This window comes from Sphingobacterium sp. JB170, from assembly GCF_900163865.1.
Lineage (GTDB): Bacteria > Bacteroidota > Bacteroidia > Sphingobacteriales > Sphingobacteriaceae > Sphingobacterium.
In genome coordinates, this window is record NZ_FUKU01000014.1 from 1 (window position 1) to 115,343 (window position 115,343).

Here is a 115,343-nt window from a genome sequence, read left to right on the forward strand (position 1 = left end):
TGCCGTAACAGGTGGGAGAGTAGGTCGGTGCCTAATTTTATAGAATGCCCCTTCAGTAATTGAAGGGGCTTTTTTTATGCCCTCTTTTTTGGTATGTTTTCGTCCTCTTTATAATAAGATTTTTACATGTTGGGTTCACTTAATTGAAGTATCTTGGCACATCTAAAAACCTTTATTTCTGAAAAGATGAAATCATGAGCAGAAAAGTTGCAGTGTTATTAATTAGTATTTTAATTATTGTCGGTGCTTTGATTGCCTACCGTATAATTGAAAACCAAAAAAATGCGGAAGCACAGGATGCTGGGCGAGGAAAAAGCGCTGACGCTAAAGTTTACGGAATAGTCGCCCACGGAGAGCCATTTTCGGATTATCTTTCATTAACGGGTTCAATTGAACCAAATGAGATTATAACCTTACGATCAGAAATTTCTGGAATAGTGGAAGAACTAAACTTCCAAGAGGGGACTACGGTTAATGGCGGACAAATTTTGGTTCGTATTAATGATGCTGAATTACGTGCTCAGCTTGCTCAAGCAAATACGCGTAATGATCTGGCTGCCGAGAATGAACGTCGTGCCAAACTTTTACTGGAAAAACAAGCTATAAGTCAAGAAGAGTACGATATTGCCAGTGCGGATTATAGGACAGCGCAGTCACAGATCAATGTGATCGAAGCGCAGTTAAGTAAGACCCAAGTACGCGCACCATTTTCTGGCAAGGTCGGATTACGGGATATTTCTAAGGGTAGTTATATAACTCCAACGACCGATATTGCCCAGTTAGTGAATATGAATAAAGTTAAGCTTCAGTTTTCTATACCAGAAAAGTATGCGAGCCGTGTACGCAATGGGATTAACGTGAAGTTTACTGTCCAAGAACAGGCGGATGAATTCGTCGCCACGGTATATGCTACAGAACCTGCAATTGACGCCAATACGCGTACCCTTCGGGTAAGGGCTATTGCCGATAATCACAATTATATACTAATCCCTGGCACGTTTGCAAATGTTGTATTTCCGCTCGAGACTATTGAACAGGGATTATTAGTGCCAACGGAAGCGTTAGTCCCAATACAGAATGGCAAAAAACTTTTCGTATTAAAGAATGGACTTGCCCGCGAAATACTCGTAGAGACTGGCGGACGAACCGAAGCAGATGTGTTAATTACCAAAGGTATTTCCGAGGGTGATACAATATTAACTTCCGGAGTGATGGCATTGCGGGAGGGAAGTACCGTTGATGTGACACTATGTTCAAATTAAATTGACATGAGTAGTTTATCAACGATAAGTATAAAACGTCCTGTTCTCGCGATAGTGATGAACCTAATGTTAATTTTGTTTGGAATAATTGGGTATACTTTTTTAGGAGTGCGCGAATATCCATCTATTGACCCTGCACAGATATCAGTGCGTACAAATTATTCTGGCGCCAATGCAGATATTATTGAATCCCAAATTACCGAACCCCTTGAAAAGTCTATCAATGCTATTGACGGTATTCGGAATATTTCTTCATCGAGTAATCAAGGTAGCAGTAATATAACGATTGAATTCAATTTGGGTAAAAACTTAGAGGAAGCGGCCAACGATGTGCGGGATAAAGTTTCCGAAGCTCAGCGGCGTTTACCACAGGATATTGATTCTGCTCCAGTCGTATCCAAAGCGGATGCCGATTCTGAACCGATTATATCGATGACGGTTCAAAGTACGACTAAGAATGTTCTTGAGCTTTCTGATTACGCGGAAAATGTAATTTCTCAACGTTTGCAAACGATACCGGGCGTAAGTTCCGTGCGAATATGGGGGCAGCGTAAATATGCGATGCGTCTATGGATTGATCCCATTCGATTGGCTTCGTATGGTTTGACGGTTTTAGATGTGCGCGACGCGCTGAATAGTCAAAATGTTGAGTTACCCTCGGGGAAACTTACCGGAGAAAACACGGAACTCTCTGTTAAAACAGTAGGGAACTTAGCGAATGTAGAGGAGTTTAATAACATAATTATTAAAGTTGACAATAACCGAATAATCCGACTAAGTGATGTTGGAAATGCTGCTTTGGAAGCCGAAAATTTCGAGACCAAAATGTCTGATTCTGGCTTTCCTATGGTTGCTCTAGCAGTTATTCCACAGCCGGGAACTAATTACTTAGAGATTGCGGATAGATTTTATGTAGAATACGACAAGCTTCAAAATGACTTGCCGGAGGGTTTCGAAATAAATATTGCTCTGGATAATACGCAGTTTGTAAAAAGAGCGGTATTCGAGGTCGCGGAAACGTTGTTAATATCTATCGTTTTGGTAGTGTTTATTATTTACGTATTTTTCAGAAATTGGGGGATTGCATTTCGTCCACTACTTGATATTCCAGTATCGCTAATTGCGACCTTTTTTGTTATGTATCTTTGCGGGTTCTCAATAAACGTTTTGACTTTGTTAGCAATTGTACTTGCAACGGGTCTAGTCGTTGATGATGGGATCGTTGTTACAGAGAATATATTCAAAAAAGTTGAGGAAGGAATGTCGCCAATTGAAGCAGCCATTAAGGGATCTAATGAGATTTTCTTTGCGGTAATATCCATCTCAATCACGTTAGCGGCAGTTTTCTTGCCAGTTATTTTTTTAGAAGGATTTGTGGGGCGGCTATTTCGAGAGTTCGGGGTGGTTATCGGGGCGGCCGTTTTGATATCTGCTTTTGTTTCCTTGTCACTGACCCCCATGCTGAACGCCTATTTGATGAAAGGTGGAGAGCAAAAAAAATCGAAGTTCTATAATCGAACCGAACGGTATTTTGTTTCAATGAACAGTGAATATGAAAATTCTTTACGCTCGTTCCTTAGACATCGGTGGCTTAGTATAGTCGTTATTGTTGGTTGTTTTGCTTTGATTTATGGATTCTATTCCGTACTTCCAAAAGAGACTGCGCCCTATGATGATCGTAGTTACGTAAGTTTACGGGTATCCGCTCCAGAGGGTGTTTCATATGATTATATGGACAGATTCATGACCGAACTGACTATGCTAATTAACGATTCGGTTCCGGAGAAAAAAGTTAGCTTAGTGATTACGTCCCCGGGATATGGATCAGCGTCTGCCAATAGTGGGTTTGTTAGACTTGGTCTCGTAGATCCCGAAGAAAGAGAGCGAACGCAAGGAGAAATTGCGGATCATCTCTCTTTGCTTACCAAACAATATTCGGATGCTAGAGTATCTGTCTCTCAACAACCGACGATTGCGGTGAATCGGCGAGGGGGGCTCCCAATACAATATATCATTCAAGCTCCGAATTTCGAGAGTCTAGAGGAAAAAATTCCGCTGTTCATGAATGAACTTGCGGCCGATAATACATTTTCTCTGGTTGATGTCAACCTGAAGTTTAATAAACCGGAAATTTATATAACAATTGATCGAGAGAAAGCTCAATCGATGGGTGTGTCGGTCTTAGATATAGCCGAAACTTTACAAATGTCATTATCGGGTCAACGCTTTGGCTATTTCATGATGAATGGAAAGCAGTATCAGGTAATGGGGCAGTTTGATAAAAAGGATCGAGCCACGCCGATGGATCTAGCAGCTATTTTTGTTAAAAGTGATAATGGACAGCTCGTTCAACTGGATAATATTGTAGAAATGGAAGAACGCAGTAGCCCTCCTCAACTGTACCACAATAATAGATATATGTCGGCGACGGTTTCTGCGGGGCTTGCACCGGGGTATAGCATGGACCAGGGATTAAAAGCAATGGATGCAATAAAAGAAAAGGTTTTAGATGAAAGTTTTACCACCGATCTTGGTGGTGAAGCGCGTGATTTTGTTGAGAGTGGATCCAATACAATGTTTGCTTTCGGATTAGCAGTGTTATTGATATTTCTGATACTCGCTGCCCAGTTTGAGAGTTTTATGGATCCGGTTATCATCCTTTTGACCGTCCCGATGGCGGTTGGTGGTGCACTCTTTTCGTTGTGGTTGTTCGGGGAAACATGGAATATTTTTAGTCAGATTGGAACGATTATGCTTATTGGATTAGTTACAAAGAATGGGATCCTCATCGTAGAATTTGCTAATCAGCTACGCGACCAAGGCTATAAGAAGTATGATGCTGTTCTCGTTGCGTCGGAAGCGCGCTTACGTCCAATCTTAATGACGTCCTTAGCCATAGCACTTGGTGCGCTGCCGATTGCTCTTTCCTTGGGAGCGGCATCCACAAGCCGTATCGGTATGGGAGTGGTGATCGTTGGCGGTACAATGTTCTCTTTAATATTAACCTTGTACGTTATTCCAGCATTTTATTTAATGCTTTCTCGTGATCGTATTAAGAGAGCGGAATTTGAAAAGTTGGAAAAATGGGAAAACTAATTTTATGAATAAATTACTATTGGCCTGTTGTGTGATGGCTTTTGCAATTTCTCCTTTATACGCGCAACAGGTCTTAAAAATTGGAACTGCTGTCGAAATTGCGTTAGAAAATAATTATGATATTCGGTTGTCTAAAAATGGGCTGGAGATGGCTAAGGAGAATAAGACATACGGAAATGCGGGTATATTGCCATCGGTGAGTGCTAGTTTGACGCAAAGTAACAGTCTTCAAAATTCAACACAGGTGCAGAATACAGGGGTTGAGCGTTCTTTAGATAATGCGCGGAACAATAGTTTAAATTACGGTGTAAGTTTGGGGTGGACAATTTTCGATGGTATGGGGATGTTTGCACGTTACGATAAACTAAAAGAGCTCGAAAAGCAAGGTCGTATCCAAGTGAAGCGACAGGTGTTGACGACAGTAGGGGATGTAATTACCCTTTATTATACAATCGTCGAACAGAACAATCTTCTTGCAGCGCTCGACTCAAGTATACAGATTTCAAAAGAACGACTTCGGACCGCGGAAAATCGATTTTCCATTGGAAAGGCGGCCAAATTGGAAGTTTTGAACGTCCAGGTTAACCTAAATGAAGATATTTCTATGCGTTTACGACAAGAGGAAACAGTAAAAAACTTAAAGACTAGCCTGAATAGTATCCTTGTTCGCGATCTTGATATCGATTTTTTCGTCGACAGTAAAGTGGATATCGATGAAACATTAGTTTTTAGTGAACTATATGAGAAGGCCAATAAGTTCAATCCGGATCTCCAGTTAATTGTTTTGAATCGGAAACTAGCAGAATTGGACCTTACGGTAACTAAAGCATCCCGATACCCGACTGTAAGACTCAATAGTGGATACAACTTTTCGAATTCGGAGTCAAGTTTGGGATTTGTTACTTCGTCTTCTTCTCGTGGTTTAAATTATGGTGTCACTGCAAGTATGAACATCTTCGATGGGTTTAACCAGCGTCGCAATGAAAAGATTGCTCAATTGGAAATCGACAATGCTACTATTCAGGTCGAACAGCAGCAGCATTTCGTGCAAACGAGTCTTAAAACTGCGTTTCAGACATATCTTACCAATTTGGAGTTGTTGAAATTAGAAGAGACAAATGAGGGGATAGCCCGTCAGAATTTGGAAATTACGTTGGCTAAATTTAATATCGGTTCCATTAGCGCTGTTGAATTTAGGGATGCGCAAGAGAATTTTATCGATGCAATTTCACGATATAATGCTGCCCAATTGCAAGCAAAACTATCTGAAGTCCAGCTTAAAGAACTAATTGGTGAAATTGATTTTTAGAAATTATGAGAGTTAAAACGGTGTATATCAATCGTATGGTTATAGTGTTTTCAAATATTGCGTTTTAGTTTAGCTCAAAAAATGCTGATTACTGAAAGTTCTGAATAACTGTGTTCGCAGGAAGTATATAAGGCGATGACAATGGCGATTTCCGACAAAATAAACTATTAATTCCTTCATTGATAACTTGTATCTTTTTTGTTAACATTAAATTGAACAAACGTTTGCTTTAGTCTTTTGTTTTTTTTTAGGTGTGAATACTATTATACTTGTATAAGCAAAAGCAAATGTTACGCTTGCGTATAACCATTTATAGTCGTTTTTTAATTGTTGTAAATTGGTTTTTCGAATAGACTGTTTAGTTTGTTTTAAAATAGGTGATTTTAGAGGGGATGCTTATTGTTGTCCCCTTTAATGTAAACATTAAATTTATCTAATACATGGACTCAAATAGAAGAGATTTTTTAAAAAAAGCTACAATTCTTTCAAGTGCAGCAATTACGTTACCGACAATTAATAATGCTGCTCTGGCTTCCTCGCCATCATTCAATATGGGGGGGTATGCTGCGCCCAAGATCGACAAGGTTAGGGTTGCTGTAATTGGATTAGGAATGCGCGGTCCTGGCGCCGTAGATCGCCTGTCGTATATTGAAGGAGCTGAAATCGTCGCATTATGTGATAAACATGGTGAACGCGTAACCAAGGCACAAAAGATTCTTACGAATAAAGGATTGAAAGAAGCAAAATCATATTCTGGCGAAGACGGCTGGCAACAAATGTTGAAAGAGCTTGAGTTAGATCTTGTCTATATCTGTACGCCGTGGGCTTATCATGCTCCGATGGCTATTGCCGCAATGAATTCGGGTTCGCATGCGGTAACAGAAGTTCCTATTGGATTGACCATTCAAGAGTGTTGGGACGTAATAAAAACTTCTGAGAAGACTAAGAAGCACTGTATGATGCTTGAAAATTGCTGTTATGATTTCTTTGAAATGCTTACACTGAACATGACACGGCAAGGGTTGTTCGGCGAGTTGGTGCACGCCGAAGGAGCATATATTCACGATTTATTGGATTTGAATTTCAATAAAAAAGGGTACGATAACATGTGGAGGCTTCGTGAAAATATTAAGATGAATGGAAATCTCTACCCAACACATGGTATTGGGCCAGTTGCCCAATGTTTGAATATCAACTATGGGGATAGAATGACTCACCTAGTAGCGATGCAGACGAATGATTTCATGATGGGTGATACTGCGCGTGAATTAGCTGCAAACGATGCCTTTTACCAAGAGTTTGTGGGCAAGAAATATCGTGGTAATATGGATACAACGTTGATCAAAACAGAAAAAGGGAAAACGATAATGCTGCAGCACGACGTTACCTCACCACGACCATATTCCCGGTTACATGCTTTAAGTGGTACGAAAGGTTTTGCACAAAAATACCCGAAGGAGAGTATTGCTTTCGGCCACTCATTTATCGAGCCTGAGGAATTAAAAAGTTTATACGAGAAATATACACCTGAATTAGTAAAATTTATTGGTGAACAAGCTAAAGATGTCGGTGGTCATGGCGGTATGGATTTTATGATGGATTGGCGTTTAATCGATTGCCTGCGTAATGGATTACCATTAGATCAATCGGTTTACGATGGTGCTGCATGGAGTTCAATAGTACCTTTAAGTTGCGAATCTGTAGCAAAGAATAGTAAAACTGTGAACATTCCGGATTTTACAAAAGGAGCATGGAAAACAAATAAGCCGCATGATTTAACATTGAACGGAGGCGGTAACACTAAGATACGGGCTAAGGTGGTGAAAGGTCAAACTGAACAGTTAAATGTTGGGTAATCAATTTAAAATCATAAACATTAAAAAAGTCCATTAAATTAATGGACTTTTTTAATAGATAATATTTTTCAACTATATTAGTGGAATGATATCTTCAACCTTTAGGACTGTATTATTCGGATGTGTGGTTCTCGCGGCCTGTCATTCGAACCAAGATCAATCACAAGAAGTTACTTTGGATGGTGATTCGGTCGCTGTATGCCATACCGGAGCCATTCCATCTCGATTTGCAAGTATTTCGGATACTAGTTCCCACAGTAGAGGGGACGATAAGGTGACGATGGTACGAATTGAAGGAGGTAAATTTCAGATGGGATCGGCTAGTTTTCCTGATGCGCAACCAATTCATGAAGTCGAGGTGTCATCGTTTTTCATGGACGAACACGAAGTTACTAATGCCCAGTTCGCGAAATTTGTTGAAGAAACGGGGTATCGTACCATTGCCGAACGCCCATTAGACCCTAAAGATTTCCCAGGCGTTGATCCCAACATGTTGATTCCCGGCTCAGCGGTCTTTACCGCACCACAAAAGGTGGATAACCTGAATAACCACTTACAATGGTGGAGCTACATTCCCGGCGCAAATTGGAAGAATCCCGAGGGACCTGATAGTGATATTGCAGGAAAGGAAGTATTTCCGGTTACGCAATTAGCGTATCAAGATGCCGAAGCTTACGCCAAGTGGGCCGGTAAAAGACTTCCTACCGAAGCTGAATGGGAGTATGCTGCCAAAGCAGGCAAACATGTGGATGAAACGTATTATTGGGGCGAGGAGAAAAAAGAAGATGGGAAATGGTTAGCAAATATATATCAAGGAAGCTTTCCGACAGAAAATACAAAAGAAGATGGTTTTGAGAGGACAGCGCCGGTAAAATCTTTTCCGGCTAATGCTTGGGGATTGTATGATATGGAGGGAAACGTGTGGGAATGGTGCGCTGATTTCTATCGACCAGATTATTATGCTTCGAGCTCAAGCGTGAATCCCAAAGGGCCTGCAGACTCGTATGATCCACAAGAACCTGGGGCGATAAAACGCGTCCAAAGAGGGGGCTCATTTTTGTGTAATGATATCTATTGTGAAAGATATAAAGCCGGTAGTCGAGGAAAGGGGGAGCAAAATAGTCCCACTAATAATGTCGGCTTTCGTTGCGTGAAAGATATTTGATTAGCGTATAACGTAACTATAACAAAATAGGGTTCACATCGCGTCTGATGGAACCCTATTTTGTATAGTGTTATAGCCTACTATTGTGCATTCAAAAACATTGATTTCCTGGAAACAAGTTCGCGGAAGTATGGATCTTGAAGATCAGCAATAAATCGAATGGCCTCTCCCGTAGATTTCATTTCCGGGCCTAACTGTTTATCGACCTCAGGGAATTTAGAAAACGAGAAGACTGGTTCTTTGATCGCCCAACCAGTTAATTTACGTTCAATGTTGAAATCTTTTAATTTGTTCACTCCCAACATTATCTTTGTGGCAATGTTAATATATGGAACATCGTATGCTTTAGCAATGAATGGGACCGTACGGGAAGCGCGAGGATTTGCTTCGATTACGTACACACTATCATCTTTAATAGCAAATTGAATATTTAACAGGCCGCTTACTCCAAGTGCTTTTGCTAACTTAATGGAGTATTCTTCCATCTTATTTTGCACATTCTGCGATAAGCTAAATGGGGGTAATACGGCCGAGGAATCTCCAGAGTGGATACCGGCTGGCTCGATATGTTCCATCATACCAATTATATGGACATCCTCCCCATCAGAAATTGAGTCTGATTCTGCCTCTTCGGCACGATCCAAGAAGTGGTCAATAAGGATGTGGTTTCCAGGAAGGCTTCTAAGTAGCGTTACGACAGCTTTTTCAAGATCTTCGTCGTTGATTACAATACTCATACCCTGTCCACCAAGCACGTAAGACGGACGGACTAGTACAGGGTATCCTACTTCATTTGCAACTTTTATTGCCTCTTCCGCCGAAGTAGCAACACCATACTTAGGATAAGGAATGTCAAGTTCTTTTAGTAAGTCAGAGAATCGGCCGCGATCCTCAGCTAAGTCCATGTTTTCGAATGAAGTTCCAATAATTTTAATACCTAGTTCTTCAAGCTTATCAGCCATTTTCAGTGCCGTTTGTCCGCCAAGTTGTACGATAACACCTACTGGTTTTTCTAATTCAACGATTTCACGAACGTGTTCCCAAAATACGGGTTCAAAATATAATTTATCAGCCATGTTGAAATCAGTGGAAACAGTTTCAGGGTTACAGTTAACCATAATTGCTTCGTATCCAGCTTCTTTTGCGGCAATCAATCCGTGCACACAAGAATAATCAAATTCAATACCTTGACCAATACGGTTAGGACCAGAACCCAATACAATGACTTTCTTTTTGTCCGAGACTACTGATTCATTCTCCTCTTCAAAGGTAGAGTAGTAATATGGTGTTTGCGCCGGGAATTCTGCAGCACAGGTATCCACCATTTTATATACTCGGTTTATACCTAATTGTTTACGACGGTCGTATACTTGATCTTCGGTAACATTCCCTAATAACCACGATATTTGAGCATCCGAGTAACCTTTTTGTTTTAGCGTTACGAAGAAATCGCGAGGAATATTGTTTAATTGGTACCTGCGTAGTTCAGTTTCCATTTGTACCAGCTCTTGTATTTGAACTAGATACCATTTGTCAATTTTGGTTGCTTTTCTAATAGACTCAAGTGGAACGCCTAATTCAAAGGCATCTTTTATATGGAATACGCGATCTCCGCTAGGGTGCTCGAGACTTTCCATGATTTCTTCTAGATTACGGAGTTGTCTTCCATCCGCACCCAATCCCCAACGATTAGTTTCCAGCGATTGACAGGCTTTTTGTAACGCTTCAATGAAGGTACGTCCGATTGACATTACTTCACCAACCGCCTTCATTTGTAAGCCTAATTCTTTATTAGCACCTTTAAACTTGTCGAAGTTGAAGCGTGGTATTTTTACAATAACATAGTCTAGTGTAGGCTCGAAATATGCTGACGTTGTTTTTGTAATTTGGTTTTGCAATTCATCAAGATTATAACCGATCGCCAGTTTGGCAGCTATTTTAGCAATGGGATATCCTGTTGCTTTCGATGCTAAAGCTGATGAACGAGAGACGCGTGGGTTAATTTCGATTGCTATAATATCTTCGTTTTCTGGATTTATCGAGAATTGAACATTACATCCCCCTGCAAAGTTCCCGATCGAGCGCATCATTCGGATTGCTTGATTACGCATTTCTTGGTAACATTTGTCACTAAGAGTCATGCCAGGCGCAACTGTAATAGAGTCCCCGGTATGAATGCCCATTGGATCGAAGTTTTCGATTGTGCAAATGATAATAACGTTGTCATTGGTATCGCGTAAGAGTTCCAGTTCAAACTCTTTCCATCCTAATACCGCTTTCTCAACGAGTACTTCATGGGTTGGGGAAGCGTGTAGACCTCTATTTAATGCAGCATCGAATTCTTCTTTTTTGTGCACAAATCCGCCACCAGTTCCAGCGAGGGTGTACGATGGACGAATAACTAAAGGAAAGCCGATCTCTTGTGCAGCTTCTTTTCCTTCAAGAAATGAGTTGGCTATTTTTGAAGGTGCAACTCCGACGCCGATATCGATCATTAGTTGACGGAATGCTTCACGGTTTTCGGTCGTTTCGATTGCCGCAACATCAACACCAATAACTTCAACGTCGTATTTTTCCCACAAACCAAGGTTTGATGCTTCGATACATAAATTTAGTGCAGTTTGTCCCCCCATAGTTGGCAGAACGGCGTCGATCTTTTGATCTTTCAGTATCTGCTCGATACTTTCACACGTGAGCGGTAGTAAATACACATGATCTGCAATAACCTTATCGGTCATAATCGTTGCAGGGTTTGAATTGATAATGGATACTTCAATTCCTTCGTCTTTTAACGAGAGAGCAGCTTGAGATCCTGCATAATCAAATTCACAGGCTTGACCGATAACAATGGGGCCCGAACCAATGATTAAAACGGAGTTGATGGAGGTGTTTCTAGGCATTATTCTTATTCAAAAAAGTTAATTTTCAATATCTTATGCTGACTATAGCGTCGAAAGTTTGCCTTAAAATGGAGGGAATTCCGACTGCTTTGTCGGAGTGCAAAGTTACATTAATTTTATTAATATCTATTGTTTTAGTGGTAACTTTTAATTTTTATTTTCCATATTAAAAAAACAAAAAATTTACATAGTCATCAGTTTTGTTATAGATCCTTCTTTTAATGGATCACTATTTCATCCGTAAACAAATAACCTCCTTTTGGGTTTGTGGCAATTACCTTGACATAGCGTGCCATTTGTGGTTTGGCTAGATTCACTTGAAAAGTTTTAAATTGCAACTTCGGGTTATTGTAATCGTCCTCGTTTTTAACAACATCGATCTCACGGTAGTTCTTGCCATTATCCGAGATGTAAACATGAAATTTATCTGGAAAGAAAATTCCGGGGCCCGGTAATTGCATAAATCGCATGCCTACTGATTTGATTTCTTCTCTACGCTCGAAGTCGATATAAGCGTCGAAACTCCCCGTGAAACCTTGCCATTGAAGGTCCTTGAATGATAGGCCACCATATTCACCATTGGTAAGTGTCAGCTCATTTTGTGCTGCATAAACTTCCCAAGGTGTGTTGTAGTATACTTTTTTGTTGATCGCTTTATGAATATCGAGCTGTATGGTTTCGATGGGGCTGACCCGAATAGAATCTATAAATGATGCAGCCTTAATTGTGCTTGTTGAACTTAGCAAAAACGGATTGGTGTAAGGTGTTTCGTGCGCGGAGGGTTTTGTGCCGTCCGTGGTATAATAAATTAAGGGGGCGTTTTGTTCCGAGCTAAGTGAAACGGTGTTGGTCTTGGCTTCTTTGTCAAAAATCACTGTTGAGTGTACATCATAAGAAGGCCTATGGTAGTTCACTTCTAGTTTTTGTAGAATTTTGTAGTGTTCTTGAAGTCTTTGGTGAAAGTCCTTCCAGTTGCGATCTTCTTGCTTGGTCCAATTTATTTCGGATAAGGCTAATGCACGAGGAAATACCATGTATTCGACTTGTTGATAGACTGGGGTATATTCGCTCCATAAATTGGCCTGTGCGCCAATGATGTGTACTGCTTTATCCTCGGGTATTTCACTGGGAATGGGGTTATAAGAATAAACTTTGTCCAATGGCAGGAAACCACCAATACCTTCTGGTTGGGTACGTGGGTCGCTTTGATAGCTGTCGAAATAGAGGTATTCTGCAGGCGTCATTATTACATCGTGTTCCATATTCGCCGCATCAATGGCTTCTTTCTCGCTTCGCCAGTTCATGACGGTTGCACCTTCGGGGAGTCCGCCCTCCAATATTTCGTCCCATCCTATTAGTTTCCGTCCGTTGTCTTGCAAGAAGCTACTAATATCTTTGATGAGATAACTTTGTAGCTCTCCTTCTGTTTTTAGATCTTTCTCTTGCTTTAACGCTTGGCACTTAGGGCATTTCTCCCAGTGTTGTTTATTTGCTTCATCTCCACCAATATGTATATAGGACGACGGGAAGATGTCCATAACCTCCGTAAGTACATTTTTTAAAAAAGTAAAGGTTTCCGGATTACCGATACAGAACTCGCCTTGAGTGTATGGTTTTCCTGTACAAGACAGTTCTGGATACACAGCGAGAACTTCCTCGGCATGTCCAGGCATCTCGATCTCGGGTATAATGGTGATTCCTTTTGCTGCTGCATAACTCACAAGCTCACGTGCTTGTTTCTGGGTGTAATATCCTCCACTTGCATTTGGTGATCCCTGATCCACATACATCCTGCCATTAGCCCACCATTCCTTCCAATTTGTATGTGTGCGCCAGGCAGCTTTTGAAGTGAGTTCTGGATATTGTTTTATTTCTAGTCGCCAACCCGCAGCATCGGTAAGATGCCAATGGAAATAATTGAATTTATAAAGCGCCATGATGTCGATATATTTCTTTATGAAGCTTATTGGCATGTAATGCCTAGATACATCAAGGTGAAGGCCGCGGTAGGTAAATCGAGGACTGTCGTCAATGGTGAGCTGCGGAAGTATGCTCGGGTCTTTTTCCAGTAAACCGATTTGGATCAGCGTATATATTCCGGCGATCATCGCTTGTGTTTCGCCGGCCTTTATCAAAATACCTGATTCGTCAATTTGCAATCTGTAAGCGCCCTCGGGTATATTATCTTGCTGAATTGCGGGTAAAATTCGGATACCGTTTTGATGTTTTTTTCCTACCTTCTTTATGACCTTGAGTGGAAGTTGGGCTATTTCAGAGAAGTCTGCGAGCAAAGGGATAAGATCCTCGTATTCCGTTGTAGTGAATATCGACATGGAGGAAGATATTTGCGTCGTGCCTTCTCCGTAAACGACTTTATTCGGCTTTGGTATAAGATTTAAAGCATGCTGTTGAGCCGAGATGGTTGGAGAAAGGATTACTGCGAGTAGTATAAGAAGTGAATAACGCATAGCAGACATCAAATTAGTTGAATTACAAAGATCTTAATTTTTTTAAATAACCGGGTACATATTCTAACCCAGATGTCTGAAAAATATGATATTGTTACTACAATCGTATATTGGTGTTATTAATGGAATAATGTTTAACTTTGTTCTATGATTGAACTACCTGTTATTCCTGTCACCCAGACAGAGCGTAAGCCCGATTGGTTACGTGTGAAACTACCAGTAGGTAAAGAGTATCGTCATGTACGAAAATTGGTTGACGAACATAAGTTACATACGATTTGTGAAAGTGGTAATTGCCCGAATATGGGAGAGTGTTGGGGTGCAGGTACAGCGACTTTTATGATTTTGGGAAACATTTGTACGCGTTCATGCTCGTTTTGTGCTGTGGCGACGGGACGTCCTTTAAGCGTTGACTTGGAGGAACCTTCTCGCGTTGCTAATTCAGTTAAATTAATGCAAGTTAAACACTGCGTTATTACCTCGGTTGACCGTGACGACTTGAAAGATGGGGGGTCGATTATTTGGGCAGAGACCATTAATGCCATTCGCCGCGAAAGTCCAGAAACAACACTCGAAACGTTGCTTCCAGATTTTAAAGGAAATTGGGAGAATTTAGAACGTGTAATTGCGGTACGCCCAGAGGTTGTTTCACACAACCTTGAAACCGTTAGGCGTCTTACCAGAGAAGTACGTATACAAGCGAAATATGACCGTTCATTAGAATGCTTGCGCCGAATTTCGGAAGCAGGGCTGCGTACCAAATCGGGAATCATGTTAGGTTTGGGTGAGACCGAAGAGGACGTTGTTGAAGCGATGCAAGATCTTTACGATGTAGGAGTTCATATCTTGACTCTTGGACAGTATTTGCAACCAACCAAAGCGCATCATCCAGTAGTGGGGTGGGTTACACCTGAACAGTTTGAAAAATATAAACTAATAGGACTTGAAATGGGCTTTAAATATGTAGAATCAGGACCACTCGTTCGTTCGTCCTACCATGCCGAGAAGCATTTGTTTGATATGCAATAAAGTATTTTAATAATTTCAAGAAAACGTCTCTTCCATTTTTGGAAGAGACGTTGTTTTTAAAACGAATGCGATTGGAATTTAACGCTGAAAAACCGTCTCACCTGCGATAACTGTTTGTAATGTCTTTATCGTTCTCAGTCGTTCAGCCGGAGCAGTCATAATATCTTCTTCAAGGATGATAAAGTCGGCGTCTTTACCGGGTTCGATGCTACCACGTTTCGTCTCCTGAAAACAAGAAAATGCTGCCCAACTGGTCATGCCGCGTAACGCCTGTTCTCTGGATATCGCATTTTCCATCTGAAAACCATCTTTCGGGAAACCTGTTTTGTCAACGCGCGCGACAGCTGCGTGAAAACCATAAAGGGGGTTAAAATGCTCTACCGGAAAGTCACTTCCTAAAGCCAGCTTGCCATATTGTTCTAGTAATTCTTTATAAGCATAAGCGCCTTTCATGCGTTCGGGACCAAGTCGCTCCTCGGCCCAGTACATGTCGGAAGTCGCATGTGTTGGCTGTACAGATGGAATGATATGGAACTGCGCGAATTTCGTAAAATCATTTGGGGATATAATTTGAGCATGTTCGATCCGCCAACGACGCTTTTTACCATTTTTTAGGTGTTTTCCGTAGGTGTCCAGAATCAATCTGTTTGCTGAATCGCCAATCGCATGTGTGTTTACTTGGTAATTAGACGCTGCTAATTTTTTTATGACAGCGTCGAATTCTTCCGGTGAGTGTAACAAGAACCCACGGGTCGACGCATCGTAGTAATGATCCAAAAGGCATGCCCCGCGCGAACCTAAGGCTCCATCGGCCATCAGTTTGATAGAACGTATTGAAAGCCGATCGGTTTCGTAAAAACCGTCGTTTATAGCGCGATCAATATTCGATGGGTTCCCAGCAACCATAGCATAGTCCCGAATCTTTAGCGAATCTTGTTGATAAAACTTTATGAGTTGATCGAGCTCCTCGAAAGATAAACCAGCATCTACGATACTTGTTAACCCGACAGACAGCAGGGAGTCCTGCGCTTTTCGAAGACTGAGCAGCCGCTCGCGTTCTGCGGGAACTGGGATATAGCGTGAGACGAAGGATATAGCGTTGTCAATGAGGATGCCTGTCAGTCCACCGAGGCTATCTTTTTCAATAACGCCACCATCTACGGTTTGGCTACTGTCTAATTTTGACAACTCGATGGCTTTAGAGTTTACCAGCGCGGCGTGATAGTCAACCCGTGAGAGGAAGACAGCTGTATTTGGGAAATATTTATCGAGGCTATCCTTTGTGGGAAATAAGTTATCTTCCCATAAATTTTGATCCCATCCGCCTCCTACAATCCATAGTTTATCGGGGTTTGCTTGCTGAAATTGTCTGATTCGTGTAATTACTTCATCGAAGGAAGCTGACCCATTGAGATCCACTTGAGCAAGTAAGTCGGCGAACATAAAAAAGTGAGCATGAGCGTCATAAAAACCCGGGTATATCGGTTTTTGCTGTGCATTGATACTCGTTTTTGCGATGTATTTACTTGTTATGCTTTCGGTGCTGCCAATATCGATGAAAATGCCATTTTTCACCGCAAATGCTTCAGCTTGTCGGAAAGCCGAATCCACGGTATACACGTTGGCGTTGTAAACGATCAGGTCGACTTCTTTGTTTGTTGTGCAGCCAATGATTAGTAATGGTATTATAAGGAGCAATAGATTTTTAATTCTTTTCATCCAAAAAAATTTAATAGAGCTCTAAAATACGAAATAACTGTGAGCCGTGTAACAACGCGAGGTTTATAAATAGAAAATCCTTGCCATTTTGCGCGGCAAGGATTTCCTTTGTTCAAATTCTTTCAATAAACTGTTGGAAGATTATTGTTTGAATTAACAATGTTCATCAAATGCGGCGATCAAGTTGTCCGCAATCATTTGTGCTGGGCGGCCTTCGATCATGTGTCTTTCGATCATATGAACCAGTTTTCCATCTTTGAAAAGGGCCATTGCAGGAGACGATGGGGGATAAGGTAACATATAATTACGTGCCTTATCTACGGCATCTTTGTCCATTCCCGCAAAGACGGTTACCAATTTACTTGGTTTTTTACCGTTTTCTACTGCAAATTTTGCCGCAGGCCGTGCATTTGCTGCTGCACAGCCACATACAGAATTTACAACTACAAAAACAGTTCCCTCAGCAGGTATTGCCGCATCAACCTCGCCGGCATTTTTTAATTCTTGAAATCCCGCGTCAACTAGTTCTTGACGCATTGGAGCTACTAAATATTCTGGATACATCTCGTTATTTTTTTTAATTCAATTTTAATTAAAAGCTGGCTCAAAAGACAACTAATACAAAGATAACAGTTTGTTTCCCTTTAATCAATATTAGATCCTCAGGATTATGTCAGAATTTGTGATTTAGGTATTGAACTGTCTTTGAAATCAGGAGGATAACGGTTATTTTTGTTTATATAAACGATAGAATTATGACTATTACAGAATCAGCTTATATCCCCTATAAGGTGAAAGATATAGGTCTCGCCCAATGGGGGCGAAAAGAAATAGAGTTGGCCGAAGCTGAAATGCCTGGATTGATGAGTTTGCGTGAGGAATATGGAAACCAGAAGCCACTCCACGGTGCGCGTATTGCCGGATGCCTGCATATGACGATTCAAACTGCGGTATTAATCGAGACTTTGGTAGCCCTAGGTGCAGAGGTTTCATGGTCCTCGTGTAATATCTTTTCTACGCAAGATCATGCAGCTGCAGCGATAGCCGCGGCAGGGATTCCGGTATACGCGTGGAAAGGAATGACCGAAGAAGAGTTCAATTGGTGTATTGAACAAACCTTATTCTTTGGACAAGTTCGTCAACCACTGAACATGATACTCGATGATGGAGGCGATTTAACTAATATGGTTTTTGATCAATTTCCAGCATTAATTGAAGGCATTCGCGGGCTTTCGGAAGAAACGACTACGGGCGTACATCGTTTGTATGAACGGATGAATAACGGCTCACTATATATACCTGCAATTAACGTGAATGACTCTGTTACTAAATCCAAATTTGATAATAAATATGGGTGCCGTGAATCGTTAGTTGACGCTATCCGGCGGGCTACTGATTTGATGCTTGCGGGCAAGGTTGGCGTTGTGGCGGGGTATGGCGACGTGGGGAAAGGTTCTGCAGAATCATTACGCTCCGCAGGCGTTCGTGTAATTGTTACCGAAATTGATCCTATTTGTGCTCTTCAAGCGGCAATGGAGGGATTTGAAGTCAAGAAAATGACGGATGCGGTAAAAGAGGCAAATATTGTAGTGACCACAACAGGAAATAAAGATATTGTACGTCCCGAGCATTTCAAGTTAATGAAAGATAAAACGGTGGTCTGTAACATCGGTCACTTTGATAATGAAATCGACGTTTCCTGGCTAAATACGAATTATGGAGCCAACAAGATGGAAATTAAACCACAGGTCGATAAGTATACCGTTGAAGGGAAAGACATAATTTTGCTTGCCGAGGGACGCTTAGTAAACTTAGGCTGCGCAACGGGGCACCCTTCTTTTGTAATGTCTAACTCGTTCACGAATCAAACTCTTGCACAGATTGAGTTGTGGACTAATACAGACTTATACGAAAAGAAAGTCTATACGCTGCCAAAAAGTTTGGACGAGAAAGTTGCTCGATTACACTTAGAACATATCGGTGTTGAACTCGATACGTTAACCAATGAACAAGCGGCTTATATTGGTGTTACAATTCAAGGCCCGTATAAACCGGATGCATATCGCTATTAGTCATTATCAGCATATTTTCGGAGTAAGTGAACCGGTCGTGGCCATTAACGTATTAGAAAATCGTTCGTGGTTTTTAATGCATTTGTAAAACGCTCTCCCCCTTGGCCAGAAATGATTGTATAGTTAGCCTCTAGTGCATGGAGCTCCCGGATCCATATTTGCTTGAAGTGCTCCCGTTCATTGGGGAAATCGCGCAATGGATCATCAATCCAGGGTAAATCGATATCCATCAATAGATACAGATCATAAGGGCGATCACTTATTTCATCGGTGACTTCTTTGGGGGTTGTACCGAACAGGTGGTCACTCCAAATTTTTACCGTCAGTATCGTAGTATCACAAAAAACGAGGTTATTCCTGCTGCTATGTAGTATGGCTTCCTCCAATGCGATCTGCCCGTAGAACATATTTACTTCGTCCTGCAAGGTGTAGTTTTTGTTTAAATTTTTGCAATAGTATCGGGCATATTCGGGAACGCATAAGCTTTCCATATGTGCTGCTAACTGCCGTGCAATAGTTGATTTTCCCGTAGATTCAGGGCCGACAATTGCAATTTTAACGGTATCTGTGCTTGGCAAAACGTATTTTTTTTGACCGGCATTCGATTACACCAGTCGGTGAATATTACAATAATAAGAAATGTGTAAACAAGATTCTGTATGAACCCAGAAAAAACAATGCAAAATCGGAAGAATATGGGGGATCGTGGAAAAATCGAGCGACGATCGTTGAAAAATGAAGAGTGAATACTTTTATTGTACTATTTTATTTGCGCAGTTGGTGCTCGCAAATGACTCTGGTTTTGCCTTGAAGCGAAAGCCCATTCCCAGGATATACCCCATGGCTTCTTTCAAAGCGACGTTGGACTCAAAGTTTGGATTGGTGTTGATGTCCGCATGCACTTCCAAATCTACATGGTATTGTTCGAGTAGTGGACATAAGTTAAAAGCGATATCAATCGATTTTTGGACTTCAGTTAGCATACGCTCTTTGATAGTCATCGTTTGACTGTTTCGATCGCGGTGAATAAACATGAAACCTCCCTTATGTTCGCGAAGGAAAACGATTACGGTAGCAAATTCTATAACCCCGCGTTTGACTTGTGAGTCTGTTCCAATGTAAACTTTCAGTTCATTGCCTAAGCGTGTTTCTTTTTTGATGATTTCTTCAACAGCCGTGTTGATTGGGGTTCGGATAACCTCTCCATTGTAATGTTGCCAAATCATAATATATATGTTTTATTACTAAAGTTATCGATAAAAATTTCATACTGTGTTAATTGTCTATTATGTTGATGTTAATATTTACGTAGATTATCCTTCTTTTTTACCGTATGCTAAGTCCCCTGCGTCGCCAAGTCCGGGAACGATATATGCTTTCGAAGTAAGCTCGTTGTCCACCGCCGCGATCCAAATATGTGCATCCGGTAAAAAGGCTTGAACATGCTGGAGACCTTCTTCCGAGGCAATCACCGCTGCAATGTGTAACTCTTTAATGTTATAGTCGGCCAGTAAGTCTTGACAACATAATACCAGACTGCGTCCGGTGGCGAGCATCGGATCGGCAACGATAACTATCTTTTCATCGAGATTCGGACTGTTGGAATATTTTTTTTGGATCTCCATTTCGCCACTTTTCTTGGTGTGTCGGTATGCGGCCATAAATGCATTTGGCGCTTTGTCAAATACGCGTAGCATGCCTTGATGGAACGGTAACCCGGCCCGGATAATGGTGGCTAATACGGGTTGCTCCTCTAAAACATTGTGATTTGCCGTTCCTAAAGGGGTCTCGACAGTAACTGGTTTATAACTTAATGTCTTGCTAATTTCATAGGCGATGATCTCGCCAAGCCGCTCTAGATTGTACCTAAAACGCATACTGTCTTTTTGAATTTCGACGTCCCGTAGTTCCACCATATAATGGTTTGCAATACTGTTTTCTTTTGTTAATATCGTTACCATAACAGTGTGGTTGAAGTGTTTTACGAATATACAAATTTTATGCTGTAACGCTATCGCCGTCCTGCGGGTTCTACGTTTTCTCGCTGTATGTTATTCTTCTTTACTGTAGCCCATAATCTGTTAAAGTTTCGATGGCTTGCAAAAATGAAGTACTTCCCAGTGAAGCCTCAAAGTTTATTTTTTTTAGTATTTTTGATTTTGTCTAATCCCAATAAATATGAAGTTTGAATTGACATCGGATTATAAGCCTACCGGAGACCAACCCCATGCGATAAAAGAGTTAGTGGACGGTGTGAACCAGGGGGAACGCTATCAGACGCTCCTGGGGGTCACGGGATCGGGAAAGACTTTTACTGTCGCTAATCTCATTCAGCAGACACAACGTCCTGCGTTGATTTTAAGCCACAACAAGACATTGGCAGCGCAGTTGTATGGCGAGTTTAAACAATTCTTCCCCGAGAATGCGGTGAATTATTTCGTTTCTTATTATGATTACTACCAGCCTGAAGCATTTATTGCCTCATCGAACACGTACATCGAGAAAGATTTAGCGATCAATGAAGAAATTGAGAAGCTGCGTTTGGCAACGACTTCATCATTGATGTCTGGCCGGCGAGATATTGTGGTGGTGTCTTCGGTTTCCTGTATTTATGGTATGGGTAATCCTGAGGATTTTTCACGGTCGATTTTCCGATTCGCGGTCGGTATGACCGTGAGTAGAAATGCATTTTTACACCGCTTGGTTGAAATTCTTTATGCGCGAACCACTACCGATTTCAAACGTGGAACGTTTCGTGTAAAAGGCGACGTGGTTGATATATTTCCGGCGTATTTAGACTATGCATTTCGAATATCTTTTTTCGGCGATGAGATTGATGAAATTAGTGAGATTGACCCCATTTCGGGAAAAACGATTAATAAAATCGAGGATATAGCTTTGTTCCCGGCAAATTTATTTGTTACACCGAAAGAAAAATTTACCAGCTCGATATGGGCCATTCAGGATGAATTGGTACAGCGTACGACGCAGCTCGAAGAGGAAGGGCGTATGTTAGAAGCCAAACGTCTTGAGGAGCGCGTAAATTATGACTTGGAAATGATGCGTGAATTGGGGTATTGTTCAGGAATTGAAAATTACTCGCGATTTTTTGATGGACGTACGGCCGGCATGCGACCTTTCTGCTTATTGGATTACTTTCCAGAAGATTACTTACTCATTATCGACGAAAGCCACGTAACACTCCCGCAACTTCGGGCGATGTATGGGGGCGACCGTTCGCGCAAAGTGTCCTTAGTAGAACACGGATTTAGGCTTCCCGCGGCGCTTGATAATCGGCCGCTTAATTTCTCGGAATTCGAATCATTAACCAATCAAACGGTCTATGTCTCTGCTACTCCGGGAGATTATGAATTACAACAAACCGAAGGAGTTGTCGTGGAGCAGGTTATCCGTCCGACGGGCCTTCTCGATCCTATTATAGAAGTGCACCCGGCAGTAAACCAGGTCGATGATTTCTTGGAAGAAGTTGATAAGACGATTAAAGAAGGGGGGCGGATCTTAGCGACGACACTTACCAAGCGTATGGCTGAAGAGCTCACTAAATATATGAACCGTTTAAATGTCAAAGTTCGGTACATCCATTCGGAAATAAAAACGCTCGAACGAGTAGAAATCTTGCGTGGGTTACGGTTAGGTGAATTCGATGTTTTGGTTGGCGTCAACTTGTTACGTGAGGGTTTAGATTTACCTGAAGTAACGCTGGTGGCGATTTTGGATGCTGACAAAGAAGGTTTCTTGCGTTCGTACCGGTCTTTGATACAGACGATTGGACGCGCGGCGCGTAACGATCGCGGAAGGGTTGTGATGTATGCGGATAAAATGACCGACAGTATGCGCGTAACCATCGATGAAACAAATAGACGGCGCGAAAAGCAATTAGCCTATAATTTAGAGCATGGCATTACTCCGCGGACTGTAGGGAAAACTCGAGAGGAAATCATCGAGCAGACTTCCGTTGCCGATTTTAAATCAGTTGAAGGGAAAGCCTACATTGAACCTGATGCAGCATCGTTAATTGCAGCTGATCCGGTAATGAACCACCTCGGTAATAAAGATCTTACAAAAGCCATTGAAAATGTCCGTAAACAGATGGATAAAGCGGCTAAGGACATGGATTTCCTCGCCGCAGCGAAGTTACGCGACGAAATGTTTGCAATGGAGCAACTATATCAAGAAAAGTTTGGCGTAAAGTAATCCGTTATTTTTTTTCCTCGTAAAGTGTTTGTTTGTCATGGACAACTGACCAGCAATGATCTTGGTGTTTTAGTTGATAGTCGTGCGAGGCGAATAAATTTGGTGACTTATTCTCCAACACGACACTTTCAGTTTCTTCTTTAAGGAATAATTCAGCTTTATGTTGTATGGAGTCAATAAGTACAAATGCTGCGGTTTCGTAATTGGCACTCGTATCGGTGATGTTTAAGGTGATCGTTCCTTCCCACGGTCGTATACATTCTTCTTTTAACTTCGACCAGGTGTAGCCAGCAGATACTAAGCAACCGTTTTTATCTTTTTCGTTTCCAACGACTATAGAGGAGGGGGAGTCGCTTTGGCTTTCACTATTCTTTTTCGCACCCTGACAGGCATTTAGAAGATAAACAAACAGGATCAAGGATAAATATCTCATAAATTAGTTTTTAGCTTGTGTAGGGCATAAATCGTACCAACGTCAAGCAGATTGGACGAGCTGCTATTTGTTTTTTAGTGGTTATTAGTCGGTTTTTAATAAAAAGCTTATTACATTTACAAAAGCCGTGTTAATGAGCATGTTTTTTATCAAATTATTAATGGAATGAAAAAACCAGTATTGGTTATTAAATTTGGATCGGCATCCATTACAACCAAAGGGGGAGAGATTGATGAGCGGATTGTGCTTGAAATAGCAAGACAAACCGCGCAATTACAAAGCACGTACAATATCGTACTTGTTTCCTCGGGTGCAGTTGCTGCGGGTAAGCGTTTTTTGGTTAATTATGCAGGTACTTTGTCCGAGCGTAAAGCGGCGGCAGCGATTGGTAACCCCTTACTCGTCCGTAAATATAGTACCTATTTTAAGCCCTTTGGAATTGCCTTGGCACAGAGTTTATGTGAACGACAACATTTTGCCAACCGGGCACAGTTCTTGCAGCTTAAAGATACGTACATGGAGTTATGGAAAAACAACGTTATTCCAATTGCAAATGAAAATGACGTGGTTAGCAATACAGAACTGAAATTCTCTGATAATGATGAGTTAGCCACGATGATAGGAGTCGGTTTTGATGCGGAACAAATTCTTTTTAGTACTTCAGTGCCTGGGGTGCTTGATACCAAAGGTAATGTCGTACCTGAGATCAAGGTGATCGATAAAGAGGCGCTCTCTTTAGCACGTAAGGATAAATCCTCTTTAGGCTTAGGCGGGATGACCTCCAAACTTAATTTCGCGCGACTTGCCAATCAGATGGGCGTTCGAGCGGTTATCTTTAGTATGCAAACTCCGGAAGCAATAATAAAAGCCGTAAATGGGGCGACCGGGACCGTCTGCCATGCACTGGCCAAGAAGGTATCGTCTCGCAATAAGTGGCTCGCCAGTGGAAGTATAATAAAAGCACAAGTGAAAATTGACGAGGGTGCGGTGCAAGCGATAAAGAACAGAAAAAGTTTACTAGCTGTAGGTGTAATTCATATAAATCAGTCTTTTGATACGGGGGAAGTATTTCAGATAGCGGACCGGAATGGGGCCGTTATTGCCGTGGCGAAGGCCAAGATCGACGTGTTAGATATGAATTCTATTCAAAAGAAAAAAAATGTGGCAATTGCACATGCAGACAATATTGTATTAATGTAATGAGAGATAATATTAAAGAAGAATTGGTAGCGGCGCGCGTTGCCAGCCGGCAGCTTCGGCAGCTAACGAATGATGTACGTAAAGACGTGTTATCGGAGATTTCGAGAGCCATCCGTTCAAAGATAGGAACTATTATAACCGAGAATAAACGAGATTTGGAGCGCATGGATCCTTCAGACCCGCGCTACGACCGATTATCGCTTGACGAGTCGCGTATAAATGGCTTGTCAACAAGTATTCTGGAAATAGCAAGTCTTCCTGATCCTGCGAGCGTGCTCCTTTCGTCAAAAAAGCTGGAAAATGGACTGTCCATCGAAAAGAAGACTGTCCCTTTAGGGGTAGTGGGCGTAATCTACGAATCTAGACCTAATGTTACAGTGGACGTTGCGGCGCTTTGTATCCGTTCGGCGAATGTATGCCTGCTCCGCGGTGGTTCAGACGCTTGGTTCACGAATAGTATTTTGGTTTCTATTATACGCGAGGTTCTGTTTAAATTTGATTTAGATGTTAATATTGTGCAGTTGCTACCAACTGACCGCGCGTTTGTGACCGAATTGTTATTGGCCGTTAAATATGTCGATATTATAATACCCCGTGGCTCGCAAGGGCTCATTGATTTTGTTCGCGAGAACGCAAAAGTGCCCGTTATTGAGACGGGGGCTGGCGTTTGTCACACTTATGTGGAGAGTAGTGCCGATATTCTACAAGCTGCGCGCATCGTTGCGAATGCAAAAATTTCCAGACCCTCTGTCTGCAATGCGCTTGATACGGTCGTGGTCGATGCGTCAGTGAGGGACGAATTTTTACGGGCCCTGTCTCCAAATTTTCAAAGGGCAGGTGTTGAAGTTTATGCCGATAAGCGGTCGTACGATACGCTTGGCGAGCTGGCTTATCCGCATTTGAAACAGGCTACAGAGAGCGATTTTGGCCGTGAGTTTTTATCGCTAGGTTGTTCCATCAAGGTAGTTGATTCTTTTGAGGAGGCACTGCAACATATTGAAGAACATTCCTCGAAACACTCCGAATGTATTGTGTCTGATGATCCCGAAAAAGTTTCGATATTTATGGAATCAGTGGATGCAGCAGCAGTGTATCATAATGCATCGACTCGGTTTACCGACGGAGCAGAATTTGGTCTGGGCGCTGAAATAGGAATTTCCACACAAAAATTACATGCCCGCGGGCCATTTGCTTTAGAAAAGCTAGTGACCGAAAAATGGTATGTTAACGGTACTGGACAAATCCGTTAAAAATGGGAATACGATACGAAAAAGATAGCATTGTGGATTGGGCTAATGAACTGGGTAAGTTTTTACGTTTAATTGTGGATAAATATAATGCTTTCGATGAGCCCGTTGCTGCTGATATTTTGGAAGACGGCTATTTGAATTTTTTTCAAAAAGAGCGCGATTGGATACACGGAGTTTCCGAGCAAGAATTATTCGCCTACGTAAATAAAGACCTTCAGGAGGGACAAATACGACCTTTAGGACTGCTTATACTGGATGATGCTAAGTTTTCGAATGTAAGTAGTGAACTCAAAAAGTCACTGTTTCGGAAAGCAAAGTTATTACTTAATCACGCTTCTGAGCGATTAGAGCAATTTTCTTTCGAAGATTATGAAAGAATGACCGAAATTGAAAATGAGCTGTTAAAATAAAGGAATTGCTCGCGATTTTAAAATGGCGCGGGCAATTACGAGTCGTTGAATCTCGATGGTGTCTTCATAAAGTTTTTTTGAAAACGGTGGCTAACATTTTGAAAAACAAATTAATCTACTAAATTTGTAGAGTATTAAGATTAAATAACCACATAAATAATAACGATATGAGTTTAAAATTAGGAGATACCGCGCCGAATTTTCAGGCCGAAACGTCAATAGGGCCGATCGATTTTTACGAGTTCATCGATGGTGGATGGGCAGTTTTGTATTCGCACCCCTCTGACTACACACCGGTGTGTACTACGGAGTTGGGACGTACTGCTCAACTTAAATCGGAATTTGAGAAGCGCAACACAAAAGTTTTAGCGTTAAGTGTGGATTCTGTCGAAGATCATTTGGGCTGGATTAAAGATATTAATGAGACACAAAACACGAATGTGGAATTCCCGATCATTGCAGATAAAGATCGCAAGGTGTCGGAACTGTATGATATGATTCATCCCAATGCTTCGGCGACAGCAACCGTACGCTCGGTGTTCGTAATCGGACCGGATAAAAAAGTCAAGTTGACCCTTACATATCCTGCCTCTACGGGAAGAAACTTTAATGAAATACTTCGTGTCATCGACTCCTTGCAGCTTACGGCAGACTATTCTGTTGCTACTCCTGCAGACTGGAATGATGGAGATGATGTCATCGTTGTGCCAGCGATTAAAACAGAAGATATCGCTGCTAAGTTTCCTAAGGGGTTCAACGAAGTAAAACCGTACTTGCGCGTTACACCACAACCGAACAAATAGGTGACTTTAAAACGTGTGTTATAAATGTTAAAGGCCTTCTAGATTCTAGGGGCCTTTTTTAGTTGTGCACTCGGCATGGGGGCATGTACTCTAAGGCGGTAAGTACCGAACGCGCCTTGATGGTATGGAAGCGTTAACCTAAGGCAAGAGTGTTCTTCGTGAGGTGGAGTGTGAAGGAAACCTGGCGTAAACCTCCGCCGGACGAACAGGAACCGGAAGCGGATCAGGCAGTTACTGATGGGTTGGACAACGCATTTTAAAAGAATGCAGAATTTGTCAATCTAAAAGACGCTGTAAATACTACTTAACTCGTTCATATTTAATGAACCGCCAATATACCGAACGGTACGTATGGTGGTGTGAGTGGGCAGATGGTCAAAAAATGGCTATCTTCTTCCCCGGTTTGTATATCTTAACGCTGCGGGAATTTAATAAACTTTTACTAAATAGATGAAGTCTTGGATTTTTTTGACCTGATCGGTACGCGATAAACTGTTGAGTAAATTTCGATTACCTAGAATGACGTTGCCTCGCAGTGAATCGGCGGGGATATCATTCAGGGTCTCCATCAGTGCTTTGGTTTTAATAGCAAACGCAGCGCCGTCAATTCCTTTTTGTTTACCGCTTATTATACCAATTACATTTCCATCTTTGTCCAGCACCGGACCGCCACTGTTCCCTGGGTTAACCGGAATTGAAATTTGATAGGCGATCGTATCGCCTGCATAACCTGTAGCGGAACTCAAGTAACCTTGACCATATACGGCTTCATCTCTCGGAAACCCTATCGTATAAATATCTTCACCTAAATCAGAATCTTTTTTCTTGAAAGTATAGGGGAGTGCCTTTGAGGATTTGAAAGTAGAATCGTTGATATGCAGGATTGCGATATCCTTATCTTCATTGGTGTATATGATATCCGCCTTAAAGGACTCACCTTTGTGGTTCTGTAGGTGCACCGAGTCAGCACCGGTAATAACGTGATAATTCGTTACTACATAACCGTCTCGGGTAATGGAAAATCCTGTAGCACCGTAATGCATCGGTTCATTACCATCTTTACTATTATTCATATTTTTGATTGCGGCACTTTGCGCATTAACGTTGCGTTTTACAGAATTCATGTCCCTGCGTAATGCGCTGTAATCTGAGGTAGCTTTGCGTAGGTTTGAATAGTATCCTGTTAGCCAAAGAGTCGAAAATACCGATACAATCGCAATGGCTGCAGCTACTGCGACGTTTAATTTAAGTTTGTCCCAAAGTGTAATGACGAGTGATTGTTTATTAGGAGAAACTTGCTTTTGGTAGACCTGTGCAGTTTCCTTTAATGTGTTTTTAAAATTAATACGATCGCTCGTTCGTTTCAGCTTCTCTAAAAAAGAGCGGTGTTCGGCGAATAGGTCTGCATGTACAGAATTTGTCTTACAATAATCCTCAAAACGAATACGGTCCTGTATGGCGAGCTCGCCACGGAGGTAAGCATCGGCCCATTCTAAAAATTCTTGTTGACTTAAAACCTTCATTGCTTTCTATTGTCTGGTAATTTATTTCTTAAAAAATATCTTCTTTAAGCGTTGGAGGCACTTGTATTTTTGAGTTTTGGCATTATCTGTATTCGTATAGCCAAATTTTTCACAAATGTCAGTCATGGATTTATTGCTAATATAGAAGTCATATAAGATGGTTTTACAAGGCTCTCCCAATCCATCTAAAGCGACCTCCATGTTTGCAAAATTAGCCTCCATCGCTTCGTGCTCTTCCGCGGCTTCATCTGCTGCAAGCGCATCTTCATGTTGTTCGTCGATACGTTCGACCTTATACTTGGATGTGCCACGAGTAAGTTGTTTTAACCATAATCGGTATGAAATTGCGTATAAGAAAGTTTGTAGTTTACTGCTAAGTTCGAAGTTTGTGTTCGTCACTTTGTCGTAGAGTACCATTACTGTTTCTTGAAAAATGTCTTGTGCCTCCTCTCGGCTGCCCTGATTATTCAGAATCATTTTTTCGATTGGAGGGTAGTATAATCGATAGATATGGTCAATCGACGTATTGTTACCGTTCCTGATATCTTGGATGATCGCACTATCAATATCATTATTATCCTTACTCACTTATTAATACCTTTTTAATCAAATAGTAACCTTGGTGTGTTCGTGTTTTTTACTTTTTTGTTATTTAAACGAAACTTGTCGACCTAATTCAAAAGTACTAATTAAATATTGATCTGTGTATAATGACATTTGCAAAATCAATGTTAAAAATGTTGCGCGGTCCTGCGCTTTATAATGTTTTTTTGATCCATTAAGGGATTTGTTGCCGATATAGTGAGGTATCATTTATAATTTTCTAAATTAGCGGGTATGAAAATTAAGGTAGGATTTGGATTTGACGTTCATCAGATGAAAGCGGGACATCCCTTCATTGTAGGCGGAGTAAACATGGAGCATCATGCAGGGGCCTTCGGGCATTCCGATGCAGATGTGTTAGTTCATGCTATTTGTGATGCGATTCTAGGAGCGGCAAACTTGGAAGACATTGGTTATCATTTCCCGAATACCGACATGCGTTGGAAAGGAGTAAGTAGTCTTTTTTTGTTGGAGGAGTGCGTGCGTTTGATCACAGAAAAGGGATTTGTATTAGGGAATATAGACGGGATGTTGTGTCTGGAGGCACCGAAAATAAAGCCATATATCCCTTTAATGAAAGAGAAAATTGCCCAGGCAACGGGTTTGGAGATTGAAGATATCTCGATTAAAGCGACCACGAATGAAACAATGGGGTTTATTGGTCGAGAAGAAGGTGTTGTGGCATATGCAGTATGCCTTATCGAGCGAGTAAAATAGTATGACGTGAAGAAATAGGGGATATGGCAGACTCCGGAACCGTTAAGGTGGACGAAATTAGGTGCGCGATCTTAGTTTTGCTGTAACGTCAGGTTGTTCAATCTTCATGGGAAATTATTTCTTGGTTTTTCTACGAGCTACCGGGACAAAGTTGTTTTTGTTCAGCTCGATGGGTTTGTTATTAGCGCCAGCGAAAACAGCGCTTGTTACAGCCCATTTTGAATCTGGTTTTGCAGGGGACGTTGTTCCGGCGACCACCGATCCAGGTGGATTTTTGACGGCACTGAAGGAAACTTTTTAAGAAATTTCAAAACTTACGCAGCGAGAATATTACCTTTGTTTGCTAATATAGGGCTGTAACACTAAAGAATTACACGACTTTAGTTGTCAACAATAATATTGGCACGTAAACTGTTGGAGTAGCATTGAAATTTACCGACAGTGATATTGTATTTTAATTAATATGAAGAGAGAATCGAAGCAAAAAAAGTTGACGGATGAAAACATCACACGTTACACGAGAAACTTTTGGAAAATACTTTTTGGAATTTTTGTCATCGCTGCGTTGTTTATTTTTGCAGTACGTATTGGTGTTTTCGGTAAATTACCGTCGTTCGAAGAGTTAGAAAACCCAAAAAGTAACCTAGCCTCCGAAGTATTGTCGGATGATTTAAAAGTTTTAGGTACGTACTATAAGCACAACCGTTCAAATGTTAAATACTCAGAACTCTCACCAAACCTTGTCGAAGCGCTAATTTCGACGGAAGATAAGCGGTTTTACAGCCATTCCGGAATCGATTATTCCCGGACAATCACGACTGTGTTTCACACGTTGATGGGAAATAAGCAGGGAGGGAGTACCATTACCCAGCAGCTTGCCTTAAATCTATTTTCGGAAAAGCGGGAGCGCAATACGTTAAAACGTATTATGCAGAAATTTCAGGAATGGATCACTGCCGTCCGTTTAGAGAGGAGTTATACGAAAGAGGAGATTATCACGATGTACTTTAATACGGTGGATTTCGGTGCCTATAATACATTTGGTATTAAGTCTGCCGCACGAACCTATTTCAACACAACGCCTGATCAACTACAACCTGAAGAGGCCGCGATATTAGTTGGAATGTTGAAAGGTACATATTTATACTCACCTGTGAAATTCCCTGAACGGGCACTAGCACGACGAAACCAAGTGCTCAATAATATGGGACGTCAAAATTTTTTAACCGACGATGAACTGGAGAAGGCGAAAAGCACACCGATCACTTTGAAATTAAATATTTCCAGTTATGGCGAAGGGCTAGCACCTTATTTTCGCGCGGTATTAAAAGGAGTTATTAGATCTGAGTTCAAGCGTTTATCGATAACCAAGGCGGATGGTACACCATACGATCTGGATCGCGACGGGTTGAGAGTATATACACCAATTAACTTTGCGATGCAGGAGCATGCGGAGTCCGCCCAAAAGGAATGGATGGAAAAGTTACAGCGTGATTTTGATAAACAATATAAAAATATCGACCCATTCAAAGGTAAAAATGCCAACTTATTGGTGACTGGTATGCGCAGATCAGATCGCTATCGAACGTTAAAAGATGATGGTTTATCTGAAGAGCAAATTAAACTAGAATTTCAGAAAAAGGTACCGATGTCTGTGTTCACCTATAAAGGTAGTGTTGATACAATTATGTCCCCTATGGACTCGATACGCTATAATAAGTTATTTCTTCAAAATGCGGTCATGTCGATGGAGCCTAAAACAGGGCATATTAAGGCATGGGTCGGGGGCGTCGATTTTGAGCACTTTAAATTTGACCATGTCAAGCAAGCGGAACGTCAGGTAGGGTCAACGGCAAAACCGTTTACTTACGCTGTTGCGATTGACAACGGCTATTCTCCCTGTTTTACGGTACCTAATCACTCGCGAACATACGGGAATTGGACACCACGAGGTACGGCACGTGGTGGGGATCCGATCACGATTAAAAATGCGTTAAAATATTCACAAAACTTTGCCTCGGCGTATATCATCAATGAGGTACAGGCAGGTAATGTTGCGGCCTTGACAAAGAAAATGGGGATTACCTCCAACGTGCCGAGTTATCCATCTATTGCGCTGGGCGCCTATGAGGCTTCGGTATTCGATATGGTAGGTGCTTATTCTGCGTTTGTGAATCATGGTACATGGATAGAGCCAACCATGATTTTACGCATTGAAGATAAGAATGGCGCTCCAATCTATGAAAAGACACCTAAGGTTGTTAAGGCTATTAATAGTGAATCTGCCTATATTATGGTGGATATGTTGAAAGGCGTTGTCGACGGCGGTACGGGGTCGCGTTTGCGAAGGGCCGAATATGGGGGACTCACCAACCCGATGGGAGGAAAAACCGGTACGACCAATGATAACTCGGATGCTTGGTTTATCGGGATTACGCCGGAGCTCGTGACGGGTGTTTGGACAGGCGCTGAGGACCGTGGGATACGCTTCCATAGCATGGCACTCGGGCAAGGAGCGCAGGCTGCGCTTCCTATTTTTGGATTGTATATGAATCGTGTTTTTAACGATAAAAGTTTGCATTATAGCCAGGAGGATTTTCCACTGCCACCGGGCGGACTTACGCGGGAAATTGATTGTAGTAAGTATGTGAAGTTTTACGGCACACCGACTGAAGAAGCTGAACTGAATGATGATCGATTAGGCTTTTAAAGCGTTTAATTCTTGATATAAATTGCTGAGCAGGAAATTTTTACGAAATTTGATGCTCAGCTTTTTTTTATTTTATGAGCGAACAGACATTTAATTACAAAGAAGAATTGAAAAAGATTCCTCATCGGCCTGGCGTATACCAGTATTTCGATCAGGATGATGTACTTATATACGTAGGAAAAGCGAAGGATCTACGTAATAGAGTAGGATCATATTTTGTAAATAACCATAACCTAAACAGCAAAACCAGAGTGCTTGTTCGAAAGATCAATCGTATTGCATTTACAATTGTTGATACCGAAATTGATGCCTGGCTGCTAGAAAATAATCTTATTAAGAAACACAAGCCGCGCTACAACGTACTCTTAAAAGATGACAAGACTTACCCCTGGATTGTTATTAAGAACGAACATTTTCCACGTGTTTTCTGGACGCGTCAACATATCAAAGATGGGTCTCGCTATTATGGTCCGTATGCCTCGGTTGGTATGATGCATATCGTGCTGGACATGATCCGTGAGCTTTTCCCCTTGCGAACCTGTAATTTGAATCTCGCGCCGCAAAATATCCAAAAAGGAAAGTATAAAGTTTGTTTGGAATATCAAATTGGTAACTGCAAGGGACCTTGCGAAGGATATCAGTCGGAAGAAAATTACGCGCAGAACCTCTCGGATATTAAGGATATTTTAAATGGAAAAATTGGCGTGGTGACCGCGCGGCTAAAACAACAAATGAATGAGGCAACCTCAGTGCTTAATTTTGAGGCGGCACACAAATATAAATCGAAACTTGAGAAGCTAAGCAGCTACCAAAGTAAATCGACTGTGGTTAGCGCTTCGATCAATAATGTGGATGTGTTTAATATTGCTTCGGATGAAAGTTACGCGTTTGTTAATTACCTAAAAGTAGCACACGGAGTTATTATACAGACCCAAACACTCGAAATGAAGCGCAGGCTTGATGAGACCGAAGCCGAACTGCTCGCCCTGGCAATTCCGGAAATAAGGGGTCGCTTTCGAAGTACCGCGAGTGAGATAATCGTACCATTTGATATCGACGTTCAAGGGGGGGATACGCTGAAGTTTGTCACTCCGAAAGCTGGCGAGAAGAAAAATTTGCTCGAGTTGTCGTATAAAAATGTGGCTTATTTTAAAAAAGAAAGGATGCTACAATACGAAAAGTTGAATCCAGACGTGAAAACCGAACGGATACTTACGCAAATGAAGAAAGATTTGCGGCTAAATGTTTTGCCGCAGCATATTGAATGTTTTGATAACTCCAATATTCAGGGGAATTACCCCGTATCGGCAATTGTCGTATTTAAAGACGCGAAGCCTTCAAAGAAAGATTACCGGCATTTCAATGTGAAGACGGTCGTTGGTCCAGACGATTTTGCGACCATGGAAGAAGCTGTTTTTAGGCGTTACAGGCGCACGCTGGATGAAGGACAGGGCTTGCCTCAACTTATCATCATTGATGGGGGAAAGGGCCAGCTAGGCGCAGCGTTAAAGAGTTTACGCTTATTAGGGATTGAAAAGCAAGTAACCGTTATCGGGATTGCGAAGCGCCTTGAAGAGTTGTACTACCCAGGTGATCAATATCCGCTTTATCTTGACAAACGGTCCGAGACATTAAAGATCATTCAACATTTACGGGACGAAGCGCACAGGTTTGGCATAACGTTTCACCGTAACCAACGAAGTAGAAAAACTTTTGTTTCTGATTTAGAGAATGTTCCGGGCGTTGGTAAAGTGTCGGTGGATAAATTATTAAGAACCTTTAAGTCAACAAAAAAAGTCAAAGAAGCTTCCGACGAAGCTTTGCTAAAAGTGCTTAACCTGAAACAGGTTAATGCACTTCGAGAATATTTTTCTGATTAAATGTCGTAACCGAATTGTTTTAGGTAGTTTTTCTTGGACCGCCAATCGGGAATCACTTTTACGAAAAGTTCCAGGAAGACTTTTCCGCCAATAAATTCTTCGATATCCTGACGCGCATAGGTTCCGACCTTTTTGATCATACTACCGGCCTTGCCGATGATGATATTCTTTTGCGAATCGCGCTCGACGATGATTTCTCCAGCGATACGGGTAATCGTAGGTTCTTCTTTGTAAGAGGTGATAATCACTTCTGTGCTATAAGGAATCTCTTTGTCGTAAAGTTTAAATATTTTTTCACGGACCATTTCGGCAACGAAGAAACGCATGTTTTTATCGGTCAATTCATCTTTTTCGTAATACGGCGCATGTACCGGTAATTTTTCTTTAATATATTCTAAGATTCCACCTACTCCATATCCTAGGAGCGCAGAGATTGCAAATACGGCGTCGGGATTGAGGTGTTGTTTCCAAAAGTCGATCTTTTCCATTACTTCTTGCTCGCTTGAGCGATCTACTTTATTGATGAGGACAGCTACGGGTGAACTGGTCTTCCGTAGTTTTTCGATCACATCATTCTCGTCATATTTTTCATGTATGTCGGTCACAAATAGTATAACATCGGCGTCGATTAGCGAACCTTGAACAAAATTCATCATCGATTCTTGTAAAGAGTAGTTGGGTTTTATGACTCCCGGTGTATCGGAAAATACGATTTGATGATCTTCGTCGTTAACAATGCCAATTATTCGGTGGCGAGTAGTCTGTGCTTTGGGTGTAATAATAGACATCTTTTCACCTACTAATGAGTTCATTAGTGTGGACTTACCCGCGTTGGGCTTCCCAATGATGCTTACGAATCCTGCTTTGTGCGACATTTTATCTTGCTTTTTATTTGGAATACAAAGAAACAAATAATATCTTTGTGCTCCAATTAAACGGAATGATATATTGCGCTGAGGGTATAAAGGCGCAATTTTTATATAAAATATATTGCGGGATGGAGCAGTTGGTAGCTCGTCGGGCTCATAACCCGAAGGTCATCAGTTCGAGTCTGGTTCCCGCTACTAAAAGAGCTAAGCGCGAGGCTTAGCTCAAGGAAATTAACAATATATTGCGGGATGGAGCAGTTGGTAGCTCGTCGGGCTCATAACCCGAAGGTCATCAGTTCGAGTCTGGTTCCCGCTACTAAGAGAGCTAAGCGTTAGGCTTAGCTCAAAGACATTAATAACACATTGCGGGATGGAGCAGTTGGTAGCTCGTCGGGCTCATAACCCGAAGGTCACTGGTTCGAGTCCAGTTCCCGCTACTAGCAAAGACAAGGTCTCACAGAAATGTGAGATCTTTCTTTATTTCACAGAGCATAGAATAAGTACCGAATCATAGCATTTTCAATTTGACATTTCTCTTGATTTCAAAAGATATCATTTTATAGTAAGAAATAGTATTGTTGAACTATCTTAATGTTTAAACGCATTTTTCATTAATTCCATTTCTCCGAATACTTAAATCCGTCGCTAGTTATTCCCATTGGGCTCCATTATGCTGAGTTGTATTGATAACAGCATTGGCCTCTTTTTCTTTTAACCGAAAATAAGGAGCGACTTCCCTTACCAAGTCTAAATCCAAAGCATTTTCATTTTCTGAAATATTAAGTTTTAAACCGGTGCCATGATCATTTCTGCACGTTGTGCAGCCTCATGACTCCCAGCGAAGAGGCTGTGCCCCAATTTGGTTACAAACAACCTTGATTTGGAAACATTAACTTTTTAAAGGAAGACGAATTTTGCATTGTTAAACTTAAAAGAAATAAAACAATGCGAAAAGTAAAATTCAAAAACAGAAATTGGGACACGGCAGCAAATCTTCATTTGCCCGACAATTTTGATGAAACACAAAATTATCCAGCTATTGTTTGCGTTCATCCGGGAGGTAGTGTAAAAGAACAAACTGCAGGTTTGTATGCAAGGGAGCTTGCAAAAAAGGGGGTTATTGCTTTGGCTTATGACGCTTCTTTTCAAGGCGAAAGCGGTGGAGAGCCTAGATATTTGGAAGACCCAACTACCCGTGTAGAAGATATACGTTATGCCGTAGATTATCTTATCACATTAAATTTTGTAGATGAAAATCGTATTGGTTTGTTGGGCATTTGTGCAGGAGGCGGTTACGCTGCAAATGCAGCATTGAAAGAGAGGCGAATAAGAGCCGTGGCAATGGTTTCAGGAGTGAACATAGGTAGAGCATTCAGAGAAGCAAATTTTTTAGAAATATTAGAAGCTGTTTCTTCGCAATTAACTGCGGAAGTCAATGGAGCAGAATTGACTGTAACAAATTGGACACCCAATTCTTCCGAAGAAGCAAAGAAAGCAGGCATAAATGATTTGGATATGTTAGAAGCTATTAATTATTACAGAACGCCAAGAGGCGAATTTCCTACTTCAAACAATAAATTGCTTTTTGCCAGTATGCCGAACTTAATAATGTTTGATGCTTTTCATCTTGCTGATCTTTTGCTGACACAGCCTTTATTGATTATTGTTGGCGACAAAGTTGGTGCTTTTGGTTCATACAGAGATGGTTTTGATTTATACAAAAAAGCTGCTTCTAAAAACAAAAAAATCCATATTGTAAGTGGTGCGAGTCATTATGATTTATACGATAAACCAGAAGCAACAGCAGGAGCATTGGATAAATTAGTCCCTTTTTTTCGGAAAAATCTTTTACAGGAATAATGACAATTTTTCTAAAAATAATAGGAACAGTTTTGCCTATCGCAGGTTTTGTTCTATCATACAAGCCCAACAAAATTTCCAACGTCCCTTTACCCGGAAACCCAAATCAGATGATTGAAGTGCGGGTTAAATGGGAATTCAAATTGGGTTGGGGATTTTGTTAATTTTTTACAATCAACTGATTTATTGAAAATTAACGGTGTGCGCATTGTTGTTTTTTCTAACTTTGGGGATTATCACAGCCCGATTATTCGGGTTTGTTTTAGACGGCTTTTTTTCAAAACAATTACTTTGGCTTACCATAGAAATTGTAACTTTAATCATCTTCGGAATTTTATATAGCTATGCAGATAATTAACTCATTATCCGAATTTCATCGTTTACTATCCATTCCATCGCCTTTGCATCCGTTGGTCAGTGTGGTTTTGGTTTCAGAAATACACGCTGTAAATTCTGATTTGTGGCGATATTTTTCTACCGATTTTTATACTATCTCTCTAAAAAACAATATCCAATCCAAAGTAAAATATGGACAACAATATTATGATTTTGACAAGGGAACAATGACTTTTACTGCACCTAATCAAGTCCAATCAGTTGAAGTAGATAAAACCAATGCTTTTAACGAAACTATTGGGACAGGATATGTATGGATTTTTCATTCTGATTTTTTGAAAAAGCATTCACTGCAAAGCACAATCAAGAATTACGGTTTCTTTTTATATTCCCTAAATGAAGCGTTGCACCTTTCACAACAGGAAGAGCAAAATGTGGTTGATATATTTCAAAAGATAGAAATGGAATATCAGCATATTGACAAGCACACACAAGATATTATTCTGTCGCAAATTGATTTGCTGTTGACTTATTGCAATCGTTTTTACGAACGTCAATTCATTACCCGAAAAGCCATAAACAATGATTTGCTTTCCAAGCTGGAGCAGCTTCTAAAAGGTTATTTTGATAACGCAGAAACACTTACAAGCGGATTGCCAACAGTTGAATATTTAGCCAATAAACTCAATTTTTCTGCAAATTATTTAAGCGATATGTTGCGTTTGTTGACAGGGCAAAACGCCCAACAACACATTCACGAAAAACTCATTGAAAAAGCAAAAGAAAAACTTTTAACGACAAATTTGTCCGTAAGTGAGATTGCCTATGAATTAGGTTTTGAGCGATCACAATCATTCCACCGACTTTTCAAAAAGAAAACCGAAATGTCGCCGTTGAAGTATAGACAATCGTTTAATTAAATTTTCCGTATCATCTTTTTATTTTTTCGGCAGACACAGCAGACAATTGAAAGCCTCATGCCGCCAACAAAGTTGTATATAAGCAATAGCGGATATAGTGGAAAATTCAAAGTTTCTACCATTTAGCTAGCTTTGTGATTAATTGACAGATAGCGCTTGAATACCGATGCTCATATACTTTAACATCAACAACAAGACAAATGACACAAAACAGGGAAACATACAACAATTTCAGAATAGCTGTTTCGACAGAGTATGAAAACTTATTCTCTCATTTCTATTTTGCCGAAAATCAAACCAACGAAAGGATAACAAACACGTTATTACCTTCTTACCAAACCATTTTAATTTTCAATTTTGGAACAAAAGCATTACTTTATTCCGAACAAAATATACAAATGGAAATTGACAAATGCCTCGTCTTAGGAACAATTAGGAAAGCGTTTGAATATTCGTTGCCACCGCAATCAAAAATTTTGGTTGCCAATTTTAAAGACGATGCATTTTATCGGTTCTTTGGCAATATTTCACTTACAAAACATTCACCAATAAATCCTGATAAGCTCTTGAGAGAAAATTGCTTTACGTCATTGTGGTATGAACTCCATAGGATGGATAATGTTGAGGAACAGGTGAATTACATTCTTGAGTTTTGCAAACCCTATTTACAACAACGGGACAAAATAACGGAACAATTAATAAAGTTTAAAGACCAGTCGCTTAATCCTATCAAAGCAATTGCTAGCCACAATAACCAAACAGAACGAACTATTCAACTCAAACAAAAAATACATTTCGGATATTCTGTAAAAGAAATTAACCGCTACAAAAGATTTTTAAGAGCCGTTGAATATATTGAATCCATTGATTCAAAGGTCTCAAAAGAGGATTGGTTTACTATCATCAATGATTGTGGTTACTACGACCAAAGCCAACTTATAAACGACTTTAAACATTACCTTAATCTGAGCCCCACAAAATATCTGAAATACCAACAAGATATTTGTAATCCCTTAAATTGATTTTCGTTTTCTTACAATTTTAGAGAAAAAATGCACTCTATTTTTGCTGTATCAAATTTAAAAAGTAGAAAATGAAACATTTAGTGATTTACGCTCATCCAAATGAACAAAGTTTGAATGGGCATCTGAAACAAGTAGTTACAGAACACCTTGACCAAAATAAACACGAAGTAATAGTTAGGGATTTATACCAACTGAATTTTAATCCTGTTCTTTCATTAGAAGAAATGGAAGGACAGCGAGTAGGGCGGGTTTCTGAAGATGTAAAAACTGAGCAGGATAAAATTATATGGGCAGATTGTATTACGTTCATACATCCAATTTGGTGGACAGGTTTGCCTGCGATACTAAAAGGCTATATTGATCGGGTTTTCAGTTACGGCTTCGCTTACCGATATGATCAGGGTATTCAAAAAGGCTTGCTTACCGATAAACAAACCGTCATCATTAATACACACGGGAAATCACATGCCGAGTATCAACATCTGGGAATGGACACGGCTCTTTCGTTAACATCAGATAAAGGCATTTATACATATTGCGGTTTAAAAGTTAAACAACATTTTTTCTTCGACAAAGCAGACAGAGCAAATTCCGAAGTTATTGAAGAATGGACTCATCAAATAAAATCTCTATTTCTAGAATGATTTATTTCTTCAAAACTTCGGTTAGTACCAATTGGATATACCGGAGCATGTTGACCCCTCTAATCCGGCGATAAATAAAAGTTAGAATGGCGTTTATAGCGATTAATCGCCTGCCATTCCGGCGGATACTGACCCCCTAAAGTGATACAAATCGCTCCATTCCGGAGCATGTTGACCCCCTCTCTGCTATGTTTTTTGTTTATTAGCGATCATTTATTAAAACGATCCTGATGGCCGGAAAAACAAGACCCATGAATCAAATAAAACAATTAATTAGGTTGCATCAGGACGGCTACGGCATCAAAACCATCGCCCGTAACCTTGGCATCAGTAAAAATACCGTCAAGGCCTATCTCAAAAAGATCAAGGACGGAGGTTTGGATACAAAGGTCCTTTTAGCCCAGGAGGACCCTGTTGTGGAGACTTCCTTCCATGCAGGCAATCCTGCCTATAAAAGCGATAACTTTGAATACCTGAGGAATAAGTTACCTTACTATGAAAAGGAACTCAAGCGAATCGGTGTGAATAAAAAGCTCTTATGGGAAGAGTATACCGTAGATCAACCGCAAGGTTATGGTTATTCTCAGTTTTGCTTTCACCTTAAACAACAGTTAGTTGCCCGAAAAGGAAGTATGGTGCTGGAACATGAGCCAGGAGATAAGCTGTTCATCGATTTCTCTGGAAAAAAAATGCATTACATAGACCGTACAACAGGGGAATTGATTGCCTGTGAGATTTTTGTAGCCTGTCTTGCCTTTTCAGATTACGTTTTTGCAATGGCTGTCCGGTCGCAACAGACTGCTGATTTCCTTTATGCACTGGATTGCTGCCTCCAATCTTTTGGCGGTGTACCAAAAGCTCTCGTACCTGATAACCTAAAATCGGCCGTCATTAAAGCCGACCGTTATGAACCTACTATAAACGTCTGTATGGATGATTTCGCCAACCATTACGGAGCAACTAATTTTCCTGCGAGGGCATTGAGGCCTTGCGACAAAAGTCTGGTAGAGAACCAAGTAAAGTTAATATATACACGTGTATTCGCCCGGCTACGCGACAATCAGTTCTTTGATATCCACTCCTTAAACCAAGCGATCAAGGAATGCATTCTCAAACATAACCAAACCCGTATGCAACAGAAGCCCTATAGCCGTGAAGAACGTTTCCTGAGTGCAGAGAAGCATTTACTTCACGAATTGCCAAAGGAAAGGTTTGAGATAAAGTATTATGGAGAACTAAAGGTGGCGACCAATGGTCATGTTTACCTCAGTCGAGATAAGCATTATTACAGCGTTCCCTATATTCATATTGGATCCAAAGCCAAGATTATATACACCCGTAACATGCTGTATATCTACGTTAAGGGGAAGCAAGTTGCCGTGCACATCCGTAGTTACCAGCCAAGCGGCTATAGCACGGAGGCAGACCATTTGAGCTCCCAGCATCTGGCGTACAAGCAGCGTAGTCCCGAGTATTATATCGGGCAAGCCCAAAAACACTCCCCTGAGTTCCATAAGCTAGTTCAAGTGATCTTTGAACAGAACCGTTACCCAGAACAGCTCTATAAAAGCTGTGAAGGTTTGATGAGGTTACAGCGTACTTTTCCGCAAGAGGAGTTTATCAAGGCCTGCCGGTTTGCATTGGAACATCGCGTATACACGTATACTTTTCTGCAGAACGTACTGAAAAATGGAACGGCGGACATTAATGAAAAAGAAACAGAAAAGCCGCTTCCCGAACATGGGAACATCAGGGGGCGAGATTACTATGCAAGCGGACAAACCGTTCTATTTGATCATTAGGCCATTTTATTCATAAACACAAAAACATGAACAACATCGAAACAACAATGCGAACACTGCGTCTCCATGGTATGGAACGCAACTGGAAGGCGATGACCGAAACCCGTCGCAGCCATGAACTTACTCTCTCAGAAGGCCTGGAGTTATTGCTCCAAGCTGAAACCGATGATCGGGATGAAAGGCGCTACGAGCGTTTGAAGCAAAATGCGGGCTTCCGCTATCCGGCCTCTATCGAAGAACTCAATATGGAGGCATCACGCGGTATTGACCGCGGTCTGATCACAAACCTTGCCACTGGAGAGTACCTGAAAAAAGGAGATCCAGTATTGATCTGTGGCGCTACTGGCTGTGGAAAAAGTTTCCTCGCATCCGCATTGGGACACCAAGCCTGCGCACAAGGCTATAAAGTTGCTTACTATAATATGCAAAAGCTGTTGCTGAAAACCAAGATGACCCGATTGGAAGGCACGCTGCATAAATTGCTGGACCGTTTATCGAAAACAGATCTCTTAATACTCGATGACTTTGGGCTGGTCAGCCTAGAACAACAACAACGGCTTGATCTGATGGAGATAATTGAAGATAGACATGGCCGTTCATCTACCATAATTGCCAGTCAATTGCCGGTAGGTAGTTGGTATGATGTGATTGGAGAAAATACCGTGGCGGATGCTTTATTAGACCGCCTTGTCCATCGCTCATACAGAATTGAGTTAAAAGGTGAAAGTCTAAGAAAAAAGAGGTAAAATTGTCACGTCATCAGTCTGATGAACAAAAGACCCTAGAGAGGGGTCAGTATGCCCGTACAGGGGTCAACATCACCGGAATATCCACCAATGAACTGGTGCAACATTTGTTGATTTTAATCCCTGTTATTTGATGTTAAATCTTATTATGCAGAGTGTAGGTAGTTTATTTTTAGTATGTTTTGTTTGCTTGGTGTCGTGTGATAAAATACTCCAAACCGCAGGGTAATCAGTTCGAGTCTGGTTCCCGCTACAAAGAGAAGCTTCGAGGCAACTTGAAGCTTTTTCCGTATATATGGTTTTTACCCTAAATGTCACTAACGGCCGAAACCAAACGGTTCGGATAACGGATGTTTTTGGTTTTTGAGCCAAAATGAAACCATGTCCATTCCTACTGCAGAAAAAGTTATTCCATTTCCACCGAACCCCAGTACAAAGTAACTATTCTTGAACCCGGAGTGCTCACCGATGTAGGGTAGCCCGTCTTTTGTTTCTCCAAATGTTCCTGCCCAAGTCATGTCCGGGTAGAAATCAAGATCTGGGAAATGTTTAAAAAACTGACTTTTAAGTTTTCGTTGTTTTCTAGCGATGAGTGCATCGCGTTCATTAGGGTCACGAAACGGCTCGTCTTCTCCTCCAATTAGAAATCGGCCATCATCTGTCGTTCGCAAGTAGAGATATGGGGTCGCTGTATTCCAGATCAGTAGCTCGTCGTACGGTTTGTATGCGGTGGGATTTATTTCAGAAACCGAGGCATAAGTGCTAATCAAATTTACGAACTCCTCCTTAATCATTGCCGTGCTTTCATAACCCACACAATATATTATTTTCTTAGTCCTTATCTTCGCGCCCGTTCCCAGTGTGACTTCGCTGTAGTCTTTTCTGTCTAGAACGGTTAGCAATTCGGTGTTATTGTACACCCGGAGTCCTTTTTTGGAATTGAAATGATGGAGTTCATGTGTAAACATGTAAGCGTCCATGCTTGCTCCCTGGGTCGAAAGAATGCCTCCGTATGCTTTATGTATATCGAAGCGCTGTCGAATTTCTTCTTCCTGCATCCAGTCTACGGCGAACCCCGCCTCTTTACGGGCGTGATATTCTTTTTTTAGATATTTTACATCCTTTTTGTATGCTGCAAAATATAAAGATTTCTTTCTTTTGAAACCTGCCTTGGATTTAACTTCCTTAGCAATCGCATGTACTGTATCGATCGATTTGCTGCATGCGAGGTAACACGCCTGGGCAGCTTGCTTTCCGATGCGCGCGGATAATTCGACAAGTGGTACATCGATTTCATATTGCAATAGGGAGGTGGTGGCACTCGTGCTGCCAAAGCCTATTTTGCGTTTGTCGATAAGGAGGGTGTCGTAACCGTCTTTGATGCACTGGTGTGCGATGAGACTTCCGGTTATGCCGCCCCCAACAATAAGAACCTCACAACTGGCATCTTCTTGCAAAGAGTTGTAACTATTTATCAGCCCATTTTTAATGAGCCAAAACGGAAGGCTGGACTTCAATTTCATGCTACTAAGTTTACATTTTCAATTTAGGAAAAACTTATCGTAAGTCCAGCATTCGAAGGTGCCTAGTTCCTTTAAAACTCCTTGCGCGTAAACGTGAATCCATTTTGCGATTCACGGTGCATAATCAACTAATTTATCGTAACTTTGTGGGCTTGAATAAAAAGGAAGTTGCCGTGAGGTAACGTGCATTAATACCGAAAAGAGTTATGGCAAATATAGTTGCAATTGTTGGTCGCCCGAATGTTGGGAAATCAACCTTATTTAATCGTCTTACCGAAAGTAGAAAAGCTATCGTAGACGATTTTAGTGGCGTTACCCGCGATCGTCATTACGAGACCGCCGAATGGATAGGGAAGAAGTTTACTGTTATCGATACAGGGGGGTTCGTACATGGTTCCGACGATATTTTCGAAGAGGCCATCCGTGATCAGGTACATATTGCTATTGACGAAGCTTCGGTAATTATCTTTATGGTGGATGTAACCACAGGGATCACAGACCTCGATGATGAAATTGCAAATTTATTACGTAGAAGTCCGAAGCCCATTTATGTGGTCGCAAATAAAGTAGATCACGCGAAGCTGCATCATGATTCTGCAGAGTTTTATGCGCTGGGACTAGGTGAAATCTATAATGTATCCTCGGCCACTGGTTCAGGTACAGGTGAATTGTTGGACGCTGTGGTATCTAATTTTCCTGAACAGGAAGAAGAGGAGGAGGAAGCGCTTGCAAAGATTACGATTGTCGGACGTCCGAATGTTGGTAAATCGTCGCTTACCAATGCACTGCTGGGCATAGATAGAAATATTGTTACCGATGTCGCCGGAACAACACGTGATTCCATTCGTATCCATTACAATCAATTCGGTCACGAGTTCTTGATGATTGATACGGCAGGGATGCGTAAAAAAGGCAAGGTAAACGAAGATATCGAGTTTTATTCTGTGATGCGTACCATCAAGGCGCTAGAAGATGCCGATGTTGTAATTCTTATGCTCGACGCGAATGATGGTATCGAGGCACAGGATATTAATATTTTTCATTTAGCGGAAAAGAATAAAAAAGGTATTGTTGTCGTTGTAAATAAATGGGACACCGTCGAAAAGGATCATAAAACAGCGAAAGAGTTTGAACAGCGCATCAGGGAAAAAATAGCACCTTTTAATGATGTGCCAATAATCTTTACGTCGGTAATCGAAAAACAACGTATCTTTAAAGTTGTTGAAACGGCTCTGGAGGTATATGCGAATAAAGTGAAACGAATTTCGACTTCAAAATTGAATGACGTGATGCTATCGATTATCGAAAATTACCCACCGCCAGCAACCAAAGGGAAGTATATTAAGGTGAAATATGTGACCCAGCTACCGGGACGAACACCGATGTTTGCATTTTTCTGTAACCTGCCGCAGTACATTAAAGATCCTTACAAACGTTTTATTGAGAACAAAATTCGCGAAAACTTTGATTTCAAAGGCGTGCCAATTCAAATATATTTTAGACAGAAATAAGTTTCGTATCTTTTAATTTTTATGGAAAACAATCTTGTTCTTTATAATACTTTAACTCGAAAAAAAGAAAAATTTAAACCGCTTAACGAACCGTTCGTCGGTATGTATGTATGCGGACCTACAGTGTACAGTGATGTCCATTTAGGTAATTGTCGAACTTTTGTGTCTTTCGATATGATCTTCCGATACTTACAGCACCTCGGCTATAGAGTGCGTTATGTACGAAATATTACTGATGCGGGGCATTTGGAAGGAGATCGAGACGAGGGAGAAGATAAGTTCTCTAAAAAAGCAAAGTTAGAACAGCTCGAGCCCATGGAGATTGTTCAAAAGTACACATTGGGGTTCCACGACGTTTTACGCCTATTCAATACGTTGCCACCAAGCATTGAGCCGACAGCTACCGGACATATTTCCGAGCAGATCGAGATGGTTCAGCAGATTATCGAAAACGGCTATGCGTACGAAAGAAACGGTACCGTATACTTTGACGTTGATAAATATACAAACGCGTATGATTATACGATATTGACTAATCGGAAGCTTGATGACCTGTTGAACAATACCCGAGAATTGGGGGGACAGGATGAGAAGCAAGGTCGATTGGATTTTGCTTTGTGGATTAAAGCTAAGCCAGAACATATCATGCGCTGGCCATCTCCTTGGAGTATAGGATTCCCAGGTTGGCATATCGAATGTTCTGCCATGAGTAATAAATACCTAGGAGCACAGTTTGATATCCACGGAGGTGGCATGGATTTGGCCGCTACGCACCATACTAATGAAATTGCACAGTCCGAGGCATGCAATCACGTACAACCGGCACAGTACTGGATGCACACCAATATGCTAACGGTCAATGGAGCCCGGATGTCGAAATCTGCTGGGAACGGCTTTTTGCCTCATGAGTTATTTACCGGTGAGCACAAGTTACTCACTCAGGGTTTTTCACCAATGGCTGTTCGCTTTTTTATGATGCAGGCGCATTATCGGAGTACGCTTGACTTTTCGAATGAAGCATTGATTGCCGCGGACAAAGGCTATAAACGACTGATGACGGCTATTGAATTACTAGAAAAGGTTAGGCCCAACAGCGAAAAAGCAAGCAGCGAATTCGAAATAAATAAATTCAAAACACGTTGCTACGCAGCAATGGATGACGACTTTAACACCCCCGTATTAATAGCAGAGCTTTTCGAAGCTGTTCGATATATAAACGCGGCGTATGACGGCAAGGCTACCATTGATGCAGATACGATTTCTGCATTGAAGGATTCTATGCATATTTTTGTTTCGGATATTTTGGGATTAGATGCGTCCGCAGAGACCACTTCAACAGATAATGTTGACGATCTGATGCAAATTATTATCAAAATCAGAAATGAAGCAAAGAAAAATAAAGATTTTACTACATCGGATCGTATTCGTGAAAGCCTTAATGCAATCGGTATTAAATTAAAAGATAGCAAGGATGACACACTTTGGAATAAGATTTGAGCGTAAGACGCAAATTGAATTAAATGAAGTTTAACAAAAACAAATTGCCGCTTTTCTTGTTTTGCACAATGCTGTTTTTACAGGCATCTGCGCAATTACCCGATAAAGTTGGAAGTCTTATTACCGCGGATCGTAATGCCGCTAATCTCTCTAAAAACACGAACCCACATGAGGCGCTTATGTCTATTGTGGATAAAAGTTCGACGCTATACGTCCCTTCACCTGTCAATGCATTAGATTATTTGAATAACCGGCCAAACATTCCTGATGTGATGAGCTGGTCGCCAAATTTTGCCCTCGTGTCAAAAAGTTTGGAATGGGGGGTCACTTCTGGTCGCATGGAGTTTCAAAAGATAGGTGTAATAAAAAGATACGGTCAATACTTAACGATCTGGAATCGGGATAAGAAAGGCAATTGGAAAATTCACCTACGGGCAGAAGTGGAAAATTTTGGTAAAGGTCCCAAATCCGATTTCATATTTTATGAGCCCGATGATTCTTGGTATCTAAAGCACCGCTCGAAAGTACGTTTACAGCAGCGAGAAGAAGTTGTTACTCAAAGTGACGAACTATTTTCAACGATACTAAAAGCAAACAATGAGACCGCGTTCAATGAATTTCTGTCCGATGATGTGCGGTATTATTATCCTTGGGAAGAGGAAATTGAAGGAAAGAAGAATGTTCTGGCTTTTCTGAAGAAAAAGCGTATCGAAATAACGACAGACCCCACTGGGGTCGGCCGCGCTTATAGCGGGGAATATGCATATACGTCAGGTACCGCTACTGTTCGATCTAAGGAGAAGGTTGTGAAATTTAATTATATCCGCGTTTGGCAGCTTAAAGACGATTATCAGTGGCGCGTAATGATAGAAATGATGTTCGAGCGCTAGCGGTAAAACTGCTTGTACGATTTTAAAGATAAAAAGTGCCTTTGTATATGAGAATTACAAAGGCACTTTTTTTTGCAGGCAATATTCACTTACTCCCTTTAATAATTTTATTGCTCGTGGGGTATAGTTATCTGAGCGCTCAAAGGTTTATATCTTCTGACGTTTAGGAGCGATATGTTATCCGTTTATTTGGGTTGTCCGCGCTCTGAGAGTAGGGCATGCTAGCATCACGCTACGGCATGAGCTAGCGCGCTAATTCGGTTTCAGGGTGATGAAGGGATATAGCACATAAAAAAACTCCTCTTTGGCTGCCAAAGAGGAGTTTTTTTATGTGCTGCTTGTAGCAGCTTAAAACTAGTTTGTCGCAAGTGAGTCATCGCCCTCTTTCGAGAGCCAAATTTTGAGCTCATCACATTGATAGAAGTCTTCATTGATATCGATGAATGTGTTTTCTTTTCGCTCCTGAAACCATTCACTTAGCTCGCGATTGATCTTATCTTGTGTAGCGGCCTCTTGGATTTTGGCAAAATCCTGTTCCATATTCGCTTTGTGCGGTGCGATACGAGATTTGAGATACATGAATTTATATTGCTCGTTTCCCGTGCGATCCTTCGAGATAAAAGACTTTGAATATTCACCAACTTTTAAAGGGTCTATAGCAGTAAATGATTCACGATCGAGCTGATCCATCGGGATCAAACTTGAACCGTCTTGAGGGTTACGAACCATACCTCCCGAGTACTTTGTTTCTTCACTTTCAGAGTACAGCGAAGCAGCAGCGTGAAAGCTTAATTTTCCGGACGTTACCTTCTCGTAGATACTGTCAATTTTAAGTTTAGCACGGTCTAGACTAGCGCTTGTGGGTTTAGCTTGTATTAATATATGACGAACATTAACCTCTTCACCACGACGCTGTAGCACTTGCATAAAGTGGAATCCGTATTTTGTTTCGAATACCGGTGAAATGTCGCCTTCTTTTAATTTGAACGCCATTGCCGAGAACTCTTTAACATAATTACTACGAGTTGCGAACCCAAGTTCTCCACCGGCAACCGCTGAGCCACGATCTTCGGAGTACAAGCGCGCTACGGTTCCAAAATCGGATCCGTCCAACACCTGTTTTCTGTATCCTTCTGCTTTTATTCTATATTGTTCTTTTTCTTCTTTGGTAAGAACGGGGTTGACGACTACCTCACCGATCTCCACCTCGGTATTAAAGTAAGGTAAGCTATCTTGGTTGAGGGATTCGAAATAGCCTTTCACTTCTTGAGGTGTCACATTGATCGCGGACTGGATGGTCATCTGCATGCGATGTGCTTTCAGCTGTTCAGCGATGTTCGGCCGCATTTCCTCTTTATATTGGAGTAAAGAACGGTTTAAAAATTCTTCCAGACGATCCTTCCCTCCTGCTTGACGAACCATGGATTGCATCCTGCGGTTCAAATCATCGTCGACTTCGGATTCAGAGACTTCAATTGAGTCAATTATGGCCTGCTGAGAAAGTAGTTTCTGGGTAACGAGCTGCTGCAACATGTAACATTTTACATTTTCATCAGCTGGTTGCCCCTGTACTAAATATTCTGCATATTGTTTTTCAACATCAGACTGGAGAATAACACTTGAACCTACTGTTGCTACAACGCGATCAACTAATTTTCCTTGACCGTTTACTGTTTGAAAGCAGCAAATCGTAGCGATCATTGCACCAACTATATATATATATTTTCTCATCATTTATCTTCTTCTTTTCTCCTCGCAAAATTACTAGAAATAATGGAATTTTCTTTCGCTAATTTTGTAATCCTTCAATGGAGCCAAATGTACTAAATCTTTGCGCGCTAAAATATTAAAAACATATTTATATGACGTTACTTTAACGATATTTAACGTGTTTTTGCCTCAAATGATCATTGTCGGACCTTTGGAATTTTTGTTGGTATTATAATTGGTTAATTATTTCTTACATTGGAGTTTATTAGATGGGAAATACGTAAAACATCAACAAAAAGCAATATGAAATCAATTTTAACTTTGTTAATCGGATGCTTATATTTTAGTGCCATGGCACAAGAGATTCCGATGTTTGTGGGTACTTATACCAACAAAGGAAGTCAGGGTATATATTTTTACCGGTTCGACCTCCGCTCGGGCGAGGCCACCCTTTATTCCAATACCGCTAGTGAGGACCCTTCCTTCCTTGCGCGTTCAGCAGATGGGAAGACGCTGTATGCAGTCAATGAAAAAGGCGACAGCACGGCAGGTATTTCGGCATACCGTTTTAACGATGATGCACTTTCATTTTTGAATGCATTGCCCGCTGGAGGAAGTTATCCATGCCATGTTGCGGTTGCCAAACGTTATCCCATAGCGGTAGTTTCGAATTATGGTGGCGGTTCGCTCGCTGTTTTTAGTGTTGAGGAAAATGGGGCCCTTGGCGAAAGGGTTCAATTGATTCAACAGAACGGATCGGGGCCTGATAGTACACGACAAGAATCTTCACATGTGCATTCTGCATTTTTTACGCCCGATGAGAAATTTGTATATGTACAAAATTTAGGTACCGATAAGGTGACGATTTATCGAGTAGAAAAAACTGATAACTCGTTTTCCCTTGTGGAAGACGACGTAATTAGCACACCAGCAGGTGGTGGTCCGCGTCACGTCACATTTGACAACAAGACAAAGAATCTGTATGTTCTTCTAGAGATGGGGGGGATGATTGCGCATTATAAGAAGGACAAGAAAACATGGACGCTTGTGGATACTGTATCGATTAATGAGGAAGATTTTGAGGGGGAAAATGGTTCCGCTGAAATTAAGCTTTCACCCGATGGTAATTTTCTATACGCCAGTAATCGTGGAGATGCAAACAGCATCGCTCAATTTTCAGTAGACAAAGAGGGTGCGCTGCATCAACAGTATGTGTATTCGACTGGAGGCCAGGGACCGCGTAATTTTAATATTACGCCCGACGGACGCTACATCCTTGTCGCTAATCAAAATTCAGACAACATTGTCGTGTTTCAACGAGATATTGAAACAGGCGTATTGACCGATATTGAAAAGAATATCGAAATAGCCTCGCCCGCATGTATCGTCTTTAAATAGTAGCATTAAAAATATTAGAATAGTCAAAAAGCGAGACCGTTTTTCGACTATTTCGTTTCTTCCTCGGTGGTAGCAATATTCGAGTCGTTATCGGATGCGGTGGGAGGTATTTTATCAGGGTTACTCTCAAGTTTGTGCGTATCTTCATTATACATCCCGTTTAGTTCATCGACTATAGTACCTTTCCATAAAGGCGTATCCGTAAAATAAGCAGCACGTCCAATCATATGGGCGGCAACAGGCGCGGTGATGACAAGAAAAAAGAGGATGGCAATCGCTTTGGTCGTTACCGAAACATCGGGAAACATTATCGCTGCACATATTAATAGTAATCCAACCCCGAGGGTGGAGGCTTTCACTGTTACCGATAGGCGTAGGTAAAAGTCCGGCATCCGAAGAATTCCAATGGATGCAAATAAAATGGATAGCGCACCAACAGTGCTTAAAATAGCTAAAATTACCTCAATCATCTTTTTGTTTTTCTATGTAATATGCGAAAGCGACGGTGCCCAAAAAAGCGATCAGTGCCAGAATGATGGCTACATCTAACAGTACCTTTTGGTTTGTCCGAATGCTATAGACGGTAATAATCCCCGTGCCAATAGTAATAATGAGATCAAGCGCAATCACCCGATCAACAACTGCGGGTCCTCGATACAAACGGATAAATACCAACATTACCGAAATGGCAAGGATCGGAAGTATAACGTAGTCAAAATATGCTTCTAGGGTAATCATCGTAATATGGATAACATTCTTCTCTCTAATCCAGTTTTCGTTTCTTTAACAAATGTCTCTGGATCGGTGAGATACATAACGTGAATATAAATTGTTTTTTTGTCCTCACTAACGTCTAATATTAGTGTGCCAGGGGTGAGCGAGAGCATTGTTGTAAGCAAGTTAATCTCGAAATCCGTTTTTGCGCTAAGGGGGTATTTGACGATCCCCGGTTTAAAAAAGTAACGTGGTGTTACCACGTCGAAGGCTACCTGTATGTTCGCCTTCAATAGTTCATATAAAAAGTAAAAAAGGAAGCTTATAACTTTGGGGACGCGGTAGAAATAACGTTGATCAGTCTCCGTTCGGCTCATGATCCACAAGACAAAGAATCCCAATAGAAAGCCAAATAGAAAGTTTGTATAATACATCGAACCTGTCAGGGCTACCCAAATTCCGGAAAGCAAGAGGTTCATTAAAAAATACTTTACCATGCGTTATTTTATTTTGTTCCTAATACGGCCTGAACGTAGGCCGATGTGTCTATTAGTTGTGTGGAAATTCGGTCTGCAACATGTACAATCGTTTCTGCATTGAGTCCAATATATAATGTTGTCAGCGCTAATATCCCAATAGGTAATACCATTAATATTTTTCTGTATAACGGCATTGGTTCGAATCGATCATCAATATCTTGCTCATTGTCCGGTTGCTTCCAAAATACTTCGGACCACATTTTTGCAATAACATACAGTGTGACAAAGCTACCAACGATTAATCCAAATACGTAAAAATATTGCTCCTGTGTGAATGCTTCTTGGAAAAGATAGATTTTAGGCCAAAATCCCGACAGAGGTGGGATCCCGACGAGCGAAAATAAAACGATCGCTATGAGTAGGGTTATTTTTGGATAATCGCGATAAAGTCCACCCAGCTTTTTCATATCCATCGAGCCACGTAACTGACGAATCAGGCCTGCAATTAGAAATAAATTCGTTTTTACGATGATATCATGGATGAGGTAGAAAATAGTGCCCATGAGTGCTACCTTAGTGAACATCCCTATACCACCTATCATAAAACCGATGTGACAAACAATTAAGTAGGAAAACAAACGTCGAATATTTGTTTTGATCAGTGCGCCCATGGCCCCTGTAATGATGGTGAATACGGCGATTGTTAGAAGCAGATTACGGGTGAAGTCATCCGGAATAAAGATTAAGCTAAACACACGTAACATCGCATAAATACCTACTTTGGTAAGCAGTCCCCCGAAAGTTGCAGCTACAGCAGACGGCGGGGTATGGTAGGACGATGGTAGCCAGTAATACAATGGAAATACGGCCGACTTAATACCAAATCCGACAATGAAGAAACAAGATGTGATACCGATTAAGGATTTGTTTTGTACTTCTTGTATCTTCAGTGATAAGTCAGCCATATTCAGCGATCCAGTTAAGCCATATAAAATCCCGATTCCTGTTAAAAAGAAAGTCGACGCTAATATATTCATCGCCATATATTTTACGGCCCCTTCGACCTGTGCCTTTCGGCCGCCAAGTGTCATCAGTACAAAAGAAGAGATGATGATGACCTCGAAGAACACATAAAGGTTGAAAATGTCGCCAGTCAAAAAAGCGCCATTTAAGCCCATAATCAGGAAATGAAATATGGGGAAATACCCGTAGAGCATCCGTTGACGGCTTAAGCCAACGGAAGAGAAGAGTGATACAGACAATGCAGCAATCGAGGTTAACAACACCAGCGTTACACTGAGTGTGTCCGCGACAAAAACAATTCCGAAAGGAGCATCCCAATTTGCGGCATTCATAGTCAAGATGCCACCTTCATAAACACGGCTGAATAAGCGGATTGCGACAAGAAGGCCGATGATGCTCCCTCCAATACTTAAGTAGCGTTGGGTAATCGTTTTACGCCAAAAGATCAATTGAATGATAGCGACGAATAACTGGATAAATATGGGCGCCAAAATATGGTTATCTATCATATATCTTCTTCTTCAGGGGTATTTAGATTGTCTAAGTCATCAGAATCTACTAAAGCGTACACACGCTTCAAGAGCACAATTGCGAAAGATGTAAGGCCGAAGCTTATAACAATTGCCGTTAAGATGAGTGCTTGAGGTATAGGATCGGCATATATTTCTTGAAATACTTTATAAGTCTCGTCGATTACGGGGGGGTGCCCCTTGGTTATCTTTCCAACAACAAATATTAAAATATTCGTTCCATGCCCCAGTAGCATAATGCCGAGCAGAAGCTTAACCATACTTCTTCGAAGTATAAGGTAGACGCCCGCCGAATACAACAATCCTAATACTAAAACTAATAATAATTCCATTATTCTTCGAGTGCTATGGTGAACAGGATGGTTAATACAACACCGATTACGACTAAATAGACACCAAGGTCAAAAAATATTGCCGTACCTATCATTCCGATGACTGGAATTGGCTCTTCAAGCCACAGTCCAGTCATCGCAGGTAAGCCGAACGCTAATGGAAAAATGACGCTACAGGCAGCGGTGCCCAAACCGATAGGTATTAATGAAAGCGGTTTATACCGGAGAATCTTCATAGTTGCTTTCGTTCCATTGGCAAAGCTGTGTAAAACGAACGCTATTGACGCGACTAATCCCCCGACGAATCCTCCCCCGGGGTAATAATGTCCGCGAAGAAGCAGAAAAACAGAAAACAACAGCAATATTGGAAGTAGATATCGTGTTGCTGTTTGTAAAATTGCACTTTTCATTGAATGTTTTTTATTATTTGTTTCTCCCCCAAAAAAGGAATGCTCTAATTGTGGTGTTGCCGTTAAAAATTAGCTGTTATTCTTTTTCAGAGGATTTTAACCGTAATCTTATCAAGCTATATACACCTAGGGCCGATATGGCTAAGACCACTGTTTCGAACATAGTATCTATTCCGCGAAAATCTACGAGTATGACGTTAACTACATTCTTTCCTTTCGCCAATAGGTAAGCATTTTCGCCATAAAAATCAGCTATCTCCGTGGTATTTGGCTCATACAGTATTCGCAAAGCGATCAGGGCGAGGATTGCTCCGAAGCCTAGGGCCAATATCGCATCTCTTACAAGTACCCAGCGGGTTGTTAAATTAATAAACGGTGGTAATTTATACAAAACAAGTACGAAGAGGACCGTTGTAAGGGTATCGATCGTAAACTGAGTCATCGCCAAATCAGGGGCGCTATAAAATACAAATAACAAACAAATAGCATAACCAATTACGCTCGTCGAAACTACGGATGTTAGTCTTGATTTAGTTGTGACGATGATATATAAAGCACCTAAAAGAATAGCGACGATCCCTACCTCATACCAGGAAAGTGGTGTCAAATCCTCAAAATTGATGTAAATCGGGCCACTTATCCATAGTTTGTAACCCAATAGAAGTTCTGCCGCTAAGATGATTTTAAAATGATAGGAGCGCAGATAGCCGTTGTGAAATATATCGGTATACCATTTTGCAAATACGGCAAACTGTTTTCCAATTCCCGTAATTACATATTGCGCCGAAATTTTATTCGCACTTTCTATTTTAGCTAATTTTATTGAGCTCGGTTTATTGAATAGATAAACGAGCGTCCCTACAGCAAGTGTGGATAAACTTAGGATGAGAACCGTGTTAAACCCATGCCAAATTTTTAGGTGTAGATTAGTCTCTACTCCGGCAATTGCGTTGGCAACTTGGTGGGAAAAATAGTCTCCTGTTATGGATGGAAAAATACCAAAAACAATCGACAAGATCGCTAAAATTAGGGGCGGGATCCACATCGAAAAAGGAGGAAGTTGTATTTTGCTATACTCCTCGGGCAGCGGGCCTACAAACGGTTTTATTCCCACTATAAAACCGGCGGCAACTAGGCCTATATTGGTGGCGACAGCAATGGCCGTGAGCCATATTTGCCAATTTTGTTGATAATGCAGCGTTGCTTCGTATATCAGATCTTTACCTATAAAACCGAAAGTGCTCGGTAATCCAGCGCTGGACAGCGCTGCGAGTAAAGCGGCAATAAATACTGGTTTGAGTACTTTGCCGAGGCCACTCAATTTGGTGATGTCGCGGGTGTGCGTTTCATGGTCGATAACCCCGGTAACCATAAATAAAGTTGCTTTATAAAGGGCATGTACGAGAATAAACACACTAGCGGCAATGATCGCTTCTTTCGTTCCCATTCCGAGTAAAAAAGTGAGCATACCCAGGGCAGCAATTGTTGAATACGCTAAAATTGCTTTCAGGTCTGTTCGGAATAGTGCGTGAATAGCTGCCATGAGCATGGTGAAGCCACCGACAATCATTAGTGTGGTGTTCCAGTATTCGGTATTTCCTAACGCCGGTGTGAACCGGGCAAGCAAGTAGATACCCGCTTTTACCATCGTTGCCGAGTGAAGATAGGCTGAGACAGGTGTCGGTGCTTTCATCGCGCCAGGTAACCAAAAATGGAAAGGAAATTGCGCCGATTTAGTGAACGCGCCAATAAACATCAACCCGATAACCACCGGGTACATTTGATGATTGATTAGAATCTCTCGTTGGGTTACCAAATCGCTGATAATATAGGTGCCCGTGATGTTTCCCATGAGTATTAAACCTGCCAGTAAGAAGAACCCCCCGAGACCGGTGATGCTAAGGGCGGTAATCGCGCTGTTACGCGAATCTTTATTGTCGTTGTTGAAACCGATGAGGAAAAAGGAGCTAATGCTCGTTAATTCCCAAAAGACAAACAGGCTCAAAATATTATTCGATAGGACCACGCCGAGCATTGCGCTCATAAATAGCAGGAGGTAAGCGAAAAAGCGATCAAAATAGGGGTGGCCTCTGAGATAGGTGCGTGCGTAAAAGAATATTCCAGTACCGATTCCCGTGATGAGTAAGGCAAATAAGAGGGAGAGACCGTCGAGTTTGAAATCTAGGTTCACTCCTAAAGAAGGTACCCAACTAACATGTTGTAGCACATTAGTTCCGAGCGTGATTGCAGGTATCTGCAGCAGGTAATATAAAAATAATATAACAGGGATTAAGGGGAGTAAAATACTCCATTTCGTCTTAATAATATTGCCAAATGGTATAAGAAGGCACGATATTATTAATCCTGTTAAAACAGTAAATAGCATACAGTTTTAATAATGTAATTAATCTTGGAAATAGCATAAAAATACGAATTAATTTACAGATTTGCTTAGATGTATTCGTTTTTTTATCGGCGAGATAGCAGATTATATCTGCGTATTCGACCAGTGGGCACTTTGAGGGGGGAAGTGTAAGTAAATTAACAGAACGATGATCGTAATATACTTTTGTGCCAAGAAAAAGAGCAGCATAACCGTATAGCTAAAATAGTTCAGTTACGCTGCTCCAGGATCTTACATTGGGAACTTATTCGGATGTGAATTCCTCTGCACCTTTAATTATAGCATCGACTACTGTCGGATCCTGCAAAGTAGAGATGTCGCCGAGATTATCAATTTCGCCTCCTGCAATCTTGCGCAGAATACGACGCATTATTTTACCAGAGCGAGTCTTAGGTAAATCGGGGACGAACTGAATAATATCGGGTTTAGCGATGGCGCCTATCAGGCGAGTAATTGTTTGCAAAATATCCTGACGCGTGCCGGCCTCATCGACATGATGATTTGCAATTACGAAAGCATATATTCCTTGTCCTTTTACGGGGTGCGGGTAACCGACAATTGCTGATTCAACAACATCGGAATGCATATTAATCGCATTTTCCACCTCTGCCGTTCCGATACGGTGTCCCGAGACGTTTAATACGTCATCTACGCGTCCGGTAATTTTGTAAAAACCGTCGGGATTTCTGTAGCAACCGTCGCCTGTAAAATATTTATTTTCATAAGTGGCGAAATAGGTTTGTCGGCAACGTTCGTGGTCACCCCACGTTGTACGTAACATGCCAGGCCAAGGGAATTTAATACAGAGGTTTCCAGTAACATCATTCCCTTCGAGTTCATTTCCGTTTTCATCCATCAAACATGGTTGAACCCCAGGAAGTGGTAACATCGCATAGCCAGGTATAGTTGGTGAAATTCCTGCCATGGGAGCGATCAAAATTCCACCATTCTCTGTTTGCCACCAAGTATCGGTTATCGGCGCTTTATTTTTACCAACCTTTTCATTGTACCAATTCCAGGCTTCCTCGTTAATCGGTTCGCCGACGGATCCTAGTTTGGTGATACTACTTAAATCCTTACCATCGAGATATTTGTCGCCAAAAGCCATTAAAGAACGTATTGCCGTAGGCGCTGTATAAAGTGTGTTTACTTTAAATTTATCGACAATATCCCACAGGCGTCCAGCATCCGGATAGGTCGGCGTACCTTCAAACATGAGCGAAGTCGCTCCTTGTGATAGTGGTCCGTAGACAATATAGCTGTGTCCTGTGATCCATCCGATATCGGCAGTACAGAAGTATACTTCTCCGGGTTGGTATTGGAACACATTGGAGAAGGTATAGCCCGTATAGACCATGTAGCCCCCCGTGGTGTGTACGACACCTTTTGGCTTTCCGGTCGAACCGGAAGTATATAAAATAAACAAGGGGTCTTCGGAATCCATCTCTTCGGCCGGACAGGGCGGGTTGCCTTGAGTCTCCACTTTCTTGATTTCATCTTCGAGCCATACGTCACGTCCTTTAATCATCGATATTGGTGTGCGCGTGCGCGTTAAGACGATAACGCGCTCAACAGATTTACACTGCATGAGTGCATCGTCAACGATTGATTTCAACTCCAATACTTTTCCAGCACGGTATCCACCGTCGGATGTGACAACAAGCTTGCATTCTGCGTCAGTAATGCGGTCGGCAATCGACTGAGCGGAAAATCCCCCAAACACGACCGAGTGAATTGCTCCGATCCGCGCGCATCCAAGTACCGCAATTACGAGCTCAGGAACCATCGGTAGATAGATGCAAACGCGGTCGCCTTTTACTACACCGTTGTTTTTAAGGACGTTCGCAAAGGTTTCTACTTTGTCGAGCAATTGTTTGTATGTTAATATACGATGTGCTTCGTTTGGATCATTCGGTTCCCAAATAATAGCGGGCTTATCTCCTTGATTGTAAATATGACGATCAAGGCAATTTTCAGTAATATTCAATTTACCACCCTCGAACCATTTTATTTTTGGTTCGGTGAAGTTCCAATCTAACACGTTCGTCCATTTCCTTTTCCAGAAGAAATTTTCAGCAATTTCTCCCCAAAATTCAGACGGCTTTTCGACGCTGTATTTGTAAGCATCTTGATATTCTTCGAAACTTTTAATTTGTAGGTTCATTTGTGCGTAGCAATATTTAATGTTTTTATTTATTTAATACAGTCACGCTTTTATTATATTTTGACCGTATTGAATAGTGATTAGCTAATTTAGTTTTTTTTGCCATGATTATCAATTTAAAAGCGCAAATTCGATAACATTAATGCCTTGTTGAATAACTATCATTAACTTTATTTTGTGAACATATTTAAGCATACTTATTATTTTTTGGTTCATACAAATATGTTGATCGCTGCGGCGGCAATGGCTCAATGTGCGCTCACATATTTTTTTTTCGAAACACGTTTTGATTGGTCAATTATTGCAATTGAGGGAGCTGCAACATTATTATTGTATAACTTCAGCTTGTGGCTTTCTAAACCCAAAGACCCTTTTAAATCGAGTTATTTACGCACCCGCTGGGTCTTTAAGCACGAATGGATATTATGGGTGAACAGTGGTGTGGCTTTTGTTGTGCTTATACTCGCGATCCAACAAATTCATCTTTTAAGTTTGTTATTTTTAGGCGCAATAGGGCTAGTGAGCGTTGCCTATTCATTCCCTGTATTTCCGTACCAAGGTAAACGGGTCGGTTTACGTCAGTTGCCAGGAGCCAAGATCTTTCATATAGCGCTCGTTTGGGTTTTAAGCTCCGTGTGCCTACCGGCCTTCGAACTTTATCTGAACGGGTGGCAGCCCGAAGTGATAAAATTTACCAATCTTTTTTGCCTAAAGTTTATTTTTATCATCATCTGCACTTTACCGTTCGATATACGTGATATTAAACAAGATTCTTATTATCATCTGAAAACGATCCCGAACATGATTGGCGCTATCAAAGCGATCCGCCTCTGTTACACCCTTCTATTTGTGCACAGCGCAGCTATACTTTTGGCCCCTTTTCCCTGGGTGCTAAAAATTGGCGTTTTGACAACAAATATCGGTGTGGCGCTATTGCTGAGAACGGTAGTATTTCGAAATGCAGACCGCTATCACTATGCCTATTTGTTTGACTTTGCGTTGGTGGTGCAGTTTCTTACGGTCGCTGTATCTATATTTTTGTTTTCGTAAGCGCGATAATTTTTTCGGCTAGAATATCCGATAATTTATAATAGCTTTCAAAGGTCCAACCCGCAATATGTGGGCTCAGCAGGACGTTGTCCCGTTCAATGAGGTCTTGGTACCAAACTTCGTCGGCGAGCATCGGAAACTTTTCCACGGGCAACACATCAAATGCGGCGCCAAGAATTTTCCCTTGATCGATTGCTTTTAGGACGGCAGGAACCTCAACAATTCCCCCGCGAGCGCCCATCAAGAAAAAAAATGGTTTGCGGAAATGGAGTAGATATTCATCGTTAATGAGACCTTTGGTCTCTCGCGTCAAAGGGATGTGAAAACTAAGAATATCGGCTTGGCGCACGACCTCTTCCATGGAAACTTCTTGAACGAAGGTGTCGCTAAACCCTGTTTTGTATTTATCATATGCGATGACCTTAACGTCGAATCCTGATAATTTCTTTGCCATCGCTTTGCCGTTGTGGCCGTACCCGATCAGGGCAACCGTTCGACCTTTTAATTCAAATCCTCGATTGCCTTCCCTGTCCCATATTCCGCGTGCAATCTGTGCGTTTGCACGATTGTGGTTGTTCATCAAGTTGAGCAGCATGCCAATCATATGTTCGCCTACTGCGTCACAGTTTCCTTCATTTGCGGAAATCAAGACGATACTTTTTGATTGCGCATAATTTTCGTCGATGTTGTCCATTCCGGCGCCAGTCCGCGCAATAAACTGGAGATTGGAGCCCTGGTCGATAAAGGAGCTGTCCACCTGGAATTTTGATCGAATAATGAGTCCGGTATATTGATCGATAACTTGGTTGGCATCGTCCTGTGTAAATTCGGGGTGATAGTCGAAAGATATCTTACTTGCCGTAAGTTTTTGCAATAATATTTCGTGAAGATCGTCGACGATGAGTATGTGTGTTTTCACAGGCGATTATTTTTTTGATAAAAAGTTTTCGGTTAATAACCGTTGAAGTTGTTGTTGTTTCATGCGCTCGGGCATGATACGCATGAGGGAATTTCGCAATTGAATTGAAGCCTTATTTTCCCATTGTGCAATCCATCCGATTCGACGGGACGTGTTGATGATGTAGCTCGTCCTTTCGAGCCGGCGCTCTGAAACGTTCCGGAAAACTTCTGAAATATCACTGGACTCTTGCAGTTCATCGTATAGTACCGCAACATCTTCAACGGCTTGGCATGCACCTTGTCCCATATTTGGGGTTGTAGCATGTCCGGCGTCGCCGATCAGTAATATTTTACCATAAGCAAGGCTTTTCAGCGGTTTGATGTCCATGATTTCACTGCAAATGAGCTGTTCGTTGGATGTGCTGCTTAGCACCGAGCCGATCGGCTGGTGGTAGTTGGCGAAGCGTTTACGTAGATCATCGATGGTGAATTTACGTAAAATAGGGTCGTTTACTTTTCCATTGATACATGCATACCAATAAATTTTTTGATCAACCAACGGCGTCATTCCAAAGCGCCCGTTGCTACCCCATGTCTCGTATGACGACGTTAGATCGATATGTTGGTTGTCGATCACCGCGCGCCAACACATGTACCCTGCGTAACGCGGTTTTGCTTTAGGAAGTAGCTGCTGCCGTAACGTTGAACGAATGCCATCGGCAACAATTAGCCCATGGGCGTGGACGCTGGATCCATCCGAGAAATTAATAGTGACCCGGCCCTGATTTTGGGTGAAACTGATAGCTTGTTTGCCTAGTCGAACGTGTCCCTCCGGAAGCTGTGCCAGCAGAAAGCTATGTAGCTCTCCCCGGTGTAAGGCAAAGTTCTTTTGTTTGTAATAGGTGCCTATTTGTTCGGTTTTTGGACTGATAAGGATTTTGCCGTTCGCGTCAAGGATATTGTAGGAAGGTAGGAAATGACCGATTTTCTCTACACCCTGACGGAGTCCTAAAATGTCCAATGCATGCATGGCGTTGGCCGCTAATCCAAATCCGGCGCCAATGCCGCGTAGTGCAGCAGCCTGTTCATATACGGTGGCCGAGAGGCCTGCTTTTTGAAGCGCTATAGCTGCGGTTAATCCGGCGACTCCGCCGCCAATTATTGCGATGTTAGTAGTCTCCATGCGCAGTGTTATTAAAGCGCAGGTTCGACCTCGCGCGTTAGTTCCATGAAGTTTTCAACCGAGAGCCGCTCGGCGCGTAACTCATATAACGGATTATCGCTCATGCGTTCTTTTGGAAGGACCGCCGATAGCGCGTTACGCAATGTTTTGCGCCGCTGGTTAAACCCCGCTTTTACCACGCGCCAAAAAAGCTTTTCGTTACAGTCCAGTGATTCGCGCGTATTCCTTGTCATCTTTATGACTCCAGAGAGCACCTTCGGTGGCGGATTGAAAGCGCCCGCCTTTACAGTAAATAGATATTGAACATCGTAGTACGTTTGTAGAAAGACGCTAAGTATGCCATATTCTTTATTGCCTGGTTTTGCAACGCAACGTTCAGCGACTTCCTTTTGAAACATGCCGGTCATCTGTACTACACGGTCACGCTCATCCAGTATTTTGAAAAGAATTTGTGAGGATATATTGTAAGGGAAGTTGCCTATTACGGCGATTCGAGGCCCGAAGAGCGTCGCAAAATCGAGTGTTAAAAAGTCTCCATGTATTAGGCGGTTTTCCAGTTGTGGATATTTGTCCGCAAGGAAGTTGATTGATTCCTCATCGACATCGATTAGCCATGTTTGGTAGGCTGTGTTTTGAAGAAGAAAGTCCGATAGTACGCCCATCCCAGGACCGACTTCCAAAACGGTGTCGAAACCCACGGAGGGAGTCAGCGCATTCACAATCTTTTCTGCAGCATTTTTATCATTTAGAAAATGTTGTCCGAGGTGTTTTTTTGCGCGTACGGTGCTCATGTGATCTGTTTTTGCAAAGATAACATTTTAAAATAAGTGGCCGTTATCGGTGGGGGATCGCGATTTCTTATTTCAGCACGGCTGTGTAGCTTGTTTTTAACTAAGGGACAGATATTTAATCCATAAAATCAGCGACGAAAATATAATTTAATTCTCTGGTAATCTTACGTTATTGGATTCGATTTTGTGCTTTTTAAGCTTTATGAGCTTAAATATACGATTATGAAAAATTTAGCTAAGTTTTTAAACATCGTGGCTATAGTAGCTGCAGTTTCTTTAATGTCGGTAGGATCAGTGCATGCCCAAGATTCGAAACCCAAAAAGATGCCGATCAAAAATACGCCAGTGGTACCACCGAGTAACAAAATGCCTGGAATTCCAGATTCAGGAGCTTTCAGCAAGAAAGGCAAAAAAGACGAGCCTAAAAAAATGGTTGACAAACCAACGGGCGAAAAGCATAATGGCTTCGACGTTTTTATCGATGCGCAGAATAAAAAGTTTTATCTGGATGCAAAAGGCGAGAAGAAGTTTCTTACAGAAAAAGAAAAATAGAATAATAGCATTGCATTGTTGAAAGCCCAATTATTAACCTAAATTTTTGTAATTTTGATTCAAAGCTTTCGAACAATGAGTGAAAAATTAAAAATCGGAATTACCGTTGGAGATATCAACGGGGTAGGGTTAGAAGTGGTTATTAAATCGCTAATGGATAATCGTGTCTTAGAATTCTTTACTCCTATCGTATACGGTAATACTAAAGTCGCTTCATTTCATCGTAAGGCTATTGGGGTGCAAGATTTTAGTTTTCAAGTTATTAATACCGCCGAGCAAGCAAATGTCAAACGGGCGAATATGATTAACTGTTGGCAAGAGGACGTAAAGATTACCTTGGGTGAGCAGAACGAGACGGGAGGGAAGTATGCTTTTCTTTCCTTAGAACGCGCTACAGAGGATCTTCTTGCAGGGGGAATAGACGCTTTGGTAACCGCGCCAATAAACAAGAGCAATATACAACAGGAAGGTTTTTCATTCCCTGGGCATACCGAATACCTGCAAAAAAAGGCGGAGTCATCTGATGTGTTAATGTTTATGATCGCTGACGAATTGCGCGTCGGTGTGGTGACGGGGCATGTTCCTGTCAAAGAGATTGCTGCAAATATTACCGAAGAAGCGATTTTAGCAAAACTTCGCTTGATGAAGCAGAGCTTGATCAAAGATTTTTGGATACAGAAGCCCAAGATTGCCGTCTTAGGGTTAAACCCACATGCTGGCGATAACGGGCTGATAGGTACCGAGGATGAACAGATTATACGCCCCGCGATAGAGAAAGCCAATGAAGAAGGTATTTTTTGTTTCGGACCTTATCCGGCGGATGGTTTTTTCTCTGCAAATGCCTACACGAAATTTGATGGGATACTCGCGATGTACCATGATCAAGGCCTTATCCCCTTTAAACATATTGCCTCACGGAAGGGAGTGAATTTCACAGCGGGTCTGCCGTTTGTGCGTACATCGCCGGATCACGGTACGGGTTACGATATTGCTGGACAAAATTTGGCCGCGCATGAGTCATTTTTGGAAGCCATATTTTCGGCGCTACATATTGTTCAGCGAAGACGCGAACAAGGCGAGCTCACCACAAACCCATTGGCATTCCGGCGCTTGTCCAAAGACCGGGACTAGTACCTTATGCCGCTCCCTATTAGGGAATCCGATGCTATATTGTTGGAAATAATCCTTATTTTTGTCGTTTTTAAGGGGTTTTTCCCCAGACTAGTTTGTCATGCAAGATAATTTACAACAACCGATATTTCATAAGATCAGAGATTTAGCGGATAACGCAAACGTTGACTGTTACGTCATTGGCGGCTATGTTCGCGACCGAATTATGGGACGTCCATTCAAAAATGATGTGGATATTCTTGTTGTTGGTAGCGGAATTGAGTTTGCAACAAAACTCGGCGAGCAGTTAAAGACAAAAGTTGCTGTGTACAAAAATTTCGGCACGGCAATGCTCGTCTGGGATAATATAAATATCGAATTCGTAGGAGCGAGAAAGGAATCGTATCGCACACATTCGCGCAACCCGATTGTTGAGGACGGTACCTTGGAGGATGATCAGAACCGACGAGACTTCACGATCAATGCGATGGCTTTGTGTTTAAATGCAGACCGTTTTGGAGACCTTGTGGACCCTTTCAATGGCACTGCGGATATAAAAGATCGCGTTATCAAAACACCATTAGATCCAAATATCACTTTTTCGGATGACCCTTTACGTATGATGCGCGCCATTCGCTTTGCTTCACAATTGAATTTTAAGATTGATATCAAAGCTATTCAAGCTATTTCAGCGAATGCGGAACGTATCTCAATAATATCTAAAGAACGGATTACCGACGAGCTTAATAAAATAATCTTATGCCAAAAACCTTCGATAGGGTTCCGCTACCTTTACGACACGGGGCTATTAAAATATATTTTCCCGGCGATGAACGATCTGTATGGCGTAGAAATTATTGACGGTCGCGGGCACAAAGATAATTTTTATCATACATTAGAAGTGCTTGATAATGTTTGTGCCAGTACCCAGGATCTCTGGTTGCGATGGGCGGCAATCATGCATGATATCGCCAAGCCCGCAACCAAACGATTTGACAAACGCGTAGGGTGGACCTTTCACGGGCACGAAGACCGCGGAGCGAAGATGGTACCAAAGCTTTTTTCGGAATTAAAACTTCCACTAAACGATCGAATGAAATTCGTACAGAAATTGGTACAGCTCCACTTGCGTCCGATTGTTCTTGCACAAGATATTGTTACTGACTCAGCGGTGCGAAGGTTGTTGTTTGAGGCTGGGGATGATATCGATGCATTAATGGACTTGTGTCATGCCGACGTAACAACCAAGAACGAGTATAAAAAGCGTAAATACCGCGATAATTTTGAGCTCGTTAGGCAGAAGCTGAAGGACGTGGAGGAAAGAGACCGAATCCGGAATTGGCAACCACCTGTAACCGGCGAGGATATTATGGCATTATTTGAAATCGGCCCAGGACGCATAGTTGGTACAATAAAAAATGCGATGCGCGAAGCAATTTTGGAGGGTGAAATTACAAATACCCGTGATGAAGCGCTTGATTTTGTTCGTGCTAAAGGTACGAGCATAGGATTATCGTTGAAGAAAAACGAAGTACTTTAAGTTTTTAAAAAATATTGTATTTTTATACCGCGTTAGCTCGTTGCTAGCAACAAACGGCGGATATACTCGGCCGGCGCTCGCGCATAACAATTTATTAAAGATAAGAATGGCTATTTACAGATTTCGTGTAACTTTTGAGGATTATGAGGATATTTATCGGGAAATTGATATGCCCTCGAAAGGAACCTTTTTACAGCTTCATGAAGCAATTCATCAGTCTACCGGATATAAATCAGATGCTAGCTCATCGTTCTATGTGAGTAACGATCAATGGAAGAAAGGGACAGAAATAGGTCTTTTGTCGTCGGCGCGTAAAATTGATGACGGCGTTCTTAATATGGAAGACGTGAGGCTGAGTAAATTTATTGATGATCCTCACCAAAAATTTTACTACATCTATAATTTTAGTAGCCCTTATGAATTCCATGTCGAGCTCATTAAAATTCTAAAGGAAGAAGAAGGTAAAGTATATCCTTTAGTTAGTAAAAGAGTTGGAGAATCACCTAAAAATGCGGCGGCATCGAATTTTCCACTGACTACGGGCCTTGAAGATATCGATGATGAGGAAGAGATCACGGTAGATGAAACCGAATATGGTGTAGATGACGATGAATTGGATATGTTTGGCGAAGACGATGATACTAGCGCCAGTGCGGAAGATGAAGATAAACAAGAGCCGAACGGTATGGAGGACGGGTATTAATTAGAGTATATTAATTAATAATGTACATTAGTACCTTAAACGTAGCGTTTAAGGTACTTTTTTTTAGATGGGATGAACATAACTAAAAAGAAATTGATCGTTGTAGTAGGGCCAACGGCTGTTGGTAAGACAACATTTGCAATACGGCTCGCGCAACATTTTAATACGGAGATTATCTCGGCAGATTCGCGACAGTTCTATAGGGAAATGGCCGTGGGGACTGCCAAGCCTGACCTCTTCGAGCTCTCCCAAGCTAAGCATCACTTTATTAATTCGCATTCCATAGCCCATAAATATTCTGCAGGTGATTTTGAACGCGATGCCTTGGCGTTGCTTACACATTTATTCCAAAAGCAGAATGCGGTAATAATGGTCGGTGGGTCGGGGCTATTTGTACGTGCAGTGTGCGAAGGGCTCGATGATCTCCCCAAAGCTCCCCCCGAGGTGCGGGAGTCGTTAAACGCTATTTATCGTGAACATGGAATAGAGCCTTTGCAGGAGCGGCTCCGAGAAATTGATCCTGCGTTTTTCGCTAAAACCGATATTCATAACCCGCAACGTCTTATTCGTGCCATTGAAGTTTTTCTGGCTACAGGAAGGTGTTTTTCGGATTTTCAAAAACATGCGGCGGCCGAGCGTGATTTTCAGGTGATTACCATTGGATTGAATCTCGAACGCGAAGTTCTTTATGACCGTATAAATATACGTGTTGACCAAATGGTAGACGGAGGGTTACTCCAAGAGGCGAAGCAGTTGATCGAGTATCGTGAGGAGCCTGCCTTACGTACGGTGGGTTATGCCGAGATGTTCGAATACTTGGATGGAAAATATAGTTTGCCTGAAGCGATTTCGTTGATTAAACAAAATTCCAGGCGGTATGCCAAGCGGCAGATTACTTGGTTTAAGAAACATGGCGATACGCAGTGGTTTCTTCCGTCCGACTGGGATGCGGTTTTAAGTTATATAGATGGGCGGTAGGGGTAGCGGTTATTAAGAGCGCAAATACCAAGGAAGGATTTGCGGACGTTAAAGTTTTTATCTTTCGTCGGGGCGTCTGGTCTAAACAAACTCTCACTAGGATAGCCCTAGTGAGGGTTTGATATCTAGTATATTAAACGATAAAGTTCCAGCCGAAAGGATCCTCTATTTTTCCATACCGTAGTTGGTTTAAATAATCGAATACTTTATTGGAAAATTCACGGCCCTCCACCGGTGGAAGTTCATAGTCTTGTCCTTCAAAACCAATCCGGGAGATATGTGTGACTGTCGCTGCTGTTCCTGCGGCAAAGGCCTCGGTCACGGTACCATTTTTTATTCCATCGATCAATTCAGCCACAGATACGTTGCGCTGTTCGGTCGTGTATCCCCACTTTTCAGCGAGTTCCATTATTGTACGTCTTGTTACCCCATGTAAGATTGTTTCTCCATGTGGCGTGATGATGCTATCGCCGATACGGAAGATAAGATTTGCCGTTCCGGCCTCTTCGATGTATTTATGCTCTGCAGCATCTGTCCACATGATTTGGTCGTACCCCTCTTCATTCGCTAATTGAGTAGGGTATAAGGATAGTGCGTAGTTACCTGCATTTTTGGAAAATCCTACCCCTCCGCTTACCGCGCGGGTATAATAGGTTTCTACTTTCAAGCTAATCGGTTGGCTGTAATACGCACCTACAGGACATGTAATAATGATGAATTTATAGCTCGCTGATGCATGAACGCCTAATGCGGGTTCTGTTCCGAACATGAAAGGACGGATATATAACGATGTTCCCTCTATTGAAGGGATCCATTGCTTGTCGATCTTTAGTAACTGCTTTAGGCCCTCTAAAAAAATTTCTTGAGGTACTTCGGGCATTTGTAAGCGTTTAGCAGACTTATTCAGGCGCTCCCAATTTTGATCGGGACGGAACACACTGACGGTTTCGTCTGCATATTTATAGGCTTTTACTCCTTCAAATATGGCTTGCCCATAATGCAACGATGACATGGCGGGGCTTATCTGCAGGTCTCCATAAGGAACGATCGAGACATCAGTCCATGCTCCATTATCATAGTTAGCGACTAACATGTGGTCAGACATGATTTGACCAAACTTTAGATTGTTGAAATCTACTTGCGAGAGTCTTGATTGTTTTGTTGGCTCTACGCGAATTGAATAGCTATTCGTATCGCTCATCACATTAAAATTTAAGAATATGCAATTTAGAAAAAAAAGTAATAATAGCTCGCTGAAGGCGAATATTTTAATTAATATTAGGTGTTAGACTCTATGTCTTTCTTTGTAGGTGAGCTTGTTTGATTAAGGGTTCCAGGTAGGTCCGATCATTCGATAATCGAGGTACTTTGTTTTGCCCCCCTAATTTGTTGCGAGATTTCAACCAATTGTAAAATGTTTTTTCTGGTGCGTTATGAATAATAGGTGGCGTAAGGGCCATGTTTTTATAACGTTTGGCATCATAATCTGAATTTATTTCACGCAAAGTGTCATCTAATTTTTGGCAAAAATCTTGAAAATTAGAAGGCTGCGTTTCGAACTCGATGATCCATTCATGTGTACCTACTTGCTTATCTCTAAAATAAACCGGTCCCGCGGTATAATCTTTAATAATAGCACTTGTGGCTTTACAAGCCACTTGTAACGCTTGTTCAGCGTTATCGACTATCACTTCCTCACCAAATGTGTTTATAAACTGCTTCGTGCGACCGGAAATCTGGAACCGGTAGGGGGAGAGGTTTGTGAATTTTATTGTATCACCAATTTTGTATCGCCAGAGACCAGCGTTGGTGGAGATGATCAAGGCGTAATTTTTACCCAATTCTACTTGATCGAGACGAAGTGTTGGTGGGTGTTCTTGATCGATGTACTCCATGGGTAAAAATTCGTAATATATGCCGTAATCAAGCATTAAAAGAAGATCTTCCGCATCCTCACGATCCTGAATCCCAAAGTAACCTTCCGAGGCGTTGTAGTTTTCCAAATAATACATGTTGTCCGATGGGATCAGCTTTTTGAACTGATCACGGTATGGTTTGAAGCTAACGCCGCCATGGCTATAGAACTCTAAGTTGGGCCATACCTCCAGTAGGTTGCTTTTTCCCGTTATCTCTAATATCCGTTTAGCCATGACGATATTCCATGTAGGAACGCCAGCCAGGCTCGTGACATTTTCTTTTATTGTTATTTGGGCAATCTGTTCTATTTTTTCCTCAAAATTCGGGTTCAATGTTACTTCGAGGTTTGGCGTTCGTTTGAATTCCGCCCAAAACGGCAGGTTTCGAATTAAGATGGAGGACAAGTCACCATTATAGGAGTCTGGATTGAAATTGTTTATTTGCGAAGATCCGCCGATCACAACCGACTTTCCGGTGAACATCTTGCTTTCTGGTTTGTTATGGCAGTATATGGAGAGCATATCTTTTCCCCCTTGGTAGTGGCAATCTTCTAATGCTTCCATGCTGACTGGAATAAATTTGGATCGGTCGGAGGTAGTTCCCGAGGACTTGGCAAACCATTTAATGTCAGTCGGCCAAATTAAATTTTGTTCGCCTTGGATCATGCGATCGACGTAGCTTTTGATATCGTCGTATTCTTGTATGGGTACGCGTTCTCTGTAAGTGTCAGGCGTCAGAATACTGTTGTAGTCATATTTCTTTCCCCATTCTGTTGCTTCTGCCGTCTTTATTAGACTTTGAAACCATTCATCTTGTACATCATGGGGATATTTCATGAACAGCTCGATTTGATGTATCCGCTTTTTCATTAACCATGTGAATAAAGAATTTAATAGTTCCATTTGTATACAGGCAACGGGGTTTTAAGTTTATAGTTTTTTACGTCTAAGTTCGAAATGCCGTCCCAAATAAAATTTACGAGCTAATTCGTTATCAGCAATTTCCTCGGGTGTTCCGGTTAGCATTATTTTACCTTCGGTGAGAAGGTATGCACGGTCGGTGATGGAAAGCGTCTCCTGAACATTGTGATCAGTAATGAGCACACCAATGTTCTTACGCTTTAATTTAGAAACGATGGTTTGAATTTCCTCCACCGCAATTGGGTCTACACCAGCAAACGGCTCATCGAGAAGGATGAAATGCGGGTTTGCAGCGAGTGCTCGTGCAATCTCCGTACGGCGGCGCTCACCGCCAGAGAGGAGGTCTCCCCGATTCTTGCGTACACGGTGTAAGCTGAACTCGGTAAGCAATTCTTCAAGTTTCGCTAAACGCTCTTCTTTATCCGGATAATGGATTTCCAAGACCGCTAGAATATTGTTTTCAACCGACAGCTTCCGAAAAACCGATGCTTCCTGGGCAAGGTACCCAATGCCTTTTTGAGCACGTTGGAACATTGCATCCTGTGTGATTTCTTTTCCATCCAGGTATACGTGGCCTCCGTTTGGCTTTATAAGCCCCACGATCATATAGAAAGATGTTGTTTTGCCGGCACCATTCGGCCCCAGTAATCCGACAATCTCTCCTTGTTCCACATGGAAAGAAACATCATTTACAACGGTCCGTTGTTTATATTTCTTAACTAACTGTTCGGCCTTCAATATCATTTTATGTTGATCGTTTACTTACAAATATATTTTTAATATCGGATTGCCCTGATATTTAATTGTAAATTCTTTTTTCCACGCCAATTGTTTTCCTCAAGGGTATAACAAATGTCGAAGGGCTGCCCCGCATTTATATGATCTATGTATCCGGCTAAACCAAAACCAATGCATTCAAACGGACCAGATTCATGCTGGCAAACTGTGATTTTGATGTGATTAGCACCCACGATATAACCAGATCCGGTAATATTTTTGGATACAAAGATTGGCGCATCGTTTAGCGGCCCATGGGGCTGAAACTGTTTTAATATACGATGGAATTTACTGTCGATATCCTCTAGCCGAATATTGGCTTCAATCTGAACCTCTTGCTCAAGCATTTCAGGTTTGATGTTACTACTTACGACTCGTTCAAATTTCTCTTGGAAAGCGGGAACATTTTCGCGCTTCATAGTTAAGCCTGCGGCATACTTATGTCCACCATATTGGTCGAGAAGTTCGCTACATTCACTTAATGCTTCATAAAGGTCAAACCCCAGAACCGAGCGCGCCGAGCCAGCGATATGGCCGTTGGTTTGGGTCAGTATTACGGTCGGTCTGTAGTATTTCTCGGTTAATCTAGAGGCCACAATTCCGATGACGCCTTTGTGCCAATCTTCTTTAAATAGTACAGTCGATTTGCGTTGTTGTAGCGCCTTGTTGCTGTTTATAAGCTCAAGTGCTTCTTCGGTTATCCGGAGATCAAAATCTTTGCGCAAATTATTTTGATCGTCGACCGTGACCGAGAAATCTTTCGCTTCTTGTACTGATTTTGATATTAATAGTTTGACAGCGTCCTTGGCGTGTTCGATTCTACCGGCGGCGTTTATACGAGGACCGATTTGAAAAACGATATCGTTTACTGAGAACTGGCCGGTTTTATTTGAGGATAAGTTGATCAACGCTTGCAAACCGCAATTGGGATTTGTATTGAGTTTCTTGAGTCCAAAATGAGTGAGGATTCTATTCTCGCCCGTGATGGGTACAATATCGGAGGCGATGCTCACGGCAACTAGATCGAGGTATTGGAAAGCGAGCTGGATATCCATTTCATTCTTTTGTATAAATGCTTGGATTATTTTAAAGCCTATTCCGCATCCCGAGAGTTCTTTGTATGGATAAGGACAATCTGCTCGCTTGGGATCTAACACCGCTACCGCGTCAGGAATCTGCTCCCCAGGCAAGTGATGATCGCCGATAATAAAGTCAATGTTTTTACTTTTGGCATATTTGATTTTCTCCACGGCTTTGATTCCGCAGTCCAACGCGATGATTAACGAAAAGCCATGCTGTGCGGCGTAATCGATCCCTTTGGTAGAAATGCCGTAACCTTCCAAATAGCGGTCTGGAATGTAGAATTCAAGGCCAGAATGAAAGTCGCGAAAGAAACTATACACGACAGCAACGGACGTGGTACCGTCGACGTCATAATCCCCATAGATTAGAATTTTCTCTTTGTTGCCTATGGCCTTTTCAATGCGCGCGATCGCCAGGTCCATGTCTTTCATTAAAAAAGGATCATGAAGCTCGTCTAGGGAAGGTCGGAAAAATGTTTTTGCTTGCTCAAAGGTTTGGATACCACGATGAAGAAGTAGGTCTGCTATTATTGGGCTTACCGTTAGTTCTTCACGTAGTTTATTAGCTTTCTTGATGTCATTTTTTGGTTTTACTACCCACCTTTTTTGCATACCTTTGCTGCTGTATTAACGTGTAAATATACGTTTTGTAAATTGTTTTACCTAATACGTAAAAGCGCCGAATTGAAAAGGGCTTGTGACATACGTAATTACGAAATAATAAAAATGATTCAAGCATATTCTCTTTATGAAGGGTCTTTTTCGGTTGATGCTTCGAAGGTTTTTGTACCGTTTGATCCAGCCAAAGATGATCCCCTTTCCAGAAAAGGCTCACTTTTCGTTCATGTTCATCCATTTTTAATTGTAGGCGAGGATGGTTTGATTGTCTGTGATGCAGGTCTGGGTTTCCGCGATGACAACGGTGAGTTGCTGATTCATCAAAATATTCAAAAATTGGGATTTAGTCCGCAGGATGTTAAATACGTATTGATGTCGCACCTCCATAAGGATCACACCGGTGGTATGGTGGACATTAAAGATGGGACCGCTCGCGTAGCTTTTCCCAATGCCGAATATTATGTGCAACGCGAGGAATGGATGTACGCATTTAGCGGCGAAAACCCTTCGTATAAAACAGAAATTTTCGATGTAATTCAACGTAGCGGAAATCTTGTGCTGTTAGACGGCGATGGTCAGATTAATGACCAGATTTCCTACGAAGTTAACGGTGCGCATACGCCCTATCATCAAGCTTTCCATATTCACGTTAATAGCGAGCACTATTTCTTCGGTGGTGATGTGTTACCTGAACCCGAAGAAATCTTTAAGAACTTCATCGCCAAGTACGATTTTGACGGGCGTAAAGCGCGTGATTTACGTAAAGAATATTGGGAGCAAGGTAGAGACGCCGATTGGGTGTATTTATTTTATCATTCCAAAAGTATTGCTATCGGTAAAGGGGAAAAAGGCGCTGATGGCACTTATAAAGTTGTCGATGTAGCGACAAAATAAAGACAACATTCTTTCTATGCCAGTTTTAAATCCTATTAGGAAGTTACGATTACGGGTCAATTCTTGACTATTTTTAGGATGCGTTTACTATAGAAGTACAGCCCTCATCTTGCGGCCAATATTTTAGATATACGCACGTTAAAACCAGTCGACTAGGGGGGGGATGTGTTTATTTTTTGCTATGTTTGTTCAACTGTACAATGTATTTAAATTAAATACGAAATCAATTAAATTTTAGTGCTATGTCTATAGTTAGAGAAAGTGACTTGATTGGAATTGGGAAAAAATACCAAATCGAGACCGAGGCAGGTGACAACATGATTATTGTTATTCACGACGACGGAAAGCGAGAGTTGTACCGCTCGGATAGTGAAGACAGTGAAACTCACTGTGTAATGACACTCTCGGACGAAGAGTCTAGGCAGGTCGCCGGTATTGTCGGGGGACTGTCTTACAAACCCAAAGCGCTGGAGACAATGGAAATCGCGTTAGATGATCTGCGTATTGAATGGTATAAGGTTGGTGAATCGAGTGATGGGGTAAATAAAAGTATTGGTGAACTGGGCGTTCGCCAACGTACCGGTGCTTCTATTATTGCTGCCATCCGTGAGGAGGAGACGATTATTAACCCGGGGCCGGAGTACCATATTGCGCCAGGAACAACGCTGGTGGTAGCGGGGAAGAAGGCGAATATTAAATTGTTGAAAGAGATATTAATTTAATTATATGTTGTCGACTACACTTATCTTAGAAGTTGGTATTGCTGTTTTTTTAGTAGCTATCGTTGGACTTTTAGCCAACAGGTTGCGGTTTTCAGTAATTCCTTTCTTTATAATTGTAGGTATGTTGGTCGGGCAGCATGCTCCGACAATAGGAATCGTTGATCTGACGTTTACCGAGAGTAAACCGTTTATCGATTTTATGGGGCGTTTAGGCGTTCTTTTTCTGTTGTTTTATTTAGGTCTTGAATTCTCTGTCGGACGATTGATGAAGTCCGGCAAGTCTATTGTTACTGGAGGATCCATCTATGTTGTCTTGAATTTCGTTTCAGGACTGTTAATAGGGTGGCTCATGGATCTGCCTTTCAAGGAACGGATGGTGCTTTGTGGGGTGATGACAAGTTCGTCCACAGCAATTGTCGCAAAAGTACTTACCGACCTTAAACGGACAGCGAATCCTGAAACGGAAATCATTATGGGAATGATCATGTTTGACGATTTGTTTATTGCCATGCATATATCATTTCTGTCAGGACTTATACTCACTGGTGGGGGGAGCTTCTGGACGGTTGCGGGAACATCCGTGCTGGCCCTGGCTTTTATTTTGACATTTTTGATTTTAGGACGGAAATTAGTGCCTCTTATTGATAAGCTTCTGCAGGATAAGTCCCCGGAGCTATTCATTCTTATTATTTTCAGTCTGCTGTTTATTATTGCTGGTTTCTCGGAGACGATTCATGTTGCCGAAGCGATCGGCGCGTTAATGGCCGGATTAGTTTTTGCGGACTCGAAGTATATTAAGAAGATTGAAACGATGATTTCCTCGTATAGGGATTTTTTCGGCGCCATGTTTTTCTTCAGTTTCGGTTTGTCAATTGATCTCTATTCGCTCGGAGGGGCGGTTACTTGGGGTGCGCTTGCTGCGGTGGTTACGATTATTGGAAATTTGGCGTCAGGTTATTTTGCAGCACGATTCGCGGGAAGTAAGCCTAAAACGTCCTTCGATATTGGGTTCACGCTATCTGCTCGAGGTGAGTTTTCCATTATTATGGCTAATATTGGTAAGGCAGGGGGGCTCTTGCCTATCCTGCAGTCCTTTGTCGTTGTTTATGTGTTGATATTGTCAATCGTGTCCCCGCTGTTGACTAAAGAGTCTCGAAATCTATGGGATGCGCTCTTTGGAAAGGACCCTGTGGTGGTAAAGCCGCGTAAAACGTTAGAGCAACTCGAGCAGCGACAACAAAAACCTTCTAGCTAGTCAAGAGGGGTATACCTACCTTTTTTATGGCAATAAAAAAGGATTTCTTATTAAAGAAATCCTAATTCAAGTTTTGCCTCTTCGGTCATCATGTCTTTGGTCCATGGTGGGTCAAAAGTTAGTTCTACTAAAGCCTCTTTTACACCCGGAATCTTCGCTACTTTTTCTTGCACTTCACTCATCAATTCACCTGCTACCGGACAGCCCGGCGCTGTTAGGGTCATGACGATTTTTGCGACGCCATCCTCCTTGGTTATAATTTCGTAGACCAAACCAAGGTCAACAATATTCGCTGGTTTTAATTCTGGATCGTAGACAGTTTCAAGTTGTTCTTGAATTGCTGGTGCCAGATTCAGCTTATCCATTATTATGATACTCATATTTTAATCTTTTAGGTCGGCAATTGCTTCTTCGTATATTGCCAACAATTTATCCATATTTTTATCAAGCCGATAGTGCTTCTGAAATTCGGCATAACAATTAGCTCCTATCTGCCCTTTCTTCGTGCTGTCCAGGGTAGCCCATTCGCGAAGAGCTTGCTGTACTGCGCTTTGATCGAAGGGGTCGAATAAGAACCCTGTATACAAAGGTAATACCATTTCTGCTAATATACCAATTCTACTGGCAAGTACAGGTGTGTTAAGAGCATAGGCCTCGATAATTGCCATCGGCATTCCTTCATAGCATACCGAGGGTACGATGAGTGCGTCTGCCTCGGCGATCGCTTCGATTAACTCATTAGTGGGTTTGAAGCCTTTGTAATGGATCAGATCAAATCGCTTGTCGAATTCCTCCACAGCCGCTTGAAGGGGGCCGCTACCGTATATATCAATTGGCAGCCCTAGGGGCGCTATTGCCTGCAGAAGAGGGAGGATTCCTTTTTCTTCTGCCAATCGCCCGATATACACAAATTTGTGTTTACGAGGAGTATTGACATGCACGGGCGCAATGCTATTTGGTCGTATTCGGAACTTTTCGACATTGCCATTTGCGAACGTAGATTTTCTGAAATTTTGCTTCGCGAAATCCGAAAGGACAATGAAGCGGGATATATGGTCCCAAGTGCCGATTTTTCTATGCATCCAATAGGTAAATGCCGTGATGAACGTCTTAAGAAGCGAGTTGTCTAAAACACGCTTTCTTAGAGCGGTTGAAGGAAAGTCTTCTTGTAGACTTTGGATGAAAATTTTTCCGTTATGAAAAAGGCTCGCTGATGGACACAAAAGACGGTAATTATGTAAGGTCAGAACGACCGGAATACCAAGTACAGCTATCTTGCGTATCACCCAGGGACCGATTGCATAGTGCAGATTGTGGATATGTACGACGTCCGGGCCGAATCGTTGCAGCGCACGAATGATCTTCGCAGCGGTGAATATATTGAAAGGATAACTCAAAAATTGAAGTAAGCCCTTTATCCCTTTCTTATTTTGCTCAGTATACACCTCCACTTGATGATTTTTCGACAATTCTTCGACTTCCTGAGAAAATACAGCATCTTCGCCTCCGGGGTGTTGGTAGAAATTGTGAATAATAAAAATGCGCATGAATACGGGTTTTTACAAAGATAATATTTCCCACCGATAGTCTTCGCCCATGCGATTTTTGGTTTTCTTTTGTGCCGTAATTACTGGTGATAAGCTTTCTAAAGGAGAAAAATATAATACGTATCTTAGCCTATCATTTTTTTTATATGTTTCAAAATTTAACACACGCAAAGGTATTTCAAGAATTTTTACAACAGACTACTTTCCCTGATCAGCCTTCTAATTTATATGAGCCGGTGCGCTATATGTTATCTTTATCGGGTAAGCGTATACGACCTTTATTAGTCCTGATGGGTGCAGAACTGTTTGATAGTGAGAAAATAGAAACGGCCCTTCCTGCAAGCTTGGCGATTGAACTTTTCCATAATTTCTCTCTTATTCACGATGATATTATGGATAAAGCACCCCTGCGGCGCGGTAAGCCGACGGTACATGAGAAGTGGAGCGATAGTGTGGGGATACTCTCGGGCGATGCGTTAATTATAAAGGCTTATGAACAGCTTTCCTTATGCCCGGCGAATGTACTGGGCACATTGCTACCACTATTCAATAGGACCGCGCTTGAGGTTTGTGAAGGACAGCAGTACGATATGGATTTTGAAAATATGGCGGTCGTAAGTGTGGACTCGTATATCGCAATGATACGGTTAAAGACGTCTGTTTTACTGGGATGTGCATTGCAGATGGGCGCTATTGTTGCAGAGGCAGGCTTTAAGGATCAGCAATTGGTGTACGAATTTGGTGTAAATATCGGTGTTGCATTCCAGTTGCAGGACGATATTTTAGATGTATACGGTGACCCTGATTTGTTTGGTAAGCAGATCGGAGGAGATATTTTATCGAATAAAAAAACGATTCTTTACACTAAGCTGAAGGAGCTGGTGCAAGGGCACGATAGCGTAATACTCGACAAGCTACTTCAAGATTCTATTCATACCGAGCCGGGAAAAGTAGAAATGATGAAAGATTTATACGCCCAATATAATATAAAAGAGAAAGCTATTGCACTAAAAGATAAGTATATAAGGGCAGCCTATAATAAACTGAATGCAATTGACGTGTCGGTGGAAAAAAAACAGGCATTATTTTCGCTTTCAGATGCGTTAACAAACCGCATACGGTAGATTTTTTTAAAAGTTAAAAGTATTGCGTTTTTTTTAGTAATTTGTCGAGACATCAATTAATGGAAAATAGCGAATCACGCATGACAGATAGGGAACCTATAAAGATTACAGTATTTCAAGCATACCTTTTTTGGGAAAATGCAGAGAAAAACCTTCAAAACTTATCATTACGTTTATCTGGCTTAAAAGAAAAGACAGACCTTATTATTTTGCCCGAAATGTTTAATACCGGGTTCACGATGAATGTCGAGAAATGTGCTGAAACGATGAACGGTCCGACGATGCATTGGATGTACGAACATGCAAAGAAGTATGATTGCGTTGTCGCTGGCACGTTGATAGTGGAAGAAGCTGGTAAATACTTTAACAGATTTGTGTGGATGTCGGCTGATGGTAGCTTTGTGCATTATGATAAACGCCACTTGTTTGGATTGGGAGGGGAAGATAAGGCTTTTACCCCTGGAAACTCGCGAATCGTTTTGGAGCTCAAGGGGTGGAAAGTTTGTCCAATGGTCTGCTATGATCTGCGTTTTCCGGTATGGTCACGGAACTTAAATGAGTCTTATGACTTGCTTGTGTACACCGCGTGCTGGCCCGATAAAAGATCTGCGCATTGGAGAGCGCTTATTCCTGCGCGTGCGATAGAAAACCAGGCATATGTTATCGGCGTAAATCGAGTAGGGTATGACGGAAATGAGATTTATTACTCGGGGGGCTCCATGTGTATTTCCCCCTCCGGCGATGTCGTTTACTACAAACCTGAAGACGAAGACTTATATACATTTACACTTAATCCCTCGGAGCTCGTGAAAGCGAGAGAACAGTTACCTTTTCTCAAAGACGCAGATCATTTTACTCTTTAATAATTAAAATCACCAATCTACATCCGAAGGTCAACGCTGGGTGGTTGAAGATTCGATCGACATGGCGCTATGCCATGCGCTAGCGGGTCGTTTTTATTTGTAAGGTCTATCGAGGATCGCAGATTGGATTACCGCTTGGCGGAGGTCAAAGGAGTACGCTTCATCGGCTGAAATTTCTGGTTCAACCTTTTTCGGTATTTCTTGCAATTTTCGTTTGGGGCTTTCGGTCTGAAACCTTTTTTTCGTATATTTCTGTGTAATTTCTTCTTCTACGTTAGGAAGTTGTACGGTAGTCGGTTTGAGAGTCGGAGGAACGATGCGTTTTGGCGGAGACGGCGGAGTCGTTTTGATCGGGCGACTGGGATTTCTATGACGCGCTTTTTCCTGATCTTTTTTATATTCAGAATAGATTTTGTAGATTACGCCACCAATTATTAGAAGAGCCGGTAAAAAATTTTCCATTTATGGAAATTACGCAAAAACAGGGTAATATCAAATTTTATTTGCTTAATAGCACATTTTTTATTTTGTTTGTATAAACAACTAACCTAGGTACTAACGAATGACTACAAATTTTGAACATGCAGAGGAATTTTTCTCATTTCTAACAGGGAAAGCATCGGCAGCATTAGGACGTCGATTGCAACGCAATTTGAAGGACGAAGGTGTGATTATTACTTCGGAACAGTGGAGCTTGCTTTACTATCTTTGGATTGAAGAGGGTAGAACACAGCAAGAACTTGCAATGTTAACATTTCGCGACAAACCAAGTATTTCTCGATTGATAAATAATCTCGAAAAACTTAAATTCGTTATGCGCGTCAATGACAAGGAAGACAAAAGATCGAATCTTATATTTCTAACGAAGCAGGGGAGGCAGTTAAGGGATCGCTGTATGCGCGGAGCTAACAGGACAATTCAAGAAGCTTTAGAGGGTGTGAACTACGAGCAGATGCTAAGGGCTAAAGACACGCTGGAACATTTATATGCAAATTTAAAATAATCAATTCGTTGCAGTGAACCAATCACTGCAACGGACGAACGTTTTTAAATTTCTTGTTCTTCAAAAGCGCTGTGGCTTTTAACTAGCTTACCTGTATTGCGGAAATATATTTCTTGGAAGCTTAGTGTGTTGATATTATCCGTCTTACGGAAAAACTTGTCGGCCGATACATCGTCGAGTGTTTTGAACCCACACGCTTCCATTATTTCTACCGTTGCGCGTAAAGTGTTGCGATGAAACTGAGCCACCCGAATGTATTTATCTTGAACGTTTAGGGCCTTGTAAAGGTGTGGCTGTTGTGTGGCGACACCGACAGGGCACGTGTCTTCATTACATTTTAGCGCTTGAATACATCCAAGTGCGAACATCATTCCACGCGCACTATAGCAAGCGTCTGCACCCAAAGCGATTACCTTTAAAAGATCAAATCCTGTCACAATCCTGCTCGATACAATTAGTTTGATATGTTTCTTTAATCCGAATTTTATTAAGGTCGTTGTGACAAAGGATAAAGCATCGTAAAGCGGCATACCTAAGTTATCTGTGAATTCCAGTGGTGCAGCTCCGGTACCACCTTCTGAACCATCTATTGAAATAAAATCTGGGTAAATCTGCGATGTGAGCATGGCGTGGCAAATGTCGATAAACTCTTGTTTGTCGCCTATACACATTTTAATGCCAATCGGTTTATATCCAGATAGCTCCCGGAGAGTCTGAATATATTGGATCATTTCATCGGGCGAGGAAAATGAGCTATGCGCCGGAGGCGACATGACATCGGTGCCGGGTACTACGTGACGAATAGCAGCTACTTCGGGCGTGTTTTTTGCAGCAGGAAGAATTCCGCCGTGGCCTGGTTTAGCACCTTGCGATAGTTTTATTTCGATCATTTTGACGTAAGGGCGATTTGCCTTTTCAGTAAAGAGTTCTGCATCAAACATCCCCATTTCATTTCGACAGCCGAAATAGCCTGTGCCGATCTGCCATATTAAATCACCTCCATTGATATGGTAAGGGCTTAATCCACCTTCGCCGGTATTGTGTGCAAAATTCTGCAGTGCTGCTCCTTTATTTAGTGCCATGATCGCATTTTTACTCAGGGAGCCATAGCTCATCGCTGAAATATTAAAAACGCTCAAGCTGTAGGGCTGTTTACAGTATTTATTCCCAACCATTGTTCTTAAGTCGTGGTTTTCGATGTGACATGGAAATACCGAGTGGGCAACCCATTCATTCCCGATAGTCTGCGGGTCGGTCTGCATACCGAACGCAACAGTTTCCCGTTCATTTTTTGCGCGCTGGTAGACGATGGAACGTTGACGCCTGTTGAATGGTCGTCCGTCGGTATCTGACTCCCAAAAATATTGACGCATTTCCGGACGAATACTCTCGAAGAAGAAGCGAAAATAGCCTAAGACAGGGTAATTCCGTAAAATTGCATGTTTGCTCGCATAGCTATTGTACAATGCCAAGATCAGTAAAGGAAAAGGAATGATCAACAACCAGAACCACTGTGAAGTGAAAACGATGCCGAAAGAGAAGATGATCACGTTTATGATAACTATTGTCGCGAGAATTAGTTTTCTAACTGCCATGATTGATATCGGGGATATTATGCTTGTTTTAGTTTAAAACGATGGTTCGATAAGTTTGTTTGATCCTTCGACTTTTTTTTCTGTTATACGTGTATAAACCAACACAAAATTAATTTAATGGACAACGCAAAATTAGGAACTTATTTAGTAGAAAGCTAAAAAAGAATAGTGTTCGGAGTGAATTTGTGTTTTTCGTAATATTTTTGCTAAATATTCCTGTTACTGCTGATTTCTTCAGTGAGTTGTTGATATATTTTGACCCAACTAGGGTTTCTACTGAGAAACTGCAAATGCCGGCGTATCGTTTGAATGTCATTTCGTTGGGCCGGTCCAGTTTGTGTCTGGCTTGGAAGATGATCTTGGATCTTTTTGGCGGTTTCCTCGATGATTGGTTTTAGTAAATCGAACGATAGATCATGGGTTTGTAGAATATCGTAGGCTATTTGAAAAAGAGCATTACTGAAATTGTTCGCGAATACGGCGGCGGTATGCAGCGCTAAACGTTGAGTGCTGTCGCAAGAGAATGTTTTGTTGGACAAAGCGGTCATCAGTGCCGTGAGTGTGCTGGAGACACGCGCGTCGCTGCCTTCTACGCCAAAGGGGATCTCGCTTAAATTGCTAGGCATGCCTTTGGTTATGCTTTGTACGGGATAGATCACGCCGTACTGTTTGAATTTCACCAAAGTATTCATCGGTGTTGCCCCAGCGGTGTGCACGAGTATTCCTTGAATTGACTTTGGCAATTGGGATATCACTTCAGGTATCGCGTTATCGCTTACGGCGATCACGTATAAGTCGGCCAATACGTCAATATCGTTGATTTGGTTGGTGGCGGGGACAGCAAATAATTTAGCCAGCGCTTGAGCGTTGGCTAAATTTCGACTGTATACTTGAAGGATATTGTGTCCTTGGCCGTTAAAGCTTGTTGCAAAGTGTGTTGCAATATTTCCGCTGCCGACGATTACAATGTCCATATCTGTTTATTTTTTTGCAATCCGCTGGTCTTTTATCCGGCGGTAAATTGCCATGAGAAAGCCAATGGTCATGATGATGGTACCTGCCCAAAAGAAATTAATGTAAGGGAACTTAATGGCTTTAAAAACGATCCATTTTTTCTCCGGAAGTGGTTTTTGATAAAGCATGATTTCCAATTTATCCTGTGCCGGTAGAATGTTTGTAAAACGGAAGCGAAGCCCTTGCTCGTCGATATCTTTATTAAAGTCGTACGAATTTCCGTCTTTGATAAGAAATACCGGTTCGGCACTATATTCTTTTTGGTCTTTGTCGACTACCCTAATTTTAAGACCGACTGCAATATCTTCAGGGCCTTTAGGGATGTTATTTATGGCGGCATCTTTGTTTACGTCTTCGATGATGTAAAAACCATTCCGGTATCGTAATGTATCACCCACGCTAACTTGATAGGTAGCAGGTTCATCGTAATCCTCATAACCTGTTTTTTCTTCTTCCGACGCTGCTTGCTGAGGCTGTGAGTCTGCTGCCGCTGCGGTAATTAGCGTATAAATGTCATGTGTTAGGTAGTGCCGGGTGGCGGGGGTACCAATTAAACCACCCATATCCGGGTTGTTTTGTGCAAAGGGCTTGAGGACGAATGATTCGGTTACCTTACCGCTCTCCTCGTCGATACGTTCGTATTTAATCTTATAATAAACGTTGGGAGCCTCTACACTATCCCCGATATAGGTGATGCGGTAATCTCCCATCTGAACGGGCTCATTTTCATTTAGAAAGAGATTTTCTCCTGGATCGGAGAACTTATCGCCTTCTTTTCCGAAGTTTTGAACGGCAATATATTTGCTTTCATTTATAGAAATGACTTCATTGGTCGCCGCTGCCGTAAGCGCTCCGAGCAATAGTAGTGCAAAACCAATATGTGATACTGCGGACCCCGCTAAACGCCACTTACCTTTGAAAGCATCACCCAGTACGCGTAAGTTGACGAGCAAACAGAAGACACAGGCGAAGGTGAGTAAAATATACATAACGTTGGTATACAACATCGCAAAATATACCACAACAGCTGAAATCAATAACGAAATTACTAGGGATCCGATTGTCGCAGCCCAAAATTTGCGTGAATCTGTTCGTTTGTATTTTAAAAATTGAGTGAATGCCGTGAGGAGCATAATCACGACAGCAAACGCACCCTGCCACTTGTTGTAATGTGGAATAGGATCGATCGGCGGGGCGACTTTTGTCCCAAATAGCGCGTTAAATACAGGTATTGATGTCGTGGCGATCATTTGAATACATGCGACGGTAAGCACTAGGCCACCGATAAACATCCAAAATTCGCGCGAATATATATCTTCTTCTTTTTTCGTCGACGGCATTTGTTTATTTCGCCACACCAACAAGCCGATCAAGATAGCCAGGAAGACAAGATTGAAAACAATTAGCTGTCCGGACATACCTAAGCTGGTAAAGGAATGGACCGAAGTCTCGCCCAGGATACCGCTGCGGGTTAAGTAGGATGCATAGATGACCAATACGAAGCTTATTAAGGCAAGGAAAGTTGCCGTGAAGTAGCCGTGTTCGGAGTTACGGTAAGCAACCATGACGTGCACTGCGGCAATAAGCGTAAACCAAGGGATGATCGAGACGTTTTCTACCGGGTCCCAAGCCCAGAATCCACCGAAGTTTAGCGCTTCGTAGGCCCAAAAAGACCCCATAATAATCCCTGCGCCAAGGATCATTACTGCAAATAGCGCCCAGGGGAGTCCCGGTGTCATCCATTCTTTAAAACGTCCAGTCCAAAGTCCGGCCGCAGCGTAAGAAAATGGTACGATCATCGAGGCAAAGCCCAAGAAAAGTGTTGGCGGGTGAATGACCATCCAGTAATTTTGTAGTAGTGGATTTAGACCATTACCATCGGCAATCATTGACAGATAATTCGGGTTACTAAATATTGGGATATCTAGGGCGTCCCGTAGAAGGATGAAAGGAGAGCTTCCTAGACGGAAGCCGAAAATTTCTACTCCCACGAGCATCGATCCAAGGAACACCTGGCACAACATTACGAAAGTCATCACTGGAGCTTCCCAGCTTTTTGACCTAAATAATAGGATAGAGCCAAGCACAACTTGCCAAAAGGTCCATAGCCAGAAGCTACCCTCTTGACCTTCCCAAAAAGAGGAAATTATGTAATGCGTTGGTAGCGACTTGGAGGAGTGTGCAAAGACGTAATGGTATTCAAATAAATGATTGTAAATAATATAAAATAAAATAACCCCAATGGAGACGACCGACATTGCATTTACCCAAAATCCGATACGCCCAAGTCGTTTCCATGATTTGACTTCAGGCTCCCTTGTTGCAAAGAAGTAACTGATCAATGATAAAATTGCAGCACCGAAACCAAGAACAACAAAAAACTGTCCTATTTTTCCAGGTAAAAGTTGTTCACCAACGTAATTTACGTCCATTATTTGAATTGATATTTATAGTTTGAAGTTGGGAAATAAACAAGCGAGGCTTTGTTTAACGTCTAAAAGGCGACTGATGCAGTCGACTCTATTATTTCCACTTGATCTTGATTGTACTTCGAAGGACATTTCATCAAAATTTTACTCGCGTGAAAGATTTGCCCTTCCATTTTTCCTGTTAGCACGATTTGTTCGGAACGTTCAATGTCTTGCGGTTTAGAACCTCGGAACACAATCTGACATTCAGTGCTATCATTATCATACATATAAAATGAAAAATGATTGGCATCGGTAATCGGATCATAGTGTAAAGCCTTTTCTTTGTTAAGCACACCTACGACGTACAACTCCGTGTTTTTTTCTTTAGCTTCTGTAAATGTAGAATATGTACTCGAATCAGTGTAAATAACTAAAATCATCGCAATAGCGACAGCAATAATAGCAATTAAGATAATTGAGCTTTTCTTCATAGTGTATTATACATAAATAATATACAAAATTACAAAATGCTTTTGCAAGGCACTAATATATCAAATTTTGCAGTTTATTTAGAATGATTCTATAAATAAAATTTAACATTATTAAGTTCTTGTTTGTTAATTACTTGCGTGTTCTACTACCTTTGGCGGCCCGTACCATAATAGTAATATTACACTTCCTGTACCTTTTTAGCAATCGGACTGTCAAATTTGTCCTTTGAAAATCGTGTAACAAGCATAGCTGCGACGGTATCTCCCGTTGCATTCAAGATTGTCGCTAAAGGGTCAACGAGTGTTCCTATAATCATCACTGCAGGGATAGCCTCGGCAGGGAGCCCGTAGACCGATATCATCAGCATTTCCCCAATATAACCACCGTTTGGGATACCGCCGGCAACAATTGTCACGAGTATCGTGATGCCGATTGCTATGATAATGGTTTCCCACGTAAAAAAGTCCCATCCAAGCAGTGAAAATGCTACATATATTTTTAAGATTGAAGATATTGCAGACCCATTTTTGTAAAGCGTGTTGCCTAGTGGAATAACCACATTTGCTATGGGGCCGGGGATTCCTATCTTTTTTGCCGCAGCTAAATTTGGTGGCATCGTGGCTAGGCTACTGCAGGTGCTGAGTGCTGTGAGCGAAGGAATGATATTGTTTTTCCAATAAAGCTTAGGCCCTAGCTTCCCTTTTGCGATGAAGGCATAAAGGCTATAGAATACGAAGAAAAATACCGTTCCAAAAATGTAGTACAAAGCCATGGGCTTTGCGTAAAAGCCAAAGAGTTGCGGCCCCAATGTTTTTACTTGAAAGGCGAAATATGCACCGAGTCCAATTGGCGCGATGGTCATAATGATGATTAGTAATTGTTTCATCACCTCGTTTCCCGAGCGCACGAACGCGACAAATGCTGTTGAGTTTTCTCCCGCTTTTCGCGCCGCGATTCCCACTAAAAACGAAAATATTACGAAAGCTAAGATGTTTTGTCGATTTAGCAGGAGATTAAATTCGCTCACTGTGAGAAAACTAACCATCTTGTCACCCCAGTTACTGCCGTCGTTTGTCAATGGGTTTTCACCTATTGATGTTTGATCAATATTTGAGTTTACGGGGAAGATGTAGAGCGCTAAGACCGTTGTTGCCGCGGCGATGATTAGCGTTACCAAGAATACGGCCGTCATGGTTCCAATGATCTTTCCTAATTTATTTCCGTTATCGATACTTGAAACTGAAGACGTAATAGCAAAAAATAACAAAGGAATAATCGATACAAACAATAGATTAAGGAAAATGTCGCCCAGTGGCTTGATGTATGTAACCAAGTCGGGATACCAAAGTCCGATAATACTACCGACGACGATACCCATTAGTAGAAGTAGTATACTTCCGTAGTTTTCAAGGATAGTGCGCATATTGGAAAGCTAAAATAATAGTTTTTTATGGTAGTTTTGTGATAAAAAATAGGCTGTATGGAATTTGTTGTAACAGGAGACGGTTCAAAAACGTTATACCACCCGGAAATAGGAGAACATTATCATTCGCAAAATGGTGCTCTACAGGAAAGTGAGCATGTTTTTTTGAAGTCTGGTCTTCAGTTTTTGCGCGCAAAAGATGCGGTAGATGAGGTGAATATTTTAGAGGTTGGTTTTGGTACAGGATTAAATTTCCTCGTTACCTCGCAGTACGCCAATAAGGAGGGGATTAAGCTCCGATACTACGGAATAGAAGCATATCCTTTAATGCCGGAAATCATTATGCAGACCGGGTATGAAAAGTTTGTAGAGCGTGAGCTATGGGACTCCTTTGTTGCCAACTATCCGGTTGTCCTTGAGCAGCCAGTAGAAATGTTACCAAATATTACTTTGGGCATCCGTCCGTGCAAAGTGATGGAGTATACGCATCAAGGCAAAGTCGATCTCGTGTATTTCGATGCGTTTGCGGCTGTTCGACAGCCGGAGATGTGGTCAGAGGACACCCTTTACCATGTTTGCCAGTTTTTACGCCCCGGAGGAGTTTTTGTTACCTACGCCATCACAGGGAATTTAAAACGTGCTATGAGGAACTTAGGGTTCGAAATAGAGAAAGCGCCCGGAGCACTTGGAAAGCGGGAGATGCTACGAGCGATAAAATTGTAAACACGCAAAATAGAAATTGCGGCAGAACGAGGGTTTGGAAATGACCGTTATGCCCAATAAAAAATGGTGAACTACATTGTAGATCACCATTTTTTTAACTTTTAATGGAAAATTAGTGTTCTGCGTTTCCATCTACTCCATGTGCGTGCCCATGAGTCAACTCTTCTTCAGTTGCGGGACGTACATTTAAAACCTCCACATCGAAATTTAATGTTTTACCAGCCATCGGATGGTTCAGATCAGCTACAACGGCCTCAGGTGTTACCTCTACGACAACCGCTTGAAATTGATTCCCTTCATTATCTTGAAGTGGTAACACTTCGCCTACCGGAGGTAGACCAGTCTCTTTAAACATATCTGCAGGCAATTGAGCGACTGCACGTTCGTCTTTTTCACCATAAGCATTTTCAGGAGTAAGGGTGAATGATGTTTTGTCACCTTGGTTTAAAGAAGAGATATTTTCTTCAAATTTAGGTAGCATCATACCTACGCCATATAGAAAGGTTAATGGATTTTCTGCTGTAGTTTCTTCTACAAAAGTTTTCTCTCCGTTTTCTTCAATCATGTGAAGCGTGTAATTTAACGCAACTACGTTGTTGGTTTCTATCGCCATTTTAATTAATTTTTTGGGACTTAGTCCCTGTTATCATTCAATAATTGTAGGATCCCCAAAACGGAATTTTGAGGTAAACTACAAGTTTTGTTTCGACAAAGGTAGGCTTTTGAATCCAAACCACCTTTATCCTTTAACAATGGTAAGCTACTTTTTGTTCCCCCCAGCACGGTTTTATTTGGTATATAATATTTATCGAGCTCTTTCCGCCATTTTAAACTACTGTTGCCGACGAAAGCTATTTGATTGTTGCCATAGACATGTTCGAGTAATTGAGTGGCCCAGTTGGAGTATGCAGAACCATACTTTTTGATGTATGGGAAGACATTAGCGAAAACTTGATCCGCGAGTTCGAGATAGTATGAATTGTCAAAAAGTTCGGATAGAACGTACAATACACGTACAAATGTGGAGGAAGAGGAAGGAATCACATTATCCATTATCTCACTTTTTCGAGCAATCAATGATTGGTCATTTTGCGCGGTATAATAAAACGTTTTTTCGCTTGCCTTGTAAAAATGATTTATCGCATTTCGCGTTAGCGTGTTTGCCTGTTCTAAATAAGACTCATCAAAGGTGGCGCTATACAGCGCGATTAACGCTTCAGCAGTTAAGGCATAATCATCTAAAAACCCAGGAATTATTCTGTTTTTATCCGCTGGTTGGTGGAGTAGCTGATCACCCGAATAGCAATGTTTGTTTATAAATGCCAATGTTTGGGTGGCCAGTTCGAGGTATTCAGGTTTATCGAACGTGCGATACGCATCGATCAACCCTTTTAGCATCAATGCATTCCAAGAAGTTAATTGCTTGTGATCAAGTCCTGGACGAATACGCTGTGCTCGGTAGGTGAATAGTTTCGACTTTATCTCGTCGAGATAAAGACGCCATTCTTGTTCAGAAAATCCTGCCTGCTGTATTAAATCGAAAGAATCGGTACCTGTCTTCAATACGTTGGTGTGCTCTTCGGGCCAGTTACCTTCTTCTGTGATATTATAATATGCAGCAGCCAGTGTAGCATCATCACCTAATACGGAGCGAATTTCTTGCAGATCAAAGATATAGTATTTACCTTCTATCCCCTCACTGTCGGCATCTAAAGCGGCGTAGAACCCTCCGTTTGCATCAAGCATCTCGCGGCGTGCCCACTCGATCGTTTCTTCGACGACTTGTTTATATGTTGCCGATTGTTTATGTTGAAATGCTTCGCAGTATAACGATATTAATTGGCCGTTATCGTATAGCATTTTCTCGAAGTGGGGAATATGCCATTGCCCGTCTACGGCGTAGCGCGCAAATCCTCCACCAACATGATCGTATATTCCACCACTAGCAATCTTATCCAGCGTAAAATGAACGTGCGATAGTATAGATTCATCCTTTGTCAGGGCGGCATAGCGAAGTAAAAACATCCAATTGTTAGGGAGCGGGAATTTGGGGGCTCGCGTATACCCACCATCATTGGTATCGAATTGTGCGACCCAGGGTTGTACAATTTCCTGAAGATCGGAGAGGGTGTACCGGTTGGGGATAGGGGAAATAGGTAATTTTTCCGCGTCGACAACCCCCTGTGTCAGCCTTTCGGCGTAGTCAATGGCAATCTCAGGAGTTTGTTCCCACATTTGCGCTACTTGTAGTAAAACTTGCTGCCAATCTTGGGGTTTGAAATAGGTTCCACCGTAGATGGGACGGCCGTCGGGTAGACAGATGCAGTTTAATGGCCATCCACCAGCGTTTGTCATGAGCTGCACAGCGATCATATATATTTGATCAATATCTGGGCGCTCTTCGCGATCGATTTTGATGGGCACATAGAAAGAATTCATTGTTTTAGCAATCGCATCATTCTCAAAACTTTCTCTTTCCATCACGTGACACCAGTGGCAAGCTGAATAACCGATACTTACGATGATTAGTTTGTTTTCATCCTTTGCTTTTTGTAATGCTTTATCTCCCCAAGGCATCCAGTCAACGGGATTATGGGCATGTTGTTGCAAGTAAGGTGAATTTTCATGTTGTAGTTCGTTTGCCATGCTACAAATGTAGGGATTTAAGAACTAATCACCTTGTTCAGTGTAGCGGTGTTCGCAGATAACGTGGAGTAATCTAAACCGTTTTCAATTGTTAGACAAGCGATGCTAGCAGTCTTCAGTTCCACATATTGGTTTGACGTGTAGGTTACTAGGTCGGATAATCCCGGATTGTGTCCAAAGACTAAAAGATAGTCATAATTCGCTGAAACGTCATTGATACTTTTTAGTATTTGAAGATAATGGGCTTCGTAGATACTAGGGGCCCATTGTATCATTTCCGCCGGATAATCTAGCGTATCTGCAAAAATTCGAGCTGTTTGCGCAGCGCGTACTGCGGTCGAGGAAAGTATAAGAATTTTATCATTCCGTTGGGCGAATTCCTCTTTTAACATTAACGCGTGTTTTTGTGCCCGCTTGATCCCAGGCCCAATCAATCCTCGGTCGAAATCCCCTTTCCCAAAAGAAAACTCTTCTGCTTTGCCATGTCGTATGATATATAGTATTTTTCGTTTCATTGTTAAACTTAAAAAAAATACTGTGAAAGAGAGACGATATTCGTTATAGATCGTCATGAAGCACCTAATTTAGGAGCATAATGACCTGCTTTCTCGTTGCAACAAGAAAAAAAATATATCGTTAATAGGTGTAGAATTTTAACTAACGCATATTAATGAGAAATGCTAGCGTTGTATCAAATTTTAAATGAACGATAATATTTTATTCGTCGATAACTTTCTCAAAATAAGTGTATTTTAGAGTCTGATAAATGATTTTAATAGTAAAGCATCCGAATTGACAAAGGGATCGTTTTTCCATTTCTGAGGTGCAACAACAATCTTTTTTTCCCGATCATTTAGCCATGCCCCCCACCAACTAAACGTACTGTTTGAGATAATAACATGATTACATAAACTAATAAGCTGCATATCTCTAAAACTATCCTCTCCTTTATTCCAATCGACATAAAAAGCTTGCAGAGTACTGAATGTTTTTCGGCACCATTCTATATCATCGGAAAAAAATAGATAGAGAGGGCTTTCGACATGTTCATTAATATAGTTAATGCTCCGTTTATAATAAGCTTTGTCGCATATATTTTTAAACAAAGGTTCGGAAAGATAATCGCCCCGTCGAACATGAATAGCTACCGTCTCATGTTGTTTCATCCGTTCTATTAGTTTTAGATTCTGTGTGTCAGTAAACTTGGGGAATGTTAATCGTGCGCGAAGCTTTTCTTCTATCAGATTGATATAATCGATATGTTGCCAGTAGCCCCAATAATATTTGTTTTTTTTATTTTTAAATATTGAAGCATCATAAGCGAACGGCTTGGATTCTTGGTGATAGGCATTTTTGGTTCCTGCGATACGACGTAATTTTCGCCAAATCCATCTTCTATCAGTTGTATCATGGAGTTTGATTTCGAAATTATGTGCCTTCCTTAGTTTTACTCCAAATATTTTCTCTAATTCGAACCCATTGTGAAGTTTATAGGTTCGAAAATCAGTTAGATCGGACTTTACCGTGGTGAAATTTTCTTCGAGACCGAGATAAAATGCATATTGAAATAGCTGATTGCCTAGACCTCCTAAAAACTTAACTATTTTCATTTTTTTCAATTTTAGGACGTACAAAAGATTTAATCGACAACTTTAATATCCTTCGCAATTGTTTTAGCTCGATATTTTTAATGAAAAACATGGGTACATCAAAAAGTTGGATAATTGCGTGGCGCTTCCCCTTATACAATAATACCTCGTACCACAGATCAAAGAGTATTTTCTCAAAGGTGTTTTCCGGATAGACACCTAGATCTTTGTTCTTATTGATTAACAGGATAATAAAGCTTTGGTAATCGGGTATATTGTAGACGGTGCTAGATGGATGATGCAATAGCATCCGAACATATTCAGCTTTTTGGGGTATTTCTAGTTCATCGAGTTGAGCAAATTTTATCGACTGTAGGTAGCTTGCTTGTTCACTGGAATGCATGCTCGAAATATTACTGTCATGTGTTCTATATTCAACTAAGGGGGTCTGTAGATTGTCGACCTCATAGCCGTGGGAAATACGAATCATTAAATCGTAGTCTTGCGCAAATCGGTAGTTTCTATACCCCCCAATCGATCGGAATATACTTGTCTTCATCATTACTGAAGAATGCACGAAGGTGTTATAGAATAATAGTTTACATGCGACAATATCGGCTCCTGATGGTACCTCTAGGATTTTTTTTGTTCGTTTAGAATGCTGATCGATATGATACGCCGGTGTGCCGAGTAGGGCGAGGCTATCTCGTCGTTTAAATTCATTCACTTGAAGCTCTAATCGATCAGGTAATGCTATGTCATCACTATCAATGATTGCAAGGTATCTACCCTTAGCTTCAGCAAGAGCAATATTCCTACTATAGATTAGCCCTTCGTTTTTGTCATTTTGAATGACTCTAATCCGCGTGTCATTAAAACTTAAAATTAGTTCATGCGTATTGTCCGTTGAGCCGTCATCAACAATGAGTAATTCAAAATCAGTATATGTTTGTTGTACTAAACTTTGAATTGCCTCTTCGATATATCGACTTGCGTTATACGCAGTCATGAATATGGTAACTGTTGGCGAAGGAATCATATTGAGGTACTAATTAATCAAAATATTTCGGTAGTTTTTGGTGAAGGTTGCACCGGAAAATTTATTTTTTACCAGATTATAGCCATTGTCGGCATATTGGTTAAGATCGTACTCCCCGTTGGCGATTTCTTCCATCTTTTTTATGAAATCTAGTACTATTTCATTTTCAGTTTGCAGATTGTCTATAATAAACCCGGTCATATTTTTCTGGTTTATTTCTTGACTGATTTCACCAACATCGGTTGAGACAGGGATCACACCGTGGCACATTCCTTCAAGCAGAACCATTGGTAAACCTTCAAATATGGATGTTATAAAAATGAAATGTGCCTTTTTATAATACCGATCTAATAAAGCTTTGTCCGTAATTTTTCCAATTATCTGGACATTATCAGGTTTTATACTTGCGAAGTTTTCAAAGTCTCCAATCATTTGGAAGTTAAATGGAAGCTTTTGAATGTGCGATTGGTTTGCAATTTGAAGAAACAGTTCCGGTCTTTTTTCATATCCATTTCTCGCTACAAAAAGAACAGTTTTGTTTTGTAAATAATTTTTACGTTCCGGGGTCGTTGGTGGAACGGGGACGCCATTGTGAATTATTTTTATTTTGTCAATTTCCTCAGCAGGGATCCCGCTATTCTTATAGAATACTTTTATTTTCTCTTTGTGACTCGTCCCTAGTAAAATGCGGTGGTTAAGCATCGAGGTCAGTGCTGAGGCGTAATTTTCAATAGAAAGAGGGAGGTGACTAAGGTCGGTGTGTAATAAATCAATTTTAACACATTCATCGTTTAGATGTGGAAATAGATCGTAAAACAGCTCGGAATTACTCCCGAAAATGACAGGAGATTGAACTTTGTTAATTGAAGTAGCGATAATTCTCGCCATTTTTTTTCGAAAACTCGTTTTCCACCCCCATCGATGCAAGTTTATTACGGTAGCGTGGCGTGTATACGCTGCTAAAAGGTCGTCATTGTCCGATAGATTTGTGAAGAAACAAACTGGCTTTTTATCTGAAACGCTTTTGATAATCTCCAGATGAACCTTTTCCGCTCCGCCCGTTTGAAAACGGGGAAAGAAAAAGAACATGTTGGATTCTACATTTTTTACTTGCTTAAGTATGTATGGATACAAGATGAGTGCGCGTAGCGTTTCTATCCATTTTGTAAATTTATTCATTTGTTTAATTTACTCATTTTTCGGCAATCCGGGGTCCGAAATGAATTTGTTAACGTCATTGGTAAGCGGCGAATTAAAACTCGATGTTGGGAAAAGCAGTCCTAATAGTATTTTTTGTCGTGTTTTTTTTATCCCCGAGTAAATTCGAACGCGAAGTTTTGTCAACATTTTTAGGCGTAACTTTTCAAATGAAGTTTTGTACTTGTCCGAATGAACTTTGGCAGCCATATAATAGGCGTCGATAACGTCGAATGAATTGTCAATATTGTAGTTTAATTTCTCCCAATAGTCGATACTTAATCGTTCGTTTGGGACAAAATGCTGTAATACTAGTTTGGGCGAATAGTATAACTTGAAGCCCCGTAATACTAGTCTCAGGCAGTACTCGGTGTCTTCGGCTACAAGGATATTTTTGGTCGTATGTGTGATTAAAAAAGAAGGGTACTTCTCATAGAAGTCTCGGTATAGTTGTGTTCGCGAGACCATTCCGGCACCCCAAAGATGTTTTCTACATGTAACATCACCTTCGTCGCCTTGCTCGCCGATCGCATAGCGTTCCGCATCGTTGACAAACCATTTGGGAATCGGTGGATGATGCTTTTCAAATACTGCTTCGGTTTTACTTCCTATTGCGCCAATACTGGGCTGGTGATGAATAAGTTCGAATGCTTGCCGAATATAATCGGGACGAAGGATATTGTCGTCGTCGACGATGACGAAATAGCTGAAACTTGCTCTTAATATTGCTGTATTAAAAGCATGATATTTTCCGATTTTCGTCTCTGATAGCGAAATAAAAGGGATCTTGGCTGTTTGCGGAAGATTGTTCCAATTCATTTTTGCGACCGTTTGGGAATTATCTGATGAATTGTTATCCACAAAAATAATTTCCCAAGGGATGTTGTCTGGTACATTCTGGTCAGCAAGTGCCTGTATTGTTTTGGGGAGTTTCTGTGCGCCGTTATAGGTGCAAATAATGATCGAGACGCCCGGAGTTAGCGTTCTATTTTGTTTAATATCACTCAATTTGAAAGGCTATTTAGATATGGCTTTAAATTGCAACTTCGTGAAAACCCGGAGTACGATGGCACATCTTGTGTTGGACCGTTTCACGATAGATGAGTTCATTGGGTTTGAAGTTCGCTCGGGATGATAGTGGGTGAAATATATGGAACCCTACGGCGGCCCATTTTAATCGTTTTTTCTTTACGCCAGAATTTATTAGACGTTCGGCAAACTCGTAATCCTCCCATCCCCATCCGGTGAACCCATTAAAATAGCCGTTAATGCGAACATAGTCCTTTAACCAAAAAGCAAGATTACATCCTTTCACATTGTTTGAACTGCAGGGATCAGTTTTAAAAAGACCCGAAAATAATGGAAATCGAATTGCATTAAAGCGCGTAGTCATTCCAACAGTTAGGCAAGTGAATTTTAACCTCTTATTCTCCAATACTTCTTTTGTGAGCTCCTGGCCAATCATCGCCCGGCTGCCCTGTACAAAATAACCTTCTTCTGCTGCAGTTATATGGTCTTTTATAAAATGTTTATGCAGAATAATATCGCCATCAATTTCAATGATATAGTCCGAAGTGCATATTTTTAAGGCCTTATTTAGAATAAGCGTTTTCTGAAAACCATTGTCGGCATGCCAAACGTGCTCGACGGGAAGGACCTCTCTGAACCTTTCGATAAGATCTGCCGTATCCTGCTTTGAACCGTCATCAGCAATGATTATTTGTTCGGGAATAATACTTTGTTTTGCTACGCTCAAAAGTACCAATTCTAATGCCGCGGGCCAATTATAGGTGGAAATTATTAAACTTACCGTCATATATAGCGTTTTTGTCGTTCATTTATTATAACGTTTATTATTTCAAAAACGTTACAATAGTAGCCGAAAAAAATAAAATAATTCGTGTTTTTTGTGTTTCTATTTGTCATTATTAGGGTTCGTTCAAGCCCAGCTCGCTTTTTAAATATACTTGAAAATTGCTAAAAAACATCCTTTTGAAATGTTTTTCCCCTTTTCAGGTCCTGTTATGGTGCATTGATATGTATTTTATACGTAGTCTCCTAGTGATCATAAATTTAGTCATATTAATATTTTCTCGATCATTTTAAAAACTCTTCAAGCTGCTTGTAAATTACTTTCTGATCAAAGCGCTTTAAAACCAATTGGTAGCCTGCATTTCCGAATTCGTCTCGTTTTTCTTGTTCGCTTAGGCTCAAAATAGAATCAATTGTTTGGTTAATGTCACCGTAGGGTACCAGATAGCCTGTGTGGTCGTGCTCTATAAGTTCTTTATTGCTGCTCACATCGAAGGCGATACTCGGTTTCCTATATAATGCGGCTTCCGCAAGAACATATCCAAAACCTTCCCATTTGGAGCTTAACATAAAGACGTCAATTTGATTAAAAAAACCATCTAAATCGGAAATAAAACCCAAGAAGGAAACATCGTGTTCCGTTTTCATCTGTTTGTTGTACTTTTCAAGCTCGTGAGCCAGCGGACCAGTTCCGCCGACAAGTATTTTATGTCTTATTTTTCGATGGCTGAGCGCGCGAGACAGATCGATAAGAAACGCCTGATTTTTTTGTGGCGCCAAACGCGCGAGATTGCCGATGACGAGATGGTCGTTTTTTGTTTTTCCTACGCATTTGTCTTGAAAGGGCGTTGTGTCGATGGGATTGTAGATTACTTTTATTTTTTCCAATGGGAACATCGCTGCAAAGCGCATGTTGATCGTTCGTTTTGTTTCTAGTGAATTGGCTAATACATCACTTATGCAATTTTTGAAAAGGTATCTGTTTACGGCGCTGTTTTTTATAGGAATGGCCGAACCGCGGCGGTAGATAATCCGTTTTGTACCTGATAGGTGACCTGCGTATGCTGCAATTTTAAAGTCCGCTGACCCATTGATTATTAATATATCGAAAGAAAGCGTGTTGAAGATTGATTTTAGCCGGTTTACTTTGATCGGATTTAGGAAACTTCGATTTGATACGGCGAAATCAATATAGGTGATCTGGGGGTAGTGTGCCAGCCTTTTTTTTAACTCACTATCGGGTGCTCCGAAGACGAAGACATCGTAGTTCGGCAATGCTGCAAAATGCAATGCCGATTCCATATGCCACTTTTCTCCACCACCCCATGATACAGAGGAATTAAAAAAGGCTAATTTGATCATCAGCTAAATTTTGATATAATTTTTCGATTTTGCAAGTAATAATTTCATCATTAAATTGTTGCACGTAATTTAAACCATCACTTTTCATTTGCTGCTGTATGGAGGAAGAAGCCAAAATCGAGTTAATTGCGCTCGAGAGCTCCTCAATATCCTCGGGATCGATGTACTTAGAGGTTGGTCCAGCAGCCTCAGGGAAGACGCCGAAACGATTTGTGATAACAGGTGTTCCCGCATATAGTGCTTCGATTAGCGGAATTCCGAAGCCTTCAAAAGTGGAAGGATATACGAATATGCGAGCTAGTTTATAAATGCAGGCCAAATCGAACATGCTTTCGACCTGTAGAAATTTTACTTTTTGCGCTAAATTATGGGCTCCGATATAGGTCTTAATTTCATCTGCATAAGACGTTGACTTACCAATGATTATCAAGGGTATGTCGATATCTTCGATGGCCTTGACAATTTGAATCGCATTTTTTCGGCGTTCCACGGAACCAACATTTAAAATGAAATCGACGGGTAATGCGTAACGTTTACGGACTTCATCTCTTTTCTGTTCGCTGATAGGTTGTTTAAATGCGGGGTGACAACTTTGGTAAATTACCTCAATCTTGTTTTCATCGATATGAAGAAATTGGATAATATCTCGCTTGGTTTGCTCGCTTATTGCGATGATTTTATCGGCACGTTGTGCGGCATAGTGAAATTTTTTAGCGTAGATCATTCGATCTAACGGTTTATAGAGTTCAGGATATCGAAAAAAGATAAGGTCATGAATGGTGACCACAGATCGGAGCCCTGACTTGTCAATACCAACGGGGATCTCACCCGATAGTCCGTGATAGATCTGTATTTTATCTTCTTTAAGATCTTTAATGATACCGCGACTACGCCAATAGAACGGGAAATTCTTCGAAATAAAATCATTTCCGGGGGTTCGAACTTTTAAATTTTCGTGTACCGCTTCATGCTTTGTTCCGGTGGTGTATAGGATATAATCATTTTCCGGATAATATTCCTGCATCGAACGAATCAGGTCCCGGCTGTAATTTCCGAGTCCCGAACTGTTATTGAAATAGCGTTTAGCATCATACCCTATGCGCATACCAACAAGTTATATTTTACTCAGTTTAGAGATAACCATTTCTGGGGTTATTAGTTCGATCGCTTCCACGCCATTACAAAGACAAGATTTGTTTCCATAGATAGAGCTGGGTCTATTGGGGTGTTGCACCTGTATACAATCCTGCATGGACTGACCATAGCCAAGAAAGCCGCTATACGGGTGGGTGGCCCCCCAGAAAGATATACAACGTGTTCCTACTAGTGACGCCATATGCATGCCCGAGGAGTCCATACTTAGCATTACATCTAGGTGGCTGATCATATCCAGTTCGCCGCTGATACCAAGTTTGCCGATCGTGTTGTAGACATGCGGATACTGCCCACTCCAGTACTCGGAGATTTCATTTTCTTGCTTGCCACCACCAAAAATATAAAATGTATATTTTTCGGGGCTAAAGTGTTTGAAGATATCGTCCCAGTGTTTGACTCCCCACACCTTATAGGGATGCTGTGCAAAGGGAGCTATTCCTATGTGCGTTTTCTCCTGCCGCGAGCGCTCCTGCCGATATTCATTTGGTAACTCGCGCCGTTGCTTTTTGAGTTTATGATCAAGTTTAATGGTAAAGCCGAGTCGACGAAATACGTCGGCGTAACGTTCTATGGTAAAGCGCAGGGGCTTAAATTCCTTGTGTTTTTTACGCGTCAACGCCTTTTTACTATGACGAGCCTTATCCAAGGTCGCTAGTGGAAACCCTGCAGTTTTGAAGAATAACGATAAAATACGCGAGCGTATGTTGTTATGTAGGTCTGCAACATAATCGATATCGTAATGCTTTAGTTCTCCAAACAAACGCCACAACCCCTTAGGGCCCTTATGCTGGTCTTCTGCATAAATGGGGTGGAAGATCAAGTTTGGAATATCGGTGAAAAATGCTTTAAATTGCGGCCGACTAACCATGATCAACTCGACGTGCTTTTGCTGCGCACTTAGCTCCCGTAATACGGAAGCAACCATGACAACGTCGCCCATGGCAGAAAAACGCGTAACGAGCACTCGAACTTTCTTCATAACCTTTATTTTTGCTTCCCGTAAAGTACAGGATTCAATGAAGGGTCATTATACATTTTCATTTGCTTGTATACCTTCATGTATTTTTTTCCATTTTCGATATCCGTTAAAAGTTGATCGATACTTTGTGAGAGGTCCTGGCGCTGCTCAAGTAAAATGGATAACTTATTTTGGCATGTCGCTATGTGATTTTCGCTGGCATCCTCACGACGGGTTTCTTGCTCCATGTGATAGATTTTTAATGCTAAAATCGAAAGACGGTCGATTGCCCAAGCCGGGCTCTCCGTATTGATTCGTGCATCGGTCAATGGTTCCACGTGGTTGAACAGGTTCAAGTAATAGCTATCGATATATTCTACCGTATCGGTGCGAAACTGATTCGATTCATCGATACGCCGCTTCCAATACAAACCTTGTGTGGGTTCTATGTTGGGATTGCGAATGACATCTTCCATATGCCACTGCACTGTGTCTATCCAGCATTTAAGATACAGTAGATGCTCCAAGGATTGGGGGGCATAGGAATTGTCTATCGGCTGGTCGATGTTGTCAAATTTATGGTAATCATCGATTGCCTTTTTAAACAGGCTGTTGGCAATTGCACTAATCATAAACGCAAAGATAAGGAATTAACTTTTTGCGCGAGGAATGAAAAAGTTAATTAAAGAGATCTATTAGAAAACTTGGGAATAGACCAAAGAAAATAAGCAGAATGGTAAAAGCGTAGCTGACGTATAAAAGAGTATTTGGAGCTATTCGCTGTTTTGCGTGGTCTTCGGATTTGCGTAAGAATGCATATAGCGGAATACGGAAATAGAAAAACAGCGAAATTACCGACGTTAAGGCACCTACAGCGAGAAGTAATATTACCGCGGTGTTGTCGTATGCTCCAGTAAAATCAAATAACGCCGAAAATACCATAAGTTTCCCCATAAAGCCAATCGTAGGAGGGAGCCCGACAAGGGAGATACAAACCAACGAAAAAGCGGTAAATAGAATAGGCATCTTTTTCCCTAATCCTGCATAGCTATTGATAGCAGTCGACCCCGTCCGCTGCTCGAGCTGATCGATAAAGAGAAATGCCGCAAGATTCATCAGCACATACGCACTAATGTAAAAGAACAAGAACGCTGCGCTGTCTTGGTAAGCATAGATCGCCATTAATAAGAAGCCTGTATGTCCGATTGATGAATAAGCCATCATCCGTTTCGCGTCCTGCTGGCGTAACGCGGCCAGGTTACCAATTAACATCGTAGCTATTGCAACCACGACCATATACCACTCCAAAAGCTCCGAAAAATAGAAATCCGTCGACGACCAGGATCGATAAAGACGCGCGAACAAAATTAATGCGCCGACTTTCGGTATGGTAGATAAAAATGCGGTGATACTCGTTGGTGCACCTTGGTACACGTCAGGTGTCCACACGTGGAAGGGAACAAACCCTAATTTAAAACCGATGCCCACAAATACGAATAATAGCGCTAGGCTAACGATCAATTCTGGCGCATCCATCAATCCTTGTAGGTGAGCGGTTGCTTCGAAATTTAGATCCCCCGTTAACCCGTAAACTAGCGATAATCCGTAGAGCATGACGGCTGCACAAACGGAACCGAATAGGGCGTATTTCATGGCCGCTTCGGCCTGTATTTTGTTCTTGGAAAAGTAACCAACTAGGATATACGATGCGATGGAAACCATCTCAATGCCGATAAACGCTAATAACCAGTTGCTGGTGCTACTTAGCACGTGCGTACCTAAGACTGCTGCAAGCAGCACACTGTAAACATCGCCATTATTGCAGGAATGACGATGTTTAATGAAAATAGTTATGACAAAGGCCGAAAGGACGATGATGATGCGCGCATAACTGCTTAAGGGATCAACGATCCAGCTCTCGGAAAAACCAGTAGCCGTTTGGCCGATTTGATCAAACAACAAATAACCGACAGCGATTAACGAGAGTAGTGTCGTGATATAGGTACTATGCTTGTATATTTTAGTCAGAAATAAAGAAGAGAATATACTGATGACAAACCCAGTAATAAGTGCTAATTCGGGCTTAAATAAGGGAACCGAATTAATGATTTGATCGAGTATATTGGTGAGAGCGGTATTCACTGTTTCTAGGGACTATATGTAAGGGTTGATGATGTCAATAAGCTTCAGGATCGATGCGTTCAATTTGCCAAACACGAGCGAAGGCACAATACCCAAAATGAGCGCTAAGGAAATTGTAGGTACTAGAATGAGCAGCTCCCGGCGATTAAGATCTGTAAGAGCTGACGCCCATGCCGTTCCTCCTTGTAGACGCGTTTGTCCGAAAAACATTCGTTGTAAGGTCCAAAGAAAGTATGCCGCACTTAAGAAGATTCCAGCCGAACCGGCTATGGCCATCCAACGTGGTATTCCCGTCGTCATGCTTTGTGCGTTAAATGTGCCAATGATCACGAACGCCTCTCCAATAAAGGCCGAAAATCCTGGTAGACCAAGCGAGGCAAAAAATACTATAGCGACACACGCCGTGTATTTGGGCATTATGCCCGCTAAGCCTCTAAAATTGTATATGTACCTGTCATGAACCCTATCGTAGATGACACCTACAAGGAAAAATAATGCGGCACTCAAAAATCCATGCGAGATCATCTGGAACATAGCGCCGGAGATACCTTCTGCGGTTAACGAGGCGATTCCTAAAAGGACAAAACCCATATGGGATACCGAAGAGTATGCAATCATACGCTTTAAATCTTTTTGTGCCAGGGCGTTGAGAGCTCCATATAGGATAGAAATTATTCCGATAAGTGCAAGCCACCAGTTTGTTAGTGCGGCCATATCGGGAAATATACTGTAACAAACCCGGATGATGCCGTAGCCACCGATCTTTAAAAGAATTCCCGCTAAGATGATCGAAACCGGAGTGGGGGCTTCTACGTGCGCGTCGGGAAGCCATGTGTGAAGAGGTACGATAGGAACTTTGATCGCAAAAGCGAAAAACAGGATGATAAACCCGATCAGCCTTGCAGGTATGCCAAGTACCTCATGATAATTGGCAATAAAGCTGAAGAACGAACCATCAACATAATTGCTCGGGTTCATCATATGGAGCATGTTGAAGGTATGTGCGCCTGTTTCTGGATTAGTAACCGAGAAGTATAGCCCTACGATAACCAAAAGCATGAAGACCGAGCCCAGAAGTGTATATAGGAAAAACTTGATCGCTGCATATTCTCGGCGAACGCCTCCCCAAATACCAATCAGGAAATAAAGCGGAAAAAGCATCACCTCGTAAAAGACATAGAACAGGAAAAAATCTAACGCGCAGAATATTCCCATAACTGCGGTGTTGAGCAGCATGAGTAAGGCAAAATACCCTTTGGGACTTTTATCAATATTCCAGGATGCGCCAACTCCCATGAGCATAACCAATGCACTTAAAACAATTAAAGGGAGCGATATGCCATCTAATCCAATGAGATAATCGATTTCGAGTTTGCCGATTGCACCTAAGTCTAGTCGTATCCAAGAAGCTTGTTCTAGAAACTGAAAATCCGATAGGATATTCACGCCCGCTTGTGCTCCTTGAAAGTTTTGATAAATATATAATGCGATACCCAGTTGCAACACGGTAAATCCGAGCGCAATATATTTATAACTCGACTTAGCGGTATTCGGTAATGCCAAAATCAACGCTAAGGCAATTAGTGGAAGAAATATCAGTATGGATAATAAGCCCATGTTCTATTTAATTATCAAATAAAGAAATCCCAAAATCAGAACGGTTAGCGCGAACCCTAGGTACCCTTGTAACTGTCCATTCTGGACATGCCGCACTAGATGCCCAAGGTAATAGGTGCTGTTGGCAACCATATTTACCAGGCCGTCAATAACGTTTTTATCCAGCCAGTTGACGGCTCGGGCAATTGATTGAATGAGGTTTGTGAATAAATACGTTAGCCCATCGACTACTTTTCGATCGACGAAATAAAGAAATCCACTTAAACGTTTTATGCTGTTTACAAAAATAACCTCATTGAATTCGTTGAGATAGAATTGGTTGTTGGCAAGCTGGACCAATTTGTTGCCCGTTGAAAAAGGATATTCTCGCTGGGTGTACCACTTCCAACCAATGAACCAGGATACTATTGCTCCGATCGATAAAATAACTGGAATGTATAAGTGGGCCGATGGTATCGCCGGGTAGGCAGTTTGCACGTGTAAGCCTTGCATCAACCACGAAGCATGATAGTCTAATGGCTGCAGGCTAAAGGCCGGCGCGAAGCAACATAAAGCAAGGAAAATCATGGGCGCCAACATTAATACGGGGGCCTCACGCATCGTGTGATCTGTATTAAGCAGGTCTGCAAAACGGAAATTGCCGAAGAACGCTTTCCAAATCAGTCGCCCGATATAGAATGCAGTGAGGATGCTAACAATGATCAGGGTTATAGGTATGATCATATGCCAGCCGCCATGGTATGCTCCCCACTCGAACGCGCCCACTACGATGCTATCTTTAGAGAGGTAACCAGCGGTAAGTGGAAAACCGGCTAAGGCCAGCGAGGCAATACTCATGCAGAGGAATGTTTTGGGCATATATTTACGCAGGCCACCCATGTTGCGTAGATTCTGAGGATCGAACTCGAGGTTGCGATGTTTTTTTAAATGCGCCATTTCGTGAATAACAGCTCCAGCGCATAAAAATAGTAGGCATTTAAAAAAAGCATGTGTTCCCAGGTGAAACATAGCGCTATCCCACGCCCCTATGCCGACCCCTACCATCATGAAACCGAGTTGGGAGATCGTCGAAAATGCAAGTATCTTTTTAATATCCTGTTGGCCAAGTGCAAATATAGCGCCGCTAATAGCCGTTAATGTTCCTATTATGGCGATCAGTAGCAGTACAGTAGCGTTAAAAAGCGGGAATATTGTACAGAGTAAGAACACGCCGGCAGCAACCATAGTCGCCGCGTGTATCAGTGAAGAAACTGAAGTTGGACCTTCCATAGCGTCAGGGAGCCAAATATGTAAAGGGAACTGGGCTGATTTTGCCATCGCTCCCAAAAAGAAGCATATTCCCGCCCACGTCCGCCAGGAAGCGTCGGTGTCGATCACAAGCGATTGACCGTGCTCTAAACTACTCGGATTAAAAACACCGCTGGGTCCAAATAACATGGTTAAATCGAGGGTGCCCACATGCGAATAGATTAAGGCAATTCCAATCAAAAAGCCAATATCGCCGATTCGATTTACAAGAAATGCTTTTTTGTTAGCCTGGACGGCGGAATCTTTGGTAAACCAATAACCGATTAAAAGATACGACGCGAAACCTACGAGTTCCCAGAAAATGTACGATTGAAACAGGTTAATGGAGATTGTTAAACTCAGCATGGCAAAGCAGAATAGGCTCAGAAACATCCAATAACGATGTAGTCCGGGGTCTGCTTTCATATAGGCTTTCGAATAAATATGCACCGGTAAAGCAATGATGCATACAATCAGCTGCATGAGGACGGTCAAATTGTTTAGTAGTACGCCGACATTAAGGTCATACTCTCCAATTACAAACCACACTAATTTTAATGTTTGTTGATCATGATTCCAAACCGCTGGGAATACCCAAAATAGACTAAGTGTGGTACTTAATATTATAGCTACTAAACTGATATTACCGGAAGTTTGTGTTTTACCAAGGACTGCTTGAATTAAAAAAGCAAGGAAAGGTAGCAGCGCTATGAGTACGCTGGCATTAATCGGAGATATGGGTAGGAGCTCGTTCACTTAGTCTTTCAGTTCGTGCATGTTTTTAGGATTTATCGTGTTGAAATGGCGGTATACGTTGAGTATAATCGCGAGTCCCACTGCTACGGCAGCAGCGGCAAGTACGATCGCAAACAAAGCAAATATCTGCCCGCCATAGTTCGTTTTGTCGTATTTCGAGAAAGCAACGAAGTTGAGAATCGCTGCGTTTATCATCAGCTCGATTCCAACTAAGATCATTATGGCGTTTCGTTTCGCTAATACCGCATACATCCCAATACAAAAGATACATGCGCTGACAAGAAGAAAGTGAGTTAGTGTAATCATGCGGTGTTGTCCTTTCTGGATAGGTGTGCCGCGCCAATCAGCGCCATCATCAAGAAAATGGATATGATCTCAAAGGGCAATACATATTGCGTCATAAATTTAAACCCCAGCAGCTCAATGTTGTTGTCTTTCGCTTGAATAAGTGTGCCCTTTGAAATAGATTGTTCGATCCAGCCGGGCATTTGTTGCGACCAATTCACAAATGTATATACCATCAGGGAAAGGAAAGTGATTGAGAGCACCACTGACTGCCAGTTCGCTAATGAGATAAAGCGTGTCGAGGATGTTTGTATATCCTTCAACAGTTCTTTATTGGACAGCATAAAAGCAAATATAAGTAGTATCAATACGCCCCCAACATAAATTAAAATTTGAGTGATCGCGATAAAATCCGCTAAGGCGAATAAATAGAGGCCAGCCATCGCAAAAAGGACGACGAAAAACAGAAATAACGCGCGTGCCGTGTTGCGTATATTAACCAGTAGAAGGCCAGCACCAATAGCCATTGCCGCGAACGCATAAAATATGATCGTTTCTATCGTCATTATTTTTTCTTAGCAGCCTCCTTCTCCGCTTGAAATTGTGTCCATTCCTGTTTCCGTTGATTGATTTCTGTATCGCTCATCTCTGAAAAACCGTATATCAAATCCGTTAGTTTTTGCGTACTACGGTCGTATTTGTTCGTCATCGTGATACATTCTGTCGGGCACACAACCGTGCATAAGCCGCAATACATACACTTTGCCATGTCGATATCAAACTTTTCTGGATAGAGCCGTTTAACGCTGCCGTCGGAAGTATTTCCTATTGCTTGCGGGGACTTGATTGAAATGATATCGATGCAGTCGACCGGACAAGCTTTGGCACAAAGATCACACACGATGCAATCATCAATTTCTACATCGAGTTGGTAACGTGCCACCTCGGGTATAGGCATTTTTTGTTTAGGAAACTGCACGGTAGCTATCCCATGCTGTTTCTCGAAATAGTTTTCATCACGGATATCAAGCGACTCCCGTGAATTTCGAGCAGCAAAAAGGTGCCTCACCGTTATGAGTAAACCCTTAACAGCGGTTAAAAAGCCTTGTATCGTCGTTTTAAGTATCAAGCGTTACAACATTATAAATATTCTCCAAAATCCCGATATGGCTAAACATAAAAAGCCAACAGGAATTAATATTTTCCAACAAAGCGTCATCAACTGATCAGCTCTAAATCGCGGTAAGGTCCAGCGTATCCATATTTGTATCCCTACGATGAGTAAGGATTTTGTAAAAGTCCAAAATAAGCCCCAACCCAAGCCGGTAGTCCAATCCGCTAAACGGAGTGCTCCAATGTTCGGCAAAGGGGTGTTCCAGGCGCCAAGGAAGATCACTACCCCTAAGATAGCCACTAAAAACATCATTGCATATTCTGCTAAAAAAAGAAATGCAAATTTGATCCCGCCATATTCTGTGTGGAAGCCGCCAATAAGTTCGGATTCGGCTTCAGGTATATCAAACGGTGCACGATTACATTCCGCTAGCGTGGCAAGAAAAAAGATCACGTAAACGATCAATAGATGCGGTGCTTGAAAAATGTGCCAAGCGAAGACTCCACCAATTTGCGTCACATCCCAAAAGCCAAAGAAGTAAATTGGATGGGGTGAGTCGATGCCTTGTAAATAAGCAATGTCATTAAGATTCAGCGTCTGAGTGATCATTACTGCCGAAATTAGACAAAGTCCGACCGGTATTTCGTAGGACACCATCTGCGCTATTGCACGTATGGCTCCTAATAGTGAGTACTTGTTATTCGACCCCCATCCAGCCATCAATATGCCAATTGCATCGATGGATACGACTGCCATCAGAAAGAAAAGTCCCGTGTTGGTGTTGGCGGGAATGAAATCCGGTGCCCACGGCACTACGCTATAACCAATAAATACGGCAGTGAAAATCACAACCGGCGCAATTGCAAAGAGCACTTTATCCGCGGCAGACGGGGTTATAAACTCCTTTTGAAGTAGCTTCAAAATATCGGCCACAGTTTGAATGAGCCCAAATTTTCCCGTCTCCATTGGTCCGAGCCTGTCCTGCAAAAATCCAGCTATTTTTCGTTCGGCATACACGGCGAACAGCGTGAACGTGGCAATAAATAGGAATATTGCAATAGGAACAATAATATGGATAAATAGATCAGGCAACTTTTCTTCTTAGAATTATTCTTAATTGGTTGCAAACATACGTAAAACAGAGCAAAAGCCCATGAATTTTAAAAAAATATACCAATTTACTAGATAATTAATATTGTTGCGAAAGGTGTCGGCTTTCACCCTCATTGTCAGCGGTAATCTCTCGCGGTTAAACAATGCCTTCATGCCGACAGCAGGTTATAAATTATTAGGTGTAGCATTTGAAACACAGTCTACGTTTTTATGTTGAGTTGGAAGCAAATAGAGGCGTTTGCTACTCTTCCATTCGAGTTCTTTGCGCGCACCAATTTGCGATTATTAAAAAATTGATCATGTCTTAGCAGGCCTTAGAATTGCGTAGGGATGTTAGATCGGAGATAGAAAGTGCTTTTAAGAAAATTAAAATAGAAAAATAAGTTCTAAAAACTGAAGCCGTGGCGCATTAATTGATATAAGGTACAATAAACACAGCGTAAGCGGTTGCCATTTGATGATGGTATACTGGACAGTGGTGACCAGCCCGCCGCGCTAGCGAAGTGATTTATATATATTATTATTTTTTACAATAGTTTGAAAATTATGAAACGAATGAAATGGGGTTATTTAGTAATCAGCGCAGTGATTTTAGTAGGCTGTGCCACAAAGAAGGATATGGTGAAGCAAGGTGATACGGAGCTCCTCGTTGGCAAAAAGTGGCAATTGGTCGAGTTGAGTGGTAATCCAGTTGCCGAAAAAATTAATGGTAAAACGCCATTCTTAGAATTGATGGCTGAAGGAGGCCGATATAGTGCTACTGGCGGATGTAACGGTATAGGAGGTGAGTATGAGCTAGTCAAAAACCAAGGGGTTAAATTTCAGCGTGGGATGTCGACCATGATGGCCTGTCCCGATATGACGATCGAGCAGGGGTTCGGGAAAGTTTTTGAAGCGGCAGATAGTTATGCTGTTTCGGATAGCGCGTTATCACTTTTATCTAAAGGAACATTACTCGCTAAATTCAAATTGTTTGAAACTGCTTCGAATGATCTTTCTGGAAGTTGGGAACTGGACTACATTATGGAGTCTGGATCAACTTTAGAGACTTTGTTTCCTGGTAAGCGTCCAAAGATAGTTTTCGATGTTGCAAATAAAAAAGTAAGTGGAAATGGCGGATGTAATAGCTTCAATGGAGGCATCACGCTTGCTGGTAGTAGATTGAAGTTCGGCCCGCTTATGTCAACCAAGATGGCGTGTCAAGGTACAGCTGAAGATGTGTTTTTTAAGAACATTGACCGGGTAACCTCGTACAGCGCAACTGATGACCAATTAACGTTAATTGCAGACGACATTGTCGTAATGCGGTTGAAAAAGGACTAATATACGGCGTGCAGCCATTTAATTTAAAAAGGGAGGGGTCCGGATTTACGATTAAATCCGGACCCCTCCCTTTTTATAGGACGTTATTATCTTTTGTCGAAATCTTTATAGTCGCGCGCTGTTTCGCCGGTGTAAACCTGACGCGGGCGACCAATAGGTTCTTTGTTGTCTCGCATTTCTTTCCATTGCGCAATCCATCCCGGTAGGCGGCCTAATGCAAATAATACGGTAAACATATCCGACTGAAATCCTAGTGCACGGTAGATAATACCAGAATAGAAATCTACGTTTGGATATAATTTTCTGTCCACGAAATAAGGATCACTAAGTGCGGCCTCTTCGAGTTTTTTAGCGATATCTAAAACCGGATCATTAACACCTAATTTTTCTAAAATTTCGTCACATGCTTTTTTGATAATCTTTGCACGAGGGTCAAAGTTTTTGTAGACACGGTGACCAAAGCCCATTAAGCGGAAAGGATCATTTTTATCCTTAGCTTTTGCAAGATACTTGTCCGCATCACCTCCGTCGTTTTTGATAGCTTCAAGCATTTCGATTACCGCTTGGTTAGCACCGCCGTGTAGCGGTCCCCAAAGAGCGTTGATGCCGGCGGAAACAGAAGCATAAAGATTTGCATTGGAAGATCCAACGATACGCACCGTTGATGTCGAACAGTTTTGTTCGTGATCTGCGTGTAAAATCAACAACGTATGCATTGCACTAACTACGACAGGATCGATAGGATTTTCTCCTGTAACCTCGCCGAATATCATGTTCAAGAAATTCTCAATGTAGCCTAAATTATTTTTAGGATATACAACAGGTTGACCGAGCGATTTCTTTTGAATCCATGATACGATTGTCGGCATTTTAGCCAAAAGGTTAATGATGGTTTTATCTTCTTCCTCATCGGTGGGGTTGGGATTCAATGATTCGGGGTAAAATGCTGATAAGGCACCAACCAGACAAGAAAGTTGCCCCATTGGGTGTGACTTAGATGGGAAACCAACGAAGAAGTTTTTCATATCTTCATGGACCATCATCTGTTTTCTGATATCTGAACGAAATTTCTCCAAAACTTCTTTACTAGGAAGTTCCCCGTAAATTAATAGATAGGCGACTTCTAAAAAAGTGGATTTCTCAGCTAATTGCTCAATGGGGTAACCTCTATAGTGTAAAACGCCTTTTTCACCATCCAAAAATGTTATAGCACTTTTAGTGGCGCCTGTATTTTTGAATCCTGGGTCTAACGTGATATATCCCGTTTGATCTCTGAGTTTAGAGATGTCAATAGCTTTTTCGTTTTCAGTACCAATAATAATTGGCGCTTCATAGGAAGCACCACCTAAATTTATTGTTGCTTTATCCGACATGTTTATTATACTAGTTTCTACAAATATAAAAAAATCAAGCATAATTTCGAAGGCGTATTTGAATTAAAATGACACAAATCAGTCATTTTAAGACTTTCTTCTGCTTGCCAGCAGAAGAAGATAGATTGCAAGAATCTTATGGTTCGTGGTTAATAATGTATTTATGACGGTTATTCGTGGGATTTATTTGGTGCAGGTTCGTACTCGGAGATCGTTTTAGCGAAGAGTCACTAGCAAGCGAATGATTTTTTGTTTATCCTAAATAGTTAATGAGCCAGAGGAGCTGACGGAGTGTTTGTATAAAAAAGATTTTTTTTATTTGTTTTTTTACGAAATTTCCGTAGGTTTATGAAATATTCGTAGTTATCATGGAGAAATTAACATTACAGGAAGAGGAAGCGATGTTGTCGATTTGGCAATTGGGAGGTGGATTTGTGAAAGCGATACTGGAGAATCTAAAGGATGAAAAGACGCCTTATACAACGCTAGCCTCAACAATTCGGAATTTAGAGCGAAAAGGCTACGTTAAGGCCGTTAGGTTCGCGAATGCGAAACGGTATGAGCCGATTATCACCGAGGAAGAATACAAAGCTAAATTTATGAACGGTTTCGTGGTGGATTACTTTCGCAATTCGTATAAAGAAATGGTTTCTTTCTTTGTGGAGCAGGAAAAACTCTCTCCGTCAGAATTGGAGGAAATTATGCGCTTAATCAAAAACAAAAAATAAGTTATGGATGCGCTACTGATCTATTTTATTCAAGTAAATGTGTTGATATCGGTAATATATATCGGGTATTACCTTTTTTTACGGTATCTCACATTTTATCGCTTGAATCGTTTGTATTTTTTGATCGGATTAATATTCGCGATCGCATATCCTTTTTTGGACTTTGGTTGGTTGTTTCCAAATGAGTTTTCTCCGCTTGGTCAATTCGATGAATATTTGCCATTTCTGAACGATAAGTTCGAGTCGACGAAAAGCTTAACCCTAACCGGGGGAGTGTCTTTTTTGGTTGGGGTAGGTGTGATCGCTTTTGCTGGTCGTTTCATTTTTCAGATCTTGAGTATCCTGCGGGTTCATTATTACTCGGTGGATGCAAAGTGGCAAGGGTTTCTTTTTCGGAATGTGGTTTTCCAGGTGAGTCCATTTTCCTTTTTAAAACGAATTTACGTTCATATTGAACAACATAACGAGCATGAGCTTCGCGATATTTTTGAACATGAGGATATTCATGTGAAAGGCCTTCACAGCGTGGATATTATTGTGTTTGAGATGCTTCTGATAGGTTGTTGGTACAACCCCTTCGTATGGCTGACGCGCATCGCTGTACGTCATAATTTAGAATTCCTGACTGATCAACAGGTACTAAACAAGGGGATCGATCCGCAGACTTACCAGTATTCTTTATTGCAGGTCGCACGCGAGGGAACCTCCGTGAGGCTGAGTAATCAATTTAATTTTAAACTTTTAAAAACACGCATTATGATGATGAACAAAAAACGCTCTTCGAAGCGACGGCTAAGTAATTATATCTTTTTACTGCCCGTAATTATTTTTTCAGCGGGAGCATTTACCATAAACCGGGCGGAAGCTCAAATTGAACGTGTTGTATTTACGGCTTCGTCGTGGCAGCTAAATGGTGATTCCAAAACATTTTCAGCGGTGCCGGACACGGTTGTAGAGCCGGTGATTGTTCAAGTGAAAAAAAAGGAGGGGAATCTTGCAAAACAACAAGACCTCGAATCTCCGGTAGAAGTGGTGAGTGCTTCGGACACGGTACCGGTAAAATCTCGACAGGAAGCATTCGAAAATTCAAATATACTGTATATTATTGATGGCGAACGAATGGGGAAAGACTTTAAAATAGAGACTATCGACCCCAATACCATTGATAGCATAAGTGTGTTGAAACGCAAGACAGCGCGTGAACGTTTTGGAGATGAAGAACTGGACGGGGTGATGATAATTGTACTGAAAAAGTAAATGAATTTTTCTAAAAATTAGTTACCGGTAGAGGGGACGTTTTGCGGTCCCCTTTATTTTGTGTTTAGGTTGGTCATTGTCAGTTCAATACCGATATTGACGAAACTTTGAATCATTTTTTCGGCATGTGCTATCAGCTGCGGAAGATCCTTTTCCTCATCGGGATCAAAAGGACCTAATACGTAATCGACCTGTCTTCCTTTAGGGTAATTATCGCCGATACCGAAACGTAAACGCGGGTATGCCTGTCCGCCGCAGCACTGCTCTATGGAGCGTAGGCCGTTATGGCCCGCCGCAGACCCCTTTGGCTTAATTCTTAATGAACCAAAAGGTATCGCCAAATCGTCGACCACCACAAGCACATTCTCAATAGGTACCTTTAATTGTTGCATCCAATAATTGACCGCTTTACCGCTAAGGTTCATAAAGGTTGTAGGCTTAATCATAAAAACCTTCCGCCCGCGTTGTTTAAATTCGGTGTAATAAGCTAGTTTAAGAAGTGACCATGTTGCATCCGCATTCTTGGCAACTTCGTCGACCACCATAAACCCAATATTATGGCGTGTGTCCGCATATTCCTTGCCGATATTACCTAGCCCAACAATTAAAAAGTTCATGCCGCAAAAGTAAATAAATTGCTCGGAATTAAAAAAGGCATCGATTGCTCGATGCCTTTGCTAAACCCGGTAGGTTTAATGTTATTTTTTACCTTTTACAACAGCTGCTTTCGCTGCTTCTTGCTCAGCTTGACGTAAAGCACGTGACATGACTACAGACACAATCGTGTCATCACCGTTGTTTAGAATTTTAGCATTTTCTATTTGCGTTTGTTCAACACGGACAGATTTGCCAACTTCTAAAGATTCTAAAGAAACTTGGATTTCTTGAGGTAAGTTGTTCGGTAATGCTTTAACACGTAAGCTACGTAGTTTTTGAACTAATTTACCACCCATTTTAACACCAGGAGAAGTTCCTGTTAATGTGATTGGGATATTCATAGAGACTTCTTTGTCTTCAAATAATTCCAAAAAATCAACGTGTGTTACTACGTCGGTAAGTGGATGGAATTGTGCTTCTTGAACAATAGCCTTTTTTGTTGCGCCTTCGACGTTCAATTCTACAAATACTGTTTCTGCAGTATAAAGAATTGACTTCAAATCAGCTGCGGATACAGAAAAGTGAGTTTGTTCTTTCCCACCGTAAAGAACTGCTGGTACTTGACCTTGGTAACGCAATTCTTTTGCATCTCGTTTCCCTACGTTCTGTCTAGCAGAACCGCTAATAGCAATTGATTTCATTATTTTATATATTAATTTTGAGGTGCAAAAATAAGTTATTTTTTTTACTTCTGAAAGGATGTTGCAAAATATAAAGGGTGAGTACGTAAAATACTCACCCTCATTGTTCTAAAAAGTTCGTTAACGAACCTTATTTAATTTCGAATAAATCGGATATCGATCCGTGCTCATTTATGTTTTTAATGGCACCAGCGAACAAATCTCCTGTTGAAAGTAGTTTGATTTTTGAGCAAGAGCTTACTTTTTCTGGATCCAGGCGAATTGTATCGGTAACAATCATTTCTGTTAATACAGAATTTTCGATCGTTTCATAGGCGTTACCCGAAAGTACCGCATGGGTACAGACCGCTCTTACTGAATTTGCTCCATTTTCCATGATCAACGCAGCTGCTTTTGATAGTGTGCCCGCTGTGTCACAAATGTCATCAATTAAAACAACGTCTTGACCAGTTACATCACCAATTATTGACATGGATTCAATTTCGTTCGCACGTTTCCGACGTTTATCACAAATGATAACCTCGGCATTGAAAAACTTTGCAAACGTACGAGCGCGGTATGATCCGCCCATATCTGGCGATGCGATCGTAAGATTAGGAAGTTTCAGTGACTTAATGTAGGGAACGAAGATAATTGATCCGTCAAGATGATCCACAGGGATATCGAAAAATCCTTGGATTTGTGCAGCGTGAAGGTCC

The 115,343-nt window shown here is 41.5% G+C and carries 101 protein-coding genes and 3 tRNA genes (1 of these 104 running past the window's edge); 45 read left to right on the forward strand and 59 right to left on the reverse strand.

The features are described from left to right. Positions 1–194 precede the first annotated feature (194 nt). From FM107_RS03860 to FM107_RS03880, 5 genes are all read left to right on the forward strand, one after another. Positions 195–1,262, forward strand: a complete 1,068-nt coding sequence (locus FM107_RS03860) for an efflux RND transporter periplasmic adaptor subunit (RefSeq protein WP_086947212.1) — start codon at positions 195–197, stop codon at positions 1,260–1,262. A 6-nt stretch (positions 1,263–1,268) separates the two neighbouring features. Continuing rightward, a complete protein-coding gene (locus FM107_RS03865; protein WP_086947213.1) occupies positions 1,269–4,358 on the forward strand; it encodes an efflux RND transporter permease subunit in 3,090 nt (1,029 codons plus the stop codon). A 4-nt stretch (positions 4,359–4,362) separates the two neighbouring features. Continuing rightward, a complete protein-coding gene (locus FM107_RS03870; protein ID WP_086947214.1) occupies positions 4,363–5,667 on the forward strand; it encodes a TolC family protein in 1,305 nt (434 codons plus the stop codon). Between the two features lie 440 nt (positions 5,668–6,107). Then, entirely contained in the window at positions 6,108–7,523 is a 1,416-nt protein-coding gene (locus tag FM107_RS03875) for a Gfo/Idh/MocA family protein (RefSeq protein ID WP_086947215.1), read from the forward strand. Positions 7,524–7,608: 85 nt separating this feature from the next. Continuing rightward, positions 7,609–8,688, forward strand: coding sequence for a formylglycine-generating enzyme family protein (locus FM107_RS03880; protein WP_086947216.1), 1,080 nt, complete (start codon positions 7,609–7,611; stop codon positions 8,686–8,688). 80 nt (positions 8,689–8,768) lie between these two features. Here the strand turns inward: FM107_RS03880 and carB are convergent, their stop codons facing one another. Together carB and FM107_RS03890 are read right to left on the reverse strand one after the other, a co-directional pair. Next, on the reverse strand, positions 8,769–11,588 hold the full coding sequence (carB, locus tag FM107_RS03885; RefSeq protein WP_086947217.1) for a carbamoyl-phosphate synthase large subunit: 2,820 nt from the start codon (positions 11,586–11,588) through the stop codon (positions 8,769–8,771). A gap of 218 nt (positions 11,589–11,806) precedes the next feature. Beyond that, on the reverse strand, positions 11,807–14,056 hold the full coding sequence (locus FM107_RS03890; RefSeq protein ID WP_086947218.1) for a family 20 glycosylhydrolase: 2,250 nt from the start codon (positions 14,054–14,056) through the stop codon (positions 11,807–11,809). A 147-nt stretch (positions 14,057–14,203) separates the two neighbouring features. Between FM107_RS03890 and lipA the strand changes: the two genes are divergently transcribed. After that, positions 14,204–15,085 (forward strand): lipoyl synthase, encoded by an 882-nt coding sequence (lipA, locus tag FM107_RS03895; protein WP_086947219.1) that lies wholly within the window; start codon positions 14,204–14,206, stop codon positions 15,083–15,085. A gap of 78 nt (positions 15,086–15,163) precedes the next feature. On the opposite strand, the gene FM107_RS03900 is transcribed toward lipA, so the two are convergent. Next, positions 15,164–16,804: an amidohydrolase gene (locus FM107_RS03900; RefSeq protein ID WP_086947220.1), complete on the reverse strand. Its 1,641-nt coding sequence runs from the start codon at positions 16,802–16,804 to the stop codon at positions 15,164–15,166. A 153-nt stretch (positions 16,805–16,957) separates the two neighbouring features. Then, complete coding sequence (locus tag FM107_RS03905; protein WP_086947221.1) at positions 16,958–17,368, reverse strand: BrxA/BrxB family bacilliredoxin; 411 nt, start codon at positions 17,366–17,368, stop codon at positions 16,958–16,960. A gap of 191 nt (positions 17,369–17,559) precedes the next feature. Here FM107_RS03905 and ahcY point away from each other — a divergent pair, with 191 nt between their 5' ends. After that, complete coding sequence (gene ahcY / locus FM107_RS03910) at positions 17,560–18,876, forward strand: adenosylhomocysteinase (RefSeq protein ID WP_086947222.1); 1,317 nt, start codon at positions 17,560–17,562, stop codon at positions 18,874–18,876. Between the two features lie 44 nt (positions 18,877–18,920). On the opposite strand, the gene FM107_RS03915 is transcribed toward ahcY, so the two are convergent. The 3 genes from FM107_RS03915 to upp form a co-directional block, all read right to left on the reverse strand. After that, positions 18,921–19,454 carry an AAA family ATPase gene (locus FM107_RS03915; RefSeq protein ID WP_086947223.1) on the reverse strand — a complete coding sequence of 178 codons (534 nt, stop codon included), beginning with the start codon at positions 19,452–19,454 and terminating at the stop codon, positions 18,921–18,923. Positions 19,455–19,628: 174 nt separating this feature from the next. After that, a complete protein-coding gene (locus tag FM107_RS03920; RefSeq protein WP_086947224.1) occupies positions 19,629–20,102 on the reverse strand; it encodes a ribonuclease H-like YkuK family protein in 474 nt (157 codons plus the stop codon). An 87-nt stretch (positions 20,103–20,189) separates the two neighbouring features. Beyond that, positions 20,190–20,837: a uracil phosphoribosyltransferase gene (gene upp / locus FM107_RS03925; RefSeq protein WP_086947225.1), complete on the reverse strand. Its 648-nt coding sequence runs from the start codon at positions 20,835–20,837 to the stop codon at positions 20,190–20,192. Between the two features lie 217 nt (positions 20,838–21,054). Between upp and uvrB the strand changes: the two genes are divergently transcribed. Then, positions 21,055–23,091: an excinuclease ABC subunit UvrB gene (uvrB, locus tag FM107_RS03930; RefSeq protein ID WP_086947226.1), complete on the forward strand. Its 2,037-nt coding sequence runs from the start codon at positions 21,055–21,057 to the stop codon at positions 23,089–23,091. A 4-nt stretch (positions 23,092–23,095) separates the two neighbouring features. On the opposite strand, the gene FM107_RS03935 is transcribed toward uvrB, so the two are convergent. Further along, positions 23,096–23,524: a hypothetical protein gene (locus tag FM107_RS03935; protein WP_086947227.1), complete on the reverse strand. Its 429-nt coding sequence runs from the start codon at positions 23,522–23,524 to the stop codon at positions 23,096–23,098. 165 nt (positions 23,525–23,689) lie between these two features. On the opposite strand from FM107_RS03935, the gene proB reads away from it, so the two are divergent. From proB to FM107_RS03955, 4 genes are all read left to right on the forward strand, one after another. Next, on the forward strand, positions 23,690–24,724 hold the full coding sequence (proB, locus tag FM107_RS03940; RefSeq protein WP_086947228.1) for a glutamate 5-kinase: 1,035 nt from the start codon (positions 23,690–23,692) through the stop codon (positions 24,722–24,724). Next, complete coding sequence (locus tag FM107_RS03945; RefSeq protein WP_086947229.1) at positions 24,724–25,974, forward strand: glutamate-5-semialdehyde dehydrogenase; 1,251 nt, start codon at positions 24,724–24,726, stop codon at positions 25,972–25,974. Before proB ends, FM107_RS03945 begins: the two co-directional genes overlap by 1 nt. Before the next feature lie 2 nt (positions 25,975–25,976). Further along, positions 25,977–26,384, forward strand: coding sequence for a hypothetical protein (locus FM107_RS03950; RefSeq protein ID WP_086947230.1), 408 nt, complete (start codon positions 25,977–25,979; stop codon positions 26,382–26,384). A 167-nt stretch (positions 26,385–26,551) separates the two neighbouring features. Beyond that, positions 26,552–27,187: a peroxiredoxin gene (locus FM107_RS03955; RefSeq protein ID WP_086947231.1), complete on the forward strand. Its 636-nt coding sequence runs from the start codon at positions 26,552–26,554 to the stop codon at positions 27,185–27,187. A gap of 428 nt (positions 27,188–27,615) precedes the next feature. Here the strand turns inward: FM107_RS03955 and FM107_RS03960 are convergent, their stop codons facing one another. Further along, complete coding sequence (locus FM107_RS03960; RefSeq protein ID WP_086947232.1) at positions 27,616–28,710, reverse strand: S1C family serine protease; 1,095 nt, start codon at positions 28,708–28,710, stop codon at positions 27,616–27,618. Positions 28,711–28,731: 21 nt separating this feature from the next. Further along, the gene (locus tag FM107_RS03965; RefSeq protein WP_086947233.1) at positions 28,732–29,298 is read right to left on the reverse strand and encodes an RNA polymerase sigma factor; all 567 of its coding nucleotides are present in this window, start codon (positions 29,296–29,298) and stop codon (positions 28,732–28,734) included. 249 nt (positions 29,299–29,547) lie between these two features. Between FM107_RS03965 and ispF the strand changes: the two genes are divergently transcribed. The 4 genes from ispF to uvrC all read left to right on the forward strand — a co-directional run bounded on the left by ispF (position 29,548) and on the right by uvrC (position 34,620). After that, positions 29,548–30,030, forward strand: coding sequence for a 2-C-methyl-D-erythritol 2,4-cyclodiphosphate synthase (gene ispF / locus FM107_RS03970; protein ID WP_086947234.1), 483 nt, complete (start codon positions 29,548–29,550; stop codon positions 30,028–30,030). A 106-nt stretch (positions 30,031–30,136) separates the two neighbouring features. Next, a complete protein-coding gene (locus tag FM107_RS03975; RefSeq protein ID WP_086947235.1) occupies positions 30,137–30,331 on the forward strand; it encodes a hypothetical protein in 195 nt (64 codons plus the stop codon). Between the two features lie 162 nt (positions 30,332–30,493). Further along, on the forward strand, positions 30,494–32,740 hold the full coding sequence (locus tag FM107_RS03980) for a penicillin-binding protein 1A (protein ID WP_086947236.1): 2,247 nt from the start codon (positions 30,494–30,496) through the stop codon (positions 32,738–32,740). Positions 32,741–32,814: 74 nt separating this feature from the next. Next, positions 32,815–34,620 (forward strand): excinuclease ABC subunit UvrC, encoded by a 1,806-nt coding sequence (uvrC, locus tag FM107_RS03985; RefSeq protein WP_086947237.1) that lies wholly within the window; start codon positions 32,815–32,817, stop codon positions 34,618–34,620. Here the strand turns inward: uvrC and era are convergent. Continuing rightward, positions 34,617–35,495: a GTPase Era gene (era, locus tag FM107_RS03990; RefSeq protein WP_086947238.1), complete on the reverse strand. Its 879-nt coding sequence runs from the start codon at positions 35,493–35,495 to the stop codon at positions 34,617–34,619. The genes uvrC and era overlap by 4 nt on opposite strands. A gap of 116 nt (positions 35,496–35,611) precedes the next feature. Between era and FM107_RS03995 the strand changes: the two genes are divergently transcribed. The 9 genes from FM107_RS03995 to istB all read left to right on the forward strand — a co-directional run bounded on the left by FM107_RS03995 (position 35,612) and on the right by istB (position 42,822). Then, positions 35,612–35,684: transfer RNA gene (locus FM107_RS03995), tRNA-Met, on the forward strand. Between the two features lie 48 nt (positions 35,685–35,732). Beyond that, a tRNA-Met gene (locus tag FM107_RS04000) sits at positions 35,733–35,805 on the forward strand. Between the two features lie 48 nt (positions 35,806–35,853). Next, positions 35,854–35,926, forward strand: a tRNA-Met gene (locus tag FM107_RS04005). A gap of 508 nt (positions 35,927–36,434) precedes the next feature. Next, a complete protein-coding gene (locus FM107_RS04015) occupies positions 36,435–37,349 on the forward strand; it encodes an alpha/beta hydrolase (RefSeq protein WP_086947239.1) in 915 nt (304 codons plus the stop codon). A gap of 344 nt (positions 37,350–37,693) precedes the next feature. After that, positions 37,694–38,605: an AraC family transcriptional regulator gene (locus FM107_RS04020; RefSeq protein WP_086947240.1), complete on the forward strand. Its 912-nt coding sequence runs from the start codon at positions 37,694–37,696 to the stop codon at positions 38,603–38,605. A gap of 200 nt (positions 38,606–38,805) precedes the next feature. Continuing rightward, positions 38,806–39,627 carry an AraC family transcriptional regulator gene (locus FM107_RS04025; RefSeq protein ID WP_086947241.1) on the forward strand — a complete coding sequence of 274 codons (822 nt, stop codon included), beginning with the start codon at positions 38,806–38,808 and terminating at the stop codon, positions 39,625–39,627. Positions 39,628–39,698: 71 nt separating this feature from the next. Next, positions 39,699–40,274: an NAD(P)H-dependent oxidoreductase gene (locus FM107_RS04030; RefSeq protein WP_086947242.1), complete on the forward strand. Its 576-nt coding sequence runs from the start codon at positions 39,699–39,701 to the stop codon at positions 40,272–40,274. A gap of 251 nt (positions 40,275–40,525) precedes the next feature. Then, complete coding sequence (gene istA, locus FM107_RS04035) at positions 40,526–42,076, forward strand: IS21 family transposase (protein ID WP_256959327.1); 1,551 nt, start codon at positions 40,526–40,528, stop codon at positions 42,074–42,076. A gap of 26 nt (positions 42,077–42,102) precedes the next feature. Further along, positions 42,103–42,822 (forward strand): IS21-like element helper ATPase IstB, encoded by a 720-nt coding sequence (gene istB, locus FM107_RS04040; RefSeq protein ID WP_086947244.1) that lies wholly within the window; start codon positions 42,103–42,105, stop codon positions 42,820–42,822. A gap of 317 nt (positions 42,823–43,139) precedes the next feature. Here istB and FM107_RS04045 read toward each other — a convergent pair whose 3' ends face one another. Beyond that, on the reverse strand, positions 43,140–44,345 hold the full coding sequence (locus FM107_RS04045) for an FAD-binding oxidoreductase (RefSeq protein WP_086947245.1): 1,206 nt from the start codon (positions 44,343–44,345) through the stop codon (positions 43,140–43,142). A gap of 206 nt (positions 44,346–44,551) precedes the next feature. Here FM107_RS04045 and der point away from each other — a divergent pair, with 206 nt between their 5' ends. Genes der through FM107_RS04060 form a run of 3 tightly spaced genes read left to right on the forward strand, consistent with a single transcriptional unit; the run spans position 44,552 to position 48,243 of the window. Further along, entirely contained in the window at positions 44,552–45,856 is a 1,305-nt protein-coding gene (gene der / locus FM107_RS04050; RefSeq protein WP_086947246.1) for a ribosome biogenesis GTPase Der, read from the forward strand. A gap of 21 nt (positions 45,857–45,877) precedes the next feature. Continuing rightward, entirely contained in the window at positions 45,878–47,353 is a 1,476-nt protein-coding gene (cysS, locus tag FM107_RS04055; protein WP_086947247.1) for a cysteine--tRNA ligase, read from the forward strand. 23 nt (positions 47,354–47,376) lie between these two features. Next, on the forward strand, positions 47,377–48,243 hold the full coding sequence (locus tag FM107_RS04060) for a DUF4440 domain-containing protein (RefSeq protein WP_086947248.1): 867 nt from the start codon (positions 47,377–47,379) through the stop codon (positions 48,241–48,243). Between the two features lie 354 nt (positions 48,244–48,597). Here FM107_RS04060 and FM107_RS04065 read toward each other — a convergent pair whose 3' ends face one another. Continuing rightward, on the reverse strand, positions 48,598–49,977 hold the full coding sequence (locus FM107_RS04065) for a peptidylprolyl isomerase (protein WP_306298627.1): 1,380 nt from the start codon (positions 49,975–49,977) through the stop codon (positions 48,598–48,600). A gap of 327 nt (positions 49,978–50,304) precedes the next feature. Here FM107_RS04065 and FM107_RS04070 point away from each other — a divergent pair, with 327 nt between their 5' ends. Continuing rightward, positions 50,305–51,351: a lactonase family protein gene (locus tag FM107_RS04070; protein ID WP_256959329.1), complete on the forward strand. Its 1,047-nt coding sequence runs from the start codon at positions 50,305–50,307 to the stop codon at positions 51,349–51,351. 47 nt (positions 51,352–51,398) lie between these two features. On the opposite strand, the gene mnhG is transcribed toward FM107_RS04070, so the two are convergent. The 8 genes from mnhG to acs all read right to left on the reverse strand — a co-directional run bounded on the left by mnhG (position 51,399) and on the right by acs (position 59,407). Continuing rightward, positions 51,399–51,821, reverse strand: coding sequence for a monovalent cation/H(+) antiporter subunit G (mnhG, locus tag FM107_RS04075; protein WP_086947250.1), 423 nt, complete (start codon positions 51,819–51,821; stop codon positions 51,399–51,401). Beyond that, positions 51,814–52,089 (reverse strand): monovalent cation/H+ antiporter complex subunit F, encoded by a 276-nt coding sequence (locus FM107_RS04080; protein WP_086947251.1) that lies wholly within the window; start codon positions 52,087–52,089, stop codon positions 51,814–51,816. The genes mnhG and FM107_RS04080 overlap by 8 nt, the downstream gene beginning before the upstream one ends. Then, entirely contained in the window at positions 52,086–52,562 is a 477-nt protein-coding gene (locus FM107_RS04085; RefSeq protein WP_086947252.1) for a Na+/H+ antiporter subunit E, read from the reverse strand. The genes FM107_RS04080 and FM107_RS04085 overlap by 4 nt, the downstream gene beginning before the upstream one ends. Positions 52,563–52,570: 8 nt before the next feature. Then, positions 52,571–54,076, reverse strand: a complete 1,506-nt coding sequence (locus tag FM107_RS04090; protein WP_086947253.1) for a proton-conducting transporter membrane subunit — start codon at positions 54,074–54,076, stop codon at positions 52,571–52,573. After that, positions 54,073–54,429, reverse strand: a complete 357-nt coding sequence (locus FM107_RS04095) for a Na+/H+ antiporter subunit C (RefSeq protein ID WP_086947254.1) — start codon at positions 54,427–54,429, stop codon at positions 54,073–54,075. Before FM107_RS04095 ends, FM107_RS04090 begins: the two co-directional genes overlap by 4 nt. Further along, positions 54,429–54,839 (reverse strand): Na+/H+ antiporter subunit B, encoded by a 411-nt coding sequence (locus FM107_RS04100; protein ID WP_086947255.1) that lies wholly within the window; start codon positions 54,837–54,839, stop codon positions 54,429–54,431. Before FM107_RS04100 ends, FM107_RS04095 begins: the two co-directional genes overlap by 1 nt. Positions 54,840–54,915: 76 nt before the next feature. Next, positions 54,916–57,225, reverse strand: coding sequence for a putative monovalent cation/H+ antiporter subunit A (locus FM107_RS04105; protein ID WP_086947256.1), 2,310 nt, complete (start codon positions 57,223–57,225; stop codon positions 54,916–54,918). 262 nt (positions 57,226–57,487) lie between these two features. Then, a complete protein-coding gene (acs, locus tag FM107_RS04110; protein WP_086947257.1) occupies positions 57,488–59,407 on the reverse strand; it encodes an acetate--CoA ligase in 1,920 nt (639 codons plus the stop codon). A gap of 177 nt (positions 59,408–59,584) precedes the next feature. On the opposite strand from acs, the gene FM107_RS04115 reads away from it, so the two are divergent. Beyond that, positions 59,585–60,457, forward strand: a complete 873-nt coding sequence (locus tag FM107_RS04115) for a hypothetical protein (protein ID WP_256959331.1) — start codon at positions 59,585–59,587, stop codon at positions 60,455–60,457. On the opposite strand, the gene FM107_RS04120 is transcribed toward FM107_RS04115, so the two are convergent. Genes FM107_RS04120 through rsmA form a run of 3 tightly spaced genes read right to left on the reverse strand, consistent with a single transcriptional unit; the run spans position 60,438 to position 63,331 of the window. Further along, entirely contained in the window at positions 60,438–61,376 is a 939-nt protein-coding gene (locus tag FM107_RS04120; protein WP_086947259.1) for an NAD(P)-dependent oxidoreductase, read from the reverse strand. The two genes, FM107_RS04115 and FM107_RS04120, sit on opposite strands and share 20 nt — an antisense overlap. Positions 61,377–61,382: 6 nt before the next feature. Then, positions 61,383–62,540: an FAD-dependent monooxygenase gene (locus FM107_RS04125; RefSeq protein ID WP_086947260.1), complete on the reverse strand. Its 1,158-nt coding sequence runs from the start codon at positions 62,538–62,540 to the stop codon at positions 61,383–61,385. Between the two features lie 11 nt (positions 62,541–62,551). Continuing rightward, positions 62,552–63,331 (reverse strand): 16S rRNA (adenine(1518)-N(6)/adenine(1519)-N(6))-dimethyltransferase RsmA, encoded by a 780-nt coding sequence (gene rsmA / locus FM107_RS04130; protein WP_086947261.1) that lies wholly within the window; start codon positions 63,329–63,331, stop codon positions 62,552–62,554. A gap of 222 nt (positions 63,332–63,553) precedes the next feature. Here rsmA and FM107_RS04135 point away from each other — a divergent pair, with 222 nt between their 5' ends. The 5 genes from FM107_RS04135 to miaA all read left to right on the forward strand — a co-directional run bounded on the left by FM107_RS04135 (position 63,554) and on the right by miaA (position 68,214). Beyond that, positions 63,554–63,883, forward strand: a complete 330-nt coding sequence (locus tag FM107_RS04135; protein ID WP_086947262.1) for a hypothetical protein — start codon at positions 63,554–63,556, stop codon at positions 63,881–63,883. Between the two features lie 75 nt (positions 63,884–63,958). Further along, on the forward strand, positions 63,959–65,014 hold the full coding sequence (gene pdxA / locus FM107_RS04140) for a 4-hydroxythreonine-4-phosphate dehydrogenase PdxA (protein WP_086947263.1): 1,056 nt from the start codon (positions 63,959–63,961) through the stop codon (positions 65,012–65,014). 100 nt (positions 65,015–65,114) lie between these two features. Beyond that, positions 65,115–66,533 carry a CCA tRNA nucleotidyltransferase gene (locus FM107_RS04145; RefSeq protein WP_086947264.1) on the forward strand — a complete coding sequence of 473 codons (1,419 nt, stop codon included), beginning with the start codon at positions 65,115–65,117 and terminating at the stop codon, positions 66,531–66,533. 106 nt (positions 66,534–66,639) lie between these two features. Beyond that, entirely contained in the window at positions 66,640–67,236 is a 597-nt protein-coding gene (locus FM107_RS04150) for a hypothetical protein (protein WP_086947265.1), read from the forward strand. A gap of 72 nt (positions 67,237–67,308) precedes the next feature. Further along, a complete protein-coding gene (gene miaA, locus FM107_RS04155) occupies positions 67,309–68,214 on the forward strand; it encodes a tRNA (adenosine(37)-N6)-dimethylallyltransferase MiaA (protein ID WP_086947266.1) in 906 nt (301 codons plus the stop codon). A 133-nt stretch (positions 68,215–68,347) separates the two neighbouring features. Here miaA and FM107_RS04160 read toward each other — a convergent pair whose 3' ends face one another. From FM107_RS04160 to recJ, 4 genes are all read right to left on the reverse strand, one after another. Then, positions 68,348–69,415 (reverse strand): branched-chain amino acid aminotransferase, encoded by a 1,068-nt coding sequence (locus FM107_RS04160; RefSeq protein WP_086947267.1) that lies wholly within the window; start codon positions 69,413–69,415, stop codon positions 68,348–68,350. 91 nt (positions 69,416–69,506) lie between these two features. Further along, complete coding sequence (locus FM107_RS04165; protein ID WP_086947268.1) at positions 69,507–71,033, reverse strand: GH3 auxin-responsive promoter family protein; 1,527 nt, start codon at positions 71,031–71,033, stop codon at positions 69,507–69,509. A gap of 27 nt (positions 71,034–71,060) precedes the next feature. Then, positions 71,061–71,795: an LPS export ABC transporter ATP-binding protein gene (lptB, locus tag FM107_RS04170; RefSeq protein ID WP_086947269.1), complete on the reverse strand. Its 735-nt coding sequence runs from the start codon at positions 71,793–71,795 to the stop codon at positions 71,061–71,063. A 32-nt stretch (positions 71,796–71,827) separates the two neighbouring features. Then, positions 71,828–73,522 carry a single-stranded-DNA-specific exonuclease RecJ gene (gene recJ / locus FM107_RS04175; RefSeq protein ID WP_086947270.1) on the reverse strand — a complete coding sequence of 565 codons (1,695 nt, stop codon included), beginning with the start codon at positions 73,520–73,522 and terminating at the stop codon, positions 71,828–71,830. Between the two features lie 114 nt (positions 73,523–73,636). Here recJ and FM107_RS04180 point away from each other — a divergent pair, with 114 nt between their 5' ends. The 3 genes from FM107_RS04180 to FM107_RS04190 all read left to right on the forward strand — a co-directional run bounded on the left by FM107_RS04180 (position 73,637) and on the right by FM107_RS04190 (position 76,399). Continuing rightward, a complete protein-coding gene (locus FM107_RS04180; RefSeq protein ID WP_086947362.1) occupies positions 73,637–74,422 on the forward strand; it encodes an MBL fold metallo-hydrolase in 786 nt (261 codons plus the stop codon). A 242-nt stretch (positions 74,423–74,664) separates the two neighbouring features. Further along, a complete protein-coding gene (locus FM107_RS04185; protein ID WP_086947271.1) occupies positions 74,665–75,144 on the forward strand; it encodes a cation:proton antiporter regulatory subunit in 480 nt (159 codons plus the stop codon). Positions 75,145–75,148: 4 nt separating this feature from the next. Further along, on the forward strand, positions 75,149–76,399 hold the full coding sequence (locus FM107_RS04190) for a cation:proton antiporter (protein WP_086947272.1): 1,251 nt from the start codon (positions 75,149–75,151) through the stop codon (positions 76,397–76,399). 50 nt (positions 76,400–76,449) lie between these two features. Here FM107_RS04190 and FM107_RS04195 read toward each other — a convergent pair whose 3' ends face one another. Further along, complete coding sequence (locus FM107_RS04195) at positions 76,450–76,764, reverse strand: metal-sulfur cluster assembly factor (protein ID WP_373407989.1); 315 nt, start codon at positions 76,762–76,764, stop codon at positions 76,450–76,452. Between the two features lie 18 nt (positions 76,765–76,782). Continuing rightward, positions 76,783–77,946, reverse strand: a complete 1,164-nt coding sequence (locus FM107_RS04200; protein ID WP_086947274.1) for a glycosyltransferase family 4 protein — start codon at positions 77,944–77,946, stop codon at positions 76,783–76,785. Positions 77,947–78,092: 146 nt separating this feature from the next. On the opposite strand from FM107_RS04200, the gene FM107_RS04205 reads away from it, so the two are divergent. Then, entirely contained in the window at positions 78,093–79,070 is a 978-nt protein-coding gene (locus tag FM107_RS04205) for a polyprenyl synthetase family protein (protein WP_086947275.1), read from the forward strand. A gap of 59 nt (positions 79,071–79,129) precedes the next feature. Then, positions 79,130–79,933: an amidohydrolase gene (locus tag FM107_RS04210; protein ID WP_256959335.1), complete on the forward strand. Its 804-nt coding sequence runs from the start codon at positions 79,130–79,132 to the stop codon at positions 79,931–79,933. A gap of 93 nt (positions 79,934–80,026) precedes the next feature. Here the strand turns inward: FM107_RS04210 and FM107_RS04215 are convergent, their stop codons facing one another. Further along, positions 80,027–80,395, reverse strand: a complete 369-nt coding sequence (locus tag FM107_RS04215; RefSeq protein WP_086947276.1) for a hypothetical protein — start codon at positions 80,393–80,395, stop codon at positions 80,027–80,029. 100 nt (positions 80,396–80,495) lie between these two features. On the opposite strand from FM107_RS04215, the gene FM107_RS04220 reads away from it, so the two are divergent. Further along, on the forward strand, positions 80,496–80,936 hold the full coding sequence (locus FM107_RS04220) for a MarR family winged helix-turn-helix transcriptional regulator (RefSeq protein ID WP_086947277.1): 441 nt from the start codon (positions 80,496–80,498) through the stop codon (positions 80,934–80,936). 44 nt (positions 80,937–80,980) lie between these two features. Here FM107_RS04220 and FM107_RS04225 read toward each other — a convergent pair whose 3' ends face one another. The 5 genes from FM107_RS04225 to FM107_RS04245 form a co-directional block, all read right to left on the reverse strand. Then, a complete protein-coding gene (locus FM107_RS04225) occupies positions 80,981–82,531 on the reverse strand; it encodes an FMN-binding glutamate synthase family protein (protein WP_086947278.1) in 1,551 nt (516 codons plus the stop codon). Positions 82,532–82,737: 206 nt separating this feature from the next. Next, complete coding sequence (locus FM107_RS04230; protein ID WP_086947279.1) at positions 82,738–83,505, reverse strand: Rossmann-like and DUF2520 domain-containing protein; 768 nt, start codon at positions 83,503–83,505, stop codon at positions 82,738–82,740. 6 nt (positions 83,506–83,511) lie between these two features. Next, positions 83,512–85,977: a heme lyase CcmF/NrfE family subunit gene (locus FM107_RS04235; RefSeq protein WP_086947280.1), complete on the reverse strand. Its 2,466-nt coding sequence runs from the start codon at positions 85,975–85,977 to the stop codon at positions 83,512–83,514. A 62-nt stretch (positions 85,978–86,039) separates the two neighbouring features. Then, entirely contained in the window at positions 86,040–86,447 is a 408-nt protein-coding gene (locus tag FM107_RS04240; RefSeq protein ID WP_086947281.1) for a cytochrome c maturation protein CcmE, read from the reverse strand. 179 nt (positions 86,448–86,626) lie between these two features. After that, the gene (locus FM107_RS04245; RefSeq protein WP_086947282.1) at positions 86,627–87,871 is read right to left on the reverse strand and encodes a dicarboxylate/amino acid:cation symporter; all 1,245 of its coding nucleotides are present in this window, start codon (positions 87,869–87,871) and stop codon (positions 86,627–86,629) included. A 57-nt stretch (positions 87,872–87,928) separates the two neighbouring features. On the opposite strand from FM107_RS04245, the gene mnmD reads away from it, so the two are divergent. Next, complete coding sequence (gene mnmD, locus FM107_RS04250) at positions 87,929–88,594, forward strand: tRNA (5-methylaminomethyl-2-thiouridine)(34)-methyltransferase MnmD (RefSeq protein WP_086947283.1); 666 nt, start codon at positions 87,929–87,931, stop codon at positions 88,592–88,594. 112 nt (positions 88,595–88,706) lie between these two features. Here the strand turns inward: mnmD and FM107_RS04255 are convergent, their stop codons facing one another. From FM107_RS04255 to FM107_RS04345, 19 genes are all read right to left on the reverse strand, one after another. Next, positions 88,707–89,207: a peptidylprolyl isomerase gene (locus tag FM107_RS04255; protein ID WP_086947284.1), complete on the reverse strand. Its 501-nt coding sequence runs from the start codon at positions 89,205–89,207 to the stop codon at positions 88,707–88,709. Positions 89,208–89,227: 20 nt separating this feature from the next. Continuing rightward, positions 89,228–91,240 (reverse strand): thioredoxin domain-containing protein, encoded by a 2,013-nt coding sequence (locus FM107_RS04260; protein WP_086947285.1) that lies wholly within the window; start codon positions 91,238–91,240, stop codon positions 89,228–89,230. 17 nt (positions 91,241–91,257) lie between these two features. After that, positions 91,258–91,755, reverse strand: coding sequence for a histidine phosphatase family protein (locus FM107_RS04265; protein ID WP_179204395.1), 498 nt, complete (start codon positions 91,753–91,755; stop codon positions 91,258–91,260). 237 nt (positions 91,756–91,992) lie between these two features. After that, the gene (locus FM107_RS04270) at positions 91,993–92,850 is read right to left on the reverse strand and encodes an alpha-1,2-fucosyltransferase (protein WP_086947287.1); all 858 of its coding nucleotides are present in this window, start codon (positions 92,848–92,850) and stop codon (positions 91,993–91,995) included. After that, entirely contained in the window at positions 92,837–93,868 is a 1,032-nt protein-coding gene (locus tag FM107_RS04275) for a glycosyltransferase (RefSeq protein ID WP_086947288.1), read from the reverse strand. The genes FM107_RS04270 and FM107_RS04275 overlap by 14 nt, the downstream gene beginning before the upstream one ends. 9 nt (positions 93,869–93,877) lie before the next feature. Further along, positions 93,878–95,047 (reverse strand): glycosyltransferase family 4 protein, encoded by a 1,170-nt coding sequence (locus FM107_RS04280; protein WP_086947289.1) that lies wholly within the window; start codon positions 95,045–95,047, stop codon positions 93,878–93,880. A gap of 9 nt (positions 95,048–95,056) precedes the next feature. Continuing rightward, on the reverse strand, positions 95,057–96,073 hold the full coding sequence (locus tag FM107_RS04285) for a glycosyltransferase (RefSeq protein ID WP_086947290.1): 1,017 nt from the start codon (positions 96,071–96,073) through the stop codon (positions 95,057–95,059). Between the two features lie 25 nt (positions 96,074–96,098). After that, complete coding sequence (locus FM107_RS04290; RefSeq protein WP_086947291.1) at positions 96,099–96,881, reverse strand: glycosyltransferase family 2 protein; 783 nt, start codon at positions 96,879–96,881, stop codon at positions 96,099–96,101. A 281-nt stretch (positions 96,882–97,162) separates the two neighbouring features. After that, positions 97,163–98,239, reverse strand: a complete 1,077-nt coding sequence (locus FM107_RS04295; protein WP_086947292.1) for a glycosyltransferase family 4 protein — start codon at positions 98,237–98,239, stop codon at positions 97,163–97,165. Beyond that, on the reverse strand, positions 98,217–99,344 hold the full coding sequence (locus tag FM107_RS04300) for a glycosyltransferase family 1 protein (RefSeq protein ID WP_086947293.1): 1,128 nt from the start codon (positions 99,342–99,344) through the stop codon (positions 98,217–98,219). The genes FM107_RS04295 and FM107_RS04300 overlap by 23 nt, the downstream gene beginning before the upstream one ends. Positions 99,345–99,353: 9 nt before the next feature. Continuing rightward, positions 99,354–100,373, reverse strand: a complete 1,020-nt coding sequence (locus tag FM107_RS04305; RefSeq protein ID WP_086947294.1) for a glycosyltransferase family 9 protein — start codon at positions 100,371–100,373, stop codon at positions 99,354–99,356. A gap of 5 nt (positions 100,374–100,378) precedes the next feature. Continuing rightward, positions 100,379–100,984: a DUF4254 domain-containing protein gene (locus tag FM107_RS04310; RefSeq protein ID WP_086947295.1), complete on the reverse strand. Its 606-nt coding sequence runs from the start codon at positions 100,982–100,984 to the stop codon at positions 100,379–100,381. A gap of 46 nt (positions 100,985–101,030) precedes the next feature. Continuing rightward, a complete protein-coding gene (locus FM107_RS04315; protein WP_086947296.1) occupies positions 101,031–102,494 on the reverse strand; it encodes an NADH-quinone oxidoreductase subunit N in 1,464 nt (487 codons plus the stop codon). A 12-nt stretch (positions 102,495–102,506) separates the two neighbouring features. Beyond that, positions 102,507–104,111 (reverse strand): NuoM family protein, encoded by a 1,605-nt coding sequence (locus FM107_RS04320; RefSeq protein ID WP_086947297.1) that lies wholly within the window; start codon positions 104,109–104,111, stop codon positions 102,507–102,509. Between the two features lie 3 nt (positions 104,112–104,114). Continuing rightward, on the reverse strand, positions 104,115–106,154 hold the full coding sequence (locus FM107_RS04325) for an NADH-quinone oxidoreductase subunit L (protein ID WP_086947298.1): 2,040 nt from the start codon (positions 106,152–106,154) through the stop codon (positions 104,115–104,117). Continuing rightward, the gene (nuoK, locus tag FM107_RS04330) at positions 106,155–106,460 is read right to left on the reverse strand and encodes an NADH-quinone oxidoreductase subunit NuoK (RefSeq protein ID WP_086947299.1); all 306 of its coding nucleotides are present in this window, start codon (positions 106,458–106,460) and stop codon (positions 106,155–106,157) included. Continuing rightward, a complete protein-coding gene (locus tag FM107_RS04335) occupies positions 106,457–107,005 on the reverse strand; it encodes an NADH-quinone oxidoreductase subunit J (RefSeq protein WP_086947300.1) in 549 nt (182 codons plus the stop codon). Before FM107_RS04335 ends, nuoK begins: the two co-directional genes overlap by 4 nt. Next, a complete protein-coding gene (locus tag FM107_RS04340; RefSeq protein WP_179204398.1) occupies positions 107,005–107,565 on the reverse strand; it encodes a 4Fe-4S binding protein in 561 nt (186 codons plus the stop codon). The genes FM107_RS04335 and FM107_RS04340 overlap by 1 nt, the downstream gene beginning before the upstream one ends. Before the next feature lie 6 nt (positions 107,566–107,571). Continuing rightward, the gene (locus tag FM107_RS04345; RefSeq protein WP_086947302.1) at positions 107,572–108,645 is read right to left on the reverse strand and encodes a complex I subunit 1 family protein; all 1,074 of its coding nucleotides are present in this window, start codon (positions 108,643–108,645) and stop codon (positions 107,572–107,574) included. Positions 108,646–109,212: 567 nt separating this feature from the next. Here FM107_RS04345 and FM107_RS04350 point away from each other — a divergent pair. Beyond that, positions 109,213–109,989 carry an META domain-containing protein gene (locus FM107_RS04350; RefSeq protein WP_086947303.1) on the forward strand — a complete coding sequence of 259 codons (777 nt, stop codon included), beginning with the start codon at positions 109,213–109,215 and terminating at the stop codon, positions 109,987–109,989. An 86-nt stretch (positions 109,990–110,075) separates the two neighbouring features. On the opposite strand, the gene FM107_RS04355 is transcribed toward FM107_RS04350, so the two are convergent. Next, positions 110,076–111,362 carry a citrate synthase gene (locus FM107_RS04355; protein ID WP_086947364.1) on the reverse strand — a complete coding sequence of 429 codons (1,287 nt, stop codon included), beginning with the start codon at positions 111,360–111,362 and terminating at the stop codon, positions 110,076–110,078. Positions 111,363–111,730: 368 nt separating this feature from the next. Here FM107_RS04355 and FM107_RS04360 point away from each other — a divergent pair, with 368 nt between their 5' ends. Then, positions 111,731–112,090, forward strand: coding sequence for a BlaI/MecI/CopY family transcriptional regulator (locus FM107_RS04360; RefSeq protein ID WP_086947304.1), 360 nt, complete (start codon positions 111,731–111,733; stop codon positions 112,088–112,090). Positions 112,091–112,093: 3 nt separating this feature from the next. After that, the gene (locus FM107_RS04365; RefSeq protein WP_086947305.1) at positions 112,094–113,347 is read left to right on the forward strand and encodes a M56 family metallopeptidase; all 1,254 of its coding nucleotides are present in this window, start codon (positions 112,094–112,096) and stop codon (positions 113,345–113,347) included. Positions 113,348–113,400: 53 nt separating this feature from the next. Here the strand turns inward: FM107_RS04365 and pth are convergent, their stop codons facing one another. The 3 genes from pth to FM107_RS04380 form a co-directional block, all read right to left on the reverse strand. Continuing rightward, on the reverse strand, positions 113,401–113,964 hold the full coding sequence (gene pth / locus FM107_RS04370; RefSeq protein ID WP_086947306.1) for an aminoacyl-tRNA hydrolase: 564 nt from the start codon (positions 113,962–113,964) through the stop codon (positions 113,401–113,403). An 81-nt stretch (positions 113,965–114,045) separates the two neighbouring features. Further along, positions 114,046–114,645: a 50S ribosomal protein L25/general stress protein Ctc gene (locus FM107_RS04375; protein ID WP_086947307.1), complete on the reverse strand. Its 600-nt coding sequence runs from the start codon at positions 114,643–114,645 to the stop codon at positions 114,046–114,048. Positions 114,646–114,775: 130 nt separating this feature from the next. After that, a protein-coding gene (locus FM107_RS04380; protein ID WP_086947308.1) for a ribose-phosphate pyrophosphokinase crosses the window boundary here: on the reverse strand, positions 114,776–115,343 show its 3' portion. It continues 389 nt past the right edge of the window; the window shows 568 of its 957 coding nt (coding positions 390–957); the start codon falls outside the window, past its right edge; its stop codon occupies positions 114,776–114,778.

What these genes read in the sequence shown, in the direction of transcription:
- FM107_RS04240 (WP_086947281.1), bottom strand. Translation starts at nt 86,447, where the DNA reads ATGAAGAAAAGCTCAATTATCTTAATTGCTATTATTGCTGTCGCTATT.
- FM107_RS04105 (WP_086947256.1), bottom strand. Translation starts at nt 57,225, where the DNA reads ATGCTATTTACTGTTTTAACAGGATTAATAATATCGTGCCTTCTTATA.
- FM107_RS04305 (WP_086947294.1), bottom strand. Translation starts at nt 100,373, where the DNA reads ATGAAGAAAGTTCGAGTGCTCGTTACGCGTTTTTCTGCCATGGGCGAC.
- FM107_RS04280 (WP_086947289.1), bottom strand. Translation starts at nt 95,047, where the DNA reads ATGAATAAATTTACAAAATGGATAGAAACGCTACGCGCACTCATCTTG.
- FM107_RS04265 (WP_179204395.1), bottom strand. Translation starts at nt 91,755, where the DNA reads ATGAAACGAAAAATACTATATATCATACGACATGGCAAAGCAGAAGAG.
- lipA (WP_086947219.1), top strand. Translation starts at nt 14,204, where the DNA reads ATGATTGAACTACCTGTTATTCCTGTCACCCAGACAGAGCGTAAGCCC.
- FM107_RS03870 (WP_086947214.1), top strand. Translation starts at nt 4,363, where the DNA reads ATGAATAAATTACTATTGGCCTGTTGTGTGATGGCTTTTGCAATTTCT.
- FM107_RS04255 (WP_086947284.1), bottom strand. Translation starts at nt 89,207, where the DNA reads ATGGCGATAGAAACCAACAACGTAGTTGCGTTAAATTACACGCTTCAC.
- FM107_RS04295 (WP_086947292.1), bottom strand. Translation starts at nt 98,239, where the DNA reads ATGATCAAATTAGCCTTTTTTAATTCCTCTGTATCATGGGGTGGTGGA.
- FM107_RS03920 (WP_086947224.1), bottom strand. Translation starts at nt 20,102, where the DNA reads ATGATTTGGCAACATTACAATGGAGAGGTTATCCGAACCCCAATCAAC.
- FM107_RS03980 (WP_086947236.1), top strand. Translation starts at nt 30,494, where the DNA reads ATGAAGAGAGAATCGAAGCAAAAAAAGTTGACGGATGAAAACATCACA.
- FM107_RS04230 (WP_086947279.1), bottom strand. Translation starts at nt 83,505, where the DNA reads ATGGACATTGTAATCGTCGGCAGCGGAAATATTGCAACACACTTTGCA.
- FM107_RS04070 (WP_256959329.1), top strand. Translation starts at nt 50,305, where the DNA reads ATGGCACAAGAGATTCCGATGTTTGTGGGTACTTATACCAACAAAGGA.
- acs (WP_086947257.1), bottom strand. Translation starts at nt 59,407, where the DNA reads ATGAACCTACAAATTAAAAGTTTCGAAGAATATCAAGATGCTTACAAA.
- FM107_RS04030 (WP_086947242.1), top strand. Translation starts at nt 39,699, where the DNA reads ATGAAACATTTAGTGATTTACGCTCATCCAAATGAACAAAGTTTGAAT.
- FM107_RS03900 (WP_086947220.1), bottom strand. Translation starts at nt 16,804, where the DNA reads ATGAAAAGAATTAAAAATCTATTGCTCCTTATAATACCATTACTAATC.
- FM107_RS04260 (WP_086947285.1), bottom strand. Translation starts at nt 91,240, where the DNA reads ATGGCAAACGAACTACAACATGAAAATTCACCTTACTTGCAACAACAT.
- FM107_RS04185 (WP_086947271.1), top strand. Translation starts at nt 74,665, where the DNA reads ATGTCTATAGTTAGAGAAAGTGACTTGATTGGAATTGGGAAAAAATAC.
- FM107_RS04135 (WP_086947262.1), top strand. Translation starts at nt 63,554, where the DNA reads ATGAAAAATTTAGCTAAGTTTTTAAACATCGTGGCTATAGTAGCTGCA.
- lptB (WP_086947269.1), bottom strand. Translation starts at nt 71,795, where the DNA reads ATGATATTGAAGGCCGAACAGTTAGTTAAGAAATATAAACAACGGACC.
- FM107_RS03860 (WP_086947212.1), top strand. Translation starts at nt 195, where the DNA reads ATGAGCAGAAAAGTTGCAGTGTTATTAATTAGTATTTTAATTATTGTC.
- FM107_RS04160 (WP_086947267.1), bottom strand. Translation starts at nt 69,415, where the DNA reads ATGAGCGATACGAATAGCTATTCAATTCGCGTAGAGCCAACAAAACAA.
- rsmA (WP_086947261.1), bottom strand. Translation starts at nt 63,331, where the DNA reads ATGAGCACCGTACGCGCAAAAAAACACCTCGGACAACATTTTCTAAAT.
- FM107_RS04195 (WP_373407989.1), bottom strand. Translation starts at nt 76,764, where the DNA reads ATGGATAAGCTGAATCTGGCACCAGCAATTCAAGAACAACTTGAAACT.
- FM107_RS04310 (WP_086947295.1), bottom strand. Translation starts at nt 100,984, where the DNA reads ATGATTAGTGCAATTGCCAACAGCCTGTTTAAAAAGGCAATCGATGAT.
- uvrC (WP_086947237.1), top strand. Translation starts at nt 32,815, where the DNA reads ATGAGCGAACAGACATTTAATTACAAAGAAGAATTGAAAAAGATTCCT.
- ispF (WP_086947234.1), top strand. Translation starts at nt 29,548, where the DNA reads ATGAAAATTAAGGTAGGATTTGGATTTGACGTTCATCAGATGAAAGCG.
- FM107_RS04080 (WP_086947251.1), bottom strand. Translation starts at nt 52,089, where the DNA reads ATGATTACCCTAGAAGCATATTTTGACTACGTTATACTTCCGATCCTT.
- FM107_RS04020 (WP_086947240.1), top strand. Translation starts at nt 37,694, where the DNA reads ATGCAGATAATTAACTCATTATCCGAATTTCATCGTTTACTATCCATT.
- FM107_RS04360 (WP_086947304.1), top strand. Translation starts at nt 111,731, where the DNA reads ATGGAGAAATTAACATTACAGGAAGAGGAAGCGATGTTGTCGATTTGG.
- FM107_RS03905 (WP_086947221.1), bottom strand. Translation starts at nt 17,368, where the DNA reads ATGTATCCAGAATATTTAGTAGCTCCAATGCGTCAAGAACTAGTTGAC.
- istA (WP_256959327.1), top strand. Translation starts at nt 40,526, where the DNA reads ATGAATCAAATAAAACAATTAATTAGGTTGCATCAGGACGGCTACGGC.
- carB (WP_086947217.1), bottom strand. Translation starts at nt 11,588, where the DNA reads ATGCCTAGAAACACCTCCATCAACTCCGTTTTAATCATTGGTTCGGGC.
- FM107_RS03875 (WP_086947215.1), top strand. Translation starts at nt 6,108, where the DNA reads ATGGACTCAAATAGAAGAGATTTTTTAAAAAAAGCTACAATTCTTTCA.
- FM107_RS03960 (WP_086947232.1), bottom strand. Translation starts at nt 28,710, where the DNA reads ATGAAGGTTTTAAGTCAACAAGAATTTTTAGAATGGGCCGATGCTTAC.
- FM107_RS04200 (WP_086947274.1), bottom strand. Translation starts at nt 77,946, where the DNA reads ATGCGCATTTTTATTATTCACAATTTCTACCAACACCCCGGAGGCGAA.
- FM107_RS03950 (WP_086947230.1), top strand. Translation starts at nt 25,977, where the DNA reads ATGGGAATACGATACGAAAAAGATAGCATTGTGGATTGGGCTAATGAA.
- der (WP_086947246.1), top strand. Translation starts at nt 44,552, where the DNA reads ATGGCAAATATAGTTGCAATTGTTGGTCGCCCGAATGTTGGGAAATCA.
- FM107_RS04125 (WP_086947260.1), bottom strand. Translation starts at nt 62,540, where the DNA reads ATGGAGACTACTAACATCGCAATAATTGGCGGCGGAGTCGCCGGATTA.
- FM107_RS04150 (WP_086947265.1), top strand. Translation starts at nt 66,640, where the DNA reads ATGGCTATTTACAGATTTCGTGTAACTTTTGAGGATTATGAGGATATT.
- FM107_RS04320 (WP_086947297.1), bottom strand. Translation starts at nt 104,111, where the DNA reads ATGGGCTTATTATCCATACTGATATTTCTTCCACTAATTGCCTTAGCG.
- pdxA (WP_086947263.1), top strand. Translation starts at nt 63,959, where the DNA reads ATGAGTGAAAAATTAAAAATCGGAATTACCGTTGGAGATATCAACGGG.
- FM107_RS04245 (WP_086947282.1), bottom strand. Translation starts at nt 87,871, where the DNA reads ATGCGCACTATCCTTGAAAACTACGGAAGTATACTACTTCTACTAATG.
- mnmD (WP_086947283.1), top strand. Translation starts at nt 87,929, where the DNA reads ATGGAATTTGTTGTAACAGGAGACGGTTCAAAAACGTTATACCACCCG.
- FM107_RS04355 (WP_086947364.1), bottom strand. Translation starts at nt 111,362, where the DNA reads ATGTCGGATAAAGCAACAATAAATTTAGGTGGTGCTTCCTATGAAGCG.
- proB (WP_086947228.1), top strand. Translation starts at nt 23,690, where the DNA reads ATGAAAAAACCAGTATTGGTTATTAAATTTGGATCGGCATCCATTACA.
- FM107_RS04205 (WP_086947275.1), top strand. Translation starts at nt 78,093, where the DNA reads ATGTTTCAAAATTTAACACACGCAAAGGTATTTCAAGAATTTTTACAA.
- FM107_RS04060 (WP_086947248.1), top strand. Translation starts at nt 47,377, where the DNA reads ATGAAGTTTAACAAAAACAAATTGCCGCTTTTCTTGTTTTGCACAATG.
- FM107_RS04220 (WP_086947277.1), top strand. Translation starts at nt 80,496, where the DNA reads ATGACTACAAATTTTGAACATGCAGAGGAATTTTTCTCATTTCTAACA.
- cysS (WP_086947247.1), top strand. Translation starts at nt 45,878, where the DNA reads ATGGAAAACAATCTTGTTCTTTATAATACTTTAACTCGAAAAAAAGAA.
- FM107_RS04375 (WP_086947307.1), bottom strand. Translation starts at nt 114,645, where the DNA reads ATGAAATCAATTGCTATTAGCGGTTCTGCTAGACAGAACGTAGGGAAA.
- FM107_RS03880 (WP_086947216.1), top strand. Translation starts at nt 7,609, where the DNA reads ATGATATCTTCAACCTTTAGGACTGTATTATTCGGATGTGTGGTTCTC.
- FM107_RS04180 (WP_086947362.1), top strand. Translation starts at nt 73,637, where the DNA reads ATGATTCAAGCATATTCTCTTTATGAAGGGTCTTTTTCGGTTGATGCT.
- FM107_RS04015 (WP_086947239.1), top strand. Translation starts at nt 36,435, where the DNA reads ATGCGAAAAGTAAAATTCAAAAACAGAAATTGGGACACGGCAGCAAAT.
- upp (WP_086947225.1), bottom strand. Translation starts at nt 20,837, where the DNA reads ATGGTAACGATATTAACAAAAGAAAACAGTATTGCAAACCATTATATG.
- era (WP_086947238.1), bottom strand. Translation starts at nt 35,495, where the DNA reads ATGTCGCACAAAGCAGGATTCGTAAGCATCATTGGGAAGCCCAACGCG.
- FM107_RS04275 (WP_086947288.1), bottom strand. Translation starts at nt 93,868, where the DNA reads ATGATTCCTTCGCCAACAGTTACCATATTCATGACTGCGTATAACGCA.
- FM107_RS04100 (WP_086947255.1), bottom strand. Translation starts at nt 54,839, where the DNA reads ATGAAAAGTGCAATTTTACAAACAGCAACACGATATCTACTTCCAATA.
- FM107_RS03890 (WP_086947218.1), bottom strand. Translation starts at nt 14,056, where the DNA reads ATGCGTTATTCACTTCTTATACTACTCGCAGTAATCCTTTCTCCAACC.
- FM107_RS04235 (WP_086947280.1), bottom strand. Translation starts at nt 85,977, where the DNA reads ATGGACGTAAATTACGTTGGTGAACAACTTTTACCTGGAAAAATAGGA.
- mnhG (WP_086947250.1), bottom strand. Translation starts at nt 51,821, where the DNA reads ATGATTGAGGTAATTTTAGCTATTTTAAGCACTGTTGGTGCGCTATCC.
- FM107_RS04045 (WP_086947245.1), bottom strand. Translation starts at nt 44,345, where the DNA reads ATGAAATTGAAGTCCAGCCTTCCGTTTTGGCTCATTAAAAATGGGCTG.
- FM107_RS04215 (WP_086947276.1), bottom strand. Translation starts at nt 80,395, where the DNA reads ATGGAAAATTTTTTACCGGCTCTTCTAATAATTGGTGGCGTAATCTAC.
- FM107_RS04210 (WP_256959335.1), top strand. Translation starts at nt 79,130, where the DNA reads ATGGAAAATAGCGAATCACGCATGACAGATAGGGAACCTATAAAGATT.
- istB (WP_086947244.1), top strand. Translation starts at nt 42,103, where the DNA reads ATGAACAACATCGAAACAACAATGCGAACACTGCGTCTCCATGGTATG.
- FM107_RS04025 (WP_086947241.1), top strand. Translation starts at nt 38,806, where the DNA reads ATGACACAAAACAGGGAAACATACAACAATTTCAGAATAGCTGTTTCG.
- FM107_RS04090 (WP_086947253.1), bottom strand. Translation starts at nt 54,076, where the DNA reads ATGATAGATAACCATATTTTGGCGCCCATATTTATCCAGTTATTCGTC.
- FM107_RS04190 (WP_086947272.1), top strand. Translation starts at nt 75,149, where the DNA reads ATGTTGTCGACTACACTTATCTTAGAAGTTGGTATTGCTGTTTTTTTA.
- FM107_RS04165 (WP_086947268.1), bottom strand. Translation starts at nt 71,033, where the DNA reads ATGGAACTATTAAATTCTTTATTCACATGGTTAATGAAAAAGCGGATA.
- FM107_RS04085 (WP_086947252.1), bottom strand. Translation starts at nt 52,562, where the DNA reads ATGGTAAAGTATTTTTTAATGAACCTCTTGCTTTCCGGAATTTGGGTA.
- FM107_RS03865 (WP_086947213.1), top strand. Translation starts at nt 1,269, where the DNA reads ATGAGTAGTTTATCAACGATAAGTATAAAACGTCCTGTTCTCGCGATA.
- FM107_RS03945 (WP_086947229.1), top strand. Translation starts at nt 24,724, where the DNA reads ATGAGAGATAATATTAAAGAAGAATTGGTAGCGGCGCGCGTTGCCAGC.
- FM107_RS04065 (WP_306298627.1), bottom strand. Translation starts at nt 49,977, where the DNA reads ATGATGAGAAAATATATATATATAGTTGGTGCAATGATCGCTACGATT.
- pth (WP_086947306.1), bottom strand. Translation starts at nt 113,964, where the DNA reads ATGAACTTTTTAATTGTTGGGCTAGGTAATATCGGCAAGGAATATGCG.
- FM107_RS04225 (WP_086947278.1), bottom strand. Translation starts at nt 82,531, where the DNA reads ATGGCAGTTAGAAAACTAATTCTCGCGACAATAGTTATCATAAACGTG.
- FM107_RS04270 (WP_086947287.1), bottom strand. Translation starts at nt 92,850, where the DNA reads ATGAAAATAGTTAAGTTTTTAGGAGGTCTAGGCAATCAGCTATTTCAA.
- ahcY (WP_086947222.1), top strand. Translation starts at nt 17,560, where the DNA reads ATGACTATTACAGAATCAGCTTATATCCCCTATAAGGTGAAAGATATA.
- FM107_RS03935 (WP_086947227.1), bottom strand. Translation starts at nt 23,524, where the DNA reads ATGAGATATTTATCCTTGATCCTGTTTGTTTATCTTCTAAATGCCTGT.
- recJ (WP_086947270.1), bottom strand. Translation starts at nt 73,522, where the DNA reads ATGCAAAAAAGGTGGGTAGTAAAACCAAAAAATGACATCAAGAAAGCT.
- nuoK (WP_086947299.1), bottom strand. Translation starts at nt 106,460, where the DNA reads ATGATTACACTAACTCACTTTCTTCTTGTCAGCGCATGTATCTTTTGT.
- FM107_RS04300 (WP_086947293.1), bottom strand. Translation starts at nt 99,344, where the DNA reads ATGCGCATAGGGTATGATGCTAAACGCTATTTCAATAACAGTTCGGGA.
- uvrB (WP_086947226.1), top strand. Translation starts at nt 21,055, where the DNA reads ATGAAGTTTGAATTGACATCGGATTATAAGCCTACCGGAGACCAACCC.
- FM107_RS04335 (WP_086947300.1), bottom strand. Translation starts at nt 107,005, where the DNA reads ATGACGATAGAAACGATCATATTTTATGCGTTCGCGGCAATGGCTATT.
- FM107_RS04365 (WP_086947305.1), top strand. Translation starts at nt 112,094, where the DNA reads ATGGATGCGCTACTGATCTATTTTATTCAAGTAAATGTGTTGATATCG.
- FM107_RS04290 (WP_086947291.1), bottom strand. Translation starts at nt 96,881, where the DNA reads ATGACGGTAAGTTTAATAATTTCCACCTATAATTGGCCCGCGGCATTA.
- miaA (WP_086947266.1), top strand. Translation starts at nt 67,309, where the DNA reads ATGAACATAACTAAAAAGAAATTGATCGTTGTAGTAGGGCCAACGGCT.
- FM107_RS03955 (WP_086947231.1), top strand. Translation starts at nt 26,552, where the DNA reads ATGAGTTTAAAATTAGGAGATACCGCGCCGAATTTTCAGGCCGAAACG.
- FM107_RS04145 (WP_086947264.1), top strand. Translation starts at nt 65,115, where the DNA reads ATGCAAGATAATTTACAACAACCGATATTTCATAAGATCAGAGATTTA.
- FM107_RS04095 (WP_086947254.1), bottom strand. Translation starts at nt 54,429, where the DNA reads ATGGAATTATTATTAGTTTTAGTATTAGGATTGTTGTATTCGGCGGGC.
- FM107_RS04350 (WP_086947303.1), top strand. Translation starts at nt 109,213, where the DNA reads ATGAAACGAATGAAATGGGGTTATTTAGTAATCAGCGCAGTGATTTTA.
- FM107_RS03975 (WP_086947235.1), top strand. Translation starts at nt 30,137, where the DNA reads ATGGGAAATTATTTCTTGGTTTTTCTACGAGCTACCGGGACAAAGTTG.